The following is a 115343-nucleotide window of genomic DNA, read 5'->3' as shown; positions in this document are numbered from 1 at the left end:
TGGATCGACATCGGCCATTGCCACCAAAATATTACGAATATCACCTGGTGGCACGATATTAATGTAATCTCTTAGCAGTCCGCTCGAGCCACCATCATCAGCAACAGTCACCACGGCCGATAAATCAACCGCTTCTCTGACTAGAGGCTTAATGATAACTGGCAAACCGGAACCGCCACCAATAATCACGATTTTAGGGTTCATATTTTTTAACCTTTCCAAAAACTAACTTCATTTTAACACAAAAAGTCGCCCCACAATTTTGTAGGACGACTACCTGTTACTTAGAAACTGTTTTTTGACGGGCAAGGTCATGAATTGCCTTTAGAGCACGCTTACGCGTCTTAATATTAGGACTTTTCAACTTGCGAGCCGCTGAGGCAATGTCTAATTTTTCTGTCATTGTATGAGATCTCCAATTTGTTTTTTTGCAAATAGGGACGGAGTAATCAATATTTTTCAATTAATTACTCTAGCAATCTTACTTACATTTAATAACTATACCACGTTTTAATGGAAATGCAACTATTTACCGCGATCTAAGTCACGTTCAATAATTGTTTTGAGATAACGTCCAGTATAGGACTGCTCTGTTTTCATGACTTTTTCGGGTGTGCCCGTGACTAATACCTCACCACCGCCTGCACCACCTTCAGGTCCCATATCAATCAACCAATCTGCAGATTTAATCACGTCCAAATTATGTTCAATCACAACCACTGTATTACCAGCATCAACCAACCGTTCAAGAACTTGCAGTAGACGCGCAATATCATCTGTATGAAGTCCCGTGGTTGGTTCATCCAAAATATACATTGTTTTACCATTAGTACGACGATGCAATTCCGACGCCAACTTCATTCTCTGGGCCTCGCCACCAGAAAGTGTTGTGGCTGATTGACCCAATTTGACATACCCTAATCCAACGTCATTAATGGTTTGCAATTTTCGGGCAATTTTAGGAATTGGTGCAAAAAAATCAAGTGCTTCAGTTGCTGTCATATTCAGTACTTGTGAAATATTTTTGCCTTTGTAGCTCACTTCAAGTGTCTCAGAATTATAACGTGTGCCACCACATACCTCACAAGCCACATAGACATCTGGCAAAAAGTTCATTTCAATTTTGATAACACCATCACCACGACAATTTTCGCAACGCCCTCCTTTGGTATTAAATGAAAACCGCCCCTTATTGTAGCCACGCATTTTTGCTTCATTTGTCTGTGCAAACAAATCACGAATATCATCAAATACGCCAGTATAAGTAGCAGGATTTGAACGAGGCGTCCGCCCGATTGGTGATTGATCAATGTCAACAACTTGTTCAATATTTTCAACACCATCAATGGCACGAAAACGGCCAGGTTTTTCAGAATTATTGTTTAGTTTTTGCTTGAGGGCTCGTTTTAAAATCGTGTTAACTAACGTTGACTTTCCTGATCCAGACACCCCAGTAACAGCAATAAACTTCCCCAAAGGAAACTTCACGGTGACATTTTTAAGGTTGTTTTCTTTAGCGCCTTTAATGGTAATGTACTCACCATTTCCTGATCGACGCTTAATCGGCACGGGAATATACTTTTTACCGGATAGATATTGCCCCGTTAAGGAGTTGGGATTGGCCTCTACAATCGCCGGTGTGCCACTGGCAACAATTTTTCCACCAAGTTCACCAGCACCAGGGCCAACATCAATTAGGTAGTCAGCAGCACGCATTGTGTCCTCATCATGTTCCACAACTACTAACGTATTACCTAAATCACGCATGCGTTGTAATGATGCCAAAAGCATGTCATTATCCCTTTGGTGCAGCCCAATAGATGGTTCATCTAAAACATATAACACACCAGATAAATTAGAACCAATTTGCGTAGCCAAGCGAATACGCTGTGACTCGCCACCGGATAGTGTCCGAGCAGAACGAGAAAGCGTTAAATACTTTAAGCCAACACTTTCCAAAAATCCCAAACGATCTTTAATTTCTTTAATAATTGGTGCCGCAATTTCTGTATCTTGTTGACCCAAGCTGATACCATTAAAAAAATTAAGTTCTTGGTCAACAGGCATTTCAGAAACTTCACCAATATGCTTGCCCGAAATTTTCACTGATAAAGCTGCCGGGTTCAAACGATAGCCACCACATGCTTTACAAGTTAACTCTGTCATATAGTTGGCCATCTGATCCCGTGTAAAGTCAGAATTAGTTTCGTTAAAACGACGAGAAATGTTGTTAATCACACCTTCGAATGGTATGTCAACATCACGAACACCACCAAAATCATTTTCATAATGGAAATGAAAATCTTTATTGCCAGAGCCATTTAAGATGAGTGTTTGTTGTTTAGCAGTTAGTTTCTCAAACGGTTTGTCCATATCAATTTTGAATTGTTCGGCAAACTGCTTTAGCATTTCAGGATAATAGTTAGATGAAATAGGATTCCACGGTACGATGGCCCCTTCGTTAAGCGATTTGTGCCGATCCGGAATAACCAAATCAATATCAACCTCACGGGTAACGCCTAATCCTTGGCAAAATTCACAAGCACCTAGCGGTGCATTAAAACTAAATAGTCGTGGCTCTAGCCGACCAACACGAAAATCTTTCAATTCGCCAAGGTAATGATCAGAATACCTTAAAACAATTGATTCTGCTTTTTCATCTCGTGATACGACCTCAATTGTCACGCGCCCAGCCGCGAGACGCACTGCTGACTCAATTGAATCATATAAACGTGATCGAGAATTATCACGTAAAACAATGCGGTCAACCATAACATCAATATCGTGTGCTTCATTTTTATCTAATGTCTTATTGTCTGAGTCTAACTCAATCAAATCACCATCAACACGGGCGCGAATGTAGCCTTGTTTCCGCATCACATCAAATGCTGAAGCATGGGAGCCGCGCTGTTGCTGAATAATTGGTGCAAAAACCTGCAATCGGCTCCCCTCAGGCAACCGCTCGAGTACGTCATTGACCATTTGATCAATTGTATACATAATTTTTGTGCCATCATCCGGATCATCTGGGCGACCAACTCGCGCATATAACAATCTAAAATAATCATTAATTTCTGTAACAGTGCCAACCGTTGATCTTGGATTATTGGAGGTTGTTTTTTGATCGATTGAAATCGCAGGTGATAGCCCATCAATCGAGTCAACGTCTGGTTTATCCATTTGACCTAAAAACTGGCGAGCATAAGAGCTTAGACTTTCCACATAACGACGCTGCCCTTCGGCATATAAAGTATCAAATGCCAACGATGATTTGCCAGATCCCGACAAACCCGTGACAACAGTCAAACGATCTTTTGGTATATCAACATCAATGTTTTTTAGATTGTGTGCACGTGCACCACGAATTTCTATTTGTGTTTTTGCCATTCTTTTTCTCTTTAAATTAATTTAAATGGTGTTGGTTAATGACCAGCACGTGTTTTTAATGTCATGACACTATCACGTAATTGAGCGGCTTCTTCAAAGTCCAGCGCTTTAGCAGCTGCTTTCATTTGTGCCGTCAAATTATCAATAATAGCCTGTTGCTCATCTGCTGGCAAATCATCAAATGCCACTTGCGTCAAATCAACTGCTTTGTCATCCGAAACAGCAGCATGCGTAATCGAAATCAGATCCCTAATTTCCTTTTTAATGGTCTTTGGCGTAATACCATGCGCTTCATTATATGCCATCTGTATCTCACGACGTCGACTAGTTTCTGCCATTGCCTCTGCCATCGACGCGGTGGTTTTATCGGCATACATGATGACATGACCATTTTCGTTACGTGCTGCACGACCAATGGTTTGAATCAATGAGCGTGGATTACGCAAAAAGCCTTCCTTATCCGCATCTAAAATAGCCACTAAGGACACTTCAGGCACGTCAATACCTTCACGTAACAAGTTAATGCCAATCAAAACATCATACTTCCCTAAACGTAAATCACGAATAATTTCCGTTCTCTCTAATGTCTTGATGTCAGCATGTAAGTAGGCAACTTTAATGCCCAAATCTTTCAAGTAATCAGTTAAATCTTCTGCCATTCGCTTAGTAAGCGTCGTAATGAAGACGCGTTCATCACATTTCGATCGCAAATTAATTTCACCCACTAAGTCATCAATTTGACCCATAACTGGGCGTACTTCAACCTCGGGATCGAGCAGACCGGTTGGGCGAATAATCTGCTGTGCAATATGCTCTGGTGTTACACGGTTCATTTCATAATCACCCGGTGTGGCTGACATGTAAATGATTTGATTCACATGTTGCTCAAATTCCGGTAGTGTCAATGGTCGATTATCTAAAGCACTTGGCAATCGAAAACCATAGTTAACCAATGTCTCCTTACGTGCCTTGTCACCATTAAACATGCCTCTCACCTGTGGCATTGTCACATGGCTTTCATCCACTACGATGAGAAAATCATCTGGGAAAAAATCTAGGAGTGTAAATGGTGGCTCTCCAGCTTGTCGACCATCCATCCAACGTGAATAGTTTTCTATACCACCAACAAATCCCATTTCTTCAAGCATTGCTAAATCATATTCCGTGCGCTGTTTAATCCGCTGTGCCTCGATTAATTTGCCTTCTTTTTCAAATTTTGTAACTTGTTCGTTCATTTCTTGGCGAATGCCTTCAAGGGCGACACGCATTTGATCGTCATCTGTCATAAAGTGCTTAGCAGGAAAAATAGCAACATGTTCACGTTCTGACACTGTTTCACCCGTTAAGGAATTAATTTCTCGAATACGATCAACTTCATCCCCAAAAAATTCTACGCGTAACGCCATCTCATCTTGTGAGGCTGGGAAAATCTCGACAACATCACCACGGACTCGGAAAGTACCACGATGAAAATCAATATCATTACGAGTAAATTGAACGTCAATCAGGTCACGCATCAGCTGGTCGCGACCATACTCATAGCCCACCCGTAAACTAATCACATGATCTTTATATTTATGTGGATCACCCAATCCAAAAATTGAACTGACAGAAGCCACTACAATGGTATCACGTCGTTCTAACAGTGCGCTTGTTGCTGAGTTACGCAATTTATCAATCTCATCATTGACAGCGGAATCTTTCTCAATAAAAGTATCAGAACTTGGTACATAAGCTTCCGGCTGATAATAATCATAGTAGGATACGAAATATTCAACAGCATTATTTGGAAAAAATTCTTTTAATTCGCTATAAAGTTGTCCTGCCAATGTTTTATTATGGCTGAGCACTAATGTTGGTCTTTGCGCATCCTTAATAACATTGGAAATAGTAAAAGTCTTACCGGTTCCCGTAGCGCCAAGTAGAATTTGTTCCTTTACATTATTATTTAAGCCACTGACTAGCTGCTCGATGGCTTGCGGCTGATCACCGGTTGGTTTATATTTGGAGACCACTTCAAATTCATGATCTGTTTGGTGTTCAATCATATTATTTTCTCTTTTCGTCACCTTGTCACTATTTTTTGAGACAATCTTGTTTCATTATATCAAAAAACGAACAAATGTTCTAGTTGAACCTTGTTCGCCATTCTTACTTATCTGAACTCTCATTTTTTAACTCAGGGGCATCTGTGACATAATCGCTTAATGTTGATTTTCCCTTATTTTGGGCCAAAATACTTGATGGATTACTCTTTTGCGCCTGTTTCAACGCTGCTAAACCAGCAGACTTCTTGTAATCATAATCTTTTTTGTTTACCGCATGGAAGTCTGACCGTGATGTATCAAATCGCAACAAATCACCAGTAATAACGTCATCTGAATAGCCAAGCACTTTCGTGGCATAATCGGACATCGTTTTAGCAACCTTTTTGAGTTGCTTATCCGAACTCTCTGTCACCTGCTGGCCTGTTTGTGTGTTGAAATATTGATTATTAAACTTGGTATAAGTTGGCGTGATCCAATCACCATCTCGGAAAACAACCTTGCCTTTATAATCACTCGATAACATATCTTGTCCAAACATAGTCATGCCATCATCTGGCACACCCAATAAGTCCAGCAAAGTTGGCATCATATCAATTTCACCACCATAGGTATGATCAATGCCACCTTTCAAACCTGTTGCATGAATCATAAATGGTACCTTTTGGAAATTAGCTAAATCGTAATTTGTCACCTTATCTTTGCCAAGTAATTGTGCAATTGCTGGCTGATGGTTCTCGGAAATACCATAGTGATCACCATAAAGCACAAACACTGAATTATTGTAGAGACCAACTTTCTTAAGGTATGCCATTAACTCACCAAAGGACTGATCCAAATAATGCGCGGTTTGAACATAACCATCAACCGTGTTATCTCCTGTTTTGGTAGCTGGAAAATCAATATTTTGCTTATCTAGATCGTATGGATAATGATTAGTAACTGTGATTAACTTTGCATAAAATGGTTGTGGTAATTGTTCAATATATTGCGCACTGTCCCTTAAGAATATCTTATCCTTCATACCGTAACCAACATTATAATTTGCTTTGTTGGCGTTAGGGTAATAAGATTTTGAAAAGAAATAATCATAGCCAAATGACTTGTAGGTATTGTCTCGGTTCCAAAAACTAGCAACATCCCCATGGAAAGCAGCCGTCGTATAACCACGTTGCCCCAAAATAGCTGGCAGTGACTCAAACGTATTATTAGTACCATATTTAACCATTGCGGAACCAGTTGCCAAACCAAACAATGAATTCTCTTGCATCATTTCGGCATCAGAAGTTTTACCTTGTCCCACTTGATTATAAAAGTTATCAAAACTCAACGTATTTTGGTCATGATAAAACTTATTCAAATTAGGCGTTACTTCTTGATCGTCAACTTTATAATCAATCAAAAATTGTTGGAATGACTCCAAATGAATCATAAAGACATTTTTGCCTTTTTGCGTGCCATAATATTGAATATTGTCTGGTAATTTTTGCGTTGCAACGAACTTTTTAACTTTTGCCAAATCGGTTGGCTTAGCACGCTTTCGACTTTCTGTCTGATTATAAGTTTGAACGGCATTGAACACAGCGTATTCATTCAACCCAAGATATTTAACAATGTAATTATTATCAAACGAACGCGTCAATAATCCTGAACGATTCGTTGACGCAATACCATAGTCAACAAACATTAAGATCACACCGAAAAGTGTTGTCAAAATGGCAAATTTTTTCTGAACACCCTTTCGATCAATTGTTAACTGCTTAAAGATGACCAGCGCAATCAAAATAATGATATCTATAAAAACTAAATAATCCGTCCAATGAATAATTGCAGCGATAGATTTACCAAGATTGTTCCCGGTTGAACTGCCCGACCCTAAAATTCCCATCGATAGAAAGTCAGAAAATTCTCGATAATACAACATGTTTGCAAACAGCCAAGCAGATTGAATTAAATTGAAAATAATCGCCAACCAGTAACTTAATGCGCCACGAAAATAGAGAGCGATACTAATAAAGATAATAGCCGTTGGAATTGGATTTAAAAACAACAAAAATTGCTGCGTTGCGCCTTCCGCACCCAAGTTAAAGTTCATATGATACTCGGCAAACATTTTCAGCCAAACCAACATCACATTCAGAATAAAAAACCAAACGATGGGCGCCGATGTATCCATCGTACGTTTTATTTGTCGCCACCATGTTTTAGGACTAGAAATTAATTTTAATAAACGTTTCATTGTCGTCAACGCACTCCTTGCTAAATTAAGAAAATTGCTTGGTGCTCTCCTAATAAATTAGTTTAAAATCATGTAGCACATCATAAACTTCAATCGCTACGAGGTCAATATCATCAAATTGGAATTGTCGCACCTCTCGATGTTCTCGAACTGTCCATATTTGTGTTAACTGGTCATAAGTGACCTGTAACGCTTCAATGCCAAATGCGTCAAAACGACGAATTTGAACAGCATTATCGGTTGAATCAATCATCGCTCGCAGTCGACTTAAGATTTGCTTCAAATCACTTGTATGACGTCCGTCATTGTCCATGTTCTTACCTCACATTTTTTCGTGCTGGTATTATATATGCAATGATACCAGCAAATATGCCAAAATAATACGTAATTAATCGCCAAATTAAAATGACTAGAATCAATGTTGCTGAATTTTTAACGAATGGTGAAAACAATAACTGAAAACTCAATTCCGCGCCACCAACGCCACCTGGAATAGGAAACAACGAAATCACCATAACAATCATGATGTTCATAGTGACTATCAACCAAGGATTTACCGACGCATAACCAAAGGCACGGATAACAAAATAAGGAATTAAATAAAAAACAATCAACTGCATCATTGTCAGTATTGATGAACCAACTAATGATTGCCAACTACTAATAACTCGTCGTGACTCTTCATGAAAGTTATCAATTTTTTGTTTTGTCGTTGCAATAACACTCTCAAACCGTTGCTTTGACATAATGCGCTTAAATAGTGGAGCTACAAAATCAACTAGACGTAAAGTCAAAGATGGCCAAAACATCACCAAGGCAATGCCCACAATAACAACCGCGTGAATAGCAATCGCAAATGGAATGAATGTCGCAAAGGTTGGCGCAACTTGTGAATAGATAAATGTATCTGCCGCAACATAACCCACTATAAAGAATAGCACGACAACAACTTGATAGACTAAAAATTTCATCAAAATGACAGACATTGCCCGACCAGATTCAACACCAGCTCTTGCTAAACCATACAATTGTGCTGGTTGTCCACCAGTTGCAAAAGGCGTCACGCCTGTACCCAATAAGTTCAATAAAGGCACTCGTAATAAAGCAAAAAAGGAAGTGTTTTTTCGGTCCGTTTTGTTCAATAACACTCTTGTTGCCGCGGCTTCAAAGGCAATTGAAACGATCATCATCAAGAGACCACCCACTAACCAACGCCAATCAAGATGTTTCAATGCTTCTTCAAGTTGCTTTCCTTTGCCACGTAATTCCCGCGTTAAAAAATAGATGACACCCGCGGTTAAAACGGTCACAATAATGATTGATAATCTATCGCGTTTTAACATTGTTAAGACTCACTTCCCCAATAAACTCGTGTAAACAGCTTTTAACTGTTGACCAATTTCCGGTAAATTACGAGCTTTTGCTAATTGATACCCCTCATCTCGCAAATCTGTTAATTCACCATTTAAAATTTGTTGCATTTTATTTTCAAACTCATCAAAATTGCGGGCTTTGTAACTATTTTTGCCATCTTGTAGCCAATTGTGATAAACCGGAATGTCGCGCACCAATACATTTTGCTTTGAAGCTAATGCTTCGAGCACAACAATACCTTCAGTTTCTTCATAGGATGGATATAAAAATAAATCAGCACCTTGAAAGGCACCACGAATCACATCACCAGTAATATAACCCGGAAAAATTAAATTTCGTGGATGATCGCCTTTAATGAGGCGACTAATTTTGCCCGGGACTAATCTCAAATCAGTATAACCAAACCAAATGAATACATATTCAGGGTGTCGCTTTGCTAATTCAACAAAATCCAAAATACCCTTTCGCTCAAAAAATAGTCCAACACTCATGACGACTTTCTGTTCATCCGATAGATCAAAGTAATCTCTGAATTGACGGATTTTTTCGTCATCGTGTGCATATTTTTCAAGAGCTATGCCATTTGATATTGGCATAATGGGTTGACTCAGACGATAGCCGCGCAAAAGTTGCTTAGAATAAGGTGTTGGCGTGATGATCGCATCAGCTTTGGAATACAACGAGACAAGATAACGCTTAAACAGAGGCGCAATCATATTAGAGCCAATAAATGAATTACGAAAATCTTCATAGGTAGAGTGACCATGATAAACCACTTTTTTCCCTGACTTATGCGCTTTATTAACCATGTGATGGCTCTCAACACCATAAGTGTTAATGTGCAAAATATCATAATCTGTTGACTTAGGGTCAGTTGTGACAACCACGTCAGTATGTGACAGCGCCTCTTGTTGCAACTTTAAGGCACGACCAATACCAGACTTTGCAATTAACTTTTGATTTTCAAAGTAAAGTAAAACTTTCAATTAATTTCTCCTAAATGGATTGCGTAAGATACGCTTCATATATCCCACCTCTTCATCATTGGGATACTCATCATCGACATCATCAGCATGGTAGTCGGCCAAAATATCTTGATAAAACGCTAAAACACGTTCCGCAAATTTTGTCGCATCAACATCTTTCATTTTGGCTTGACGTACTTGCTCATCTACCGACGAATTCGGGCGTTCAAGATATTTTTGAACCGCTGCTAACAATTCATCATAATCACTGACTAAGGTTCCAATCGCTTCATTATCAACTAAATTATCCAGATATGGGGAATGAATCGCCACAAAAGGACGATTGGCTGCCATGGCTTCAATAAATGTCAAACCTTGCGTTTCTGTGTCCGATGAACTGACGAATACATCTGCCATTTGGTAATAATCACCAATATCTTCGTGATTAACCATTCCTGTAAAAATAACTTTGTCATCTAATTCAAGCTCCGCAACTTGCTCAAACAAAGATTTTCTAGCCGGTCCATCACCGGCAATGACCAAACGCGCATCCGGCATCACTTGCAGCAACTCCGAAAACATCGAAATCGTCATAGCAACATTTTTTTCAAAAGCCAATCGACCCAAAGACAGAATAATTGGCTGTGTGTCATAAAAATGATAGTTTTGACGTAAATTAATCTGCGTGGCACGGTGTTTTGGTAAGGATACTCCTGTTGGTATGATACGCATTGGCGCTGTAATACCATAACGAATGAGTGTATCTTGCACTAATTTAGAAGGCGCAATGACACCAGCCATACCAATCATATAAGCCTTCATAATGCGACCCACACCATTTGGTCCAATCAGCATACCTTTAGCAAAATAATGCGTGTAATCTTCATACATCGTATGATACGTATGAACAGCCGGAATTTTGAGTTGTCGCGCCACAAATTTACCTAATAAACCGAGTGAAAATTCAGTTTGTGTGTGTACAATATCAAGCTGGACTGACTTAGCTATTTCAACCGCTTGAATTAGGCCACGAAAAGCCAAGCGTCGGTCTTTAAAGCCAAGATAGGGCACACTTGAAAAACGATAAATGTGTGGTTCAAATTTATTTTTGGGCACTTTTGGATCCGTCGAAGTAAATATGTATACCTGATGTCCTTGAGCTTCTAATGCCTCTTTTAAAGTTTTGATTGAGGTCGCAACCCCACTGACTTGTGGGAAATACGTGTCCGTAAACAAACCAATGTTCATTGTCTCCTCCAAAAATTAAACGCACGTTAAACGTGCATACGAAACGCAATAGTAATAGTATAACATTTTAAGCGTTTTCCTTCCAATAACGACCCGCTTTTTAGCAGTGATTATTATCATTTTTTCTTCTAATGAAAAGCCACTAATTTTTCGAAATTAGTGGCTAAAATTATTTATTCAAATACCATTTGATTATGATACAATTCGGCGTAAAAACCACCTTCAGCAACTAGTGCTTCGTGGGAACCTTCTTCAATAACTTGACCATCCTTCAAAACCACAATCTTATCTGCACCCAAAATTGTTTTCAAGCGATGTGCAATCACAAAACTGGTCCGTCCAGCAATGACATTATCCATTGCTGCTTGAATTCTTGCTTCTGTAACTGTATCAACGTTTGAGGTCGCTTCATCCAAAATTAAAAATGATGGATTTGTCAAAATTGTTCTTGCGATTGATAATAACTGTTTTTGACCCGTTGAAAATATCGAGTTTTCGTCGTCTACTTTGGTTTGATAAGCATCAGGCAAGGTCATAATAAAATCGTGAATGTTGGCTTGCTTAGCTGCATCAATCATCGCTTCATCACTAGCTTCAGGATCCCCAAATTTAATATTATCAGCAATTGTGCCACTAAATAACACAGAATCTTGTAACACAATGCCAACATGCTCCCGCAACGATTTGAGATCTAGGTCACGGACATCAACACCATCAAATGTAACAGCACCTCCTGTCACATCATAAAAGCGATTTAATAAATTCATCACTGTTGTCTTACCAGAACCAGTTGGTCCAACTAGTGCGACCATTTCACCTTTTTGAACATCAATTGAGACACCGTGCAAGATTTCTTTATTTTCTTGATAGGCAAAATGAATATCTTTTAATGTCACGTTTGATGATACACCAGTCAGTTTTTGACCATTGACTGGTGAGATTTCTTCTACTTGTTCATCAACATCACTCAAACGGCGGGCACCAGTAACAGCCAATTGAAGCATGTTGTAAATCGACGTAATTTGTGTAATCGGTTGATAATATTGCTGTGAATAATTAACGAAGACTACAATCAAGCCTAAGCCCACCGACTTATCCATACCATCATGCACAACCAACCACGAGCCAAAGAATATCACGATTGCCAAGTTAAGCAAAGATAGTCCTTGCATCAAAGGAAACAACATACCTGAGTATACTTGACCCCTAAAAGTTGCTTGTTTGACAGTTTCATTATGTGGGGCAAATCCAGCAATCGACTCCTTTTGCAGGCCTTGCGTAATAATGATTTTTTCACCGTTAATTTGCTCGTTGATGTAACCATTCATTTTACCAGTGGCATCTTGTTGTTGATCAATATAATGACGTGCACGACTAATGACAAACCACGCAACAATAATTGCAACAGGCGTTGAAGCCATCGTCACTAATGCAAGTTTCACATTTTGATTAAACATCATCAAGATAACACCGACAAACAAGGCAAATTGTGACAATAACTGGAAAATAGCTTGGTTCATCGCGTTGAAAATATTATCCAAGTCAGACGTAAACAATGACAAAATTTCACCGTCTCGATGCGTATCAAAATACTTAATTGTCATCCGTTGTAATTTGGCAAACAAACCAATTCGCATACGCCCAGAAGCTTCCGCACTAATACGACTGGAAATAAAACTTGAAATGAACATAGTAATTGCAGTCACAACGAAGAACAACATCATCAAGCCAAGCGCTTTGTAAAACGGCGTCATACTGGCAGTTTGCTGGGTCTGTGGATTCATATATTGACCAACATAATTAGCCAATTCAGTGATTGCTTGACCCATATAAACTGGCGCTTTCACTTCAAAGTAAATAGAAATAACTGTTACAACCGTCACAAAAGATAAACTAAGCCAATAGCGTTTAAGATATTTTGCGAAATAGACAATCGCGCGTTTAATATCAGTCATGCGTTCGCTCCTTTCGCTTTCTGTGTCTCGTAGATTTCAGTATAAATAGAAGATGTTTGCAATAATTCTTGATGTGACCCAATACCAACAAGTTGCCCTTCATCAAGCACCAAAATCCGATCTGCGTGTAATACGGAGCTAATTTTTTCAGCAATCACAAAAGTTGTGGTACCTTTCAAATCACGGTCAAGCGCTTCTTGCACTAGTTTTTCAGATCGCGCATCCAAGGCGGATGTTGAATCATCTAGAATCAAAATTTTAGGATTTCCGACCACGCCACGCGCAATTGAGAGTCGTTGTTTTTGACCACCGGAGAAATTGGCTGAACGTTCTTCAACCTCGTGTTCAAAGTTATCATCGTAACGGTTAACGAACTCCGCAGCTTGTGCAATTTCAGCAGCTTTTTGTAATTCTGTTTCGCTTGCGCCTTGATTACCTTGTCTTAAATTACCAGCGATTGTACCACTAAATAAGATAGCGCGTTGCAGTACATACGAAACAGCACGACGCAGTGATTTTTCATTCACGTGCTTCAAATTCACACCACCAACGGTCACTTCACCTGCTGATGGATCATACAAACGCGCAATCAATTGTGCTAAAGTCGTTTTCCCAGAACCAGTTGCACCAACGATACCAATCATTTCACCAGACTTAACATCAAACGAAATATTTTCTAAGGCAGGTTTTTGATCACCGGGATAAGTAAAGGCAACATTTTTGAATGAGACATCCCCGCTCAAGTCAAGGTCTTCCGCATTAGTATCGTATGTCAAATCAGGTTCAGTATCGAGCACTTCTTTGATACGCGCTAACGAGACAAATCCACGCGAAGCAAATGTTGACATCATGCCACCAATCATAATGGCAAAGAAAATCTGCATGAGATATGAAATAAATGATGTAATTGCAGCTAAATCACTTGGATGTTGGATAATGCCGCGACCAACAAATAACACGGCAGCACCAATTGCCACATAAGAAATTAACATAAACATGGGAATCATCGTTGAAAATAAATACCCAATCGTCGTGTTAACATGTGTTAATTCATCAGAATTTTCAGTAAAACGCGTTGTTTCATTTTGCTCTTGATTAAACGATTTTACTACTCGAACGCCCTGCAGGTTTTCTTTAGCCAATGTATTCGTTTTGTCAATCAACTTTTGAATACGTGTAAAAAATTTACCCATCTGCTTGAACACAATTTGTGATGATAGCGCAATCAAGATGACCATCAACACCACAATCCACCACAAACGTGGTAACGTCATCAACGCAAGGATGAAAGCCCCAACAAACAAAATAGGAATACGCGTCAATGATTGCAAAAACATCATGACAAGTTGTTGCACTTGGTTGACATCATTAGTCATCCGAACAACCAAGTTTCCTGCTGAGAATTTTTCGATATTACCAAATGAAAACGATTGAATTTTTTTGTATTCGTTTGCTCGAACGTCCGCTGCAATTGATTGTGAGACTTTTGCGGCGAAAATCGTATTGATAACACCAGCAACTAATCCAATCACTGCTAGTACCAATAATTGAATACCATATTGCATCACTTGACTTTGATTATCTGCAATAATTGCCTTCATGATATTCTGCAATAGTCGCGGTTGCCATAGCGACGCACCTGCCATGACAATCACCGCCAATATTGAAAACGTAATATCACGCCAATATGGTTTAGCATGGTCTTTTAAAATTTGCATGTCATTCCCTCTTTCAACACACTGTAATTGACAGCGCACAATTTTTAAAGCTTTTGAACAGTGAGTTTAGTATAAAATAAATTACTTTGTCTGTCAATATAATATTTCCCACTATCAGCAAAAAAACTGCTTCCCTCAGGAAACAGTTCTTAGAAATTGATTCAAATATAGTTTAGTTCTGAGTCAAATTATCACTGCTCATAACAGTTTGACCATTCTCAACGATTTCAAAAGTTTTGTTGGCCGCATCGGCTGTTAATACAGCTTTGTTTTGACCATTTTCATCTTGACGTGTCACCACAATTGTTGTATCAGTTGGCGTGTCAACTGTGATTGAGCCAGCCAAATCAAATGCAGGGCTTTCATTACGCCATGACAATAGCTTCAATAAGTTAGCAACAACTGGTCGCTTAACTTCTGACTTAACTTCTTCACGCGTATAGTAATGACGGTTAATATTACGACCTTCTTTAGTTGACTCCAAAAGCGCGATATCGTTTTCACCTGCCAACAAACCAACGTAATAAATTTGTGGAATTCCAGGCGCAAAGACTTGGAAGACACGACTCAACAAGTATGCTGCATCATCATTTCCCAATGCTGAATAATAAGTTGAGTTAATTTGGTAAATATCAAGGTTGTTGTATGAAGCAGATGAATATGTCTTTTTGACATTCGCGCCAACCTTGTAAAGTTGTTCAGAAGCGTAGTCAATTTCATCATCAGTTAGAATATCACGGGCATCAACGACACCAATACCATCATGCGTGTCCAATGTTGTGAATTGCTTCATTGGTGACATCTTCAACCACTTTGCCAATTGATTTGTCTTACCTGAATACAATGTGTAAAGCGTTGTCATTGGTAATGCAAAGTCATAGGTGAAGTAACCATGATCATTGATCTTTTTAGGGATTGAGTAATGTTCATGAATTTCTGGTAAAATTTCAGCCTTTAATGGTGTCAAAATTTCACGTACTTCATTCAAAGTGTCCCAGATTTCTGGCTCAACGAAGAAGTCATTTGTGTCAACTTTTTTAACTGCATACGCAAAGGCATCCAAACGAATCAAGTTAGCACCATGTTTTACCATGTCTTCAAGGGTTGTCTTAATAAATTCCTTGGCAATGGCTGAATTAACATCAATGTCAATTTGTTCTTCACCAAAAGTATTCCACAAGTTTTCTGTTGTGCCATCATCAAAAGTGATTTCTTGCGTTGGTGCCTTATCTTTACGCTTGTAAATTAAGTCAACATCGGCTTGTGTTGGACGGTTTTCGCCGGCCTTTGCCCAGAACTTTTCCCAACGAATAAAGAAATCTTTATACTTTGAATCGTCATGATTCTTCTTAAAATCTTGATACATCACTGATTCACGAGAAATATGGTTAATCATGAAGTCAAACATCAAATAGTATTCTTCACCCAATGCTTCGACATCTGCCCAATCACCAAATGCGGCATCAACACGAGTATAATCGGCTGGCGCAAAACCGCGATCACCTGTTGAAGGGAAGAAAGGCAACAAATGAACCCCACCAATCGCATCTCCAATATCTTCTTTCAAGACTTGATGAACATCTTTTAAGTTTTTGCCCAACGAATCAGCATAAGTGATCAACATTGCTTTGTTTTGAATTTCCATTATTATTTCTCCTGTTTTCTGCTAGTAATAACTGTAACGATTGCGATAATGAGCAGTACTAATCCCAAATAAGGAATTGTAGCATACGCTGATGCGGCAGCACTGCCACCACCGTGACCAATCAAGCTGGCAAAAGTCGCCACAAACATTGGTTCAACGAAGACCCCAACATTAAATCCAATCAAAATGATTGAAGTAATCAACGATTGACGCGCAACTGGTCCCAATTTTGGTAATTGATTAAAAATGAATGGTGAAATTAATTGTAGTGGGAAACCAATCAGTAGTACCCCTGCAATCAACATGATGAAATTGCCATGTGAAAAGGCCACTAAGAAGTTAGAGACTGCCATCAATACCAAACCAATTTGCAGTGTGAAGCGACCAAAAGTCGCCACAAACCAGCCATAAGTTACGCCACCAACTGTTGCAGCAATTAGCATCGCTGATAAGATTGGGGATGTATTATACCCTTCACCTTTTAATTCAGTTGCCATAAAAGGGAAGCTCAATTGGATGGCCATGTAATCAATCACTAAAAATGCAGCAAATAGTGTAAAGACAAGCACTAAGGGACTAATTCGCGTTATTTTTTCAACTGTTGTCTTTTCAGATTTTGACGATTGTAACGGCGTCATCTCTGAGGTATCAGGCACGCGTTTGATGAATAAGAATAAGATTGGAAAGGCAATCAAATAGACCAAAAATGTTGCGCGCCATCCAAACGCCAGTAACAAGCCGGCTAGCAAAGTCAAAACGGCTTGCCCCACTTGTTCAGCAGCTGCGCGATATCCTAGCATCGCCGCACGTGTTTTACCATTGTACATCACTGCAATCATAGAAACTGCCAATGAATTAAAAATACCTAACCCAGCACCCAGTATTGTCCGTGATGCTAATATGATCACGTACGAGTCAGTGAACATTGGCACAATACCAGCTAACCCTACTAATGTCACACCTAAAATGATAGTGTTCTTGTCACCTAGCTTTGCAGCTATAAAGCTGCTCAATAGGACAAAAACTGTCACCGTAATGGATGGTGTTGTTGCCAAAACCTGCGCCTCTGTCGATGAAATGTGCAATGCCTCAGTCATTTGTGGCAATGCCCCGTTAATAGCATACGCACTTGTCAAGACAAATGAAATGCCCAAAAACGCAATCTTAGTGAGCAGGCTATCTTGTTTAACCATGTTATCTCCTTCAATTATGATAATCACTTACCATAATATTGTAACCGGTTCCACTCTAAAATGTCAATCGTTTATCAAATTTTTGTGAAGAAAATAACAATGATGTTTTCAGAAACAATCGTGAAAACATCATGGCTAAAAGGTTTATTTTATTTGCTAGTAGAAGTAAAGAATTTTTAAATACATCTATTTTTAGATGAAATTAGTTTCCAAATCATTAAAATGAGTCACTCTCAAACCACTGTCATCCAAATCAAACACGGCAACAGCACCATTACGAGGACGCTGGGCGTCATTAAGATGAGCATAGTGTTGCGCCAAATTACCGATCAGTTGTCCATGAGTCACAATTAGAATATTATCGTTGGGTTGATGCTTGGCTTTCAAGTGGTCCAATGCCCCCGACATACGTTGCCAAAAATCAGCGGCAGTTTCGCCAATATGTTGCGGATCTACTTCATGAATTTTGTTCATGATAGCCGTCATATCATGTATTGACTCAGCAATCGCATCAGGCGTTTTTTCGCTAACATCGAATGCATCAGCGACAGCACCCCACATAATATCGTTGCTACCACCTTCAAAGCTCCCGAAAAAATATTCACGCCATTCAGGCATAAACTTCAACTGTGGCGTGGGATTATTGTTTTCAGCCAAGACAAACTCAGCCGTGTGGATAGCACGCGACGTATCTGAAGAATAAGCAGCATTGAATTTGACATTTTTTAGTCGTTGACCAGCCATTTTCCCATCTTTTTCACCTTTTTTAGTAAGTGGTGTATCAGCCCACCCTTGTACTTTGTTGAGTTGATTAAAGATGGTTTGCCCGTGACGTACAACATATAATTTCATTATATTTGCCTTTCTAAATGGTAAATTTTACTGTGTTGGCTTATTAACTTTCGCAGCGAAATCAGGTAGTAGACTTTTCGCTAGATCATATAACAATGCTTTGTGGATGAAAGTTTCGTGGAAAATGTCTGGTAAAATTTCAGTGGCTAAATACTTAACACTCGCCATCGATTGATACTCAGAAAGTGCTTCTAAACTGCTTTGGAAAATTGAAACATAGACTGGTTCTGGATTAAACTTTTCAAGTTCGCCATACGCTTCATACATCAGGTCAATTTTATCTGCAATGGACAAAATTTGTCCTTCAATGCTGTCGTCTTTACCTTCACCAAGCCTTCGTGTGTAAGCCGCTTGAAATTGTGTTGGGATTTCTGTTTTGATAAAATTTTCGGTCATTGAATCTTCTACGTCAGCTAACATCGACCGTAAGGTTGAGGTCGCATATTTCACGGGTGTTTTGATATCACCGATAAATCGTTCTGTGTAATCATGATTCAAGGCTTTTTCATAAACCGATTGCCAATTAATTTTGGCACCATTTTGTTCCTCAACATCCGCTAAAAACTGCGCGATTTGCGTCACTTTCCAAGAGTGCGCCGCTACGTTGTGGGGTTGATATTTGAAAAATCCCGGCGCGCGATTAATGAGCTCTAGTTGTGTCATGCCCATAAAATATTCATGCATTGGCATTGTTTAATTGCCCTCCTCATCCAAATTGTCTTTAGTATAACGCAAATCTATTTCTGGTGCATGAGCCACTCCCTTATTATCAACCTTCAGTAGTCCAATCATCACAGCAATAATGCTGCTTTTTCTCGAATAGGCAATGTACATTGCCTGCCACTTAGGAGAAAATTTATTTTTGTAGTGATGTAAGCCTTCAAAGGAATAAACTTTGGATCCGAATTGATAGACTAAGTTAGCTAATCGCTCGCGTCCAAAGCTTTGCCGATGAAGTCCAACATTGGCTAAGGGTGACATGCCTAAATTAAAAGTTTCATAGTTTTGCGACTTTGCATACTTGAAGACATTAACAAAGAGAACATCCATCACCCCATTAGGTGCTGAGGCGGTGAAGCGCATTAAGTCAACTGCCATCTGCTTTTCTGTGTGTGAAACCACCAATGAAGCAAACGCCTCAATGCGATCATCTTTTTCCAAAATGGCCACCTCGCCACGTTGCAAATAATTAGGGTCAAAAAAACCTAATGAGTAACCTTTTTCATCGCGACCAGCTAACCATTCATCACTAATTGCCTGCATTTGCGCAATGACGTCTGGACTGAATGGTGGTGTCAAAACTTTGAATTCAAAGCCAGCGCGACCAGCTTGATTCATTTCTGAACGAATATTCTGCATTTTTTTACCAGCCGTTGAAAAATCAGCAAGATTAACATGCGCCTCTTCACCTAGTTTGAAAAAGTCATAACCAAACTCATGAGCTAGCATCGCTACACGCTCACTGACCTCATAAAATACAGGTACGTAGCCGAGTCGATCAGCCGCCTCAACAAAATCTTGCATGGCTTCAGCAAAATAACGTGATTCCCCAAATGGATCACCCATCACCATAGCCTTATTATTGACTAATCTAAACTGTAAACCAACAACATCATGTTCCTCAACTTGATAAAAATAAAGTCGTTTATCGCCCAAAAAAATCAAGCTGGTATAATGGTTGTCACCAATTGATAAGATATCTTGTACACGCTTTTCATCAAATTCAGTGCCTAATGGCCGTTGTTTGGCATGCAAAAATTGTGCTAACAGCCAAACAGAAATCGCGACAATCGCTATCGTAATGGCTCCTAGCCACCACCAATGAATAGATGGTAAATGACCAACATGTGTGAAGTGACGATGAATACTTGGCACATGTATGAAGCCTAACATTAAGTAACCAGCAATCAGGGCGCCCCATATCACACCATCAATGGTTTGTTCTTCCCAAGCGTGTATAAACTGTGAGCGGTATAATGTTTTTTTGCTAAAAATAACTGCCATTAATACTAAGCCAATCAAAATCAGTGGCAATAGATGGCGATAGAAAAATAGCACATATACGACTGTCAGACTTAAAACAATAATAGTTGATTGATAAGCACGCGCTACACGATTAGCCACACCACGTGCGTTCATCAAAATTAAGAATCCTAATAGAATACTAGGCAATTGATTAGCCAATGCATAAGTAATCGGCCACAATCTAAGTTGGTTAAATAATGGTATTCGCTCAACGATTTGAGGCATCGTACCAGATAACACCAGTAAAATACCAGATAAATAAAGCGCGATCGTCACCAAACGATGTACCACGGCTTGCGCAACATAATGTGGCACGCCACGAAAATTATGATTAATTTGTTTTGATAGCCGGAAAAATAGCAAACCCAGCGCACTCAATAATGGTACTAAATTAAAGGTCACACGATACAAAATGAGCCAAATGACACCGTCAACACGAGATATACCAAACAAACTAATCAGCAATAAAACCGCCACTTCAAACGCGCCCCAAGTACCCGGCGCCATTGAAATCAGGGCAATTGTGCTAGCAATAACGAAGACAATTAAAATATTTAACCAGCTTAATTTAACATTAATGATAATGCCGATGATTAAAAACAAAATCATTTGCGCACTAACAGTAACCACAGCATTTAACATTAATTTGCCAGCAACTGGCCAAGTCAGTCTATCCCAAGCTTTCAAACGTGAACTCAATGATACTGCCAAAGCGGTAATCCCAACAATGATTAATATGGCCAACCAACCGATTTCATCGGAAAAATAGTGACTATGCCAAACTAACAAATCAAATAAAACTAATACTGCCGATAACAGTAAACCAGTTTGTCCCAAAAAATACATTTGTAAGAAGGGTTTCACGCCATTCTTACGCGCTTGGTCACTATAAAAAATGCGCCGTAACAACACGCTCAAGACACCAAAAAAACCAACGTTAAGGTTAATCACATTAATGAGCCATGAACGTTGTAATAACTCGCTATTACTCAGCTGATACCCCTGCCAGCGACTTAATATTTGGTCATTATATAAAGTTGGCAGCACCGCCAACAAACCCAGCAAAATCAAGATAGCAGCTTGCCACCATGCCACGTCGTTAATACTTGACCAAATTGCCTGCCAGGTAATTTCACGTGTCATAATGATTAGTTGTGTCACCAAAATCAAGGTAATGGTTGGAATAACCAATCGTAATAATAAGTGTTTAAATTTTTGCATCATTTCCCCCTATTAAAAACGGTGCCACCAATTGCGCAAACTTACGCGGGTTGGTGTAAGTAACAAAATGCCCATGTCCCTTTAAAATCATGACTTGCGCATGTGGCATTATTTCAGCAATATGCTCGATATGGCGACGCTTGACCAAATCAAACTCACCGATGACTAGCAATGTAGGAATGGTTAAATCTGACAATTGCTGACACGTAATATTGAGCGGTTCGCTCATCACATGTAATTGCTCATGACGCCGCTTAGCATAAGCACTGAAAGGTGCCATTGCCGCAGTCGCGACTTGTGCAACATTATCTCCCCACCAAAGAATTTTGTAGACGCCTTCTGAAGTCAAATTAGGCGCATTAAGTACCAAACGCGACACATGTTGCGGGTATTTTATGGCATATTTCATAGCGATGTTGGCGCCATCACTGTAACCCAAAATGACCACTTGATCAACGTGTAACGTCATACGAATTTGTTCAATGTCACTAATTAAATCAGTAATCTTAATATCCGTTTGTCTATTATTAGAGCGACCATGCCCTCTTGAGTCAATCGCAATGACATGTAAGTGTGCGGCATAGGTTGGCAATTGTCGCTTAAAATGACGCGCAGAACTACCGTTACCATGCAACAACAAAACAGTTGTTAGTGTGTCATTCCCATATTCATCATAAACAATTTTTGTACCATCCGACATGGTTAATGCATGTGTTTTCATATTTTCTCCAAAATAAAAGGAAGCTTTCGCTCCCTTTTATTATACCGTTAAGAAAATTTACTTGCTATCTGATGGCTTGTCAGTATCATCAGTAATCTTTTCTGTTTCTTCAACTGTTTCGGCTGGCTTCAAGTCATCAACTGTTGGCTTGTCTGCCACAGGCGCAACAGGGTTCTTGATTGTACGAATTGCTGACAATTCAAATGTCAAAATAACGCCTTCAGCGTCTAAATCAACAGTTTTTGCAGCGTTGTCGACGCTGTCCACAACGGCATGTAAGCCACCGATTGTGACAACTTCACTACCCTTTTGCAAGCTGCTTTGCATAGTTTGTTGTTGTTCACGTTGCTTTTTTTGTTGACGTGACATAAACCAAAACATTGCCACGATAATCACCAATGGCAAAATCAAATTCCAAGACATGTTATATCCTACTTTCTTCATTCTGTGAGCATATTTTGACTAAAGCCCACAATTTCACTAGTATCTCTATTGTACCAAATTTAAAAAAGACGTGCATTTGGTTTGTTGTAACCGTATTCTTCCATGACTGTCTCACGGAAAGCCAATAACTCATCGTTTTCAATCGCTGTGCGCATATCTTCCATGAATTGTAGCAGGAAGCGCAAATTGTGCTCTGAAGCTAATTGCGCCCCCAGTAACTCATTAGCGTTAAACAAGTGATGCAAGTATGAGCGTGTCAGATTTTGGAATGGGTTGTAATCTGGCAAATCATATTGTGCTAAGTTACCAAATTGATCACGACGAATTGGATTGGGTGAGTAATAGCTCAAATCTGGATCCAATGGCGTGAAATCATTTTTGTACTTTGAATTTTTGATGACGACACGACCAAATCGTGTCATTAAGGTACCTTTACGACCAATTCGAGTGGGCAACACCGAGTCAAACATATCAACCCCACGAATAACGCCGTCAATCAACGAATCAGGTGCTGCCACGCCCATAAGATAGCGCGGCTTGTCTTCTGGCAACAGTGGCATAGTAAAATCAAGCACGCGGTTCATTTCTTTTTTAGATTCACCAACTGATAAACCACCAACTGCATAACCAGGCAAGTCCATGCCAACTAAGCCATTAGCAGACTCCGTACGCAATGCTTTAAAACCAGCGCCTTGGACAATACCAAACAGCGCTTGAGTGTCAGGATTTTTGTGGGCAACTTGCGCGCGTTCGGCCCAGCGTAATGACCGTTGCATTGATTCCTTAATATATTCATAAGTCTCAAAGTACGGAATGGCTTCGTCCAGTTGCATCATGACATCTGAACCCAAATTGTTCTGAATTCTCATCGCCACTTCAGGTGAGAGAAACATCTTGTCACCATTGACGTGGTTTTGGAAAGTGACGCCTTCTTCTTTGAGCTTACGAGCGTCAGCCAGTGAGAAGACTTGGAAGCCACCTGAATCAGTCAATATGGCTTGGTCCCAACCCATATATTTGTGTAAACCACCAGCTTGCGCGATTAACTCATCCCCAGGACGAACCCATAAGTGATAGGTATTGCTCAAAATAAATTGAGCCCCAATATCCTTTAATTCACGCGTGCCAACGCCTTTAACGGCTCCTTGTGTACCAACCGGCATGAACATTGGCGTCTCAAATGTGCCGTGCGGCGTGTGAATGCGGCCACGTCTTGCGCCAGTGTACTTCTCGGTATGCAGATGTTCATACCACACTGCCGGATGTTCTGATTTTGCCATGTTATTTCTCCATATTTAGCAAGCAACTTGCTAGAAATCAATTTTTTCAGTTAATTAGTTACTTTCCTATTGTACGTGAAAAATCCGAACATTGTCAAACATACAAGACAACAAAAAAGCAAGGCGCCGCCATGCTTTTTTTAAACAGTATTACAATAAAACTCTTTGTCACATCATTGCTTTCTATTGTGAGTGACAATTTGTTCACCACCAATAATGACAACATCTGCAATATTTATAAACAGACCATGTTCGACAACACCAACTTGGCTTTCTAAATATTCTGCTAATTCTTGAGGATTATCAATATAATGCAAATTCAAATCAATGATGTTGTGCCCTGTATCTGTCACAACTGGATTCCCGGCATTGTCAAGACGTAGAACCGGATGGTAACCCTTTTCTTCAAAGTTTTGAATCAACTTACCACTACCATATGAAATAATTTCAATAGGCAATGGAAATGATCCTAATACACTATGAACTTTGGTTTCATCTACAATCCAAATGTTAGTTTTAGAATTATTTGCGACAATTTTTTCCATTAATAATGCAGCACCACCACCTTTGATACCGTTCATGTAGGCATCTACTTCATCAGCACCATCAATGGTGACATCGATATGATCAACCATGTCAATATCAACGACTCTTATGCCCAAAGCACGACATTTTCTTGACGTATCTTTAGATGTTGTGACACCTGTGATATCTAGTTCTTTTTCAGAAATATAATCTAACAAAAAGCTAACAGTAGAGCCTGTGCCCAATCCAACAATCATACCGTCTTTAATGTAATCAAGGGCGGCTCTTGCTGCTTTTTGCTTAAAAAGATCTTGCTTTGTCATTATAATACCCTCGTATTATCATTATTTTTTTTAAACTGTTCCTCAATATCTTTACTGTTAGGAATAGATGCAATTGCACCTGCACGACTAACTGCAATCGAGCTAGCTAAACTACTTCGCAACAAAGTTTCTTCTAAGTTAGCATAATCAGCATGTAAGTTAGCAGCGATTGTACCAATAAATGTGTCTCCTGCTGCAGTAGTATCCAATGTCTGTACCTTAAAAATTGGTAAGAGCTGACTTTTGTTCAAAACCTTATAGTAAACGCCTTTATCACCCAACGTAATAATAACATTTTCTAATCCTTGCCCTTGCAATTTGTGATAAATAGTCTTTTCGATGACTGCCACTTCAGTTGTCGGATTTTCATTGGCTAGTGCAGCTGCTTCAGTTTCGTTTGGAACAATGAGATCAGTATAATTGATGAGTTCTTGATCTAATTGTTTTCTAACTGGAGCAGGATTCAAAACAGTCATTGCGCCTGCATTCTTGGCAATTTTAAAAGCTTCAATAACAGTTTCACTTGGGACTTCTAATTGTGCAACGACAATGTCTGCTTTCTCAATCACCTGTTTTGCATTTTGAATATCAGCAACATCTAGACGAGCGTTAGCTCCGCCATTTACTAAAATAGTATTATGCCCGTTTTCTTCTAATAAAATAACCGCCGAACCTGTACTTTGTTGTTTTGAAACAATATAATCCGTGTTGATATTTTCTTGACGTAACAATTTTTTAAAAGCGTCGCCGTTTTCATCATTACCCACAGCGCCAACAAACGTCACTTCTGATCCTTGTCTGGCTGCAGCAACTGCTTGATTTGCACCTTTTCCACCAAAACTTGTTACTTGTTCCCTGACAGACATAGTTTCTCCTTGCAGTGGCAAGCGGCCTATTTTTGTAATGAGATCTATGTTTAAACTTCCAATCACGACAACCTTGTTCATTATTTCAAACCTTTCAAATAGTTATTTATATTTATCCGCTACAATTAATTCTAGAGGTGATTTGATTTGACTTGATACTTTTTCGCCTTTGAAATATTTATATGCAGCTTGAACTGCTAATTTACCCATTTCTTTTGGTTTTTGAGCCACAGTAGCTGCCATCTGTCCTTTTTTGACTGCATTAATGCCATCAACAGAACCATCAAATCCAACAATAACGATATCAGGATTTGATTTTAGTGCTTGGACAGCACCTAAAGCCATTTCATCATTTTGAGAAAACAATCCTTTGATGTCAGGGTGAGCTTGAGCAATATTCTCAGCAGTATTTAAGCCTTCCGTACGATCAAAATTTGCAGTCTGTTTTGTCACAATATCTAAATGCCCTTTAGCAGTATTATCAAATCCAGCACCGCGTTCACGCGTAGCAGAAGCTCCTGGAGTCCCTTGCAACTCAGCAATTTTTGCTTTTTCTCCCAGTGTTTTAATCATAAAGTCAGCAGCCATTTTGCCACCCTCTTTTGAATCAGAAGCAACTAAGCTCAACACTTTTCCACCATCTGATGAACGATCAATTGTGATAACTGGAATACCAGCTTCATTAGCCGACTTCACTTCCGGTGTAATAGCTGAGGAATCAACTGGGTTAATGATTAATACATCAACTTTTTTTTGAATTAAATCTTCAACATCATTGCTCTGTTTATTAGTGCTATTTTGTCCATCGTAAACCTGAACTTTTGATCCAGATTTTTTAGCTGTTTCTGTAACGCCCTGTTTGATAGAAATAAAGAAAGGATTATTGAGAGTAGAGAGAGAAACACCAATTTTTAATTCACTCGGTTTCTTGTGCTGCAAAACCGTATTCGTTTGAAAGGGATTGCTGATAGAGAACACGGCTCGACCGGAAACAACGAACACAATAGCGTAAATCAGTGCTAAAGCACCAACAGCAATACCTAATATTTTCTTTGTCATAATAATTTAAACCCCTCACTTAAGCTTTCTTTCGACGGTCTAACAAAACAGCAATAATAATCACAATTCCTTTGACAATTTGCTGATAGAAGCTAGAAATACCAATCAAATTCATACCGTTATTTAGTGTTCCAATAATCAATGCACCAATTAATGTTCCGAAAATACGACCACGACCACCGGCAAGTGAAGTGCCACCCAATACGACCGCAGCAATAGCGTCCATTTCAAAACCTGTTCCTGCATCCGGCTGTGCCGAACTTAAACGTGAAATTAAAATCATACCAGCAGCTGAACTCATAATGCCGGAAATAACGTAAATCCATGTTTTTGTTATATTGACTTTAATACCTGATACAAATGCAGCTTTTTCATTACCACCTAATGCATAGGTCTTACGTCCAAATGTCATTTTGTGTAACAGAATGTACAGAATAAAGAATGAAATCAACATGATAATGACAGGCACCGGAATGCCGAAAAAGTAACCGCGCCCAATAAATTGGAAAATAAAACTATTGTTCATGGCTTTGCTTGTAATCGGATTACCGTTAGTGAACACATAGGTTGCACCTCGAAAAATTGTCATTGTCGCCAACGAAGCGATGAATGGTGCAGCTCCGCCTTTTGTAATAATCAGCCCATTCAGACCACCTAACAGACCACCAAATACAATACCGATTAACATAGCAATCAATGTTGGCACACCACTTGTAATCATCATTGCTGAAAGTGCTGATGTCAGTGCCAAAATAGCACCAACCGACAAATCAATACCACCTGTTAATATGACAAAGGTCATACCAAAGGCAATCAAACCATTTATTGATACTTGTCGCAAAAGATTGAGCAAGTTGTTGGGATCAAGAAAACTTGGATTCATCACCGTCGTAATTAAAGCTAGTACTATCAGTGCAAGAACTGGTCCTAATCCTGACAATTGCTGCAATATTTTTCTGTCTTTCACTTCTTTCACCACTTTCTGTTCATTTCTAGTACTAGTCATTCGCTTTTCCTCCAGTTGCAAGTGTCATAATGTCTGATTCTGTTACATGTGAACTATTATCAACAATAGCCATCATATTCCCTTCATACATCACAGCAATGCGATCGCTCATTGCCAGAACCTCTGGCAGGTCACTAGAAACCATAATAATAGCGACCCCACGATTAGTTAATTCATTGATAAGATCATATATTTCTCGTTTAGCTCCAACATCAACACCTCTAGTTGGTTCATCCAGGATCAATATCTTACTGCCAGCACCAATCCATTTTGCCAAAACTACTTTTTGTTGATTACCACCTGATAAACTACCAGCATCAATGTTTGTACCATCTGTTTTTATAGTTAAACGTTTTACTAGCAAATTCACAAAGTCATCTTTCACTTTTTCATCTATGAAATGTTTTTTGACTAAATCTTTTAAGCTAGCCATTATAATATTTTCAGAAACTGAGAAATCTAAAATCAAACCTTCATCTTTACGATTTTCAGTTACAAATCCAATGCCTTGGTTAATGGCATCTGAAGGTGACATAATTTTGACTTTGTTACCATTGATGGCAACATCACCACCATTTCGATGATCAACTCCAAAAATGGCACGCATAATTTCAGTTCGACCCGATCCCATTAATCCTGAAAATCCTAATATTTCACCCTCTTTAACCGTGAAATTAATATCATGAAACTTATCATTACTTTCCAAGTGAGTAACTTCTAAAACCGTTTTGCCTGTCTCAGCGTGTCGTTCAGGATAAAAATCACCAATATCTCTACCCACCATATTAGTTACTATTTTTTCAACGTTTGTTTCAGAAATAAATGATTCATCAACCGTGTGGCCATCACGCATAATTGTAATTTTGTCAGCAATTTCCATATTTTCTTCAATACGGTGACTAATATAAATAAAACTGACACCTTGCGCCTTTAGATGATTAACCGTTTTAAACAACGATGTGATTTCAGAATTAGTTAAAGCCGCTGTTGGTTCATCCATAATAATCACTTTGGCTTCAGACATCATTGCCTTAGAGATTTCAATCATTTGCTGTGCACCAATGCTTAGATCACCAATCATTGCGTTTAAATTATAATTAATATTTAACGTTTGGAATATTTTTAACGCTTCTGCACGCATTGTTTTTTCATCAATCATGCCCCACTTATTTTTTACTTCTTTGTTCAGAAACATATTTTCTAAAACGGTCATCTCACCGAAATTATTCATTTCTTGATGAATAAAACTAATACCATGTTCTTCTGCGTCTTTGGGTCCATTGAAATGTACTTCTTTGTCGTCAACCAAAATTTGTCCTGAGTCAGCATTCAGTAACCCAGTCAAAATATTCATTAGTGTTGACTTACCGGCACCATTTTCACCCATTAATGCATGCACTTCAGCATTATCCAAATGAAAGTTTACGTCCCGTAAAACATGATTATTACCAAATGATTTAGAAATACCGAGCATATCAATTTTCATGTTTTTCACTTTTCCTTTTCATTAAAATACGACACCACTTTCAAGAATGATATTAGCATACGGTGTCATTTCACCAGTTCTAACAAATGCTTTGCTACGTTTTAAGTTTTGCTTTAATTGTTCATGGGAAATAAATTCTATGATGACCCGATCAGAAAATCTATTCTTCACTTCTGTTAAGATTTCAGGATTGGCTGCTTTAATTTCTTCCGCTAAATAAATTTTTTGAACCTCCAATTCTATTAGAACTGTATCCAGTACGTCTATAAAGTGTGGCAACCCATTTTTGACACTCAAATCAATTTTTGAAGTTTCCTTAGGTACTGGAGTACCAGCATCCCCGACTGCTAACCAATCTTGATGTCCCATATCAGCAATGACAGCTGATAGATCCGAATTCAATACGCCGATTTTTTTCATTTCTTCTCCTTCTTTAGTAAAACGTTTTACTTTTAGTTCAAAAAAATAAGCTGAACAAATAATGTAAGCGCTTTCTTTATTTATAATTTACCGCTTAGTTATCTCAATGTCAAGGGAAAAGCACAATTAAATGATTAGAAATATAAATTTTGTCAAAATTGTTTATGCAGTTCCGCCATAGATGCTAGTGGATTCACGTTTTATCAACGTTAAATTGAATTTCTGAATTTGCGCGGGCAAGTTTGGATAATTAATTCTATTCATTAAAAGTTTGATCGCTGAAATCCCAATGTCCGTAACCGGTTGACTGACCGTAGTTAAAGCTGGCGTTACAAATTGTGCATAATCGTCGTCATCATAACCTGCCAGAGAAATGTCTCTGGGAATATTCAAACCACTATCAATAAGGCCCCTTATTAGACCCAATGACATCGCATCATTCAATACAAAAACAGCACTAACTTTACTGGCAATAACTTTTTTTGTCACAGCATAACCACTATGCTTTGACAAATCTGCCGTATTGATGATGATGGGCTGAATATTTTTTGGGGCTAACACTTCTACAAACCCTTGCTGGCGCTGCAACATATTATGTGTCATTTTTTGAGGCGAAACGATAGCCAATTTCGTATGTCCTAAACCTATGAAATGATTAGCAACTAGTCCCCCACCTCGAAACTCATCTACAATGATACGGTCATGCGCTTGCTGATTACTATTTTGATCTAACACCAGGTAAGGAATATGCTGTTTAGCTAACAGTTGATAAATTTTCATGCTTTCTGGAATTGATCTGCCAATAATCAGCCCACCGACACCTCTTGCAACTAATGAACGAATGGCACTTTCAATTTTATTATCTGCTGCAGCAAAAAATACCAAACGTACGCCGTACGCTTCATGTTTCTCCATACTTTCAATTAAGTTGGCAAAAAATGGAAGGCGAAAAGATGGCACGATTACACCAATCAAAATGGAATGAAAACCTTTTAAAGTTTTGGCCGCAATACTAGCAATATAGCCAAGCTCATCACGTGCTTTGAAAACTCTGTCTCTGGTTTGGTCGGAAAAGCGTCCACCTTTACCATTCAAAATTTGAGATACAGTTGTCGTTGAAACACCTGACGACTTGGCTACATCTTTAATTGATACCCTTTTCATTTAGTTCTATTCCTTTCATTATTTAGCTTTTTCAAATTAATATAACGCAAAATAATAAAACTCGCCACTTTTCTGTTTGTATATCATAAACGTTAATCATAAAACTGATATAGCGCACTGCAACAAAAAAAGGCAACAAACCGTTGCCCATCAAATATTTATCCTTTATGTTGCCAACCAACAATTGACACATAGAGATCATTATAGTCTGCGTCAGTCGAGTCTTCAGCGACATAGACATATTCTCGCATGATTAGACCACCATCTGCTTTTTTTATGTCCAAATGCTCAGATAGCACATCAAGATTAGTAGCTGTCTCACAGCGAATGATAATTCTTGCTTTTCCACTTAATGAAGTAAATGTTCCACTAATTACTGGTAAAGGATCAGTCCCTGTTCGGCTACCGTGAAACAATTGTGCACCATTTTCATCCTCAATTGTCACGTCCATCGGCGCACTAGTTTGCGTCGTCATGTTGACTAAGAAGAAAACGCCTTTTGGAAATGAAAGTGCTTCATTTTTAACTTCTTTTAACATTGTTTGTTCCCCTTTTCTATTCTTGATTCTATTAGCGTCAATCCGCCAATAGCTGCTATCTATCTGTAAATAATATCATCGCTTATTTACAACCTCATTTTAATCAAAAATTGTGCCCATTCTGAGGCGAAAGCAAGATCTTATCATGAACAAATTAATGACTGTGCTCCTTGGTGACATCTAATATCATATAGTCATGTTCAAAAAAAAAACGACAAAATTGTCATTTTTTCTACCGAGTCTGAACAAAGTATTATGTGGCAAGCGTATCCCCATTATGTCGTTTCATTACTGGCACCAGTTAAGACTTTACTGGCGCTCCTTACCCCAGTAAAAATACAATCGCCATTTTAGAACGCCGTGTATGCCTAGCTTTTTTAGCTGTGACAACGTCAAGCCGCCACACTAAAATTACTTAAACGCTTGCCAACAAACAACACTTTGAAACTAAACTCATTCTACACTATTTGTCAACGTCCATGTCAGTTCAGATAACAAGCTTTGGTCCAAAGCATTACTAAGATCACCAGTACCTGACAAATCTAACGCAAAACTTTTTGAATCATGGTTAAAAGCTTTAGTACTTACACCACGTGCCGGAGCCGCTGCGCTGTCTACAAAGGTTACTGGACTTGATAACGGCATTGAATTATACATGATTGGCAAAGCTTCTGCTGTAGCCATCGTGTTCGAATAACTGTTATTCCAGTCACCCGTTTGTTGAACTTGAATACTATAAGTACCACTTGGATTAGCCGATGTTTGTTCCAACGTTACCTTACCCGTGGTTCCGTTGGAAGCGTCAGGCGTAAAATCAGAAATGTTTGATAAGTCCTGATTTTGGAACGTCACATTATCTGCTGATGCGAGCACTAACGAACCATCTTGATCTGAAAACGATACCGTTCCATTTGAGTTAGCTATGTTATCAGCACTCACTGTGCCAACTAATGGCGAGCCAGCTAATAATAATGCTAAGCCAGCGGTGATTGTCTTTGTGTAGACTGTCATAATATATACCTCTTCCTTTTATGTATGTTGTGGTCACGTGGTAATATTTATCACTTCTCCACAAGACTATTATCTCTAAAAGTTGTGAAGTTTCGTCGAATAACTGATAACTTAACAGTGAACGAAACAGCAAGATTATGACTTTTTTTTGAACCTATTACTACCTTTTACATATCGTCTCAAGCGCCTTAACCATAACGATTATCGTCTTTTTTTTATTTTTTTGATTTTGAATTAAATTTTTGAGAATGAGATGAGGTCGTCCCCTGTTAGAATTTCTGATGAACAAATGAATAACAGAAGGAGAGAAAGCATGTTCAAAAAATTTACCACGCTGTTTAGTTTAGTGGTCATGATGAGCACTTTCGCTGCAACCCCAATAGCTGCAGCCACACAGAGTGCGACAACTGAAACACCAGTTGCCCGATCAAGCACCACAAACAATAACAGAACTGATGTTGCCAAACAACAAGAAACAACAAAGGCAACAACGCTTCCAGTCAACGCTGAGAAGTCATCAAGCTTACCAACCACACAAAATCAAAAAGCTAACAACCAATTAGCCAATACACAAGCACAATCTCGTGCGCCTGCCTTGAAAGAAACAGACTGGGGTGACCAGTTCGTAACACACGCCGAATTACAAGATGAGAACGGCAACCCCAAAACAAATTTTGGGATTTATGACAATATGCAAGCTCATTGGGACTATAACATTCCCGCAGGAACTGCTATTAAGTCCGGAGATACAATGTCGGTCAATGTGCCTTCAGTATTGACATTGCAATCTGATGTCACATTTGACATTAAGGACGCTGCCGGCAATGTCATTGGGCATGCTGTGGCTGATCACACAACGGGTAAAGTAACGATTACATTCACTGATTATGCAGCGGAATCAGCCAAAAATGGTATAAGTGGTTCTTTCAACATTTGGGTTCACTGGAATCATAGCCAAGTAGAAGAAGATACAGATGTACCGATTGATTGGGGAACAAATGGTCAAACCATTCATGTTGACCCTGATGGTAATCCAACACCAGATCCAAATGAAGTCTTGTATAAATGGGGAACAGTTGATTCTAATGATCCAACACTTATTCATTGGACAGTGAGACTGAATTTAACACAAGAAAAGATTAAAAATGGTGTTTATACAGACTTCATTGGCGACAATCAACAAGTTGTCAACGGTACAGTGGCTGCAATTCACGGTTCTTACAACGCTACTTTTACAGATTTCACAAAAAGTAGTGATGTGCCGGCTGACGCAATCTCTTACGATTCAGACACGCAATTCCATATCAATATTGGTGATTTTAGTGATACCGTTCTAATTAATTATGACTCTCGTGCGACCGATGGCGGTCAATCTTCCAAGTATGAAAATGCTGGTCAGCTTACTGGTGACAATATAGAAACGCATACCGTAGATATCTATACACCAGATAATGGTGGTGGCGGTGGTGGCGAAACCACTGAAACTGTATCAGGAACGAAAACTTGGCAAGATGATAACAACGCTGAAGGATTACGTCCTGACGCAATCATCGTTGATCTTTACCAAAATGGTGTAAAAATTGATAGTAAATCCGTTTCTGAAGAGACAAACTGGCAATATTCATTCACTAATTTGCCAAAATATGATGCTAATGGTGATGCCTATACTTATACTGTCAAAGAAGAAGCAGTTGATCACTATGTTTCAACACAGAACGGTAATAATTTTACCAACACGCTATCTGATATCACCACAGTTTCTGGAACGAAAACTTGGGACGACAGCAACAATCAAGCTGGTCTGCGTCCTGAAAGTATCAAAGTTAACTTGCTAATAGGTGATAAGATTATCCAAACAAAAACGGTTAGCGCGGCAGACAACTGGGCATACAAGTTCACTAATTTGCCAAAGTACGACGAAACCGGCAAAAAAATTGTTTATCACATCACTGAAGACAAGGTATCAGGCTATAAAACGGAAGTATCAGGTTATAATCTAATCAATCATTTGACGCCAACACCTGAACCAATCGATCCAGTGACACCTGTTAACCCAACACCGATAGACCCAAGTTCACCAGTCACTCCAAATTCGTCCGCAACTAGCACTTTAGAAACTGCTACTGAAAAGCAGAACTTGCCAAATACTAGCGCAGAAGCTAAAACGACAGTACCTCTAGTATGCTTAGCATTGGTAATGACTACTATTACTCTGATATGGTATCAAAAGTATCGCAACTAACAACAAAGCTCATCAAAATAGTTGATGGGTTTTTTGTTGCATGATACACCAATCGGAATATAATGAATGTAATACCAACTCTAGGGTTGATATACTTACAAACGGAAAGATACTATGTCCTCAATCTTAAATGAATTTATTAACAAAAACGATGCTTTAAAGCTCAAATTATTATCCACACTACTGGAAAATAAACAAACCACTTTTGAGCTTCGCGACTTAACAAATCAGTTCAAGGTATCTGATTATTTGATCCGAGAATCACTTGATTCACTGAATAATGATATTAGTGTTTTATTTGGTTTTAACTGGATTGAATTAAAGCGCGGGATTATTTATCAAACTATGACATTGACGCGCTACCATTTGTATCAACTATCACGCTATTTTTTTGAATTATCCCCAATCAAATTATTATTAGAGCAACGCTTAATTTCTGGTAAAATGCCCAACTATAACTATATGGAATCCGAATATGGTTGGAACACCTCTTACTTTTTTATTCAAAAAAATACCCTATCGACTCTAATTGACCTTGACTCACCAGAAGCAGTCATTTCAGCGGCGTTTGTCATCTTCAATCATTACGACACAACGCCTGCTTTTGATCACTACATCAAAACAGCTAGTCAAGAGGTAAATCAATTTTTAATCTCTCAAGGCTATATCAATGCGCATGGTGCAGACAAAAAGCGCCTACTCATTAGTATTTTTTTGAATGAACTGACCCATAATCAAAAAATTTGCTCACCAATCATTCAACAAGAAGATCAACATATTCACGTTGATGACAAAATCCCAAACGCCATTAGTCAGCACTTAGCTATTCCTGAAGACAACTTTGTGCTTTGTCACTTACTAAGTGCTCTCAACATTTTTGATTTGTTAGAAGTTTCTGCCCCAATCGCTTTTACTGACTATGCTCAACCCATTTTGGAACGATTGTCAACGATTATAATGCCCAAATTACAGGAGCACATTCTGTCATGTACACCACAAGATGCTGAAAAAATTAGCCAAGCTGCCGCACGTTATTGCTTAAAGTTTACAACTAACAATCAATGGGCGCTTATATCACAAGAAAACATATCAACTCAATATTTTCAAGATATTTATCCTTCAATTTACTATTCAGTTGAGACAATGTTTCCTGCCATTAATTCACCTGAAGAGATTATACCTGCGACCTATTTAAACGCGTTTATTTTAAATATCATCAGCATTATTTTTTATTACATCGACATCACTAAAATTGACAACATTACGATTATCGTCAATTTTGCGGGTTCACCTTTTACGAATCATATGATTGAAGCGATGCTTAAAGATCATATCAGTCATGCCAGTATCAAATTTATAACAGAGTGGTCCTATGAAGAGGGCGACATTTATTTGTCTGACACACCATCTGATAGAATTGCTACACCACAGGTTATTTGGAAAAAACCCCCAACTATCAGTGACTGGCAGGCACTTGCAGAACTTATTATAAGGTTAAAGAAAAAATGACGAACAAGCAAAATAAAATCAATCGCCTTTATTATCTCTTAGCTTTCAGCTCGACCTTATTAACCGTCAACCAGCTCATTCCCGCGACAATTGCCCATGCAAATGTGCTAATCACACAAAATCACTGGACACAGCAACAGCTGACCTCACATTTTACAACCAATGGCTCTGCTGTCATTAAGGGCAACATTTTCACATTAACTGAAGATCAGTCAGCCCTGTCAGGGGCCGCATATCAAAATACGCCCATCGATTTATCACAAGATTTTTCAATGGCGCTTCAAGTTAATTTAGGTTCAAAAAATCAACAACGCGGTGGTGGCGACGGCTTAGCCTTTGCATTAGTACCATTTGATCATATCGATCAAGTCAATCATACAAACGGCGGCGCTTTTGGGTTGGGACGCATTGCCAATGTCTTTGGTTTCAAGCTAGACACTTTCTATAACGCTTCCGATGATGCTGGTTCCTTTACTAAAGACCCTGAAGAATTTGGCAAAACGCAAGGAAACGGTATCCCTTTTGGTGCTTTCTTTGGTTCAGATGAGACTGGCGTTATCCAGACATTTTCAAAAGATGCCAAAGAAATAGCGCAGCATGATACGAATGACTTTGAGCCACTTGAAATTAAGTACCAAGCTAGTACGCATACCATTCTGATTAACTATCAATCTAAAACTTGGTCATATAGAATCACTGACCAAAAGATCTTAGCGCAACCTATCTCTTTGGTCTTTTCGGCTTCAACTGGTGCGAATCATAACCTGCAACAAATTATTATTGATCATAACGATTACCACCCTTTTACTAGCTCATTAACTGTCAATTATCTTGACCAGTCGGGCAATCTGATTGCGCCTTCACAAAAAATTTCTGGCGCACTCAATGACACATACCAAACAAAGCCACTATCATTGCCCGGCTTTAAACTCGTGTCACAACCAAATAATACCAGCGGTATTTTTACTTATCATGATAACCAAAGCATTGATTATTATTATGAGCCCCTAACACAGTACGTTACGATTAACTTCGAATACCAAGGAAAAATCCTACGCAAGGCTATTTTTTCCGGACAAACCGGTGAACAAATTGATTTTTCACCAATAATGACCCTGACACAGTTGAAGGACTACACAATCTCTCAAACGGACTGGCCAGGAAGCTTTGTTTTGCCAAAGGACAATAACACCGCTTGGCATTTCACGATTCACCTCGCCAAAAAGCCTAGTCAAACAGTGATCAATCAGAACATTGCCCCACGCTCTGATAGTGCTGCAAACCCAATCCAAGCACTAGCACAGCTAGACCAAAAGACAAATCCAATCAGTCCACAAGCAACACCTCAGTCGTCATCAACTAGCCAACCAACTATTGAAAATACCACGCCTAAATCTGAAAGAACACCCAGCAGGAAACAATCACCCGCTGTCACAACCCCCAAAAAGAAACATGTGGTCTCCAAAAATCAACCATACGCATTATTTCAGGACACAGTAGGTGATTTTAACGAAATTGCTCAGCCTAATTTTCAACCAAGCCCAGCCAGTGAATCATCTTCATTTAGCCAAGTCGTCACACTATTAGCACACTACACGCTACTAGCCGAACGATAAGGTCATGATTTTATATCAAAAAACCTAAAAAAGCCACACATCTACTCTTTATCTTTCAGAGATGTGGGACTTATTTTTAGGTTTTTTGGTTTAATTCTTGTTAGTTTGATTACGACGACGTTTCCAAATATAGGCACCCAGAGCTAGTATGATAGCGACAATCAAAACAATCCACCACCAATTGAAGCCTTCGTCATGGACAATTGTAATATCCTTGGCATTCAAATCATTTGCTTCTTTAGTTGTAATAGTAAAGTTTTTCTTGAAATGCCAAGTGCTTTTTTCAGATTTAACAGTCATATCCATTGTATAACGACCCGCTTTAAAGGCATGTCCTTTTAAATTGATTGGGTAGTTAAAAATCGAACTTGGTGCAACCTTCATATCGCTCTTCTTAGCTTCGTATAGCACTTTACTGCTGTTGACACGCGTCACTTTTGATGTCACAGATACTTTCTTAAGATATGTTTCGGAAGTATTATGCAATTCGGAAATGATTGCATTGCGTGCATCAATTTGACCAGCAGTTACCTTAGCCAAATTCAATTTTTCAGTTACAGTTGAATCCTGTTTTGTTTGCAGCAACACACCAATTGCGTATGCATAACGATTTCGAATGGTGACACCGGTTTTTTTGTTACTACTGCTTTGAGTTGCTTCGGCTTGTGTCACCGTAATACCACCAGCCACAACACCATCCCAATTTTTATCAGGAATGGTCAATTTTACTTCTAATTTTTTTGAGCTATTGGCAGGGATTTCTATTGACTTAGGTAAAGTCGCAATTTTTGCCATATCAATTGGCGCCGACTGATCAAGTTTGTTCTTTGATGGGGCATATTCTACGACACCATTGACATTTGTGGTAGCAGCACTCACGGCTGTATTCACAGTTTGTGGCTTATTTGTGGTATTAACTACATTCACAACGAGTGTTTGTTGATCCTTTGGTTTAACTAACAAATCAAAATACGAAATGTCGTTTGAACGTTGATTTTCTGGCAGAACGGCGCTAACGCGCAAACCAACACTGTTATCTTCCGCATTAACAGTACTTAATAATGGTGCCATCGTTATTGCAGTCACTGCTAACATTAGTCCTATTTTTTTAAAATTCATCGCCTATTCCTTCTACATTAAAAGTTTATGCTTTTATTATAGCGAGTCATTGTGGCGTATCTTTGCGCGTTTTGTGAATTAATTAAGACCAAAATATAGACAAAAAAAATCAAGCAGCTCCACACCGCTTGAATTTCTTTTGCCTAACTTATTGTAGTACTTTAGCAGCTTCGGTTTTCACTTCGTCAGAAGACATTTTTTCAAATGCTTTCAAGTGCTTCAATGTTGACAAAGTATCTTTGTTACTGGCTTCCATGAAATGATTCCACAGCGCATCACGTAGTGGGGTTTTGTCCTCGCTCCAACTAAATACTTCATTCATTGGAATATCTAAAGTTTCAAATTTTTCATCTGCCATGATTTATGGCCCCCTTTACTTAACTCTGTTATAGTTCTTTTTTTGCAAGAATGCAACCATCTTAACTTGTTCTAGCTTGCTAACTATGTCACAATGGAGTATAAGAGAGGTCCTATACCATAGGATTACATGAACATGGAGGAGTTTAATATGATTCAGTTAACTGACATCAGCAAAAAATTCGGTACACATCTTGCCGTTGCTGATATGAATATGACTTTAACGCCTGGAAAAGTCATGGGTCTCATCGGCCAAAATGGCGCTGGAAAGACGACCACATTTCGTATGATCTTGAACTTTATTCAACCTAGTTCAGGCAGAATTTTGTGGGATAACCACCCAATCACCCAACTAGACAAACAACGTATTGGTTTTTTGCCAGAAGAACGTGGTTTATACCAAAAGCGTACCGTAGAGGAACAAGTTTTGTACTTTGCTGAACTACATGGTATGTCGCGTGCTGACGCCAAATCATCGTTAATTCAATGGATGAAGCGTTTAGATGTTGTTGGCAAACCAACAGATAAGGTTCAGACTTTATCGAAAGGTAACGCACAAAAAGTTCAGATGATTGCATCTTTGATTTTTGAGCCAGACTTCATTATTTTGGATGAACCTTTTTCAGGTCTGGATCCAGTCAACACCAGTCTCATGATGTCGGAAATCATCCGTATGCGTGATAACGGTGCTATGATCATTTTTTCAAGTCACGACATGAGTAATGTCACAAAAATTTCTGATGACCTAACAATGCTTAAAAACGGTAAAACGGTCTTGCAAGGACCCGTCCAAAATATCCGTGAACAATTTGGACGGACGCGCGTGTATGTTGAATCGCCAACAACAGCAACTGAATTGGCTGCAATTGAAGGCGTCGCCACTGTCACGAAACAAGGTACCGGCTTTGATTTGATTTTATCTGATGAAGCTGCTGGACGTCGCGTCTTTGACTTAGTAACGAGAAATGGCTATATTCCAGCATTCAGCCAACAACCACCGACATTAGATGACATTTTCCGTCAGGAGGTCGCTATTCATGATTAAACAACTTAATATTGTCATTAAAGATACGCTAAGAGCTAACTTCAAATCACGTGGTTACTGGATTTTGGTACTATCTCCCTTAATTTTTGTCGCCGTCATTGGTGGTGTCGCCTTTGGTGTAACACAATTGCAGGGCAACACAACGCCCACAGTGGCCGTTATCGGTCAAACCAGCGAACGAGCTACTTTTGTTCAATCAGCAAAGAATTTGGACATGAAGATATCCAAAATCACTAACGAAAAGCAAGCAGACAAAGCCTTAAAATCAGAAAATTTGGATGGTGTCTTAACTTTAAAGTCAGATTCAGCGACACTGACAACCCAACCAAAAAGTGAACAAGTACCAAAAGACGATATTGCCACTATTTTAAATCAACTCTCACAAGCCAAAAAGGCTACGCAGTACGGCTTAACTGCTGCACAGACCGCTGATTTCATGAAGCCGGTTAACTTCAAAACCGTTGTAAAACAAGCAAATCAGTCTGAAAGTGGTGCCAATACTGAGGGTGCGAATTACGCCATCGCAGTTGCAATTGGTGTGATTACGATGTTTGTGGTGATGTGGTATACCTCAATGATTGCCAACGCGATCGCCAACGAAAAATCGTCACGCATCATGGAAATTTTGTTGGCAGCCACTTCTGCTCGCATTCAGTATTTTGGTAAATTAATTGGTGTCTTTCTATTAGCCTTGACGCACATGCTGATTTATCTTATCGCCGGATTTGCTACAGTTATTTTTTTGAAAGACAATGTTTTTGTCAAAATGATTACGTCTAATCTGAATGGTGTGACAACTGGCTTTATGCTCTATGCGTTGGCCTTTATACTCATTACTGTTGCCTTATATTTGGTATTGACAGCGATGATTGCTTCGTTAATTAATGACAACGCACAAGTTCAACAAGCCGTTCAACCTATTTCATTTTTAGCTATGATTGGCTATATGTTTAGTTATTTCATGACGTTTATGCCTAATGACATCGCTATTCGCGCATTAAGCTACGTCCCATTTGTCTCACAATCCATGATGCCAGTACGGCTAGTCACACATGTTGAAGGTTGGCCCACTGCCTTGATTTCACTTGGTATTTCATTTATTTCCTTAATTCTATTAGCTTGGTTTGGCCAAGGTATTTATGCCAAAAATGTCTTATCATATTCAGACGAACCCATCATGAAACAAATTACCGGAAAGCTTTTGAAAAAATGATTACTAATTAACAGGTATTTTAACATGACTAACACCCCCTACTTTGTAACTGATCCACAATGGTTTCACTATGAAACGCACACAACGCCCAACGGTATGCCGTTTGAACGATTCGAATTAACATCGGCTGCCACACCGGCTGCCATTGACAGCTTTAAACAAACGATGCTGAGCGTTGCTCAAGATAGTGCTATCGAACCAGACAATCTCAATCAATTTCAGCAAGCATTAGCTGCTGCTGAGAAACAATTTTTATTTGAAGAAACTAACGACTTATCGTTAATTGCAAATCAGGCAGAACAAATTTTAATTGCAAGCGCCATTCGAACTTATCAACTATTAGAAGATGACTTTAGCGCACCAACAACATTTATTTTTCAACCAAGAATTGGATTTTTGTATCGACGCTTTTTAAAACAACATAATCAGCGTATTAACGATGAAACGCTCACCCAATTTATCATCGCACAAGACCAATTACTTAAATAATCAGTACAAAAAGAACCAGCTCACAAAATTGTGGCTGGTTCTTTTTAGACTTTAAATAAGTTGGGGCGCATGCGTTTGAATAACTCGATGACAATAGTTGGTAATACTGACAATACCAAAATTACTGCCCAGTGAGCAATTGAAAGCGCTGTTAAGCCGAATAATGTCTGTGTCAGTGGTACTAACGAAATAGCTAAAGTAATCAATGTCGCGATTATCGCCATATTAACTAGCGACTTATTGGCACCATAGCTGATTGCAAACAGCGTTTTTTCTGATCGAATATTAAAGACGTGCCAAATCGAAGTTAACGATAAGATGATAAATGCCATTGTTTGTCCAACTTGTTCATTAGGCTGTAATCCTCCTAATGTTAATTTTTGGCCAATCCAAATGGCAATTAGCGTCACTACCGCAAACAATATTGCATTCAACCCAATTTGTCGATCAAGCCCTTGTCCAAATAACTTGGCATTTTTGGGCATTGGCGGTTGGTTCATAACATTTGTCAACATTGGTTCTCGACTCAGTGCAAAACCCGGTAATCCGTCGGCCACTAGGTTGATGAACAGCAAATGAACCGGTAACAAAGGTGAACCCCAGCCTAACAACATGGCAATTAAAATCACTAATAGCTCAGAAATATTAGCGCTTAATAAGAAATTAATTGTTTTACGGACTTTAACATAAACACCACGTCCTTCAGAAATGGCGTTAATGATCGTCGCAAAATTATCATCTGTCAAAATAATATCTGATGCTTCACGGGCCACATCTGTTCCTGTTTCACCCATAGAAATACCTACATCTGCGGCTTTCAAGGCTGGTGCATCGTTAACACCATCACCAGTCATGGCAATTGTTGCATCCTGACGTTGCCATGATTTGATAATTCTGATTTTATCAGTTGGCGTCACACGTGCGTAAACACTGTAACTTTGTACGTTTTCATCTAATTCTTGATCGGACAACTTAGCTAATTCTGAACCAGTAATTGTTTGATCACCCTCACGCAAAATGCCAATTTCACGAGCAATTGCGCTGGCTGTTTCGACGTGATCTCCAGTAATCATAATGGTACGTACACCGGCTTGTCGTGCTTTTTCGACGGCTGGCGCTGATTCAGGTCGTGGTGGATCAATGATACCAACTAAACCAACCAAAGTTAAATCCTGCTCATAGAAATCTTGCGTTGGTTCTTCTGGCATGACATCAAAGTTTTTGTGTGTAATTGTTAGAACACGCAAAGCCTGCTCGCCGAACATTTTGTTCACTTGTTCAGCCCGTTGACGATCGCCATGTTTGACCATTGGCAATAAGACATCAAAAGCGCCTTTTGTGATTGCTATGTAGCCACCTTCTGGACGTTTGTGAACAGTGGTCATACGCTTTTTTGTCGAGTTAAATGGTACCTGATCGACAAGTGGATATTGTGATAAAAGCTGTTCACGTGAAGTTTCTGATTCAATGGCACGTACCAAGGCCACTTCAGTTGGCAAGCCGTCGTAGACCTTTTGATCATTCACTGATTTAACCGCCACATTGGTTGATATGGCGGCCAATGATAGCACCTCCTGAGCTGAAGTATCTAAACCATCAGCGATATCCAACAAATCGTCGTGCTGATCATGCCAAACTTTGCGAACAGTCATTTTGTTTTGCGTTAACGTACCTGTTTTATCAGACGCAATAATATTGGTTGTTCCTAATGTCTCAACGGCTGGCAAACGACGAATGATGGCGTGCTTTTGCGCAATCCTTTGCACACCAAGCGCCAATGTCATCGTCACAATAACAGCCAAAGTTTCTGGCACTACCGCAACTGCCAATGAAATGGCTGTCAAAAAGATATGCTTAAGATCCATGCCTTGCGCAATGCCTAGTCCCAAAACAATCACGGCAGCACCAATCGCTAACCAAGAAATGTTTTTCCCTAATTGCACTAAGCGACGTTGCAAAGGCGTCAACGGCGTTTTCGACTCATTACGCAACAGACTGGCAATTTTACCCATTTCTGTTTGCATACCAACAGCTGTAACCACTGCACGACCGTGTCCATTAACGATTGTGGTCCCACGATACACCATTGTAATCCGTTCACCTAAATCAATGTTATTGTCTGACTCAAATGTCGCATTCGCGTCTTTTTCAACAGGTAAGCTTTCGCCAGTCAGAGCCGACTCTTCAGCTTGCAGTTCAACCGATTCAATCAAACGCGCATCAGCAGCAATGACACTACCATTTTGGACAACTAAAACATCACCTAAAACGACGTCATCAGCGTCAATTTGCACAATATGACCATCGCGCAAAACTTTCACTTGGGTGCGGTTTAAATTTTGTAGTGCTGCTAACGAATCCTCTGCCTTACCTTCTTGAACAATAGCCAATGCTGAATTGATGACGACGATACCAACAATTAACAAACTTTCAAAGTAATTACCACTTGATTCTAAATAAGTCGCAACAAATGAAATCACCGCTGCAATCAATAAAATAATGGTAGCAACGTCATTTAAACTGAGTAATATTTTTTTAAATAATGAAACTTTTTTCTCAGCGTCAAATACGTTAGCACCATTTTCTTGCCGACTTTGTGTCACCTGTTGTGACGATAAGCCATTTTGCACATCAACTTGATGTGATGTTATTGTTTCTTTAATCCCCTTTCGGAACGCTTCCATTTAGTGTCCTCCTGTTGGTTTACTATTAATGGGAAGATTGTAAAACTACATCATGTAGCCATGACACGTTTTCCCCAGCGTTGTCATGTTGGCAGTTGCATACTATCTCGTGCAAGCACTTCCGTACAAAATGACTTTGATTGGATAAATCAATCGCTATCATGATGTGCTGTGCAAATAAAAATGAACCATCGTCATCTTAATTAGTCATTGCATTTGTTAATGTCACTCACTGTCAAAATTTAATTCTTGTGGATATCATGAGATAATGATAAAAAAGAATAAAAATGATTACTTTTATAATTAGTATGATACTTATATTGTAACATATATACCTAAACGTTGTAATATATCACGGAATTTTATAAAAAAATTCAACATCATTAAAAAAGATAGCGGCACATTGCCACTACCATCTGGATTAAAATATTACTTTAGTCAACACTTCTTTCGCGAGATTGCCACGTTCCCTTATCCATGCCAGCGTAAACCGACAATAACGCGGGTACGAACTGCGTAATAATCGTCAAAGGATTTACAATCCAATAAAACAATAAGTACAATGGCGCAAACATGAAGTAATCCATTTTACTACCATTATCATCAACTAATAGCGCAATAAATATTTGAACTGTTCCCACAACAATTTGTAAGGTCATGACAATCAACGATATCCCTATGGTCCCACCCAAGGCATAAAAGTCACCGCTCAAAAATTCTGTTAACAAACGATAGGCTAGATAAATTGACATAATCAACCATGAAAACGACCAAGCAATCGTTAAAAATTGATCAAATAACATCATAATAATTTTAGGACGCTTAAGTGATGTCAATAGATTAGTGAATAGCACCTCAATGCCACCTTTTGCCCAACGTTTTCGTTGACGATATAAATCTCTCAATGTTGTTGGCACATTCATATAAAATTTAACATCTGGGGCGAAACCAGCATCATAGCCATTCAAAGAGTGATCAAATGCTATACTAATGTCTTCCGTCGCGCGATCTTCTCTGAAACCACCAACCTCTTTTAAAGCAGCCATTGCATACAATGTCGTTGCGCCGGAATAAGCGTACATTGTGCCCGTCATAGCGACCTGAGCACGTTTGATGATACCAACTATGGAACTAAATTCGACAACTTGAGACTTTGCTAAAGCATTTTCACGATTGGCAACATCCATATTAGCTGTCACGCCGCCATAATTATGCCCGTAAAAATAGTCTAATAATCGTTGCACACCATTAGCTTGCAGAATCGTATCAGCATCAATTGAGAGCAAATAAGCAGTCTTATTTGGATCAGCTAATTCATCAATTAATTTGATTGCATAATTAAGACTATCAGCCTTCCCCTTATTTTCGTTTTTCGTGTATACTCTAACGCCCGCCATTGTGGCAATTTTGACGGTTTCATCATTACTGTTGTCGTCAATCACCATAATGTGATCGTTATCCAACCCTTGATTTTTGACTGACTGAATCGTTGTCAACAAGGTTTTTTCCTCATTATAGGCCGGAATCACAGCAAAAACTTCATCTAAATCATGATTTTGTTTTGGAAATTCATGATTTCTCTTACTCAAAATTAAATAAAAGAGTAAGCCACACGACCATTTGAGTGCCCCTAAAACAGGATAAATCGCTAATAAGATTAAAATGATCTCAATTGTTAGTAACATTTTTTGTGGCGCTCACTTTCTTCACCACTAAATTATGACTGAAAGTCATTAAAGCGGTATATAACAGCGTTACTGCAGTCGCTACCAAAATAACTTGACGGATTAATGCTACCGTATTCAAATTTGGATGAAACGGGAAACCAATACTATTGATAAATCCTTCTGATAACATCACATAAGAATGGTGCGCAAATATGACGAATAGTAGCCATACCATAGCACTCATGATAATTGCGCCAATCGTTAATCGTGTTCTTACTTTTTGTTTATTACTTTTTTCCATCTTAAATTCTCCATATTATTGTCAAATGCGATATCATTATCTTCACAAACACATCATGTGACCAAATTTATAAGTGCTTGTTTAACTAATACAATAATGATAACAATTGAATTTGAGCGATTGACGACCTGAAGACCAAGAAATTGTGAAGAGATAAGAATTAATGATGAACTATATGACTATTTTTAAGCGTAATAAATTTATTAGTTAGTTTCTCGGCAATAATGACATCAAAAAAAGTTTGACCTATTGCTTTGATACAACAAGTCAAACTTTTTAATTGTTGATGGTAATTATTGGTACCAACTATCAACTAACTTTTTGTGTTTTTTAATCCAATCAGCCGCCGCCTGTTTTGGTGATTTACCATTTTGAATTTCTAACATGACTGACTCCATATCGTCTTTTGTCCAATGGAATTTGTCTAATACTTGATAGGCTTTTGGATCTGATGATTTGAGTTTTTTACTAACAACCGTGTTAATTGTTTCTGCAGAACCAAAGGTGTTTTTAGGATCTGCTAAATACTTTAAGTGATACTTACCAAACATCCAATGTGGTGACCAACCCGTCACTACAATATCTTGTTTATTTTTATAGGCTTTAGCCAAAGCAGACACCATGGCACCAGATGATGATGATGACAAATTCCAACCCGAAAGGTTCGGATAAGCCTTCAACGTCTTCTCGGCAGTCGCCATTTCTCCTGCCCCAGGTTCAATACCAGTGATTGTTTTATTAGCTTGAGTGGTTAAATCACTAATTGAGTTTACTGACATATAATCAGGCACCACTAAGCCGGTTTTAACGCCTTTTAAGTTTGGTCCCAAAAGCGTCACATCATTTTTATATTTTTGATAAAGGGCTTTGTGAGTGTTTGGCAGCCAAGCGGATACCGAAACATCAACTTGGTTGTTTGCCAATGACTGCCATAAAACAGCGTTATCTAATGGTGTCAAAGTAACATCATAACCATGCTGGCGAAGTGATTCTGCCAAAACATTAGATGAAGCAACTTCAGAATCCCATTCGACGTAACCAATGTTAATTTTTTGACCAGTCGTTTGACTAGTTGTCATGGCATTAGCAACACCACCACCAACAATAGCCAGCAAAGCAACGACAATTGTCCAACGACGCCATGGCTTAAGTGGCGCTTTTTGTCCTGGCTTTGTATTGAACTTTTGTGCAAATCGGTCAATAATAATGGCTAAAATAACTAGTCCTAATCCATTCACAAAACCAGAACCAACATCAGCGTGTTGCACCGCCGACAAAACACCACGCCCAAGTCCAGGCGCACCAATCATAGAAGCTGTTACAACCATTGATAAGGCTAACATAATTGTTTGATTAGCTCCAGCCAGAATTGTATTTTTTGCATTTGGTAACTCTAACTTAATCAGCTTTTGCCAAGTGGTTGAACCAAATGAATCTGCAGCTTCAACTAAATCAACTGGTACTTGACGAATACCTAAATTGGTCATACGAACCATTGGTGGTAGTGCGAAAATAATTGAGGCAAACACGCCTGGTACAACACCAATACCGAAGAAAGCAACGGCTGGAATTAAGTAAACAAAGCCAGGCATTGTTTGCATAAAGTCCAAAATAGGTTGTACAACAGCTGCCGTTTTTGGCGATTTGGCCATTAAAATACCTAAAGGAACACCAATAATTAACGACACAACTGATGCCATCAATACTAATGTCACTGTATTCATCAAATCGGACCAAAGCCCTTGGTTGGCAATTAACATTAAGCCCAAAGCAGCAAAAATGGGGAAACCATATTTTTTAGTGGTCATTGCAAATGCTAACGCTGTGATACCAATAATCATCAATGGCATCGGCACCGCCATCAACGCATTTGTGATGGTGTCCATAATGGCTTGCCCAGCTTGCTGAATTGCATTGAAAAAACCAGACAAGTTGGTCGTCAACCATGAAACGAAACCACTAAGCCAATCTTCAAGCGGCAGTTTTGGAATATTTATCAGATTATGCGTTGTCATCACCGTCTCCTTCCGTATCTGCTAACGCTTTAAGCACAGCACCTCGAATGATAACCCCTCTCAAACGGTTATCATCATCAATAACAGCTACTGGTGTTTGTGCATCATAAATAATCGGCATGATATCAGATATCAATGTATCTGGCTTGACGGTCGGCATTTCAACAACAACATCAGCCAGTGGCAATTTGTCACGTCGAGCTGAAACCGCCGCTTCAGATGACAAATAACCAATAAATTGGCGATGACGGTTAACCGCCACAACACCAGAGACTTCTTCAGCAGACATTTTGCGTAGGGCAACTGTGGGTCCATCAACTGAGATATTAGAAGTTAATGCCGGAATCATAATGCTATCAGCCGTCAAAACCTTTGTGCGATCAACATCACCAACGAACGTTTTGACATAATCATTTGCAGGATTAGTCAAAATTTCTTCTCCAGTGCCGACCTGTTGCAACTGACCATCTTTCATGATGGCAATATGGTCACCAATACGCAACGCCTCATTCAAATCGTGCGTGATAAAAATAATTGTTTTTTGAACATTAGCCTGCAAATCTAATAATTCGTCCTGCATTTGACCACGTACTAGCGGATCTAACGCCGAGAAAGCCTCATCCATCAACAAAATGTCAGGATCATTGGTCAGTGCACGAGCTAATCCAACACGTTGTTGCATACCACCAGATAGCTGATTAGGATACTGATCCTTAAATGATAATAGTTGCGCATTATCCAAAGCCTGTTCTGCGCGCTGACGACGCTGCGCTTTTGGCACACCTTGAATTTCTAGCCCAAACTCTGTGTTTTCAAGTAAGGTACGGTGTGGAAATAAACCAAAGTTTTGGAAAACCATGCTCATCTTTTTGCGACGAATTGATAACATTTGTTTTTTAGTCAAATTCGTAATTTCTTGACCGTCAATAAACAATTGCCCATCTGTCGGTTCAATTAACCGGTTTAACAAGCGAATCAACGTTGACTTTCCTGATCCAGAAAGCCCCATGATGACAAATATTTCGCCCTCTTCAATTGACATGTTAATGTCGTAGACACCAACTGTACTCCCTGTCTTTTCGACAATTTCATTTTTGCTTTTGTTTTGCTTAACCATTTTGAGTGCCGCTTTAGGGCGCTTACCAAAAATCTTGGTTAAATGCTTAATTTCTACTTTAGACATTTTTTAGCATGCACATCACACAGTGATTGGGATAAAACAATACTGCGCGTGTCACATTCCTCCTTGATTCTTTTCGAATTTAACTATAAAATAAAGTGACAACCCATTGTAATTATCAGGTTGTTACTTCAAGTGACAACTTATATTTTTACACAAATTGCCACTTGTGTCAAATTTTTAATTATTAGGATAATATAAAATGCCCAAAATCAGAGAACCGCGTTACCGCAAAATTGCTTTTTTAATTGCAGAAAAAATTGTTAATAATGAATACCGTGTTGGTACCAAACTCCATGCGCGCTCGACGCTATCAACTACATTTGGCGTGTCTGCGGAAACAGCTCGTAAAGCAATTAATGTCTTGTCAGATTTGGATATTGTGCGTGCCGTTCATGGTAGTGGCGTCGAAATTTTATCACGGGAAAAAGCCAAGTCATTTTTGAATCAGGCAGCAGAAACAACTAATATTCAAAATATTCATGTTCAAATCAACGATCTCATTGACGAGCAAAAATCGGCACTTGATAATTTATCAGGTGCATTATCAATTTTGTTTGAACAAACGCAACGTGTGCAACAACACAATCCTCTCACACCATATGAATTAGTGTTAGATCAAGCAAGTCCAAAGTTAAATCAATCAATTGGTGGGCTAAACCTTTGGCAAAATACCGGCGCCACTGTCATCGGCATTTTGCACAATGAAGATCTGATTGTTTCGCCTGGCCCTTATGCTGTCATTGAGTCCGGCGACACTTTATATTTCGTTGGCAATGATACTAGTTATCAAGCCGTCCAACATTTCTTCTATCAATAAAACATTTCACATGAAAAGCGGTCGCTAACATTAGATAGCGACCGCTTTTGTCTTTATAAAATCAACTGGTTGACATTACCAGATATATTTTTTACCAGATGGCATTACTTCTTTCTTACTTGGTAAATGTTTCAATACCCAAAGATTTCTGATGGCAAAGAAGATGGCAACGATACCTACCACATAGAACCATGGGTTATTAGAAATTGAGAAGTAGGGACTGACGAGCGCCCACATGTTGGTTGGTAAAAATGAATTAATAGTACCAACTAATATGACAAGGGCCAATCCCCACGATGCCCCAACCTGCGTACCTCGCTTTTCCCAGTATAACCCTGGCATAATAGCCATTAAGATATTAGTGAAAATATACCATTTAAACATTGCTGGATCATTCATAAATACTCTGAATAAGTTGACAGTGACAATCATTACAATTACCCAGCCTGTAACTCGTTGCCACGCTTCTTTGATAGAGATGTCACCCCATATTTCTTCCCTCTCAACATAGACACACATAATCAGATTATAAACTTCAAACAGCGACCATATGACTTCTGCTATTGCTGCTGCAGTAAATATCCAAAAACCACCAACGGCATGCGAAGCAGTAGCAAACACAATTATTCCCATTGAGTCAATTGCGAAATAATAGGAATGCATCAATATATTATACGGCGAACTCCCCTCGACCTTTAATAGTAGAAAACTATAAATGTATTCAATAAAACCTATGGCAAAGGTCAACCCACCAATCATCAGCACTAAATAATAGTGCGGATTACTTGGACTAAAGGCTTTCACAAATTGAGATAGTTGATAACCTGTGCCATTATAACTTGCAAAAATAGCATTAAAAAAATCCCACATGACAAAACACTTCCTTTATTTTTATTATATGTGTAGTATCATATACTTTAATTAAAGGACTTTAGCAACAAATAATCAGAAAGTGTGTATTAAAAATGGATAAACGCGTTTTACAAACAAAAACAGCATTACGGCAGAGCCTGTTCGATTTATTAGAAAATCAGACGTTAGATAAGATTAGCGTTGTCGATTTATGTCAAAATGCAGCCATAAGTCGTAGAACTTTTTATATTCATTACAGCAAAATTTCAGACATTTTTGATGAATACCAATATGAAATATACGAAACTGTGGTCAATAACTTGAATCATTCCCACAACACACCCCAGTCTTTAGTCGAGACTGTTGATCGTATTTTAAAAAGCAACTTTGTTGGATTCCGTCAACTTTGTTTGAATAATGCGCACTACAAATTAGTGCAGCGATTGGAAGAATTATTATTAGTGTCACTAAATGATTCACTTAATATACAAAATGAACAGCAGAAATATCTCGTTAATGTCTATATTTCTTCTGGGTTAATCAAATCCTATATCACTTGGTTCAAAAGTAATGGGCGGATAACTGAAGCAACATTAAATGAAACAAACAAAAAGATATTTAGCACACTGATTGCACTCAATTGATAAGTGATGACATTTGTCAACAAATGCATCACTATTTTAGTAGCAAAATTAAACTACAACAGCTGTTGCAAGAGCCAAACGCATCATATCCTGAAATGCAGTCTCGCGCATTTTAGCATCAGCGTATTTTTGAGTCACTAAATTGTCACTCACTGTCAAAATACTGAGTGTTTGAACATGATATTTAGCGCCAATCAAGAATAAACCAGCTGACTCCATTTCGACAGCCATAACACCATACTGCGCCAATTTATGATTATCAATTTCATCATTATAAAAACGATCAGCAGCAAAAATATTACCAACGCGCACAGGAATATCAAGTTGTTTAGCAGATTGATGTGCCTGACACAACAACTCAAAACTAGCTAAAGGTGCAAAAGAGATTGCCTGTCCAAAGGTTGCTTGTAAGACATTGGAATCTGTTGACGCCCCTTCTGCTAACAAGACATCCCCAATTTCTAGCTCAGGTAACAATCCGCCAGCTGTACCGACACGAATTATTTTTTTGACCCCAAAATCTTGAATTAGCTCTGTGGCATAAATTGACAATGACGGAATACCCATGCCAGAACCTTGCACGCTAACCCGCACGCCTTGATAAGTACCTGTATATCCAAACATGTTACGAACCGTGTTGTATTGGGTGACATTTGCCAAAAAATTTTCAGCGATAAACTTTGCCCGTAAGGGATCGCCCGGCAACAAGACGACTTCTGCAATGTCACCTTGTTTTGCATCAATATGTGTACTCATTGTAATTCTCCTAAAAAACTTGTCCCATTATCTAGTTGCCCACCGAAATTTTCCAAAACCGTTGCCCCAAGATCAGCAAATGTTCGGCGTCTGCCTAACGTCTGTCCGCATTGAGTCAGTCTTGGTGAATAGCTCAATAAGGGTACGACCTCACGTGTATGATCAGTACCCTGAAAAGTTGGATCGTTGCCATGATCAGCTGTAACCATAATAAGATCGTCCTGATTCATCTTGCCTAACACATCACCAAGTTCTTGATCAAATGCCATCAAAGCATGTCCAAAACCAATCGGATCTCTGCGATGCCCGTACATAGCATCAAAATCGACTAAATTAGTAAACACAAAACCATTAGGTGTCGTGTCCATCACATGCTGCAAATGAACCATGCCATTGTCATTGCTTTCATTATGATAAGCCGTATCAATTCCCTCACCGGAAAAAATATCCTGAACTTTACCAATGCCAACCACAGGTACACTCATTTTTTGTAACTTTGTTAATACCGTTTCCCCAGTGGGTTTAAGAGAAAAATCACGACGATTGGCAGTCCGTTTAAAATCACCTGCATCATGACCCACAAACGGTCTAGCGATTACACGCCCGATTTGATATGGCGGCTGATTTACTAAAGTACGTACATATTCACAAATTCGGTACAGCTCAGCTACCGGCACAACGTTTTCATGCGCTGCAATTTGTAACACCGAGTCTCCAGATGTGTAAACAATCAGTCCCCCAGTCACCATCTGTTCTTCGCCATAATCCTTGAGCGCTTCTGTCCCCGAATAAGGGCGATTCAACAAAATTTTTCGATTTGCAAATTCAGAGATTTTGTTGATCAGCTCATCGGGAAACCCATTCGGAAATGTCGCTAAAGCTTGCATAACAGGCAAACCCATCATTTCCCAGTGACCATCCATACTATCTTTGCCAGCGGATACTTCTTGCATAGTACCAAAATCACCAATGGGTTGACTTTCGACGCTAACACCCTCAAGACCACCATGATGCAAATTTGCCAATCCCATTGCTTGTAAATTGGGCAAATGAAGCCGACCATGATACACATGCGCAACATGCCCAATCGTATCAGAACCAACATCATTAAAGCTAGCTGCATCAGGCGCTGCACCAGCACCAACTGAGTCTAAAACAATGACCATAATTCGTTTGAAAGACTTCATGCGTGCACCTCCTTTGTCATGTGATGACTGACGCTGGGATAAGATTTTTGCGTACCACGTGTCATAACCGACAATGCAGCATAAGCATTGGCTTGAATAATCGCAGTTTCAAGTGACTCGCCTCGAGCAAAATAATGTGCAAATGCCCCGACAAACGCATCACCTGCACCAGTGGTATCAATGGCATTGACATCTTGACCATCAACTAATGTTGCTTCTTGACCTGCAGTTATCCAAAGTGCGCCACGGTCGCCCATTGTCACAATGACATTTGCCACGCCAAATGACAACAATCGTCGCGCAGCAGCTTTGGTTTCCTGAACTGTTGACACTGGCATTTTGGTAATGGCAGTTAATTCAGATTCATTAGGTATTAGGTAATCCACAGCTGGTAAAACATCCAACGGTAATTTATGAGCCGGTGCAGGGTTATATATAATCGGAATATTATATTTTTTAGCCAAATGAATGGCCTTAATATTAGTTGGCATGGGCACCTCTTGTTGCAACACAATAACCTTTGCCCGTTTTATCAAGTCGATTTTATCCAACAATACTTCTGGTGTGAGTTCAGTGTTTGCACCCTGCACAACCAAGATACGGTTGTCACCATTACTTTCAACAAAAATTGGCGCCACGCCGTTGCTCTGATGCCCTGTTAATACACCACTGATGTCAATATGATTCGCCACGAAATTGGCGCGTGTTTCTACACCAAAATTATCGTTGCCAACACACGTTAGCATTGCGACCTGAGCGCCTAATCGACTGGCAGCTACTGCTTGGTTAGCACCTTTTCCGCCAAATCCCATTTCAAAGCTTGGTGCTTCAACTGTCTCGCCTTTATGAGGTAAACGATCAACATAACTGATTAAATCCATTACGTTTGATCCAATGACTAATACATCAATATCTTTTATCATATTATTCTCCAATTCCAGTCGTAACCGTAAATGACTGTGTTTTACCAGGCGCAAGGTGAATTAAAGTGCCTGCCTGACTAGCAGCGTTATGCCCATCTGGGTGACTCGTACCTGGAATGGCAAATGCCGCTACTTGTTGATCAGGATTGTGTAACAACCATCTCGTAACAAACGGTAATTCTTTTGTGTTAAATGACGTAACACATGTCGGTCCATTTGGTAGTGACATTTTAAAAACAGCTCGGTCAACTAACGGACGCAAATCTGTTGACATGTAGACAATTTCTGGATCAAAACGACTACCATCATCTAGCACCTCAATGACATCACCACTTGCTTGCAGTTCTCTGTTAAATGCCCGCCAGTTGGCTGTCGGCTTGACATGGGCTGGAATTGATCGTCTTAATTTCAGTGCATTCTCTGGTACGTTAGCTGACATCGTGGCGCCATTAACATAGCAATAATTGAGATGATTCAAATATTGCAACGGCATAGTTTGATAGTTGCTGAGATTAGTCACTTTTAATCCAATATCTATCAATGCTGAAGCTGCGTGCATGATAGCAGTATTATGGGTTCGATAATGATATCCAAATCCTTTTACATACTCATACTCGCCGCCAATTATGATATTATCTTGGTCAAATTCTAAATAAATATGGTCAAGCTTGGTCATCGGATATTCACCATGTAATGGGTGCTGATCTGTCTCACTAGGCGTACCGCTGGCTAAAACGCCGGATGTAAATTGAAACATACCATACGTATCAGTCACCTGCGTTCCTAAATAAGGTTTATCAAATGCCGATGCCATTTTCAGAGATAATTGATCAAAAACGGCATCCCAAATCATGAAACCTTGAAAAGGTAGTATCACAATGTAGCCACGATTATTACTTATTTTCAAACCAGCAACGCCTGTATCATATTGCATGGTCGTCACCGTAAAATGCTCATCTTGATAAATGTTATAAGGTTCTTGGTCAAATAATTTCTCCGGCAAATTGATTCTTTGTGTCATGCTGTTGTGCCTCTCTTTCTTGCCGCACCATTGTCTTGGCAAACCAAGCGACAACGGCAAAAGCGATTAAATCAATACTGAAACTTGTAGACATATCCGTCATATCAGCGACAGCACCTTGTATCAGTGGCAAAATCGCGCCACCAACAATACTCATAACCAAAATAGCACCGGCTGTCTCACGATGAGCTGGCACCTGAACCGTCTTAATCGTTTCCGAATAAATGGTTGCCCAACCCGGTCCAAACAACCCACTCACTAACACTAAGGCATATAATGCTGAAACATCATGTGCCAATGTGACGTAGAGCAATGCCACAATACCCATCACACCGTACGACAGAAGAACATGACCTGCACCAAATTTTGGGATTAACAAGTTGGCAATAAATTTACCGACAAAGAAAGCAACATAGGCATAAATCATAAAATTACTAGCATATCGTTCATTAAAATGACTATTCAACGTCAAAGCAAGCCGAATCGTAAAGCTCCAAACTGCTGTTTGCATACCAACATAGAAAAATTCAACCAGAATGCCTTTTGTAAAAGGTTTGTTTTGCCATAAATACTTGAGTGTGTCAAAGAGTTTGGCATTTGGGTGTCCGGCAGTTAACGGCTGGTGTTTTTTCTTTGGATATTGCGTCAAGATCAAGATAATAAAAGCGACCCCCAACACCACAAGTAAGAATTGATAAGGCAACAATGTGTGTGCCAAGGCTTTGTGGCCAAATGAGAGCTTTTCGCTGGCGTTCATTCCTGCCATCTGTTGCGCCAAGCTTTTCCCATTGCCAAAAATAAGATATTTTCCCAATATAATACCTAAAATCGATCCCACAGGATAAAATGTTTGCGAGATATTGAGTCTCAGAGTGGCATGTTGCTTAGGACCTAACAAGCTAGAATAAGTATTGGCACTAGTTTCCAAAAAACTTAATCCTGTTGCCAAAACAAATATTGCAATCAAAAATACGCTATATGTGCCCATTTGACTGGCTGGAAAGAATAATAGCGACCCAACCATATACAGTCCGAGCCCAATTAAAATTGAAACTTTATAACTCGTCCTTTGAATCACGCGACTGGCTGGAATAGCCAATACAAAATAGCCCAAGTAAAATGCACTTTGTACAAATGCGCTGGCAACATTTGACAGCGTAAACACTGCTTTAAATTGCGTAATTAAAATATCGTTCAAACTGGCTGCAGCCCCCCATAATGGAAACATGAGTGATAGTAAAATAAACTGAAAAGGGGGTGTTTTATTCAGGTAGCCATCTGCCTGAACAACTGCTTTTGTTTTAAATATTGTCATTATTTTTTCCTCCAATGTCACTATTCACCTAGCATAGTTGACCTTTTTTGAGCGTACAATGACAATAATCGTCTTCACAAACATTTGTTCGCAATACAACGCACTGCTGTTCCTCAAAAGCTAGTCATGACATTGTATTTTTTTCACAAAGTGCTTGCACACTAATGTTCATTTCCTAATATTTATAAGAATAGTAGTGATGAAATCTAGTTTATTAAGCATTTCATTATCATTATATTATTTGGCTAATAAACAATTGGGACACCCACATATTGACATTTAAAAAACAGAATCGCTATTAAATCGGCTTTGTACATTTATTCACATTGTAATTAAAAAAAATTTTTTTATTTTTGAATAATTTCCTACTATTTTTTAGAATTGTTCGTTTTTAAAAATATTCTCAACTTATTATAAATTACAAAAAAAACAGGTTTAGTTAGGATTAACTAAATCTGTTTTTTCAACTAATTCGCTAGGTTAGTTGTTATTTTTTCTTTTCAATAATGCTAGCAACCCTAACAAAGTTGTCAAAATCAAACCACTTATTACAACATGGTCATTATTTTGTGACGCACTCGTTTTTGGTAACTGCTTGTCTGTGTTTTCACTATGATCGATATTGACTGGTTGACCATCGTTATTAGAGCTAGCAACGGGTAGCACAACCTCTTGTGTCGTTGTTGGGTTACCCTTGATGTCGCTAATTGGAGATTTTTTATTTGTTTCTACCTTGACAACAATGACAACATCACCACCTGCATCCGGTACAATTACCGAACCGTATGGGGTGTTAATCGTGGTTCCTGGTGTGACTGGTCCGTATGGTATCTCTGGTCCCACTGGGTTGCCATTTTCGTCTTCTGGCACGATGTTACCAACTACTACATATTCAGGTTGGTCAACAGCTGCCTTGACTTGGATAATGATATCACCACCGTTAGCTGGTACTTCAACATCGCCATATGGGGTGTCAATCGTGGTTCCTGGCGCGACTGGTCCGTATGGTATCTCTGGTCCCACTGGGTTGCCATTCTCATCTTGAGGCACGATGTTGCCAACTACCACGTATTCAGGTTGGTCAACAGCTGTCTTTTCATAAACAGCAATACCGGGAACTTCGGTAGCAACTGTGATAATAATATCACCGCCATTAACTGGCACTTCAACTGGACCATAGGGTGTATTGATGACAATTCCAGGTGTTTCTGGTCCATGGGGTGTTATAATTGCGGGATTTGGTTCGAGTGGACCATATGGAATTTTTGGTCCAACTGAGTTACCATTTTCATCTTCTGGCACAATATTACCCACTAACACATATTCAGGTTGATCAACGGCTACCTTAACTTGAATAATGATATCACCACCATTGGCTGGTACTTCAACATCACCATATGGTGTGTCAACTGTTGTCCCTGGCTTAACTGGTCCGTAGGGTATCTCTGGCTCCACTGGGTTGCCCTTTTCATCTTCTGGCACGATGTTACCAACTACCACATATTCAGGTTGGTCAACGGCAGTTGACATGATAATGTTTTCACTTACCGATGTTGAAGCTGATGCGCTATCACTTAATGATGTTGATATTGATGTACTATCACTTAATGATGTTGATATTGATGTACTGTCACTTACTGACGTTGATGTGCTATCACTCAATGACGTTGACGTACTATCACTTACTGACGTTGATGTTGATGTACTGTCGCTTACTGATGTTGACGTTGATGTACTGTCGCTTACTGATGTTGATGTCGATGTGCTATCGCTCAACGATGTTGATGTTGATGTACTGTCACTTACTGACGTGGAATCACTGTTTGAGATTGAGTCGCTCTTTGACGTGGAATCACTGTTCGAGATTAACTCACTCTTTGACGTGGAGTCGATGTTTGAGATTGATTCACTCAATGATGTTGAATTGCTCAAACTTGCTGATTCACTTGATGTCGAGTTACTCAATGATGTTGACGTTGATGTGCTATCACTCAACGATGTTGACGTTGATGTACTGTCGCTTACTGATATTGATGTCGATGCACTATCACTTACTGATGTTGATGCCGAAGTACTGTCACTTACTGATGTTGACGTTGATGCACTATCACTCAATGACGTTGACGTTGATGCACTATCACTCAATGACGTTGAAGCTGATGTACTATCACTCAATGATGTTGAAGTCGACGCGCTGTCACTTAATGATGTTGACGTTGATGCACTATCACTCAATGACGTTGAAGCTGATGTACTATCACTCAATGATGTTGAAGTCGACGCGCTGTCACTTAATGATGTTGACATTGATGCACTATCACTCAACGATGTTGAAGCTGATGTGCTACCACTCAATGATGTTGAAGTCGACGCACTATCACTTATTGATGTTGACGTTGATGTGCTATCACTTATTGATGTTGACGTCGATGCACTGTCGCTTACTGATGTTGATGTTGATGCACTATCACTCAATGACGTTGATGCTGATGTACTATCACTTAATGATGTTGATGTGCTGTCGCTTACTGATGTTGATGTGCTATCGCTCAACGATGTTGACGTTGATGCGCTATCACTTACTGATGTTGAAGCTGATGTACTACCACTCAACGATGTTGATGTCGATGTACTGTCACTTACTGATGTTGAAGCTGATGTACTATCACTTAATGATGTTGATGTCGATGCACTGTCGCTTACTGATGTTGATGTGCTGTCACTTAATGACGTTGATGCCGATGTGCTGTCACTCACTGATGTTGAAGCTGATGTACTACCACTCAACGATGTTGACGTTGATGCGCTATCACTTAATGACGTTGACGTCGATGCACTATCGCTTACCGATGTTGACGTTGATGCACTATCACTTACTGACGTTGATATGCTGTCGCTTGCTGATGTTGACGTTGATGCACTATTACTTACTGATGTTGAAGCTGATGTACTACCACTCAACGATGTTGACGTTGATGTACTATCACTTACTGATGTTGAAGCTGATGTGCTATCACTCAACGATGTTGATGTTGATGTACTGTCACTTACTGATGTTGACGTTGATGTGCTACCACTCAACGATGTTGATGTTGATGTACTGTCACTTACTGATGTTGAAGCTGATGTACTATCACTTGCTGACTCACTTGATGTCGATTCACTCAATGATGTTGAGTTGCTCAAACTTGCCGACTCGCTTGATGTCGATTCACTCAATGACGTTGAATTGCTCAAACTTGCTGACTCACTTGATGTCGATTCACTCGTACTTGCTGATTCAGATTCCATTGGAACAGTTGCATCAAAGACTGGCGCAACAACACTATAAGTTGGTATTACTTCTGAAGAACCAAAAGAAATATACAAGTCTGAATTTTTATAAATACTGTCGCCAGCAGCCAATGTTGTATAAAATGAAAGCGCATTGCCTTGTGCATCTTGAGCAATCACACCATTCTTATCTAAGACTGGAAAATAACCCGTGGCATATATGCTGTCCACTTTTTGTGTGCCATTGAATGATACAAAGTCACCCAACACGTAAGTATCACCAGTAGTGCTATTGGTTACTGTCAAGTTATTATGGACATAGTCCAAAAAGGATTGTACCTGCTCAGCTGTTAGAGTTGTACTGCCATCGATACTCTTAAACTGAGCATACGCTTCTGCCAAATTAATTGTTCCAGTAAAAAAACTACGATTACTAGAATTATTTGACTGCATTGAGCCTGTACTAATTTCTGTTGAATATAAATTCACACCCTGAACTGATAGATTCTGCCATTGATCAAAACTATAAAATTGATCGATATCGACACCAACGTGCGCGCCAACATATTCATCAGCGATTGCTTGTGCATCTGTTTTGTCAGCAATATTTGAAGCAATCGTCTCATTTGCACCCGTCGCAACATATCCAGCGGACAAAGCATCATCAACGCTTTGCAACGTGTCAGTTTTTTTAAGTGTACCTATTGTTGATGTCGCTGCTGCTTCACTTGAATTATCATTGCTACCTGTACTCAAACTACTTGCACTGGTTGAGTTAACAGCACTCAAACTATTTGCATCATTTCCATCAGATTCGCTAATCGAAGTCACATTATCTGTACTACTTGTTAAATTATTCACAAGATAGGTACTAAAATCCCCATTTGTGCCTTCTGTCACTAATGATATGCTGCTATCACCAGTATTCGTTTGAACAGTGCTAGATTGGGTCGCATTATCGTCCGCACTAACGGTTGTTAAATCCGTCATCATAGCTGCGCCTGCCATAAATGCTAACGCCGCCATCAGCCACTGTTTCTTAGCTTTATACATTTTAAACTTGATTGTTCGTACCGGTGTAAAATTATTTGCTGACTTACTCATATTATATCCCACCATTTATTTCACTTACATTTTGTAACATGAAATATTATAACTTTACTTCACAAAAAAGTCAACATTTCTTCACATTTAGATTTTTAATCACTATTTTTGGTGTTTTATCCATATTTTCAGGTTTTTTTGTGAACAAAAAAACTAAAGTAGCTAGCCGAAAGCTAACTACTTTAGTCTTAAATGAGAATCACTATTTATTTGTCTAAGCGGGCACGGAATGCTTTTGTCGCTTCCTCATAGCCAGGCTTACCTAATAGTGCAAACATAGCTGTCTTATAGGCTTCGACACCCGGTTGATTGAATGGGTTAATGCCAAAAGTATAACCAGACGCCCCAACAGCCATTTCAAAGAAGTAAATCATGTAACCGAGTGAATAAGCATCTTGTGCTGGCAAGTGGACAGCCAAGTTAGGCACACCACCATCAACGTGAGCTAAAGTAACCCCTTGAGATGCTTTGGTGTTCACTTCATCGATCGTGATACCTTCCAAATATTGCAAACCATCATTGTTGCCTTCTTCATGTGGTAGGTCCAAATTAGATACAGGATTGTCTAACTTAACCACTGTCTCAAACAAATCACGGCGTCCTTCTTGAATGTATTGTCCAAGTGAGTGCAAGTCAGTTGAGAAGTTAGCTGAAGATGGGTAGATACCCTTTTGATTTTTACCTTCAGACTCACCCATCAATTGCTTCCACCACTCTGACAAATATTGCATTGAAGGTTCCCAGTTAATCAACAATTCTGTTGTATAGCCCTTATCATACAAAATACGACGAACGGCTGCATATTTATATGCCTCGTTCTTTTTTAAATCAGAATCAGTATATTCGTTTTGCGCATCACGAGCGCCGTCCATCAATTTTTGGATATCAGCGCCTGAAGCAGCAATTGGCAACAAGCCAACAGCTGTCAAAACAGAGAAGCGACCACCGACACCATCAGGAATTGTGAATGTTTCATAACCTGAAGCCGCTGCTTCATCGTGCAAAGCACCACGATTGGCATCTGTTGTGGCATAGATACGCTTCTTAGCAGCATCAGAACCATACTTTTTCTCTAACAATTGTTTAAACACACGGAAAGCGATTGATGGTTCCGTTGTTGTGCCAGACTTTGAGATAACGTTGACAGAAAAGTCTTGGTCACCAATGACACGAACTAAATCATTTAAGTAAGCTGCAGAAGTTGAGTTACCAGCAAAATAAATTTTAACACCTTGACGTTGGTCATCCGACAATTCATTATTAAACATTGGATTCAAGAAATCAACCGCCATCTTCGCGCCCAAATATGAACCACCAATACCAATGACAACCAAAATCTTTGAATCAGATTGAATTTGTTGCGCCGCCTTTTGAATACGTGCAAATTCTTCCTTGTCGTAATCAGTAGGTAGAGTCAACCAATCAGAATATTCTGCACCAGCGCCCGTACGATTGCGCAATTGTTGGTCAGCCATCGTAATTAATGGTTGCATTTCGTCCAATTCGTGTGGTGCAACAAAATTCTCAATGTTCTTTGTGTCAAATGTAATGTGTGCCATTTTTCGCTCCTATTATTAACATTATGAAATCGTTTTCACTATTATTTTATCACAACTTTGACGCTGCTGCCTCATCAACAATAATTGTAACATTTTCGTGATTTTGTAGAACAGAAGCAGGCACGGTTTCAGATACTGGGCCATTAACGGTCGCAGCAATTGCCTCTGCCTTACTGTCACCATAAGCTACTAACAGGATTTGTTTAGCTGACATAACTGACGCAATCCCCATTGAAATAGCTTGTGTTGGCACGTCAGATTCTTTTTCAAAGAAGCGTGCATTTGCATCGATTGTAGATTGCGTTAAATCAACAATATGCGTTGTTGAGTCAAAAGATGTTCCCGGCTCGTTAAAACCAATATGTCCATTGCGACCAATCCCTAGTAATTGTAAGTCGATAGGATTTTCCGCAATAATTTGATCGTATGCTTTAGCTGCTGCTTCATGATCGCCACTTTTGCCGTCAGGAACATAAGAATGTTTGAAAGGTTTTTGATTAAAGAGATGTTGATTCATAAAATAACGATAACTTTGGTCATTATCACCATCTAATCCCAAATATTCATCCAAGTTGACTGATGTCATATTTGAAAAATCTAAATCACTTGCTGTTAAACGATCATATAATGCAATTGGTGAAGAACCTGTTGCCAAGCCTAACACTTTTGCCCCGCCTTTAATCACATTCTGATAAATTTCAAATGCCTTTTGAGCACCTTCGTCAGCGTTTTTAACTTTGATAATATTCATGATGTGGTCTCCATTCTTAATTGGTCTATACCGCTTTGGTCTATACCAATATAATAGCATTATTTTAACGGAATAACAAGGTCACACTTTGAATAGTCACAAAAAAATCGATCTTTCGATCGATTGCTTTGTCTACCCCTAAAACAGATTGCGCCAAAGTCTCACAAACCAGTTGGCTTGCGTGCCTTTAACACCAGATTTTACAATTAATTGTTTGTCAGTTTTTGAAGTATAAGGTAAATATTGGGCGTCTAACGCAGGACTGATATACCCAATCGTTTGATTTTTATTTAGCTTGGCAAGCTTAGTATTCACACTCAAATTCGATAATTTAAGTTGCGTTTTTTTACTTGTCCAAAAAGTTTTGGTTTCCGCCAATTTAACTGGAACTTCAGTCTTCTTTAATGCTTTAAATTTTATATTTTGTATTGTTTGATTACTTGTAAATGTGTGCCCTTGCTTTTTGGCTAATACTTCATTGACCACATCCAAAGTAGCTTGATAACGCGTTTTTTCATCCATATAATCCCCGGCACCATTGACAACAGTGATAAACTCATGCCCATTCTGATCCTTAATAATACCTGTAAATGCTGCGCCAGATTCAGGTGTTGAGCCGGTTTTTAGCCCTTCAATTACCAGTTTGTTTGGATTAGACAGTTTTGGCATTGTTTGTGTCATCAATTGCCAATAGTCAGTTTTGTCTGTTACCACATAGGACGGCGTTAAATGATACGAAACAGTCAGTTTTTCAGATAATTTCCGCAATGTTGGGTCCAATGCCAAATCTGCTTTGGCAATCATTGCAAGTTGTTTCGCCGTCGCATGATTGGCAGCAGTCTTTGGAGCACTCTTAATTTGATTTTCAAAGGCATCACCGTTGACTTGACCAGCAGAATTGTACCACTGAGAACCGGTTAAATGTAGTGACTTTGCCCACATTTGTAAGGCTTGCTGAGTTGTTTTACCTTTAGGCGTCATAAACTCACCTAGTGCAAATGCAGCATCATTAGCAGAATTAGCAAACATAACGTCATATAATTCTTTGACAGATAATTTATCGCCAGCCTTCACGGCGATATGAGAAAACAGATGGCTGTCCTGATCAGATAAATCTGATTTACTTGTAATCGGTACTTTAGTTGTCCATTTAATTTTGCCAGACTTAATGCCTTGTAAGACACCATAAGCTGTCAACATTTTGGTCTGCGAAGCAATCGATACCTGTTTATCAGCATTTTTGACACCAAGTACTTGACCAGTTTTTGCGTCAATTACAACTGCTGAAGTGGCATTGACACTCAAATTGATTGGTTTATCAGTCACATGTTTGACATTCGTTGGCTTTGAAACATCTTTTTTAGTCGTTGATAGCCCAACAATTGCACCAATCAGTAAAATAACTACTCCGGCAATTATTAGCTTAGTTTGGTTTCTCTTCATAACTTACTCCCTTTTGTTTGAGCGGGAGACTAATGACAAAAGTTGTTAAATCATCATCTGATTCAGCAGACACAAGACCATGATGCTGTGTCACAATACCTTTAACAATCGCGAGGCCAAGCCCCGTTCCCCCTGTTTTACTATTACGAGAACTTTCTACGCGATAAAAGCGATCAAAAATATCATCTAGCGCATCCCCCGGAATTTTAGCGCCGTCGTTAATCACACGAATCTCAACATTCTCATCTCGTACTTGAGCTGTTAACTTAATAAACGTGGCGCCATCACCGTACTTAAAAGCATTCGTAATTAAATTCATCAACACACGCGCTAACTTATCAGAATCAGCTTCAATCACAATCATCTCTGGATTGGTTAATTGCGTCAACTTAATATTTTTTTCCTGTGCTTCAAGTTCGTAGCTCGCTAATAATTGACCAAACAAATCACTTAAACTTAATGATGTGAGATTCAAAGACGCATCTTGAGCCTGTGTCTTGGAAAATTCAAATAGATCCTCAACCAACACTTTCATTTGATTGGATTTATCATAAGCCGTATGAATATACTTTTTGCGGTTATCGTCGCTGAGATTTTCACCCATTTCTACCAATCCGAGGTAACCAATAATCGCTGTTAATGGCGTACGCAAATCATGTGAAATATTGGTAATCATTTCATCTTTAGAGCGTTCACTAGCGCGTTCTTCTTCTCGAATACGTCGCGTGTTAGTCGCAATCGTGTTAGAAACATCAATCAGCGCTTGCGTTTTGGGCGCATACGTAGCGTGCCAATCAATAGCCATATCCGCATTGTCGGCAGATATTTGTCGTAATTCCCTAATTAATCGCAACAAACTTTCATCTCGTCGCCACTTAACATACTGAACGATAATAATTGCAAAATTACCTAGTACAAATACAAAAAATTCCAGTACCTGCCAAGTATTACTGGAAAATCTATTAACTCGCTGCGCTAAAGCATCAAACCCTGTCATAGTTGTCCAACTATATAGGCAAAGCAACAGCAAAGTAACGATGATATAATAATTTTTTGTGCGATTATGTTTAAAAAATATCGCTATTTTTTTCATTGGTTCACTTCAATTTTATAACCAACACCCCAAACTGTTTGGATGACTTGGTCACCATTAGTTGCTTCTTCAATTTTGTCACGCAAATGAGAAACGTGCACCATAACTGTTTTTGCTGATACAACCGATTCTTGTTGCCAAACACGCTCAAAAATATCATCAGCTGAGAAAACACGATTAGGATGAGAAGCTAATAAGTACAAAATACCAAATTCTAATGCTGTTAAATTGACCAAATCACCGTCTGAAGTTTTGACTTCATGGCTATCTTTGTTGATAACAAGTGACCCAATGTCTAACACGTCGGGTGTTTGGTCTTGTACAGCATTTTCTGCACGACGCAAGAGTGACCTAACGCGCGCCATTACTTCCAGTGGATTGAATGGTTTAGTAACATAATCGTCAGCACCTGTGATCAATCCCTGAATTTTATCCATGTCACCTGACTTAGCTGACAACATCAAAATTGGAATACGACTATCCTTACGTACCGCTTTGACAACTTCTAGACCATTCATATTTGGCATCATCACGTCTAAAATCATCAAGGCGATGTCTGGGTTTGTGTTCAGCTTTGACATTGCTTCTTTGCCATCACCGGCCATAATTGGGTCATAGCCTTCATTTTTTAAATAAATTTCTAATAACTCTGCAATTTCGAGATCATCATCAACGACTAGAATTTTCATGGTTCAATTTCCTTTCAATTACTTTTGCGCAGCTTCTAAGCGCGCTTGTTGTGATAATTGACTAATGGCGAAGAAACCACCCTTTAAGCCAGCGCGTTGACGATTCCAACGGAAGGCAAGATAAGCAACGGCCGCCAAGACAATATAGACAATCGCAGGCAATGTTGGGTTAATAACAGCTGGCAACATACCCAAAACGACGAATCCTAAAATCCAAGCTACCATCGCAGCAATAAGGTAACCCCAGCGACGGCTACGAGAATTAGTTTGTTCAGGTGCTTTTGGGTTAGGTGTTAACTTCAAAACCACTGCTGTATAAATCGACCCACCCAGTCCGGCAATCAGCAACAAAGAAATAATTCCTGCGCCTTGATTACGATTGTTCTTTGAGAAAAACAGTGTCAAACCAAAGACTAAAGCAAATAACATAAATATGGCTAATGATGTATCAATCGCTAAGGTACTAAATTTGAAATCAAAAAGTTTTTTAGCTGTCTTTTTAGGATCAAGATACTGTTGAACAGCTTGTGTTGGTGTACCAAACAATTGCGTCGCAGTTTGTCCTTGCCCTTGTGTTGCCAAAAGTTTAGCTTCTACCTCTGATACAATGGCGTCTATTTTTTCACCATCTAATTTTGTATTTTGAGCCAATAGTTTTTTGAATTGGAACATAAAATCCTGATTTTTTTTCGTTAATTCACGATTTTCTGACATGCGTTGTTGCCTCCCTAGGTTATGTACGGTGCGAGTGCACCTTTATATTGATTAAACGTTAAATCGGAACTCGATAATATCGCCGTCTTGCACGACATATTCCTTACCTTCTGAGCGCAGTTTTCCGGCTTCTTTCACTGCTTTAACTGAGCCTAAAGCATCTAAGTCGTCAAAACTAATCGTTTCAGCGCGAATAAAGCCACGTTCAAAATCAGAATGAATGACACCAGCAGCTTGTGGCGCCTTGGCACCTGCTCTAAAAGTCCAAGCACGTGTTTCTTTACCACCAGCTGTGAAGAAAGTCCGCAAATCAAGCAAATGATAGGCTGCTCGAATCAACTTATTCAATCCAGGCTCATCAACCCCAGCCATCTCCAAAAATTCAGCACGTTCATCATCTGGTAGTTCGGCAATTTCTTCTTCTGCACTTGCTGACAAACCAATGACATCAGCACCTTCGCTATTAGCAAACGTTTTGATTTCATTAAAGTACTTTGAAGATTCAGGATCAGCCATATCCTCTTCAGCCAAATTAGCAACATACAAAACAGGTTTTGTAGTCAATAAGAACAAGCCTTTGACAATTTTTTGTTCATCATCGTTAAACGCAACTGTTCGAGCGGATTGTCCTGCTTCTAGTGCTGGCTTTAATTTTTCAAGGACTGCAAATTCAGCTTTAGCAGCCTTATCGCTGCCCTTAGCTGCGCGAGCTACCTTGGCATAACGCTTGTCAACCGTTTCAAGGTCGGCCAAAATCAGCTCAGTGTTAATTGTTTCAATGTCATCCAACGGATTAACAACACCATTAACATGAATAATTTCATCACCGTCAAAAGCGCGAACCACGTGCACAATGGCATTCACTTGACGAATGTTTTCTAGGAATTTATTCCCTAATCCCTCACCTTGTGAGGCGCCTTTAACAATACCAGCAATATCTGTGAATTCAAAAGTTGTTGGGATAACTTTATCAGCAGGTTCAATGGCTTGAATGCTTGCCAAACGCTCGTCTGGTACTTCTACCATACCAACGTTGGGCTCAATCGTCGCAAAAGGATAGTTGGCCATTTCTGCACCAGCTTTCGTAATTGCGTTAAATAATGTTGATTTGCCGACGTTTGGAAGGCCGACGATTCCAGCAGTAAGTGCCATGTTAATCTTCTTTCTGACTTGCTTCTTCAAGTATTTTTTTCAATCGTTTGTTAAAATCAAAACGTGACATCATAATCCCACGTCCACATTTTGTACAAGATAATTTAATATCTGCGCCAACACGCGTAATTTCCCAAGCATTGGCACCACAAGCATGTGGTTTTTTCATTTCAACAATGTCATGTAAATTGTATGTTAATGGTGTTGCCATTAATCTACCTCGATATTTAATAATGCTAAAATGCGACTCAAATCATCATTTGAAACATAGTTAATTTCAATTTTGCCATTCCCTTTGGTGGCTGTGTTGACTTTAACTTTTGTGCCAAATTTCTCTTCTAGTTGTGTGGCAACTGCCGCAATGAAGGGTGAAATTTGTGGCTTTTCAGAGGCAGCAGGCTCGTCACCAGCTTCATTGATTTGTTTAACTAATGCTTCGACTTGACGGACATTTAATCCACGCGCCATAATTGTGGCAACAACCTTGTCAATTTGTGATTTTTTCTTTAAACCCAACAAAGCTCTTGCCTGTCCCATTGATAATTCACCATCTTGTAACAATGTTTGGACATTTTCTGGTAACTTTAACAATCGCAATGCATTGGCCACAGTTGCTCTATCTTTACCAACTTTTTCAGCAAGTTGAGCTTGGCTAAGTGACAATCTTGTCATTAAAGCATCAAATGCTTGCGCTTCTTCAATGACATTCAAATCATCACGCTGTAAGTTTTCAATTAGTGCCACGGCTGCCATCGTGTCATCATCAACCTGACGCACAATAGCTGGTATAGTGGTTAATTTAGCTAATCGTGAAGCGCGTACACGTCGTTCACCAGCAATAATTTGATAGCTTTTACCGTCTTCACGAACGATAATCGGTGTTAAAACACCGCTATCTTGAACCGACGTTGCCAATTCCTGTAACTTCGTCTCGTCAAAATGACGGCGTGGTTGAAATGGATTAGGCTTTATAGCACTCAAGTTAAGCTGCACAACATTCTCGGTTGCAGTCGGCTCTTTTGTTGCAGATTTTGTATGTTCAACTGCTGATTTTGACACATTATTGGCGCCAAATAGTGAACTCATGCCTTTTCCAAGGCCACCTTTTTTATTTGCCATATTGCTTCAAGACCTCCTGTGCCAGATCATTGTAAACTTGAGCACCAACACTTCTTGGATCAAAATCAATGATTGCTTGTCCATAAGATGGCGCCTCGCTCAAACGAACTGTTCTTGGGATGATTGTCTCATAGACTTTGTCATCAAAGTAATTACGCACCTCTTGCGCAACCTGCTTAGCCAAATTCGTGCGTCCGTCATACATTGTCAATAAAATCCCGGCAACATCTAACTCTGGATTGAATTGCTGGCGAACCAGCTCAATTGTATTCAACAATTGGCCCAACCCTTCTAAGGCGTAAAATTCAGTTTGTACAGGAATGAGAATAGCATCTGCTGCCGTAAACGCATTGACAGTTAACAATCCTAAAGCTGGTGGATTATCAATCAAGATAAAGTCATAATCATTACGTACTTTTTCAAGTGCTGTTTTCAAGCGGTATTCACGTTTTTCTTGATTTGATAATTCGATTTCAGCGCCTGATAATTGAATGGTAGCGGGCACTAAATCATAATTATCCGTTGGAATAATAACATCATGCAACGGTGTTTGCTCAACGATAACGTCATAACTATCAACTGTTAAAGCTGATTTATCAACGCCAGATCCACTAGTCGCATTACCTTGCGCATCAATATCAACCAATAAGACACGCTGCCCAGCTTGTGCTAATGCTGCGCCTAAATTGATACTTGTAGTGGTCTTACCAACACCACCTTTTTGATTGGCTAATGCAATTATTTGTGCCATTTTAGGCGCCTCCTATTTTAGTTTAAGCAATTGGTTTTTTACTTGGCGTACCCGCTTGGCGCGGATACTTCTTAGGTGTTTTAGTCACTTTATCAACAATTTGTATAAATCGTGAATCACCATTAGGCAATTCAAACGCGTATTCATCACGTAATTTACCGCCTAGCGTTTGCAACGCCTTTTGCCCATCAGCCAACTCTTGTTGGGCTGCTGCACCTTTCATGACTAGAAATTCACCACCAATGTGGACAAATGGCAACGTATACTCGGCCAATACGCTTGTCCGTGCAACAGCACGCGCTGTTGCATAATCAAATTGCTCCCTGAACGTTGGGTTTTGTCCGATATCCTCAGCACGCCCATGAACAATAGTAACGTCGCTTAACTTAAGCTCGTCGACAACGGTTTGTAAAAACTTAACCCGTTTTTGCAAAGCGTCCACCAAGGTGATTTTAAGATTTGGAAAGGCAATTTTGAGTGGTATCGCTGGAAAGCCAGCGCCAGTACCAATATCAATTAAGCTATGCTCACCATCCTGCAAGTTTTTTTCATAAAATGCAACTGTCAGTGAATCATAAAAATGTTTGAGATAGACCTCTGATTTTTCAGTGATTGCCGTCAGATTAACACTGGCATTAGTTGTCACTAATAATTCATAATATTGTTCAAATTGCGCTAATTGCGCATCAGTTAATGTCATGCCGGCTTGTTTGAGTGCATTCATGAAGTCTTCGTTTGTCAATTGTGTTCTCCAATTTTAATTAGTTCAGCACACAAAAAGCGCCATTTTCAACTACTACTAGAATACCTAAAAATGGGCTATTTTTCAAGTTTTCCCGCGTTGATATTTGCATCATCGATTTGCGCAACCATCAACAAAAACCAAGCATTAAACGCTGGTCCATCAATATCAAGTGCCACATGAGTATTTGTCGTATCATGGGTACTTTGTAAAATGTCACCGACAGTCGCACCAATTGCCGGTCCGCTTGTCACCACGTCAATCCAAATGTCCCTCATTTGATATTTTTCGGGGTGCAATAAGTAATATAACGTATTAACGTCATGCATTGGCTTACCAGTTCCCGTGTGATCAGCGTAGTGGTCAAATAACGCTGACAGCATTCGTCCCGTTTCATTGATCTGTGCTAATGTTGCTAAAGAATCAGTTGTCAAAACGGCCTTTTCTGTTACATCAAGACCTAACATTGTAATAGACAAACCACTTTCAAACACAATTTTGGCAGCATCCGGATCAGTAAAAACATTAAATTCAGCAACTGATGTCAAATTACCGCCGGACAAACTGCCACCCATAATAACTAATCGTTCAATCTTCTGCAAGTCGTCTGGAAATCGCTGTATTAGCATCGCGATATTGGTAAATGCCCCAACCGCAACCAACGTAATCGGTTCATGTGATGCCTGTATGGTCTGATGCATGGCCACAACTGCTTCGTCGGCAATTGTTTGAGTGGATAATGCGCCAAAATCATAGCCAGGCATGCCGCTTTCACCATGAATTGCTGCTGCATCTTTAAATGGCTTGACGAGTGGCTTTTCTGCACCGCGAGCTACTTTAACATCTTGTCGATTGAAATAATGCGTTAATTTCAGCGCATTCAACGTTGTTTTATCGACGGAAACGTTCCCCGCAACCGTCGTCACCAATCGCACATCAAAAGCAGAATTTGTCAGTAATATACTGAGCGCCGCAGCATCGTCAATGCCCGGGTCAGTATCAAAAATAATCGGAATTGTCATGTTTTCCCCTTTAGTTATTATTGTTATTATTATACCAAAGCTTTCAACTTGACATTTTTGAAAGTCCGTTTTATTATGGTCTTAATCTAGGAAAGGGGGTCATAACTTTTGAGTAATTCTAATGGAAAACGCTCAATCGTTTTGGCCGCTTAATAGGAAAAGCGGTCGATTCGATTGCAGCAACCACGAAGCAAGTTTGATTTAGATTCTGCTTCGTGGTTTTTTATTGCCTTCGACGTGACATTCACCAAATAAAAAAGCACCCCGATTGAAGTGCTTTTACAGATAATTATTTACGTGCTGCGAGTTTGAAATCCAAAGGAACGCCGACAGCATGGTGATAGAATCCCGTAACATCAGGATTAACCAATTCTGGTTGTGCTTGATAATATAGCGGATTCAAAATGGCTTGCTGATTGATAATCTTTTCCAATCCCTTTTCGTCAGCCGCGCGTTTAGTATCATTTGTGGCATCAACACCCTTTGCTTTGTTCCATAATGCATCGTAATCAGCGTTTGAGTTGTGGTTGTAGTTATTAGCATTGCCAGTCGAAGCCAAATCTAAGAATGTCGTTGGTTCGGCATAATCAGCACCCCACTGTGTCAACATGATTTGGAAATTAGCATTCGAGCCATCTTGCAAACGTTGCTTGAATGGCACAAACTTTTCGGTCACTTTTAAGCCGGGCAAATTCTTACTCCATTGACCTTGCAAATAATTGACCACATCTTTCGCGTTGGCAACACGATCTGTATCGGCTTCAATTTCGAGGGTAATTGATTTTTCACCCAACTCTTTTAGTCCTTCTTGGAATAGTTGTTGCGCTTTTTCTTTATTGTACTTGTAGTCTTGTTTAGCATAAGTCGCAAAATCAGTCCCATTTACCGAGCTCAATCCTTTAGGTGTAAATGATGTGGCTGGTGTTGACGTACCTGACAATACTTGTGAATTTAACTCTGAACGGTTCGTCACTAAATTCAATGCTTGACGAATCTTCGTATTATTCAACGCCTTGACATTTCCGGACTGGTTATAAGCCAAAAATACAGTCGTTGCTTGCGGCGTGATGCGATATCCCTTATTATTCTTATTTGCCTCTGATAATTGTGGCGTATTAACCAATGCAGAGTCCAGCTTACCTGTCTTATACATTTGCACAGCGACTTCAGCTTTTTGAATCACTTGCAAATCAATTTCAGGTGTCTTAACAGCTTTTGCATCCCAGTAATACTTATTCTTAACTAACTTAAACTTATTGTTTGTTCCGTTCCAACCCTTAAATACGTAAGGTCCATTGTAAAGCGTCTTGCTAGCGGTTGTCCCGTACTTTTTACCATATTTTTCAACAAAGCTTTGCTTTTGTGGGAAGAAAGTTGGGAACGTCAACAAACTTTTAAATTGCGGCATCGGCTTTTCCAGTGACACCGTTAAGGTATTACCATTGGCTTTAATACCCAAAGTACTTTTATCAGCCTTACCCGCTTGGATCGCGTCAGCATTTTTAATTCCGCTATACAAATAAGCGTATTCTGATGCCGTTTTTTGGTCATTGGCACGTTGCCAAGCATAAACGACGTCTTTTGCCGTTAACTTACTGCCATCAGACCATTTGAGCCCATTGCGCAAGGTAATCGTCCAAGTTTTGCCATCAGTCGACGATTTAATTGATTTGGCAAGAGCCAACTGCGGCTTCCCATTCTTGTCAGCGCGAAGTAAACCTTCACCAGCATTACCAACGACATCCATTGAATATTCATCAGTAATTGTTGCCGAATCCAACCCATTCAAAGGTGTCGGCAACGAAAAGTGTAGTGTTTTATCACTGCTAGTGCCAGAACCCCCCCCACAAGCCAGCTGCACGAGTGCCACCGGCAACAGCCACAACGACTACACCACCAATTGTTAGTTTTTGCCACGTTTTCATTAAAATATCCTCACTATATTCTACCGTATTTACTCATTTTACCACATCAAAGACTAATCGGCTGTATAAATGCAATAATTAGGCACTTTTTTTCACGGTTAGTCTAATGAATAAACATTGATGAAAGATATGTACCAATTTTCAGGAATATTATATATATTTTATGTAATAACATAGACAGAATGAAAATATTGTCTTATACTAAGGGCTAATAAGATAAACAAATCAATATATATAGCTATTTTAGCGAGGAAAAATTATGATTGGTATAGAATATATTTTAGAAACAGATTGGAAGCAATCCGCATATATTATTGCGACTGGCGATACGCAATTGGTCAATGTATCAGATCGTGTCCACCATTTATGGCGTGATTCATCTCATGCACGTGCACTACCACGTGACAATCGGATTAAAGAACAAGCACGTATTTTGTCTGATTTTCAAGAAAACGGTTGGGCATAATCTTAAGTCAAATCAATTAAAGGATTATTACTGTGTCAACAAGTAACAGTAATAATCCTTTTTTGAATGTTCACAATTTGTTCACTAAAAATTCGTCTGGTCTTCCACCCCCCCTAGTAGAATGAGGGTCTAGGCTACTAATGGAGAAAAATCATGCGTTTGAACAAACAATTCTACTTACCAATATTAATTGCATTGCTAACCGTTACAGGTCCAATACAGGCCGTGACAGCTGCCGAAGTGATGACAGCTGATGACGTCAAAACGGATAAAAAGCTACGTCTACCAAATGACGGTCGCTCTGACTTGCAAGAATTGATTCAGCGCGTCGCTACTGGTGATACGGGTGACGATCAGCCAGCAGAGACTGAACCTGATGAAACGGAGACGCCTGAAGTAGCTGAAGTGGAACCTGAACAGCCAGCAGAAGCAGACCCACAAGTCGAACAGCCAGCGGTGGCGAAAGCGGATAGCAAACCAGCTTCGTCTGGCAAGGCACCACGAGCAATAACGACAAACACGAACGGCACTAGTACTTGGACATTTGATTCGGATACTGGTTTGTTGGTTTTTGGGGAGGGTACCTTAAGTCAGAGAATTAACACTAATTTAGCAAATGCCAATATTGCCTCGACCGCGGTTAAAAGCATTCAATTTGAAGGCAACGTGATAGCACCAGTATCAATGACTAATTTATTCGCTAATCTAGTGCAACTCAGTGAGTTGATTGATTTGCAAAATTTTGATACGAGCAACGTCACTTCAATGGCATATTGGTTTTACAATACTAAAGCGCTTACCAATCCTGATTTAAGTTCGTTGAATACTAGTAATGTGACGGATATGTCTAATATGTTTTATGAGAGTGGTGTCACTAATTTGGACTTGAGTAGTTGGAATGTTGATAAAGTTACTACGTTTGGGTATATGTTTGCTCAAGCTGTTGAATTAGCGAGTTTGAATGTATCTAATTGGGGTAGCAACCGTACGGCAGACTCAGCTAATATGGCGTACATGTTTTACGGTACGAGTGCCTTAACCAATTTAGATTTAACTAACTTTAAGACGACCAATGTCACATCTATGAGTTTTATGTTCTACAACACACCTTTAGCCAGCCTTGATCTCAGTGACTGGGACGTCACAAAAGTGGCAGGTTTCGATAGCATGTTTTATCAAGCAACAAAGCTAGCAAGTTTGAATCTTACCAATTGGGGCGTTGGGCGCACAGTACCCTCAGTTAGTATGATGTCCATGTTTAGAGGTACTTCTGCCTTAACCAATTTAAATTTAACGAACTTTAAGACGACTAATGTCACGGGTATGAGTTATATGTTTTGTCAAGCGAGTGCCTTGACCAGTCTTGATCTCAGTGACTGGGACGTCACAAAGGTAACAAATTTCAGTTATATGTTTTATAATGATACAGCGTTAACCACTTTGAATTTGTCGAATTGGGGTAACAATCGTACAGCAACAACTGTTAGCATGTCTTATATGTTTGCTGTATCAATTGGTGCGATAAGTGAGCTAGCTACTTTAAATTTGACAAATTTTAAGACTAATAATGTTACGAATATGTCTTACATGTTTCAATGTACTAGATTAAATAAATTAGATTTACACACTTGGGATGTCGCAAAAGTTAGTACTTTTGCTAATATGTTTTACCAGGCAAAGTTAACGGCTTTGAACTTGTCAAACTGGCGGAACAATGATTCATCAACCTCTACCAGCATGGCCAGCATGTTTTCTCAAACGCTTGCATTGACTGAGTTAAACCTTTCAGATTTTTCAACAGCAAATGTTACTGATATGTCGTCAATGTTTAGTGCAACTCAGCTAGAATTTTTAGATCTTCACATGTGGAACGTTACCAAAGTGACATCATTTTCTTTTATGTTTAATAACGCTAAAAATTTAAAGGAATTAAACTTAACAGATTGGGGAAGTAGTCGTACGGCAACCACTGTCAACATGAGGTATATGTTTTATGGCACGGAAACATTAACTACTTTAAACCTGACTAATTTTAAAACAACAAATGCTAGCAATATGGAGTATATGTTTTATGGTACGGGTCTCGAAAGTTTGAACTTAAGTAGTTGGGATGTAACTAAAGTCACAAATTTTATTTACATGTTTTGTGTAACTTCGAGCTTAAAGACCTTGGATTTATCTAATTGGGGCGTTGATCGCACAGCGTCGGCTGTTACCATGCGTTGTATGTTTTCAAATTCTACTGCTCTAACTACTTTAATTCTGACTAATTTTAAGACTACCAATGTCACGGATTTATCTGATATGTTTCGACTTACTGCATTAACTGACTTAGATCTTAGTAACTGGGATGTAACTAAAGTTACAGATTTTAGTAGCATGTTTAATAACTCAAAAATAAGAACCTTGAACCTTTCGGGTTGGAATACGCTTAGTGATGTTCGCAATTTCGACGTCACGTTTACTGGGACTGCTGATCTCTGGAAAATCACGTTGAGTGAGAATATTAAGTTTACCAAGATTTCTACTTTTGTGACAGCACCATCTATTGGTACAACGATTACAGATAACGGACAAAACTACAAAACCACAAGCGCGTCTTGGCAAATTGTTGGTACCGGAACGGACCATCACCCAACCGGAGACATGGTTACCACAACGGAAATGTACGCTGATCGATTAGAACCCGTTACCTATGTTTGGGCGCAAGCGCCCACTTTTGATGGCGTTGCTAACCTTACTTTTGGTCCACTTGGGGCTGGGAATTTCCGTAATGGCAACAAACCGTTGGCAACTAATATGGCAACCGGCACAGTTAATCTCATCAACTTGGAAAGCGGGATACCGTACAAAGTGTCTGTGGTACAAACAAGTGATTGGACTACATCTGGTCAATCAGCAACGATTTCAAAGAATGATTTGAGTATTCAATATGGTGACAATAGTTTAACCGATAGCGTTGACTTCTGGTCGGGTAATTCGACAACCAGTCAAAAGAGTATTTTGTTTAATCACAATACCACTAACGCATTTAGCATTTGGCTAAATCCTAACGCGGTGATTGACACTATATTATTAGGCAAACAGTTACAATCAGAATTAACTTGGACATTGAGCGAGACGCCGTAATCAAAAAAAGACATCGAATCAATTAATTCGATGTCTTTTTTTGTTAGGTTTTAATTTTAGAAACTTGTAAAAGTCGATAAGCAGACTGAACAAAATGTTTTTAAATTCAGCAAACATTGCTGGTGTAGCCAATAAAAAAGAGTGATACCAAGCGTTTCACTTAATTTCACTCATTATTACCTTAATTATGCCGCCGGTGGGAGTCGAACCCACACGGTGTTGCCACCACTGGATTTTGAGTCCAGCGCGTCTGCCAATTCCGCCACAGCGGCATATGCTGCGTGGTTGTCTGATTTCAAACAACTACACTAGAATACCAAGATATCGCTACCCTGTCAACCCTTTTTATTTTTTTCTCTTTCTTCAGCCAAAAATTCTTCGTGTGTTTCTTTTTTCAGAACGTGCGAAACGTGATTCAAGGCATTGTCTAAAAGCGTCAAAACATGAGAATCGCTCAAGCAATATAGAATTTCACGCCCTTGACGTTTGGTTTGCACTAATTGTGCTTCACGCAAGAGTTTCAACTGATGAGAAACAGCCGATTGTTCCATATCCAAAATCGCGATAATTTCCGAAACACTGTAAGCGCGTTCACGCAAAAGCTCCAAAATTGTTAATCGCTGACGATTGCCCAATAATTTAAAAATGGTTTCTAGTTCAATAATGACATCTTTTTTCATACCCCTATTATAACAGGGTAAATAAATGTTGTAATGTACCAGCTGCAAACATGACATAAATACCGAGTGCAACATAGATAATCAGCTGTACTTTATCACCAAAGCGTTCTAATAGTCGGTAAATAATCGGCATTTGTGTCACTCTATAAGCAAGCAATAAAGCCAACGATAAAATCACAATAAAGATTACAAAAATTATTGGTAACAACGTTAAATTAATCATTGTAAAATATGGCACATACAGCACAATGTTATCAGCACCACATGTTGCTATCGTAATTCCCACCATTTTGAGAATTAGTTGTTTTTTACCGGATTGGCGTAAATTATCCGCAACTTCAGCCACCTCATCTGAGTCGGAATAATAATTTTTGATACCAATAATAATTGGCAAAATACCCAACAAGCCTAATAGCCATTCTTCAGGCACTTGTTTGAGTCCTAGAGCAATAACTACCGAAATCATCACTAACACTGCGTTACCAAGGTAAGCGCCGAAAACGACTGATCGTACTTGTGCTGGTTGACGATATTGTCCAAAAATAAATAGCAAAATAATAAAATAATCAGTTGTCGTCCCAATATATGATAGTGCCGCCGTCATCAATGTTTGTAACATGCCTTCAATTTCCTTTATATGAATTTATATTCATATAAATTATAACATGAAATATTTTTCATGTATAGACCAAAAAATAACTGCCGCTTGATATCAACCATTTTCAACAGCGTTTACACTGTTTGAAATAATCGTTTTAATCAATTAGCAGTTATGTGTTTAACTATCGTGACGTGCGACCATTGATGAAATCTTTGCATGGCGAGCAACGTAAGCGGCTTGTGAACCTAGCGATCCCCAGAAACCTTCACGCGAATGTGCACCAACAATAATCAAGTCAGCGCCAACACGTGGTGCAATATCCTGCACAAGTACCTCGCCTGCCTTAGCGCCATCCGCAAAAATCGTTTCAACGTTAACGGCCCCTTTTGAGACAGCATACGCACGATATTTTTCCAAATTAGCTTCAAACTCGGCACGTTTTTCTTTAATAAAATCAAGGTGTAGTGCGTCGATTGTTGACAAATCACCCATTTCTAAAACTGTGGCAATTGTCAACTTTGATCCGTCTTCACTAGCCTGATGAATCGCATTAGCTAAAGCAAAGTAGCCTTGCTGTGATTCATCAACACCAACTAAGATGTTTTTAAATTGCATTGGTTCGATGTTTAAGTTTAATTCACTCATGATATCTCTCCTCTTAGGCACCAAATAGTTGACCAATAATTTGAACAACCAATTGAATATTCAAAACTGTTAAGACAGCGAATGTAATCCATCCCAAAACTGTCATCCACATTGGGTTAGCAAATTCTTTACCCATAATCTTTTTCGATGATGTGAATAAAATTAATGGTGCCATAGCAAATGGCAAAGCAACTGACAAGAAGACCTGTGAATAAACTAGCAATTGATCCAGTTTATCTTCAGCACCACCGTAAATCAATGTGAAAGCAACAACTGGAATCAAAGCTAATCCACGTGTTACGACACGACGCAACCACATTGGGATACGCATGTGTAAGAAGCCTTCCATAATGATTTCACCGGTTAATGTACCAGTAATCGTTGAGTTTTGACCTGATGCTAGCAAAGCAACCGCAAATAGTGTTGATAGTATTGGTGAAGCAACTGCACCAGCAATTGTCTTATCACCCAAAGCACTATACATTGAACCAAAAGTACCAACTTTATCAGCGTGACCAAAGAACAAAGCCGCTCCCAAAATCAAAAGTAATGAATTGATAACAAAAGCCAAAGACAATTGGATATTTGAATCCCATGTCATAAAGCGAACCGCTTCTTTAATTGCAGATTTGTCATTACGATCAACCTTACGTGTTTGTGAAATTGATGAGTGCAAGTAAAGGTTGTGTGGCATAACTGTAGCACCAATAATACCCAAAGTCAGTGTCAACTTAGAGTCGCCACCACCAATAGGTGAAGCACTACTTAAATCTTGTAGTTGTGGCAAATAACCACCAAACAAAGCTGTCAATTCAGGCTTTGATAGCACAACGAGATAAGCAAAGATAACCAAGATTGTGATGATAAGCGTCATCACAATCGCTTCAATCTTTCGGAAACCAAATTTCATTAGTAACAGCAGCAAAACAACATCAAAGGCTGTCGTCAGAACAGAGGCAATCATTGACCAACCAAACAACAAGTGTAAGGCAATCGCGCCACCAATAACTTCAGCGATATCTGTGGCCATTAATGCCAACTCTGTCATAATCCAAAGTGCAATACCACCTGGTTTGTTAGTGCGATCACGCGTTGCTTGTGCCAAATCTTCTTGTTTGACAATACCTAATTTACCGGCCATATATTGTAACATCATGGCAATCAATGATGAAATCAATACGACTGATAACAAAACATAACGGTACTGTGCACCACCACCAACAGAAGTTACCCAGTTACCCGGATCCATATAACCAACGGCAACAAGAGCACCAGGGCCTGAAAAGGCTAATAATTTTCGCCAGAATGAACCATCTTTCGGTGCTTCAATCGAGCTGTTAACATCACTCAAACTCAAAGTGTCATCAGCATTTTCAACTAGATGATGCTTTGGGTTAACGCTTGTAGAATCTTGCATTCTATCTCTCCTTTAGATTTCTCCTCAGAACAAAATAAACGAATTTCGACTTGACATATCGTGAATATTCACTTGTCGGCAAACTTACTGCGTGCCAAACAGATACAACAAGTGCTAAATAAATTTCATAAAGGGTTTCATTCAACACCGCAGTTGAAAGCTTATGAAAATTACCTAACTCGACTATTGTCGCTCCAGTACATATTACATATTACACGCTATTCACAAAACGTCAACAACAAAAAAAAGCGCATTTTAAAAATTCGCCTTTTTGGTGATTAAAATGAAAGAAAATTCTCTCTAAATCAACTTTTGTAATCCCTTTCATTAAATTATTACATTTTCGTAACATCACAATTTTAAATTTGGTTGCACGTTTGGTCAAAGCTAGATGTTTCAATTTGAATGGTGACATGACTAATATGAAAGGTTGTTCGCAGGGCACTGGTGATATCTTCTAAAATAACTTGCCCCTCAGTGGCAGTGCCATTTAACGAGAGATGAACCGTTAAGGCAGTTTCGGTAGTTGACAATGGCCATATATGCAAATCGTGAAACTGCGCCACACCGTTATGGTTAGCAATATACTGGGCAATAGCTACCTCATCAATGCCATCGGGTACACCATTTAGAGCCAAGTTAAATGTTGATTTAATCATTGGCCATGATGTGATTGCAATCACCACACCAATAATCATCGAAACAATGGCATCTATTGCAACCCAACCGGTCCATTGAATGAGCAAGCCAGCCACAACAACACCCAAAGACACACCTGCATCAGCTAACAAATGAACGTACGCTGTTTTTTCATTGAGGTCATGTGACTGATGTCCGTGCTCATCAGGTACACCAGAAACTCTAAACAAGAATGCGGTCGAAAAATTAATCACAATACCAACAGCTGCCACAATCATAATTGTAGCCCCACTAGCATGACTGACATTCGAAGTAATCAAATCCCTAATACCTTCATAAAATATAGTTACGACGGCAAATATTAAAAGTAAAGAATTAAAAATACTGGCTAGTATTGACATATTATGCCATCCGTAAGTATGTTGTTTAGTAGCTTTCAAACCAAAAACAACCACCGCTAACCAAGCAATTATGAGTGCTAAAACATCGCTCAAATTGTGAAAAGCATCAGCAAAAAGTGCCGTCGAATGGGCAATTTTTGCAAAAATTAATTCTGCCAAAACAAAAACAATATTTAAGGTAATCCCAATCACATAAGGTCTTTGTTTCATTTTTAAAGTTTGATTTGTACGTGCCATCTCGTCTCCCCTGAAATATACTAACCTCATTCTACCACTTAATATGAAAAAATGTTCATATATTTCAAGTTTGTTGAAGATTAAGATAACGCCGCGAAAAAGTCACCCGCGTCACCCACAATTTGATCAATAGGATATGGCGTTGCAATATATTCTAAATTGACAGACATAACCGTTGCTTGCGGACTAGCATATTGAAGCAGTCCGGCAAATGGATAGACCTGAAAACTCGTCCCCACAATCACAATCAAATCAGCTTCCCGAACCCAAAGTGCTGAACGTTCCACCTCAAACGGCATTTCCTCATAAAAAGTAATTCTTGGTCGTAAAATGGCGTCATCAGCTCTTTTCATGCTCTGCAAATAGTCATGATAATCGGCTTTTTTGCCGTCACGTGGTGCATAAATATCATAGAGAGAACCATGAAAACGAATCAAATTTTCTGGCTTTGAACCTGCTTTAACATGTAAGTCATCAACATTTTGCGTGATAATTTTGGCTCGATTAGCTTGTGTCAAGGCAGCCATTTTGTCATGAATAACATTCGGTTTAGCTTCAGGAAAATACATATTATCAATCATAAATTGATATTGTTTTTCTGGTTCATTTTGAAAAGCCGTGGCACTCAACAAGTACTCTGGTCGTAAGGCAACACCATCATATATTCCGCCTTTAGAACGGTAATCAGGAATGCCCGAGAGCGTTGACACACCCGCTCCCGTCATAAACACAATATGATTAGCGTCGTCAAAGCGCTTTTGAATTTCTGGTGTGACTAACATAATTTAAACTCTTTCGATGTAAGGTAATGCTAATTTTTTAAACAATTCTGAGACTTTCATAGCATATAATGCTTTGAAAAAAGCTGGTCGATCCGCTTCGTTTTCAGGTGGTGTAATGACAAAACTATTTTGCTCATCCCCCTTATTTAGACCGACATAAGCTGTCTTTTTGGTCTGAAAATCTGTCATTTCCGAATGGAAAATCGTAAATACCTGATTAACTGGTAATGCGAGCTGGCGTTGAGACAAAACACTTGTTAAGGTAACATACTCTTTTGCATTTACAGTAGGCTTTCCCCAACTGGCTAAAACTTCGTCAACACCAACAAATAATGTTACCATTTGGTGTCGAATTTGGCGTGATTGCTTCAAATCTGCCTTTAATATTGGCTCGGAAAGTTTCTGCGCAGCCGTATATGCGAGCGGATACTTATTTGCTAGAACAGCTGTAAAATCATTGGCCTCAACTAAATTATCGGCAAATACCAAGGCATCTAATACCATGAGCAAACGCCATAAACTCTCCTCATCCAGATCACCATTTTCTGGCGTTAGTTCAGACTGAACACCTGCCAAATATGCATCAGCCGTTTGTTGTGTCAACATTTGCTTTTTGGCTAATTCTCGGTAAGTAATCGCGTGAACAACTACGCGATGCATACGCGTTGCAATTTGAATTAATTGTTCATCTAATTTGTCATCCTTAAATGTCAATGCAAAAAATACTTGTGGTGTTATGCCATTGAAGGTTAGTAACATCTTCAACAGTTCATTAGCTAACAAAAAATCGCTCTCTGTTTCTTCCGCAATTTCAATCAACAAACGTTGTCCCAAGATTTCTTGATTAACACGGTCAATATGCAAAGCACCAGTGTTTTCAGCGCCCACTCGACTCATAACTGTGCCGGGATAAAGCTGGTTGACAGCATCTAGTAAAGATTTAACTTTTGGATTCATTTCTTATCTCCATTAATATTTTAGTTGCTAATTCAGTAGCAACATGCTTTTCAGCCATTAATCTTGGCACCAAGCGTTTAACTTCATCAACTTCAGCACCGACTTGCATGGCTAATGCACGGTATTGCATACGCATATGTCCTTGCTGAATGCCGCCGCTCACAATCGCCTTGAGAGCAGCTAAATTTTGTGCTAAACCAACTGAGACAATGACCATACGTAGCTCATCCGCATTGACATGTCCCAGTATAGCTAAGCCGTTTTGAGCAGCTGGCAGGACAGAAATCGCACCGCCAACTGTTCCCACGCTAATTGGCATAGTCAGTTCGCCATGCAATTGGTTATTTTTGATGGACCAAGTTGTCAGTGCCTGATATTGTCCGTTACGACTGGCATAAGCATGCCCACTCGCCTCAACGGCACGCCAATCATTGCCAGTCGCTAAAACTACAGCGCTAGCGCCATTGAAAAGCCCCTTATTTTCTGTCGTCGCGCGATAAGGATCACTTTGCGCAAAATGATTGAGCGCAACAATTTGACGTGCTACGTGTTCGCCCCCCACTCGTTCAAATGCAATGTCTGCCGTAGCAGTCACTAACTGTTGGGTCGCATAATTAGACAAAATAACACCCAGTGGATGAAACGATTCAAAAAGTGGTAACTCAGCTTCCAAAATAGTATCGACAATATTAGCGCCCATGGCGTCTTGTGTATCAATAATAAAGTCAACGCTTGTTTCATTTTCAGATACCTGACGCACAACGACGTCTAAAAGGCCACCACCACGTTGATAGATTGATGGTCGTGCTTGTCGCGCAATATCCAATATTTCTAAACGATGGGCTTGTACAAAATCAGCTAAAGATTTTTCAGTCACAAACATCATTTGCCCAATCATCGCTGTGCGACCAATCTGAACATCAATGCCCGCAGACAACATTTTTGCACCATTATTTGCAGCAGCAATCACGCTGGGTTCTTCAGTTGCCATCGGCACTTGATAATGTTGTCGATTAATCAGCAAATCACGGACAACACCAATCGGTACTCGAAAATCACTAATATAGTTTTCTACTAGTTGTGCATTAACTGTACTTTGTTGTTCTGACAAAGCGGCACGGACATCATCATCAATCGTTAACAGCGCCAGCCGTTCATCAGGTGTTAATTCATAAAACTTTTTAGTCATGTCTTTGTGATAAAGTTTCCGCGATTAAGCCTTCGCGAACCCCACTTTCTGAGAAAATAACTTTGGGCGCTTCAATCAAACGCATCAAATTAACGAGCGGTAAAAGGCCACTAATAATGATATCAGCACGTGTCGTCTCCAGACCGGCCACTTGCTCACGGTCTGCTCGTGTCATGTAACGAATTTCATCAAAGATCGACATCACCAATTCGTAGGACATCTCATAGCCATGAATTTGATTAATTTCGGCTTCGCCAGACCGCGTGCGTGCCATGCGTGCTAGTGAACGATTGGCGCCACCTAACAAAATAACAGGCTGGCCTTTTTGTGAAGATAACCAAGGTAAATTTTGATAAGATTGCACAATGTACTCACTAGCCACTTCAATGTTGCTCTGAATCACATCATTGGCTAACATGAATTGCTCGGATAAATTCACCGCACCAAATGGCAAACTGACCGCCGCCATGTTTTTGGCGTGATTAATAGCAATGAGTTCAACTGATGCCCCACCGGTATCTAAAATTACACCCGCTTCAACTTTTAGCGTTGCTTGAACACCTAGATAGTCATAATAAGCCTCTTGGTCACCTGTCAAAACTTGAAATGTGATTCCCGTAGCTGATTTCACACGTGCCAAGAATTCTGATTGATTCTTGGCTGTTCTCACGGCTGCTGTGGTAATCGCTCGTACTTCCGGTTCAAATCTTGCATAACGCGTCTGGAAATAACGCAATGCACCAATGGTTCTCGCCATTGGTTCTTCTTGCAAAATCAGCTCCGCACCCATATTTTGCGCAATGCGCGTGTCCTGCTTTTCCCGAACAATCTCGGTATACGTGCCATCTTTATGTAATTCTTCGACCACCATTCGAGCAGAGTTGCTGCCTAGGTCAACGATCGCTAAATAGCTCATAGTCTTATCCTAATTTTGATTTTAATAATTTAATTGTAACACATCTAGTCATAGCAACCGATAACAAGGATAACTTCTTAAAATAGTAATAATATATTAAAAAAATCACTATTATTTATAAATTGGTTAGTCCATGTTAAACTGGTTATTATGAAAATACTTTTGATGGCGCTAGGCGCACTGAGTTTTGCCATTGGCACAGTTGCAATTTGGATCCCAGGCATCCCGACGACCGGATTTTACGTTTTGACTGCTATTTTATGGTCTAAATCTTCAAAACGACTCGACACATGGCTACAAAATAATAAATATTACAAGCAATACGTTCATCAAGGCGTCTTTGAACGCCAGCTCCCTTTAAAAGCTCGTATCATCATCTATTTGGTGACGGCTAGCATGATGGCTATTCCATTCTTCACAACTGATTTAGTATGGCTAAAAATCGTCCTCCCACTCACTTCATTGACACAAATTGTTTCTATGGAAAGCTATTATCGTGGTTATCTTTGGCGTGATGGCATTCCTTTTATGAAAAATAATAACAAATAACATGGATAAATTATGCAACACAAAAGGCACCGACAGTTACTTGCGCACTGTTGGTGCCTTTTAGCTTTCTCATTGTGGATCAAGCGTTTCATTAATCATATTCAAGTTATACTCAGCAATGTAGGCATATAAGGCTGGTACAGATCCACCAAACTGGGTCCCTGTATTTTTAGCTTTCAAATCTAATGACTTGCGCAAAAGCGTTGTAGCACGTTGCTTTTCTGTTTCAGTAACCATTTGATAACTGACACCATTATACATATCGCCAACACCTTGTATATGTTCTGAAGTTTGGTTTTTAGTAGCAGACATATATTTCAACGCTACCGTGGTAAGATTATTGAACTTCATATCTGTCTGAACATTTTTGGAAATCGAACTCATAAATTTAGCGTTGAGTAATGTTTTTGCACTGGCCGACTTTTTAAGCAACGCCTTTAAAACTAACCGTTGACGCAACTGACGACCATAATCCCCTTGTGGATCATCATAGCGCATCCGAGAAAATGACAAGGCTGCATAGCCATTCATTGTTGTGTAAGTTTTAAAATTCTTGCCATCGGCCGCATATTCAAACTTTTCTTTACCTTTATAGAATTTATACACGTCTGGCTTATCGTTGTCTGGTTGATAAGTGAATGTCAATGGTGACACTACTTTGACACCACCAACCTGATTAATCAACTTCTCCAAACCACCCATATTGACTAACGCATAGAAATCAATCGGAACATTCAAATAATTTTGTAACGTTAGTATCGTCGAACTCACACCGCCAATTGGAAATGCCGCATTTAACTTTTGTGGAAAAGTGTTCTCATGGCCCACAATCGCTACCATAATGTCACGTGGAATAGACATCATTGTGGTGGTTTTCTTTTTTGGATTGACTGTGATAAGCATCATCGAATCAGTCAATCCTGTACGATCACGATCCAAGGCACCAGTATCAGTTCCTAAAACTAAAATTGAAAATGGTTCACCTTTTTTCAAAACTTGTTGGACGTCACGTGCTTTTGTAACCTTTGCACTACGGTACATTTTGTCAACAGATGTTTTCACATTACTCAACACCATTGACATCATGACACCGCCGACAATTACCAGCAATAGTAATATTGCAGCAAGCCATCGCCATTTTTTGCGTCGCTTTCGTGGCCGTGGTGGTCGCGGTGGCTGTCCATTTGGTACTGGTGCTGATTGTCGACGTGCCGCGCGGCTCATATTGTTTTCCATAACTTGTACCCCTAGTGCGTTCTAAAAATTCATTATACCATTATTTACACATTATCGTTTTGATTTACCAATTGTCTTAAAATATGTTGAAGATTTACAGTAGTGGCTATATCAAAAAAAGCTAATGAATAATCATTCACTAGCTAATTCGTTATGAGATGTTATTATGCTAAAGGTTCATTAATCGGCAGCTAATGCGTCAATTGTATTCAACTTGGCAGCCTTGCGCGATGGCACAAAGCTAGCAATTAAGGCAATAACTAGTGAGATAACCACTGCGAAGATAACATTGCCAACAGAAACCTGAACAATATTAAACTTAATCAAACCATAAAGGGCTGCGTTCATTGCAAACTGGGCTAAGTAAGCCACCACAATACCAAATATTGCTGAGATAATACCCATCAATAGGGCTTCATTCGTAAAGAGGCCACGAATATCTTTTGAACGCGCTCCCAAGGCACGTAATACACCAATTTCTTTTGTACGTTCTGAAACAGACATGTACGTTGTCACGATAATCATAATTGCTGAGACAAATAATGAAATACCCGCAATTGCAGCTAATACATACGACGCTAAGCTGGTAATCGTGTTAATTGTTTTCAACAGGGATCCAAGTGAAATGGCAGCGACAGCTTGTTTGCCATTCTCTTTCAAGTTATTGACTGCATCAACAGTTGCTTGAATTTCTTGCGTATCTTTGATTGATAGTGTTAAGAAGTTGGCAGTTGTCACAGCATTTGCTTTGGTTAAATCCTTTTTGATACCGGACGTTGTTGCAGCAAAGATTGTGCCACTTTGACCACCATCAGTAATACCAACAATTTTCATCGTTGATGTCACTGGTACTGGTTGGTTTTGAGCGTTATAAGCAACATACGTATAAGTGATATTTTTATTGAGTAATGACTTCCAATTTGTGTTGGCCTTCTTGGCAAAAGCCTTGTCGATCACAATTTCATTACTTGCCTTTGGCTTACGACCAGCCTTAATAACTTTGTCGGCATAGGCCGGTGTCCATGTTTGAATCTGTGTGCCAGCCTGTGATTGCGTATTACCATATTTGAAGACAGCACCATTGAATTGATAGCCTTTATAAACTTTGTCCACATGCTTAACCTGATCAATCTTCTTGATAAGTTGATCTGATATGGTAGTAGATGTGTAATCAGTAGCAGCCGCCTGCATTGTTGCTTGCGCGCGTTCAGTAGCAGTAGCGTCTTTACTATCCGTCGTATTTTTTAACACAGTTGGGTAATTAGGGTTAGCTAGCGAGTTCACTTGATCATTAATATAACCCTTAATACCGTTTCCTAGTCCTAAGAATAGAATAACTGAAAAAACACCAATTGCTGATCCGAAGATAATCAGAAAGTTTTGTAGCTTCTTGAATTTCAAATGGTCAAACGCCATGTCCCAAACTGATCCTTGTGATAGAGGTCTAGATGTTAGGCGATCAGTTGTAGCCGGTGTTTCAAACCGTGGCTTAAGATTCTTTTCTTCATCTATTTTACCATCAGCCATGTGTAAAATACGTGTGCCGTAGTCTGCAACTGCTTGAGAATGTGTGACAACAATGACTAATTTGCCTTCTTGCGCAATCTGTTCAAGTAATTCCAATACTTCTTTGGTATTCACAGAATCCAACGCACCAGTTGGCTCATCAGCAATCATCACGTCAGGATCAGCAGCCAACGCGCGAGCAATTGCAACACGTTGCTTCTGTCCACCTGACAGTTGAGAAGGATATTTATGAATGTGTTCTGCCAAGCCAACTTTTTTTAACAACTCCGTAGCACGTTGCTTACGTTGTGAAGCTGACAACGTCGTCATATTCAATGATGTTTCAACGTTTTCCAAATTAGTTTGATAATTAATCAAATTGAAACTTTGAAAAATATAACCAATTGTTTGGCGGCGGTAAACATCAAGTTTCTTTTCTTGTTTGTGGTCTAACTTCTCACCATTAACTTCAACCGTTCCTTCGAAATTTCGGTCTAAGCCACCAATGATGTTCATTAAGGTTGATTTTCCACCACCAGATTCTCCTAGAATTGAGACAAATTCACCTTTTTCAAATGACAAATCAATGCCCTTTAAAACAGGAAATTCATCTTTTCCGAGAAAATATGATTTGTGGATATCAGTTAGTTTTAAAAATGCCATGGCTGATTTCTCTTTTCTATAATGTGTGTTTAGTTTATCATAAGTATTCCACGATGTAAATTATTCTTCGTTACACAGTAGTCCAGAGACTGGTAATCAAAGCAAAGTTTAATCGGTCACAATTTGCTCATGTACGTACTCTGCATACAGTTCGTGAGACGCCAAAAGTTCTTGATGGGTACCGGAACCAGTAACTTCACCATGTTCGATAAAGTAAATATTGTCCGCATCAACAATTGTAGATAAACGGTGCGCAATGACTAAAGTTGTGCGATTTTCCATCAATTTTTCTAAAGCGCGTTGTACCATCGCTTCTGATTCAGAGTCTAAGGAGGCAGTTGCTTCATCTAACATTAAAATTTTTGGATCACGCAAGAATGCGCGTGCAATCGCCAAACGTTGTCGCTGCCCACCTGAAACTTTGACCCCACGCTCGCCAACTTGTGTGTCCAGTTTTTGGGGCATTTCAGACACAAATTGTTCTGCATACGCCAAATGCAATACATGCCACAGTTGCTCAGCAGTGTAGGTTTCTTCTAGACCGTAAGTCAAATTTTCACGAATTGTTCCCGCCATAATGGCGGAATCTTGGGATACAAATCCAATTTGTCGCCGCCATGAACTCAAACTAACATTGTCAATATTATAGTCACCCACCTTTATTTCACCTGACGTGGGTTGGTAAAAACGTTCAAGTAATTGAAAAATAGTGGATTTTCCGCCACCAGACGGGCCCGCAAAAGCGACTATCGTATTTGGTTTAGCCTCAAAAGTGACATTCTTTAGAATAGGTTTACCACTTTCATATTCAAAGTCAACTTGATTAGCGACAATTGTTTGCCCTTCAACATTAATACTGTCACCCTTAGTTAAATCTTCAACTGGTGTGTCCAGTAACGTAATTAAGCGTTGTGTTGCGCCTTGTGTTTTAGCAAACGTTGATCCAAATGTCCCCACCGACACGAGTGCAGGCATAATTTGGAACAAATACATAATAAAACTAAACAACGTTCCCATGTTGGACTCGCCCTTAGCCACGCGCAGAGAGCCAACTACCAGTATTAAAACAAACAATCCCATCATCACCATGGTCATGATGGGTTGCATAACACCATCAACAATTGCTTCGCGACGACCATATTTAAACAAATTTTGAATCTGTTGAGCGCCCCGATGCAATGCGAATTTTTCCGCACCAGATGACTTAACTAACCGCATTTCTGATAATGTTTCTTGTGAAGCGCCTGTGAATTCAGCCATTGCATCTTGTGTTGCATGACCTACTTTTGATCCAAAAATAAAGACTGGTGTTACCAAAAGAGCAGTAACGGGTACGGCAATAAAAATCCAAATGGCCATGTGCCAGTCAGTGGTAAACATTAATATCACAGCACCAACCATGGCAATTAAGTTAGTTAAAAAACTTGGTAGAGCGTTAGCAACTAGTGTTTTCACTTGCGCAGTATCGCTGGTCAGACGAGAAGTTGTTTCACCAGATTTAACTTGATCATAGTAAGAAATTTTAAAAACAACAAGTTTATCCCAGACGATTTGTCGCAAATTTCGTACCAACTGTTCACCAGCAACGCCAGTTAAAAAGCTCCCTAATGCTGAAATAATCGCCCCACCAACAAAAAGAACTAAAATTAACGTCACCAATGAACTACTTAAATGAATATGACTGAAATTTTTTCCTGTAAAAGAGTTAATTAAATTTCCTGCATACTTCGGGGTCAGTAAATTAAAGACAACACCAATGATTGAAAAAAACAAACCAGACGCCATCCATTTAAACTGTGGGCGCGAAAGTTTGATTAAATGCCACAACCCAGAAACTTTTGCTTTGGGTTGTCCTTGAATATTTTGGTATGTCTTTACATGCCCGTTGCGATCAAATTCTGCCATTATACTGTATTTCTCCTAATACATAAATTTTAGCAATGATAACAATAGTTAATGGTTATGAAAACCAATTATTATCGTGTCGATTAAAGCCGTGTTTTGCCATATGTTCACGTTGCTGTTGCATGGCTTTAGTAAAGCGCTCATTTTGTTTGAGGTGCGCTTGTTGCATATGATTAAACATCATGCGTTCGTGTCCTTTGAAATTATCACTAATACTTTTAATAAAAGTCTCCGAAGCAACATGTTCATTTAAACGCTTCAAATATTCACCAAATGCCTGCCGCTCATCCTCACTAAAGATACCAAAAATATCAGCCTGAAAATCTTGACGAGTATTGTCTAAATGTTCAAGGTGTTGTCTGCCATCATCCGTAATTTTGACACGAACAACTCTAGCATCTTCTGAATCTTGGACACGTTCAACATATTTTGCAGTCTCAAGCTTTTTAATTAGCTGTGTCACAGATGCCGGCCGAATATCTAATATATCAGCAATGGTCCCTGCTGTCAGGTGATTCGTTGTTTCTGCTAAAATTCTTAATAATCGACGGCTATTATCTGGTTTTTGGTTTTGTCCGCCATACAGTGTGCGCGCTGCTACCCAAATCGCTGGTTGATGTACCAACCGCGTTAACTCATCAAAAATTTCTGTGTTATCCATTACTTACTCCTTAAATATTTATTTAGTTTAAATTTAAATTAACAAAATATATATTAGTCTTTTTAGTTTGTTTTGTCAACTATAAACTAAATAAATAATTTGAGCTTTGACAAACAAAAAAAAACAGCTCTCGCTGTTTTAAGGTTTATTTTGAACATACTTCCAGTAGGCATCGATAATTGCTGCTGCAATTTTACCATTAGTACCATCCAAATAATTATTCATACCGGGAATGGCCATCGCCATTGCCACAGGTTGACCTGGGACATAGGCAACAATCGATTCTGTAAATGTCTGATGGCCATTAGTTGTTGTTTCAGCAGTACCCGTTTTCGCATAAACATGTGGTGTTAATTTATGCAGTTGCGTACCGCCTGTATTATAGGCATCTGAACCATTAGCAACACGATTCATACCTTCATGGATAACTTGCCACTCATCAGAACTCAACTGAACTTGTCCCTGAACATTAGGAGAAGCTTTCCATACCGTCTTCATTTTAGTGCTATTAGGAATACTCTGCAAAACAGAATCAACCAAATGTGGCTGTATGAGGTAACCACCATTGGCAATTGTTGAAACATAACGCGCTAGTTGCAGTGTTGTGTATGTATCATATTGTCCAAACGACTCATATAAATACTTACCAATGTTTTCACCTGTGGTTGGTCCTCTATAACCAGCTGTTTCACCGCTAATGTCAATACCTGATTTAATGCCTAATCCATACTGCGCTAACCCATTTCGCAGTGTCTGAAAAGCATCGGAATTAAGGGCTAGAGGTGAACCAGCACTATATGTTTGTCCACCTATTTTCATACCTAATTGTACGAAATAGGTGTTAGATGATCGTTCCAAAGCGGTCTGTGCATCAACGGCTATTGGTGTTCCAGCCTTGTTCCAATATGACGTAATTGTTGGTGTACCTTGGATTTTGATAGCTTGATCGTACATCGTCGTGTTGGACGTTGATAAAACACCACGTTGGAAAGCTGTTGTCAAGACCGCTGGCTTCACAACCGATCCCATAACAATCGCGTGGTTAATGTTACCAGTTGGATCGGCCGTTTTCTTATTAGTACCATACTCTTGATCAACACCGGCCATAGCGTATATACCACCAGTATATGGATTCATAACAGTGGCATAAGCACCTTGAACATCACCTCCGGGTAAATTATCCTCAAGAATTTTTTGAACCGCTTTTTGGAATTCTGAATTAATAGTCAGCTTTAAGCTGTCTCCCGCCTGTCCATCATACTTGATGCTTGACGATTTCACAGTGCCATCTGTACCAGTCGTCACAACCGTTTGTGAGGCTGAACCCTTCAGCATTGATTCATAGGTCATTTCAAGACTAGAGTTTCCAACTGGCTCATTTTGAGAATAACCTTGGGCTAGCAGCGTATGCAAGCGATCATCAGGCAAACCCGTTGACTCATTAGTAACATTACCAATTAATGCCTTAAAATCATCACCTTGAGGATATTGTCGTGACCAACTAGTCCCAATTTTAATACCAGGGAATTGGCTGAGTCGTTCACCAATTTCAGCTAATTCTGTTTCTGACACATCATCTTCTTTAATAAAGGTCGTTGACAGCGCATACGCACCACTCATGCGCTGAAAAATCATCGCATCATTTTCATTAACAGAATCAATGAGATGATTTTTTTCAACATAATTAACAGATAAATCAGTTAACTGTGTTGCTGTATAAGTTTCACCCTTTTTCTTAGATTTGTTAATCTTTTTCTGGACAGCTGCTGCCTGTTTGGCATCTGCTAAATAAAAGTCAGCTTTGGATCGATCACTTAACCGAGATGTATCAACAGTCAGATATTTACCTAATTTTTCAGCCGTTTCACGCATAGTTGCAGAACTGATATTGGTTCCACGAGTGAAAGTAATAGCTGTTTGCGCTTTATTTCCGGCAATGACACGACCAGTTGAATCATAAAAGAGCCCACGTGGTACGTTGCCTTTTTCAACTGTTTCATCACTTCGATTAACTTCTGCTTTATAATCAGATCCCTGCTGAATCGTTAAAAAAGCTAACTGCACGGTAAGTGCAATCATCAGTAACAAGGAAATCCCTAACAATATATTTAATCGTGTTGGCAAATTAGCCCGCGCGTCGTTTTTATTATCACGATCCTCTAAATATGGGTTGCGTTTCATGTTTTTACCGCCAAGTTTGAATAATTACTCTATCTAGCTTACCACATTTACACATTCACTCGCTAAAATTTCCCGAGCTAATTAGCCGCGTCCAATCAAAGTCTTCAATAAACGATAGATTTTATACTTAATAGGATTGACAGGCATGGTGAAGTTGCCAACTAATTGACGGGCATACCCATTAAATGAAGTTTTGAAGCCCAATACACCATCACTACCATCAAATTTACCAGCAATGCCATAGAAATTGTAACGCTTAATCCCATGCTCAACTGCACGGTTAATCATAAGATCTTGTATTTGATATGGACCATAGTAGTCCATATATTCCTCATAAGTACCTGAATAAAGATAATTCATTTCTTGAGGTTGTTCAATGAACAAAGCACCAGCGACAACCACAACATTTTTACCCGCCATTTTCTTTTGGTCAGTTGCTTTGTCAATTCTCTTAATATGCTGTTGTTTTTGATCATCAAATTCAGCATATTGACGCTTGAATTTGTCATTATTCGGATACTTTTCTATTTTCTGATTGATTTTTGCTAATTTTTGATCTAGTTCAGAAATTTTATGTGTCTCTTCACTAATGTAATCATCAAAATTTAACTCAGCAAATAAAAAGGTTGCATCATCTTGATACTCATCATACACTGTTTGGTAAAAATTCAAATTTTTATCTTTATAATGTAATCTATTTGCTGTTTTTTGTGTCAATTCTTTAAAATCAGGTAGATCTTCACGTGATAATTGTCGTATTTTAATGCCAAATTGCGCATTTTTTTTCAGATAATACTGTGCATTTTTTGTAAACGATGCACGCACACTTTTCACGTCAGTTAATTCAGAAATGTCTTTTAAATATTCCCATTCAGGTGAGCCAGCCGTTGTAAATCCATCCACAAAGGGCACATGTGTGAAACCTAAACTTGTCATTTCCGAAATAAAACTATTGTTTTCATCACCAAGTGTTTCCCCATGATCATTTGCAAGCTTGAGTGTCACATTAGGACGAACTTCAACATAAAGCCCACCATTTTGGCGTGAAAATTTAGCAAATTCTGTCATAAAGAAATGAAATAGACTTTGGTTTTCAAAATCGAGTAATGGCCCACGGTCTATTGAGAAGATATAACCCAGTTTGACAGTTTCACGCATCACCAGTGCAGCCGCAACAACCTGTTCGTTTTCTTTAACACCTAGCAACCATATTGTGTACCCTCTTTTTTTCAAAAGATGGGCTTGTTCGATAGATTGCAAAAACGAGCCTGCTTCACTCTGCTTCTCAAAATTTGCGTAATCTGATTCAGATAATTCTGTAAATTGATATGACATTATTTTACCTCTGCCTTCTACTATACATGAGAACACAAAAAAAGTGGATAACGATTATCCACTTTTAAGCATTCATTAATGTGCATCAATAACAATCCAACCGTTATAATAACCAACACCAGCTTCAGTGAAGTTAGGGTTGACGATAAATTCAGTATGACCACCATTCACCATGCCAGTTTCGTAGTACCAAGCATTAATAACTGTTGCACCAGCGGCAAAACCATTAGCAACAACTTCAGGTGTGTTTGAAGCTTCATGAGTACCAAACCAGTTTGAAGAAGTGGCGATTGCTTGTGCACGTGCATTAGCTTGTGCAGTTAAAGCAGCTGAGACACGAATTGGCTTCAAACCAAGCAAGGCGCGCTTAGCGTTCCATGCATTGATTGTTGCATCAGATGTCGTAACTGTTGACGTGTTACTTGTTGTATTTGAACTAGTGTTTGTAGTAGAAGCACTGTTTGATGAAGATTGATTAGTTGTTGATGATGTTGATGTGCTAGTTGAAGTTGATGTTGTTGATAACTTCAATGTTTGACCAACATAAATCAAGTTAACATTTGAAATACCATTAGCAGAAGCCAATGTAGCAACTGTTGTACCATTAGCTGCAGCAATAGAGTTCAAAGTGTCACCAGACTTAACTGTGTATGTACCACTAGTTGTTGATGTTGAAGACGTTGTTGTACTTGATGATGTCGTTGTTGATGATGTTGACGTACCATTAGTTTGTAATGTTTGACCAACAAAGATCAAGTTAACATTTGAAATGTTGTTAGCGCTTGCCAAGGCAGCAACTGTTGTACCATTGGCTGCCGCAATCTTATTAAGTGTATCACCAGCTTTAACAGTGATTGTGTTAGCAGAAACTTGTGCAGCACCTGCAACAGCAAATGCACCAGCAGCTGCTACAACTGACTTTGTAATAGTAGATTTTTTCATATTCTTGAACTCCTGAAAGAGATTTTCATAATTAGTATTTGTTATTTGTTTGGTCTTCTCGACAAGTATTAGTGTATCAAATGGCTATGTCGTGTATATTGGAGATATTTTTCACTTTGTTGTCAATAATTCTGTTTAATCACATTTATTTCATAATGAGTACTTTGATGTCGATTTTGTGTCAAAACGGTTGCATTTATGTGTCACATAATTGAACCAGCAATGCTGGGATACCAACTTTTAGATAATGTTTGGATGCGAACTTGATGTGTTCGTCGATGCACTGCAATGAAATGATTACCCCCGACATATATACCTATTTCATAAGGCTTATTTTGAGTACCCCAGAAAAGTATGTCACCCGGTGTCGCTTGTAATACGCCCAATAAGTGGTCCATTTGATCAATGAGCTTTTCAGGGTCTGTAGACCAACGACTGCCATCATTTACTGGTACTTTAGCATGAATAAGTTGTTGTGAAACAAAACGACCGCTATCGCGGTCGTTATATGTTTGGCCAACTTTGTTTAAGGCAAGTTGTAAATAATTGTTTTGCATATTAATGTGCGTTGATAACAATCCATCCATTATAGTATCCAACACCCGCTTCAGTGAAACTAGGATTGATAATGAAAGCTGTGTGACCACCATTAACCATCCCTGTTTCATAGTACCATGCGTTAATAACTGAAGCGCCAGCACCAAAACCATTAGCAACCACTTCAGGCGTGCCTGAAGAAACATGTGTACCAAACCAGTTTGATGACGTTGCAATCGCTTGTGCACGGCCTTGTGCTTGGGCTGTCAATGCAGATGAAATACGAATTGGGTTCAATCCCATCTTGGCGCGCATAGCGTTCCATGCGTTGATTGTTGCGTCTGCAGTCGCTGAGCCTGTACTTGTTGATGTTGATGTACTTGTCTGAGTAGTTTGTGCAGTAGTTGTCTGTGTCGTAGTTGTTGCCGTTGAGCCACCGTTAGCTTTGTACGCATTGTATTCAGCCATTGTCATGTAGCCATCTTTATTAGTATCAGCAGCGGCAATATAAGTAATTGCTTCTGAAGATGCAGATGAACTTGTTGCAGCTGACGTCGTTGTCGTAGCTGCAGATGAAGTGGTTGAGCCACCGTTAGCAACATAAGTATTATACTCACTCAAGCTCATGAAGCCATCGTTGTTAGTATCAGCAGCGGCAATATACTTCAAATTGCTTGTATCAACTGCTGCCGATGAAGCAGTTGACGCTGCAGAAGATGCGGCAACTGTTGCAACTGTTGCTGCAGATGAAGCAGCCGATGTCGCTGTTTTAAGTGACAGCTCTTGACCAGTTAAGATCAAGTTTTGGTTTGAAACACCATTTAACGAAGTCAAAGTTGAAACACTCACGCCTGTCTTTTCGGCGATTTTTGATAGCGTGTCACCACTTTGAACAGTATATGAACTACCATCAGAAGACAAACCAGAAACTGATTGCGTTGATGTGCTAACTTCTAGTGAAGTACCTGTTAAGATGAGGTTTTCATTACTGATGTTGTTGTTCTTAGCTAGTTCAGCAACTGTTGTGTTGTTTGCAGCAGCAATAGCTGACAACGTGTCACCAGACTTGACTTCTACTGTATTAGCAGATGCGGCCGCATGACCACCGACAACAGCGGCTGCTCCAGCTGCTGTTGCTAACAAGGTCTTCTTGATATTATTGCTCATATGTATTAACTCCTGGATAGATTCAATTCAAACATTAAATTTTTGATGTGTTATTAAGTATTTCTTAAGAACAATATCCAGTATACCTACTCGGTGTAACGCAAACATTGTATCGTTTTCTCAATCAGATAACAATGTTACAGTATTATGACAGCGCCCGTTTTAGGCTGATTTTATAAGGTTTTAAAGGGAAATTTTTTTTGATTTTTCAACAATTTTTGTCAAAAAAGACGACTAAATCATTTTTATAATGATTTAAATCGTCTTTTTTAAAATTTAAACTTCTTAAATTTCTTAATATTTTCTTTAAAATTCGAGTAATAAGCTGCCATATGTAAATCCTGCGCCAAAACCTGTTAGCAGGACACGCTTACCAGTTAAATCAACTGTTTGATTTAATTCATCAAACCCAATCGCAATGCCAGCTGAGGAGGTATTACCATTCCGGATGACGTTGGTTGAAAATTTAGCCATTGGTTCATTCAAAGCTTCTGCAATGTATTCAATTAGGCGTAGATTAGCTTGATGTGGAATGTAATAATCGATATCTTGAGGCAGTAGTTGTTTGTCACCTAGAAAATCTTTAATGTGTTGCGGAATTAGTGTTGTCACTTCATTAAATACTTCACGGCCTTCTTGTGCAAAAGCATCCGTTTTTGGATAGTTTTCCACAGAAAGTGAGGTCAGTGGTGCGATTCTACCGGAATGTACAACATTTTCATTACCAATAGTGTGCATTTCTTCCTTTGATAAGACACCATTTCCTTGGGTCGCAGTCATTACAACTGCCCCTGCACCATCACCAAAAAATACTGTACTCGTCCGATCCTTGAAATCCATCATCTTTGAGTTGACTTCAGCAGAAATAACTAAGGCATTTTTGTAGACGCCTGAGCGCAAAAATTTATCAGCCGTGCTCACACCAAAAACGAATCCAGAACAAGCAGTTGAAATATCATAAGCCCACGCATTCGTTGCTTTCAAATTGCGTTGTACCAAAGCCGCAGTTGATGGTGCCAGCCCATCAGGCGTGAACGTTGTCACAATAATCAGGTCGATTTCTTCGACTGTTAGATTAGTTTGCGCTAAAGCAAGCCGTGCAGCTTGAGTCGCTAAATCACTTGTATTTTCACCTTGCAATGACATGTGACGTGTTTTAATACCCGTATGTGCTTGAATCCACTCATCATTGGTATCCATGATTTTGGCTAAATCATCATTTGTCACAATATCACTTGGCACATAATGTGCACTGGCGAGTATTTTACTTCCAGACATGTCTTTTCACCTTCAATTCATCTCATATTATTGTAGCGGATTTTGAGAATTACGCAAATTGTTCGTTTTAATGCCAGAGCATCGTTAATATTCTCAACATCATTAATTAGCCAATTATCTGGATGGTAAGCGTTGATTCTATATAAGTTTGTTACCATATATACCACCTCATAATGGACGATTTTCAAAGTTTCGCCAAACCCCGTCATGATTTAGCTTGTAAATAATTTGGGCAATTGTTTCAGGTGACGTCACCCCTTGGTCTTCGATGAACCAGTAGCGTATCACGCCAAGCATAGCTGACACTTGATAATGGACCACAATTTTCAAATGTTTTTGTGTCACATCAAGCCCAGCACTGGCCAAATTGTCAATAATGGTGCTATATAGCCACTTCAATAATTGGTGTTCAAATGTCATATCACCATTTGATCCCAATAAGTTTGCCAAAAAACGTCGTTGTGTATATAAATAAGTCGTTAGTTTACAGACATTTTCAGAAGATATCACAATATTAGCCGTATCATCAAAGACTTTGATGTCTAATTCTACCTGTTTCAAATCTTGAAAAATTTGTCGTTCTTTTTGTTCAACTAAGTCCATTTTATCTTTAAAATGGCGGTAAAAAGTGCCACGATTAACACCTGCATATTCAGTAATATCACGAACTGTAATATCTTCTAGTTCTTTATTAACCATTAAATCAAGCAAGCTATTTAATAGCATTGTTTTGGTTTGCGTCGTTTTATGTTGATAAGCCATTTTAAAACACTTTCTCATGTTATGTTGCATTTGCGACATATCGCCTATTTTTGACGATTGATAATCACCTAATTCAAGATTACGCTAAGTATATCAAAAAAGAACACAACGTTCAATTTTAGGAGGTTTTACATGTTTAAAAAGTATAAATTCTGGCTATTAGCAGCTATTGGTGGCATCGCTTTATCGTTCATCATGGTTTTGTCACAAATACCAACAGTCCATACAACGGTCAAAAATTTACCACTAGCCATTGTTAATGGAGATCCAACCAATCCTATCAGCAAAAAAATAGTTGATCAACTCAAAAAGGTGACTAGTGTTGGTGATAAAAATCCCACTACCCTTAAATGGACAACCGTCAAGTCAACCGCAGCACTCAAACAAGATATGTCCAAACAAAAATTCTACGGCGCTATCATTATTAAACGTCATTTTGGAGAAAACATGGCGACACTAGCAACAGCAACACCCACTAAACCAAGTGTCACAACAGTCATCAATCAAGCCAAAAATCCAACTGTTAGTACTGCGGTTACGAACTTGTTCAGTCACATGACAACAACTATCAGTGGCACGATTTCAAAAAACATCATCACACAGTTTGCCTCGCACCAACAACCGATTCCGATTGTGGTTGCCAAAACAATTGCCCAACCACTAAATGTCACTAACCAAATTGTTCATCCAACTGAAAATAAAGTTAATGCAACAGCGATTTATTTTCAACCCCTTTGGCTCAGCAGTGTTATTATCAGCCTAATGCTTTTCTACGCTGCTAAAGATGGTCAACTTCGTGGTAAAAATAAATACCGTCTTGCTACCATGCAACTCATGACTGCTGCTAGTTTAGCGATTTTTATTGGTATTATGACGCCGTTGTATACAACATGGCTACTCAACTATCACTTCCAAAATTTTTGGACCATTGCGCTGTTTGCGACGATTGCTGAATTTTCATTTATTATGATAATTCTAGGAATATTGAGTTGGACGGGCTTTATTGGTTTACCACTTTTCGTTTTATTGATGTTCTTTGCCCTACCAATTCTACAATTAGCCCCAGAAATGCTATCTCACTTTTACCGCGACATCATTTATCCTTGGCTGCCAATGCGATTCTTAATTGATGGTATGCGCGGCATTATTTACTATCATGATGGTATTTGGCACACACCTACATTTAATTTGTTATGGGTGATGATGATTGGTATGTTCTTATTAATTGCTAAAGTGTTCTTATCGCAGACTCGAAATACCATCGCAAAATAAAAAAATCCATGATTATCTCGTATAATCATGGATTTTTTTTATTATTTCGCTGAGCGCAAAGACGTCAAACGTTCTTGCGTGGCGGCAAGCTTAGCTTGCCAATCAGCCAATTTTTGTCTTTCAGCAGCAACAACCGCTTCTGGGGCAGCATTAACGAATTTTTCGTTAGATAATTTGCCTTGAGCACGTTTCACTTCACCAGAGAATTTCTTAGTTTCTCCTTCAAGACGTGCTATCTCATCATCAATATCAATCAATTCAGCAAGTGGCACATATATTTCTGCGCCGGTAATCACTTGTGACATTGCCAAATCCGGTGCTTGTACATCAGCGGCAATCGTCAATGACTTAGGATGTGCAAAACGGTTAATATAATCCGCATTATCATTAAATATGCGGATCAAATTGTCATCGTTTGTCTTAATCAACAAGTCGATTGCTGTTGACATTGGTGCGTTGGCTTCTGAACGAATATTACGCACCGCAACAATCAAATCTTGCAACGACTTAAACGCTGTTTCTGCTGCGTCGTTAGTCAATTTGTCATGTACAACAGGATATCGTGTGATAGCAAAATCAGCATTCTTTCCCGCCTGATCTGGCATTTCTTGCCAAATCGCTTCTGTTACGAATGGCATAATTGGCTGCAACAAACGTAACGTCTGATCCAAAACATAAGCTAATGTTTGTTGAACAGGCGCTTTGTCACCATCGCCATTCAATGTTTCTTTGGTCATTTCGATGTACCAGTCGGCAAAATCATTCCAAATGAAGTTATATAGTGAACGACCAGCTTCGCCAAATTCAAATTTATCAAAATTACGTGTCACATCAGCAACTGTTGTGTTCAAGCGTGCCAAAATCCATTGATCGGCTAGTGTTAATTTATCCAAATCAGGCAATTGTGATGGCGTATCTTCTGCCAGATTCATGATAACGTACCGCGAAGCATTCCAAATCTTATTGATAAAGTTCCAAGCTGCATCCATCTTATCGTAAGTGAAACGCACATCTTGTCCCGGAGTTGAACCTGTTGCTAAGAACCAACGCAATGCGTCAGCACCGTACTTTTCAATAACGTCCATTGGGTCCACACCATTGCCCAATGACTTTGACATTTTGCGACCTTCACCATCACGAATAAGACCGTGAATTAAGACATTTTTAAATGGTCGCTGACCAGTGAATTCCTTACCCTGGAACATCATTCGTGCAACCCAGAAGAAGATAATATCATAACCAGTTACTAAGGTATTGGTTGGGTAATAGCGGGCAAAATCACCATCCATTTTTTCCGGCCAACCCATTGTTGAAAATGGCCAAAGTGCACTTGAAAACCAAGTATCAAGCACATCAGGATCACGTTCCCAACCATCCCCTTCAGGCGCCTCTGTCCCAACATAAATTTCTTCGTCAGCCGTGCCTTTGTTCTTATACCACGCAGGAATTTGATGTCCCCACCACAATTGACGTGAAATAACCCAATCACGAATATTTTCCATCCAATGCGTGAATGTGTCTTCAAAACGTGCTGGCACAAATTCAACTTTCTCGTCTTCATTTTGCTGCATGTCCAAAATTTGCTTTGCCAATGGTGCCATTTTGACAAACCACTGCGTAGACAAGCGTGATTCTACTGGCACGCCGGTCCGCTCTGAATGACCAACTGAGTGAACAATTGGGTCAACTTTGAGCATGTAATCACCCGCTTCAAGGTCTGCCACGATTGCTTTGCGCGCTTCAAATCGTTCCATGCCGTTATATTTGCCAGCATGCTCATTCAAATGACCATCTTCAGTCATTGTGTTAATGCGTTCCAAATCATGGCGATTACCGACTTGGAAGTCATTAGGATCATGAGCTGGTGTGATTTTTACCATACCAGTCCCAAAATCTTTTTCAACATATTCATCAGCGATAATTGGAATTTCACGACCAACGAGTGGTACCATGACTGTTTTCCCAATTAAATCTTTGTAACGTTCATCACTCGGATGTACGGCAACAGCAACATCACCAAACATTGTTTCTGGACGAGTCGTTGCAATTTCAATGTAATTCTTACCATTAAAAGTCGTACCATCGGTGAATGGATACTTAACATGATAGAAAGCACCCTCATCATCTTGATAAATTACTTCAATATCAGACAACGCAGTACGCGCTTGTGGATCCCAGTTAATGATGTATTCACCACGATAGATCAATCCCTTGTTGTACAAATCAATAAAGACTTTGTTAACTGCTTTGTTCAAACCTTCATCTAATGTGAAACGTTCACGATCAAAGTCCAATGAAAGCCCCATTTTACCCCATTGCTGTTTGATAGTGGCGGCGTATTCATTTTTCCAATCCCAAACTTGTGTTACGAACTTCTCACGACCCAAATCATAGCGTGAAATACCTTCACCGCGCAAACGCTGCTCAACCTTCGCTTGTGTTGCAATGCCGGCATGATCCATGCCAGGCAACCATAAAGTATCAAATCCTTGCATGCGCTTTTGACGAATAATCATATCTTGCAACGTCGTATCCCAAGCATGCCCTAAATGCAATTTACCTGTGACATTGGGTGGTGGAATGACGATTGAATAAGGTTCTGGCTCATTCCCCTGAATTTCTTGATTCGATTCTGGTGCAAAAAGCTTTTTGCTTTGCCAGTTATCATACCGACCAGCTTCAACAGCAGTGGGATTATATTTTGTTGACATATCAATATCGCGCATTGTTATTTCTCCTTTATATATTCAGTAAATTAGCTACTTTGTCAACTCATTTTAAAGCGTTACCACAAAAAAACGTCAACATCCTAATATAGGACGCTGACGCGTGGTACCACCTAAATTGTCGTTACGAAACGACCACTTAATTTATTTTAATGTGATGAGTTAATCCTTAGCAACCTTGGGCATTAACGTGGTTGATTTACACCATACATCAACTCTCTAAACACGCGCTTGCTTATTCCTCTAAGATATTTTTAATATTACCTTAAAATAATGCTATCGTCAAGTCACATTAATAGTGGCGCTACAAATTATTTGCGAGATCGTCTCTCAAAGAAAATGACGGTTGCAATACCTACAACAATCACCAACAGCCATGGCCACAAAATAATTTTTTTCGTTTTTGTTGGTGATGCTTTTTTAGTAGTTTTCTTACTAACAGACACATGAGGCACTACTTTGACTGGTAGTTTTTTTGATGATGAAGACGCTTGCGAGGAGGTACTCGAAGCAGATTGTGACGATGATGTTGATGAGCTGCCCGTTGATTCAGATGTCGCATTAGTTGAACTCGCTGATGACGACGACGCAGGCTCTTTATTCTCGCCAATTTTAGGAAGACTGTTCGTATCAAAAACCACACCATAACCATAATAATGGTTGTAGCGAATTGCTTGAATGTTGACGGTCATGTGACCACCCAAGCGCGTATCCAAATTGGTCGCTGTGAACTGGTACTGATAATAATCGGTATTGCCTTGCGTTGTCCTTGAAATTGCCGGCGTTTGACCATTAAAATCAGTCACAGATACAGGGAAAAGGCCCAAATCATGTGTCGTTTTGATCGTCATAATGACCACATAATGATCCCCATCAATCGCTACCGTTGCAGGCTTTTGAAAGTATTGATCAGCCACCGATGTTTCTGTTGTGCCATCCTTGACGACCCTGAAAGGCACTGAATAAGTGTCTGCAGATACTGTTTGGGTAACAATCATGAATCCTAATAGCAAACTAACGCAAGTTAACATAAACCATTGAAATCGTCGCATTAACGCAAAACCTTCTTAAACCAAATACCCAGAGCCAAGACACCTGAAACTAACGCTGCCAAAAGTGGTGCAGTTGTCGTCACGTTAGTAGCTGTGTTAGGCAATTTTGATGTACTTGATAATTGTGCTGTCAAGGGCACGTCGTGACCTAGCGTTTGTGCTGGAACATCACCTTTACTTTCATCAGTCTTCGTAACCGACTCATTGTTTTCAGCTTGTAGCACAAGATCAACCGGCTGCGTTTCACTAAATGGCACCCCCCCAATTGTTGTGGCAACACTAATCACAGTGTGTAGTGTCTTACCCAAATCCGATGCTGGTAAGACTACAACAAAACTTTGTCCACTCTTAGTGGCAGCAACACCATCGATAACCCAACTTTTTACCATATCAATTGTTGCCATATCCTTGAATTGCAACGTGACCGTTGCTTGACCATCTTTAGTGACAACTGTGGCAGTTGGTGATACCATTGATGTCATCATTGAATCATTAGTTGTGCCAGTTTTATAGAGTTTAACTGCATACTGCTTGGTGACAGATTGATCACGCTTTTTAGAATCCACTTCTTGTTCTGCTTTTGCTTTGGCAGCTGCTTCTGCTAAAGCCTTAGCAGAAGCTGCCTGTTTAGCTTTTTCCGCCGCTGCTGCCTTGACCGCGTCAGCTTTTGCTTTGGCATCCGCCTCAGCCTTAGCTTTTTCTTCGGCAGCAACTTCTTCTGGGTCACGTGCCACAAACTTCAAATCAGTCACATTAATGTCAACCGGTTGGGTTTCAGTAAATGGCACTGGGCCAATCATTGTTTCCACGTGTATGGTTGAATCGAGTGTTTTATTTAAATCTGAAACAGGTAAGACCACATTAAAATTGTTGTCCTTTTTAACCGCAGAAACACCATCAATGATCCAACTTTTTACCATATCACTAGTACTTAAGTCCTTAAATTGCAACGTAATGATGGCTTGTCCATTTTTAATCACAACATTTGCGGTTGGCAACACCATTGACGACATCATCGAATCATTGGTTGTGCCCGTTTTGTACAATTTAGCAGTTGCCGTATAACTGCCATTCTGCAAGTTGGAAGCTGCTGTAGTCGCAACAGTCGCTGAACCAGTTGTGCTTGCAGCGTTCACAACATCACTGTGCAATAACATTGCCCCTGAAACCGCTAAAGTGCCCGCCAGCACCAATACTTTATTTTTCTCCATGATATCCTCCGATAAAAATATGATACTTATCACATGATAAGTATTTTAGTGCGTAAAAAAAGCGCAGCATTTGCCACGCAAGTTTAAATTACAGACATTATTATATTCTAATTTTTAATAAACATCAAACAATTAGCTTAATAGTAACTGGTTACAAAAACATAGTTTCAATTATTGTCTTATTTTTAAGATATCACCAATTTTGTTATTTTTTTCACTATATCAAATTATACCCTTAATTAAATAGATTATATTTTACCAATAGTTCATATTTTTCCATGCTACTAGTTTTAATAGCCACCTAAAATGCTATACTAATTGTAATATTATCCATCAACTTCAAAGGAAGTCAATTTGATGCCTGTCATTTTAAAAAGAATTATTACTGATAAAACATTTTTAATCACCTTAATCCTTGCAATCTTCTCAATGGTGTTTGGTGTTGTCAAACTATCAGACATTGATGCTAATACCATTACCTCACTAGCAGCATTAATCCTACTCATTACAATTTATCAAGCGCTCAATATACTCAAATTCGTAGCAAATTACATTGTTGCAAAATGTAGCACGATCCGTTCTGTCATTTTAGTGCTTTTACTTTGCTCTTTTTTTGGGTCAATGTTTTTTACAAACGACGTTGCAATTTTGACCCTTGTGCCAATTGTTTTTAATATTGCTCAAAAAATCAATTTACCAAAAATATTAACAATCAGTTTATTAACCATATATGCCAATCTTGGCAGCGCATTAACACCTTTTGGGAACCCACAAAACATTTATTTGGTGTCTCATTACCATCTCGGAATTGGTCAATTTATGATGATGTCGTTACCTTTTGGTTTGGTGGCGTTATTATCCATGTTTGTTGTTTTATTAGTCATAAAAAATCAACCCATTGATGATGTTACTTTACCATCTGTTGAAATTAACCAACATAAAACTTGGCTATTGTTAGGCGCCACGTTAATCGTTCTTTTAGGGATTTTGTCAGTCATACCTGTTTATATGGCACTAATCGTTAGTGTTTTAGCGGCTGTCTGTTTGCAAAAGTCAGTTTTCAAACATGCTGATTACGGGATTATTTTAACTTTCGTTAATTTTTTCATTATTGTCGGCGCAATCAGTCGTATCAAATATGTGCAGACTTTATTATATCAACATACCACATCAAGCTTAGAAACGTTTTTCTCCGGTATGATAACTAGCCAATTCATCAGTAATGTGCCCGCTGCTATTCTAATCTCAAAATTCACCCAACATAGTTATGGCTTATATTTAGGTGTCACTGTCGGTGGATTAGGTACGCTCATTGCCTCACTGGCTAACCTTCTAGCTCTGCGCCAATATGCTGCTTTGTCACATCATCACAGTACGTTTGGATTCTTCAAAACTTTCTCGTTTTTAAACATTGGATTGCTATTGTTTTTCATGATTGTGGGCTATATTTTGTTATCAGTTTAAGCAGTAAAAATCGTTGCTTCAATTAGTCGTAATGCACTGTCATTATGGTTTAATGTAGCCGTAGCCCTCATTTTGCTTGATTGCCAATTCCACCACACCAGAAGGAACAATCACGATATTATCTTGTAATTCGGTAGATGAAATATTTCTTTGATCAAGTGAATTTTTGCATACCGAAATAACAACAGAAGAACTAATCAACTTGTTCAACTGCAAGTCAGATTGTTTAACAACTTGCTGAACTGCGCCACCATTAACCAAAAGTTCAATCGTACCCACAATGTCATTATTTTCGTACCATTCAACTAAATGCTTCAAATTTGAAAGGACCGTTTGCCACTTTTCTGATTCATCAATATGTACAATAACATTCATAGTCTTTTCCCTCACTTGTATAGGCTTAAATATGTCCTTATTATAGTACAAAAACTAACCACCAAAGCAGTGATCTTATGGTTTCTTAATATTTTTAAACAATGGTTTCATGATGAGAGGGGCCACAATTGTCGTAATCATGACTGTCACAATCATTTCACTTGAGAGATTTTGACTGACAATACCAGAGCTAATGCCAATCTGTATAATGACTAATGCCATTTCTCCTCGTGATACCATTCCTGCACCAATGGCAGTGGCCACAGAAGACGATAACCCTGATAGTTTTGCACCCAAAAAAGAGCCAATCAATTTGGTCAAAATAGCTAAAATGCTAAAAATAATTATCGCTACAATCTTGTCAGATGTGCTGGGCAAAGTTAGCGTAAGGCCAATTGACCCGAAGAAAATAGGATAGAAAAACCATTTTCCTGCCATTGAAGTGCCTTTTCCCAAATAGTCAGCTAGTGTATATTTTTTAATAAATAGCCCTGCGGTAAAAGCCACTAGTGGCACCAAGCCGCCCAATCCCAGTTGACCACCCAAGACAACAGAGAATACTGTCATTGCAATTAAAGCAATCACATCATCAAGAATCGCTGCTGACAAAATAATAGCGCCTAGGGACGTGGCTAATTTTCTTTGCTCAGCTAAAACAGCTAATGTGATTGAAATTGATGTTGCTGCAAAAACAACACCAGCAAACAAAGCAACCCGTAAATCATACCCTAACAAAACAAATGCCAGCGGCATCACTAGCACAGGTACCACAACACCAAATACGGCAATAGCAGAAGATGCTTTAATATGTTGCTTCATGACTTTCAAATCTGATGATAGGCCAGAATGAAACATTAGCATTGCAATGCCTATTTCTGCCAAGAGGTGGATGAGTGCCGTTGACTGCACCCAATTTAACAGACTGGTTCCCAAAATAACACCAGCCAATAGCTGCCCAACAACTTCCGAAAATCCTAATTTAACAGCTAATTTTCCTAATAAAATAGTAATAATAATCAGTACAATAATCAATAAAAATGACACGTGTTTCTCCTTTTTGCAATCAAAAAAACTTCAAAAATGGTTAGTTCCCCGACTAACCAATCTTGAAGTTTTCACCCAACCGATTGCGATTTATTTTCTCCATCATAACACGATCAATCCATATTTAGCAACCAACCTTGACTAGTACATTGTGATCTTTTTCCTGTTTAGCAGCCATGATATCACCACTAAGATAACGACAATTGCTAACGCCAAAGTTGCTATTTCAAATAGGAAAGTATACGATTGCTTTTCTATAATAATACCACCAATTAATGGGCCAATTGCACGACCCGCCGACGACCATGAGTTAACTAACCCTTGGTATCGTCCTTTAGTGCCTAATGGTGCCAAGTTATTAACTAAGGCCGGAATCGTTGGAATAGCAGTTGCTTCACCGATAGTTAACAAAATCATCGCGACAACAAAATAACCGTAATCATGAGCAAAAACAAGCGTCACAAATGATATTGTCACAAAAATCAACCCAAATATAATTTGTACAATATAGTTTTCGTAGTAGCGTGACAACCAAATAATAATCACCTGCATGACCATAATCAAGAAAGCATTTAGTGTCCACAATAACGAATATTGACTAAGCGGAATGCCTAAATCTGTCATGTATACTGAAAGATTGGAATCCCATTGCTGATACATTGTCCAGATGATCATCAGTGAAATAAAAAGCGTAAATAAAACAATCAAATTTGGCTTTGGCACGACAGCTTTGCCTTTATTTTTTTCGTCAGAATTTAATGTTTTCGTAGCGTTTGCACCAGACGAAGAATATTTTGTCCAAGCAATCAATAAAAAGATCAAATAGAGGAAAATAGCAATCATAAAGAGATAAGTTATACCAGCATCATAAACAAAACCGACCAAAGATGTTCCTATCACAACGCCCATGTTCTGAACAAAATAAAGTATTGTAAAGACACGCCGACTATCTTTGCTATCAACATTAGTTCCCATTGCATAAACCAATGTCGAGTTCCAGCCAGCACTTAATCCGTTCAAAAACAACAAAATACCAAAGGCCGGCCACCCATGAAAAAAAGCTAACAAAATAAAGCTCAATAGCGCGCCAAGAATACCATAACGTATAAGTTGTGCCGGATTAAAACGGTCAAACAATGCACCACCAACATAACTCCCAATCACACTGGCCAATGAATTGAAAAACAAAACAATCCCAATCATCGTTAATGATATCCCCAAATCGTTATGCAAATACACACTGGTTAATGGCCAAATAAAGCTCATACCGACACTACTCAAAAAAGCACCTGCTGCCAACCAAATTAACCCAATTTTTTTCATATCACCCTCCTACTTTTGACAACGATAAATAATAAAAAATGCCAATAAAAAACGGCTTAGACGCCGATTTTTGCGAAATACTTTGTGACTATCGTTTAATTTATGCATGATTGGCTCATTGTTGCTCTGCCAATCACCTTATCTCTCATTATTTCATATTGTTTGTCATAGCTGTGACCACTTTACTAATTTTTAAATACTCATTACGTTTGGTATGATATAAGAAGATATCAGATTAGAGAAATTGGCGGTGGAACAACTAAAATATTTGTTTTTGAAAGGATTTATTGTGACAGAAAAAATAATTGCCAAATATTTTGAGATGTGGGTTAAACGCGATTTTACACAACTACAACGCATTTTTTCGAGTAACATCACTTATCACGAATGCACTGGTGCTATGTATATTGGCATGATTGAATTAAAAGCATGGATCAAGGCATCATTACAAAAACAAACTGTTTTAATGTGGCAAATAAAAAACATTCAGCAAATAGATAACCAAACATTTTTCGTCGAGTGGTTTTTCAAAGCTCGAGAAACCCAGAACTACTGCTTTGATGGCGTATCAAAAATTCAATTTGATAATCATAAAATCATTGCCATTGATGAATACGCAGCAAAACACAATATCTATCGACCATATCAAAAAAATTAAGCCAATATTAAAAAAATAACCAGCACTCAATGTCAATTATTAATTATGCCAAAAATTACGTGCAATGAACCACGTTAAAAGCATTCGGGAGAGAAATTATGGATGAAAATGGTATCAATGTACCAGCAGAAGTTAAAGGTTGGAATTGGGGCGCCTTTATGTACAACATTTTTTGGGGTATTGGTAATAAAACATACTTACCACTGCTCTGCCTGATTCCAGTTTTCAACTTTGTGTGGATTTTTGTCTGCGGTTTTAAAGGCAATGAATGGGCATGGCAAAAAGGCGATTATAAGGATGTCGAGACATTCAAAGCTGTACAGGTAACTTGGAACCGTGCTGGAATCGTTCAATTTATCATTGCCATCGCAATCATGGTATTGTACTTTATGTTCTTCGCAGCTATTATTTCTTCGGTAGTAAATAGCAATAATTACTGAAAATCATGCACTCGTCGAGTGCGTACATACTTAACAAGACAAATAACACCCCTTTCAACATACGGCAATATCATCTGACCAGACTTAAAATAGCTTTGCAATCTTATTTTTATCTAACACTGATTGGCTGCAATCGATAAAGTACGGCATTTGCCAATCCTGTGTCTTTTTAGCAGTTTGATTTAAGTTAGATTCCCAACTAGGGTAAACTCTAAAAGCCATTTTACCAACGACATCATCGTGGCTTAAAATACTTTTTCTAACTAATATACTTTTGGAAAACACAAACTGACCGCTTTGCTCACCATCTGTAATATTGACAAGCAATCGCTCTGGACTATTTTCGACCGTAAATGGTTGATTTTTATTTTGACAATTTTTTTCCCAACATACAACAAAGTAACCTTGCTTAGTAGGTGTTTTTTTTGCAAGCCGAGCACGAACAAGATGGTCACCAAGTTGTAGTGTCATCCCTTCGTACTCACTATTTTGCACTTCCAGTGTTACACCTGATACTGACATACCTAAAACATTCGTTTCGACGCGATTTATTATTTTAAGAGACTTCATAATACATTCTCTTCCCGTTGTGCATTAACTACTAATAAATTGATTTTTCTTTCCGTTACGTGTACTTTCATAACCCTCTCCTAATTCGTTATTTATTACCACCTGATTGTCTTTTATAAATAATAAAATAATTCAATAATGATGTAGTGATAACGATACTCGCTAAAATATTAAACCATAAAGCATTTATAATTCAAGACAATAGCATACTACTCAATAAACTAATGTTCATCACATATTCTGCTGTTTTTAGTGTCATGATTGCCCCCTCTGTTCAAAAACTATTCTTATTGTGATAATACATGATTAATGGTCGTTAATCAAAGAAAGAACCTTTAGAGAGTTAAACCTTTAAATTTTTAATTTTAACTAGCTTATTCAACCGTCTGACTTGCCTAAGATAGCTCAACCATAGCACGACGTAAACAACAAAATAAATAACAACGCATTCAATGACTGGAAACATAACAAAATGAAGTAGAAAACTGTTTGGTCCAAGCTCATTAAAATAAATACTCCACACTAGATTAACTGGCTGTCCTAATGGGTACAGTGACAGTATTGCTAAAATTGAAAAGACCGCAACATTCATGAAGTAACTACCGAAAACGTGATAGATTTTACGGTTTTCAAAATTCTGGAATAGTTCGTATGCAGAGAAAACAGCACTGCCAAATGCACAGTATATAAGGATACCTATCGTTGCATTGTAGATTGGGTTTTCAAGCTGCACCGAAAACGGTTGTAACAAGTTAAAGCTGCCTCGACCAAATAATAAATAAATCAGGGTACTTAGTGTCGTGCCAATACCGACACTAACCATTGTTACGATAAAATATTTTTTAATTTTGTTCATATCCCAAAATACTCCTTTATGTTTTGTAAATACCCTCTACTCGAATAAGTAACCTCGCCTGATCTTAAATAGATTTTCAACTTGCCACCAAATGTCAGTTCAAATGAAACTATCTTATCAGCATTAACTATTTCTGAATGAGAAATTCTCAAAAAATTATTTGGTAATTTCACAGTTAATTCTTTAAGTGTTTCAGATAACCAAAAAGCCTGTTTATCTTCCCGTATTGCACAAACTTTTTTATCAACTGAAAAGATTTTTAATATTTGTGTATTCATTAATTGATATTTTTGATTATCTTTTAGACCTATTAACTTAAAAGATATGTTCTGTATCTGATCAATAATTTTTGAGTACTCGGGTGTCATTTTCTTAACAGTCAGCATAATATTGTCTTCATCGATACTTTTATCAATCTTAATCTGTATGTCCATAGATGTCCTATACCATTTTCTTCCTTTTGCATGTTCTAATTATATGCTGACTCACGTTGCTATGTAAGCTTATTTTGATAACTAGGTGTATTTTTGTGATGAAATGCGCGCATTTCGAGACAATTTACAAAAAA

Annotated in this window: 100 protein-coding genes, 1 tRNA gene and 2 pseudogenes (1 of these 103 only partly in view); 17 read left to right on the top strand and 86 right to left on the bottom strand. The window is 39.0% G+C overall.

Annotated elements, in window-relative coordinates; genetic code table 11:
• From FF105_RS01610 to FF105_RS01475, 28 genes are all read right to left on the bottom strand, one after another.
• On the bottom strand, positions 1-204 hold the 5' portion of the coding sequence (locus FF105_RS01610) for a gluconeogenesis factor YvcK family protein (protein ID WP_010279919.1). Its footprint begins 765 nt before the window's first position; only the first 204 of its 969 coding nucleotides appear in the window; it begins with the start codon at positions 202-204; the stop codon falls past the left edge of the window.
• Positions 205-280: 76 nt separating this feature from the next.
• Positions 281-403, bottom strand: coding sequence for a putative metal homeostasis protein (locus FF105_RS01605; protein ID WP_004911390.1), 123 nt, complete (start codon positions 401-403; stop codon positions 281-283).
• Between the two features lie 122 nt (positions 404-525).
• On the bottom strand, positions 526-3387 hold the full coding sequence (uvrA, locus tag FF105_RS01600) for an excinuclease ABC subunit UvrA (RefSeq protein WP_010279921.1): 2862 nt from the start codon (positions 3385-3387) through the stop codon (positions 526-528).
• A 35-nt stretch (positions 3388-3422) separates the two neighbouring features.
• On the bottom strand, positions 3423-5435 hold the full coding sequence (uvrB, locus tag FF105_RS01595; protein WP_290046174.1) for an excinuclease ABC subunit UvrB: 2013 nt from the start codon (positions 5433-5435) through the stop codon (positions 3423-3425).
• A 103-nt stretch (positions 5436-5538) separates the two neighbouring features.
• Positions 5539-7671, bottom strand: a complete 2133-nt coding sequence (locus FF105_RS01590) for an LTA synthase family protein (RefSeq protein ID WP_290046173.1) — start codon at positions 7669-7671, stop codon at positions 5539-5541.
• Positions 7672-7720: 49 nt separating this feature from the next.
• Positions 7721-7984 (bottom strand): YkuJ family protein, encoded by a 264-nt coding sequence (locus tag FF105_RS01585; RefSeq protein WP_010279928.1) that lies wholly within the window; start codon positions 7982-7984, stop codon positions 7721-7723.
• A gap of 4 nt (positions 7985-7988) precedes the next feature.
• Positions 7989-9014, bottom strand: coding sequence for a lysylphosphatidylglycerol synthase transmembrane domain-containing protein (locus FF105_RS01580; RefSeq protein ID WP_010279933.1), 1026 nt, complete (start codon positions 9012-9014; stop codon positions 7989-7991).
• 9 nt (positions 9015-9023) lie between these two features.
• Positions 9024-10031, bottom strand: a complete 1008-nt coding sequence (locus FF105_RS01575) for a glycosyltransferase family 4 protein (RefSeq protein ID WP_010279937.1) — start codon at positions 10029-10031, stop codon at positions 9024-9026.
• The gene (locus FF105_RS01570) at positions 10032-11258 is read right to left on the bottom strand and encodes a glycosyltransferase family 4 protein (RefSeq protein WP_010279940.1); all 1227 of its coding nucleotides are present in this window, start codon (positions 11256-11258) and stop codon (positions 10032-10034) included.
• Between the two features lie 173 nt (positions 11259-11431).
• On the bottom strand, positions 11432-13213 hold the full coding sequence (locus FF105_RS01565; RefSeq protein WP_010279942.1) for an ABC transporter ATP-binding protein: 1782 nt from the start codon (positions 13211-13213) through the stop codon (positions 11432-11434).
• On the bottom strand, positions 13210-14931 hold the full coding sequence (locus tag FF105_RS01560; protein ID WP_010279944.1) for an ABC transporter ATP-binding protein: 1722 nt from the start codon (positions 14929-14931) through the stop codon (positions 13210-13212). Before FF105_RS01560 ends, FF105_RS01565 begins: the two co-directional genes overlap by 4 nt.
• Before the next feature lie 172 nt (positions 14932-15103).
• A complete protein-coding gene (gene gtfA / locus FF105_RS01555; RefSeq protein ID WP_010279952.1) occupies positions 15104-16576 on the bottom strand; it encodes a sucrose phosphorylase in 1473 nt (490 codons plus the stop codon).
• 2 nt (positions 16577-16578) lie between these two features.
• A complete protein-coding gene (locus FF105_RS01550; protein ID WP_010279955.1) occupies positions 16579-17769 on the bottom strand; it encodes an MFS transporter in 1191 nt (396 codons plus the stop codon).
• 192 nt (positions 17770-17961) lie between these two features.
• Positions 17962-18621 (bottom strand): histidine phosphatase family protein, encoded by a 660-nt coding sequence (locus tag FF105_RS01545; protein WP_010279960.1) that lies wholly within the window; start codon positions 18619-18621, stop codon positions 17962-17964.
• Positions 18622-18648: 27 nt separating this feature from the next.
• On the bottom strand, positions 18649-19311 hold the full coding sequence (locus FF105_RS01540) for a YfbR-like 5'-deoxynucleotidase (protein ID WP_010279964.1): 663 nt from the start codon (positions 19309-19311) through the stop codon (positions 18649-18651).
• Between the two features lie 3 nt (positions 19312-19314).
• The gene (gene mprF, locus FF105_RS01535; RefSeq protein ID WP_290046165.1) at positions 19315-21867 is read right to left on the bottom strand and encodes a bifunctional lysylphosphatidylglycerol flippase/synthetase MprF; all 2553 of its coding nucleotides are present in this window, start codon (positions 21865-21867) and stop codon (positions 19315-19317) included.
• Entirely contained in the window at positions 21854-22588 is a 735-nt protein-coding gene (locus FF105_RS01530; protein WP_010279970.1) for an alpha/beta fold hydrolase, read from the bottom strand. Before FF105_RS01530 ends, mprF begins: the two co-directional genes overlap by 14 nt.
• Positions 22589-22645: 57 nt before the next feature.
• On the bottom strand, positions 22646-23011 hold the full coding sequence (gene yajC / locus FF105_RS01525; protein WP_010279973.1) for a preprotein translocase subunit YajC: 366 nt from the start codon (positions 23009-23011) through the stop codon (positions 22646-22648).
• An 80-nt stretch (positions 23012-23091) separates the two neighbouring features.
• On the bottom strand, positions 23092-24312 hold the full coding sequence (tgt, locus tag FF105_RS01520) for a tRNA guanosine(34) transglycosylase Tgt (RefSeq protein WP_010279975.1): 1221 nt from the start codon (positions 24310-24312) through the stop codon (positions 23092-23094).
• Between the two features lie 173 nt (positions 24313-24485).
• On the bottom strand, positions 24486-25160 hold the full coding sequence (rpiA, locus tag FF105_RS01515; RefSeq protein ID WP_010279976.1) for a ribose-5-phosphate isomerase RpiA: 675 nt from the start codon (positions 25158-25160) through the stop codon (positions 24486-24488).
• Complete coding sequence (rbsK, locus tag FF105_RS01510; protein ID WP_147651035.1) at positions 25160-26107, bottom strand: ribokinase; 948 nt, start codon at positions 26105-26107, stop codon at positions 25160-25162. The genes rpiA and rbsK (FF105_RS01510) overlap by 1 nt, the downstream gene beginning before the upstream one ends.
• A gap of 21 nt (positions 26108-26128) precedes the next feature.
• Positions 26129-27085 carry a D-ribose ABC transporter substrate-binding protein gene (locus FF105_RS01505; protein ID WP_010279981.1) on the bottom strand — a complete coding sequence of 319 codons (957 nt, stop codon included), beginning with the start codon at positions 27083-27085 and terminating at the stop codon, positions 26129-26131.
• Positions 27086-27104: 19 nt separating this feature from the next.
• Positions 27105-28091, bottom strand: coding sequence for an ABC transporter permease (locus FF105_RS01500; protein WP_010279984.1), 987 nt, complete (start codon positions 28089-28091; stop codon positions 27105-27107).
• Positions 28084-29577: a sugar ABC transporter ATP-binding protein gene (locus FF105_RS01495; protein ID WP_010279988.1), complete on the bottom strand. Its 1494-nt coding sequence runs from the start codon at positions 29575-29577 to the stop codon at positions 28084-28086. The genes FF105_RS01500 and FF105_RS01495 overlap by 8 nt, the downstream gene beginning before the upstream one ends.
• Before the next feature lie 21 nt (positions 29578-29598).
• The gene (gene rbsD, locus FF105_RS01490; protein WP_010279991.1) at positions 29599-29997 is read right to left on the bottom strand and encodes a D-ribose pyranase; all 399 of its coding nucleotides are present in this window, start codon (positions 29995-29997) and stop codon (positions 29599-29601) included.
• A 162-nt stretch (positions 29998-30159) separates the two neighbouring features.
• Positions 30160-31161, bottom strand: coding sequence for a ribose utilization transcriptional repressor RbsR (rbsR, locus tag FF105_RS01485; protein ID WP_010279993.1), 1002 nt, complete (start codon positions 31159-31161; stop codon positions 30160-30162).
• A 158-nt stretch (positions 31162-31319) separates the two neighbouring features.
• Entirely contained in the window at positions 31320-31700 is a 381-nt protein-coding gene (locus FF105_RS01480; protein WP_010279997.1) for a hypothetical protein, read from the bottom strand.
• Between the two features lie 453 nt (positions 31701-32153).
• Positions 32154-32711 (bottom strand): chitinase, encoded by a 558-nt coding sequence (locus FF105_RS01475; protein WP_290046156.1) that lies wholly within the window; start codon positions 32709-32711, stop codon positions 32154-32156.
• A gap of 313 nt (positions 32712-33024) precedes the next feature.
• Here FF105_RS01475 and FF105_RS01470 point away from each other — a divergent pair, with 313 nt between their 5' ends.
• The 3 genes from FF105_RS01470 to FF105_RS01460 all read left to right on the top strand — a co-directional run bounded on the left by FF105_RS01470 (position 33025) and on the right by FF105_RS01460 (position 38078).
• Entirely contained in the window at positions 33025-34953 is a 1929-nt protein-coding gene (locus FF105_RS01470) for a Cna B-type domain-containing protein (protein WP_010280002.1), read from the top strand.
• Positions 34954-35067: 114 nt separating this feature from the next.
• Complete coding sequence (locus FF105_RS01465) at positions 35068-36462, top strand: hypothetical protein (protein ID WP_010280004.1); 1395 nt, start codon at positions 35068-35070, stop codon at positions 36460-36462.
• On the top strand, positions 36459-38078 hold the full coding sequence (locus FF105_RS01460) for a lectin-like domain-containing protein (RefSeq protein WP_010280006.1): 1620 nt from the start codon (positions 36459-36461) through the stop codon (positions 38076-38078). The genes FF105_RS01465 and FF105_RS01460 overlap by 4 nt, the downstream gene beginning before the upstream one ends.
• A 90-nt stretch (positions 38079-38168) precedes the next feature.
• Here the strand turns inward: FF105_RS01460 and FF105_RS01455 are convergent, their stop codons facing one another.
• Positions 38169-39197, bottom strand: coding sequence for a DUF916 and DUF3324 domain-containing protein (locus FF105_RS01455; protein ID WP_010280007.1), 1029 nt, complete (start codon positions 39195-39197; stop codon positions 38169-38171).
• A 148-nt stretch (positions 39198-39345) separates the two neighbouring features.
• On the bottom strand, positions 39346-39555 hold the full coding sequence (locus FF105_RS01450) for a P8 family protein (RefSeq protein WP_010280009.1): 210 nt from the start codon (positions 39553-39555) through the stop codon (positions 39346-39348).
• Positions 39556-39705: 150 nt separating this feature from the next.
• Between FF105_RS01450 and FF105_RS01445 the strand changes: the two genes are divergently transcribed.
• Genes FF105_RS01445 through FF105_RS01435 form a run of 3 tightly spaced genes read left to right on the top strand, consistent with a single transcriptional unit; the run spans position 39706 to position 42301 of the window.
• A complete protein-coding gene (locus FF105_RS01445; RefSeq protein ID WP_010280011.1) occupies positions 39706-40599 on the top strand; it encodes an ABC transporter ATP-binding protein in 894 nt (297 codons plus the stop codon).
• Positions 40592-41812, top strand: coding sequence for an ABC transporter permease (locus FF105_RS01440; protein ID WP_290046154.1), 1221 nt, complete (start codon positions 40592-40594; stop codon positions 41810-41812). The genes FF105_RS01445 and FF105_RS01440 overlap by 8 nt, the downstream gene beginning before the upstream one ends.
• 24 nt (positions 41813-41836) lie before the next feature.
• On the top strand, positions 41837-42301 hold the full coding sequence (locus tag FF105_RS01435; protein WP_010280014.1) for a hypothetical protein: 465 nt from the start codon (positions 41837-41839) through the stop codon (positions 42299-42301).
• Positions 42302-42345: 44 nt separating this feature from the next.
• On the opposite strand, the gene FF105_RS01430 is transcribed toward FF105_RS01435, so the two are convergent.
• The 5 genes from FF105_RS01430 to FF105_RS01410 all read right to left on the bottom strand — a co-directional run bounded on the left by FF105_RS01430 (position 42346) and on the right by FF105_RS01410 (position 50151).
• Complete coding sequence (locus FF105_RS01430) at positions 42346-44985, bottom strand: cation-translocating P-type ATPase (RefSeq protein ID WP_147651036.1); 2640 nt, start codon at positions 44983-44985, stop codon at positions 42346-42348.
• Positions 44986-45419: 434 nt separating this feature from the next.
• Positions 45420-46670 carry a glycosyltransferase gene (locus FF105_RS01425; RefSeq protein WP_010280022.1) on the bottom strand — a complete coding sequence of 417 codons (1251 nt, stop codon included), beginning with the start codon at positions 46668-46670 and terminating at the stop codon, positions 45420-45422.
• Positions 46654-46953 (bottom strand): hypothetical protein, encoded by a 300-nt coding sequence (locus FF105_RS01420; RefSeq protein WP_010280025.1) that lies wholly within the window; start codon positions 46951-46953, stop codon positions 46654-46656. The genes FF105_RS01425 and FF105_RS01420 overlap by 17 nt, the downstream gene beginning before the upstream one ends.
• A gap of 293 nt (positions 46954-47246) precedes the next feature.
• Positions 47247-48968, bottom strand: coding sequence for an ABC transporter permease/substrate binding protein (locus FF105_RS01415; protein WP_010280029.1), 1722 nt, complete (start codon positions 48966-48968; stop codon positions 47247-47249).
• Positions 48955-50151: a quaternary amine ABC transporter ATP-binding protein gene (locus FF105_RS01410; RefSeq protein WP_010280032.1), complete on the bottom strand. Its 1197-nt coding sequence runs from the start codon at positions 50149-50151 to the stop codon at positions 48955-48957. The genes FF105_RS01415 and FF105_RS01410 overlap by 14 nt, the downstream gene beginning before the upstream one ends.
• A 199-nt stretch (positions 50152-50350) precedes the next feature.
• Here FF105_RS01410 and FF105_RS01405 point away from each other — a divergent pair, with 199 nt between their 5' ends.
• Entirely contained in the window at positions 50351-50968 is a 618-nt protein-coding gene (locus FF105_RS01405; RefSeq protein WP_010280036.1) for a TrkA C-terminal domain-containing protein, read from the top strand.
• Between the two features lie 75 nt (positions 50969-51043).
• Here the strand turns inward: FF105_RS01405 and FF105_RS01400 are convergent, their stop codons facing one another.
• Positions 51044-51838, bottom strand: a complete 795-nt coding sequence (locus FF105_RS01400; RefSeq protein WP_010280038.1) for a hypothetical protein — start codon at positions 51836-51838, stop codon at positions 51044-51046.
• Positions 51839-51933: 95 nt separating this feature from the next.
• Here FF105_RS01400 and FF105_RS01395 point away from each other — a divergent pair, with 95 nt between their 5' ends.
• Positions 51934-52464: a TetR/AcrR family transcriptional regulator gene (locus FF105_RS01395; RefSeq protein ID WP_010280040.1), complete on the top strand. Its 531-nt coding sequence runs from the start codon at positions 51934-51936 to the stop codon at positions 52462-52464.
• Positions 52465-52512: 48 nt separating this feature from the next.
• On the opposite strand, the gene deoD is transcribed toward FF105_RS01395, so the two are convergent.
• The 6 genes from deoD to FF105_RS01365 form a co-directional block, all read right to left on the bottom strand.
• Complete coding sequence (gene deoD / locus FF105_RS01390; protein ID WP_010280042.1) at positions 52513-53220, bottom strand: purine-nucleoside phosphorylase; 708 nt, start codon at positions 53218-53220, stop codon at positions 52513-52515.
• Complete coding sequence (locus FF105_RS01385) at positions 53217-54407, bottom strand: phosphopentomutase (protein ID WP_010280045.1); 1191 nt, start codon at positions 54405-54407, stop codon at positions 53217-53219. The genes deoD and FF105_RS01385 overlap by 4 nt, the downstream gene beginning before the upstream one ends.
• Positions 54404-55330, bottom strand: coding sequence for a ribokinase (rbsK, locus tag FF105_RS01380; RefSeq protein WP_010280047.1), 927 nt, complete (start codon positions 55328-55330; stop codon positions 54404-54406). Before rbsK (FF105_RS01380) ends, FF105_RS01385 begins: the two co-directional genes overlap by 4 nt.
• Before the next feature lies 1 nt (position 55331).
• The gene (locus tag FF105_RS01375; protein ID WP_010280050.1) at positions 55332-56351 is read right to left on the bottom strand and encodes a DUF4432 family protein; all 1020 of its coding nucleotides are present in this window, start codon (positions 56349-56351) and stop codon (positions 55332-55334) included.
• Positions 56314-57666 carry an L-fucose:H+ symporter permease gene (gene fucP, locus FF105_RS01370; protein WP_010280053.1) on the bottom strand — a complete coding sequence of 451 codons (1353 nt, stop codon included), beginning with the start codon at positions 57664-57666 and terminating at the stop codon, positions 56314-56316. Before fucP ends, FF105_RS01375 begins: the two co-directional genes overlap by 38 nt.
• 480 nt (positions 57667-58146) lie before the next feature.
• Complete coding sequence (locus FF105_RS01365) at positions 58147-59196, bottom strand: LPXTG cell wall anchor domain-containing protein (protein WP_187241152.1); 1050 nt, start codon at positions 59194-59196, stop codon at positions 58147-58149.
• On the opposite strand from FF105_RS01365, the gene FF105_RS01360 reads away from it, so the two are divergent.
• Both FF105_RS01360 and FF105_RS01355 read left to right on the top strand, forming a co-directional pair.
• Positions 59195-60997 (top strand): hypothetical protein, encoded by a 1803-nt coding sequence (locus tag FF105_RS01360; RefSeq protein ID WP_290046141.1) that lies wholly within the window; start codon positions 59195-59197, stop codon positions 60995-60997. The two genes, FF105_RS01365 and FF105_RS01360, sit on opposite strands and share 2 nt — an antisense overlap.
• Positions 60998-61534: 537 nt before the next feature.
• A complete protein-coding gene (locus FF105_RS01355; protein ID WP_228934758.1) occupies positions 61535-61807 on the top strand; it encodes a hypothetical protein in 273 nt (90 codons plus the stop codon).
• A gap of 101 nt (positions 61808-61908) precedes the next feature.
• On the opposite strand, the pseudogene FF105_RS11645 reads toward FF105_RS01355, so the two are convergent.
• From FF105_RS11645 to FF105_RS01290, 14 genes and pseudogenes are all read right to left on the bottom strand, one after another.
• Positions 61909-62043: pseudogene (locus tag FF105_RS11645) on the bottom strand (KxYKxGKxW signal peptide domain-containing protein); the annotation flags it as partial.
• Between the two features lie 206 nt (positions 62044-62249).
• Positions 62250-63602 carry a glucose-6-phosphate isomerase gene (locus tag FF105_RS01350; protein WP_010287377.1) on the bottom strand — a complete coding sequence of 451 codons (1353 nt, stop codon included), beginning with the start codon at positions 63600-63602 and terminating at the stop codon, positions 62250-62252.
• A 49-nt stretch (positions 63603-63651) separates the two neighbouring features.
• Positions 63652-64353, bottom strand: coding sequence for a glucosamine-6-phosphate deaminase (locus tag FF105_RS01345; protein ID WP_010287375.1), 702 nt, complete (start codon positions 64351-64353; stop codon positions 63652-63654).
• Positions 64354-64491: 138 nt separating this feature from the next.
• Positions 64492-65796, bottom strand: coding sequence for a D-alanyl-D-alanine carboxypeptidase family protein (locus tag FF105_RS01340; protein ID WP_010287374.1), 1305 nt, complete (start codon positions 65794-65796; stop codon positions 64492-64494).
• Complete coding sequence (locus FF105_RS01335; protein ID WP_031941171.1) at positions 65777-66889, bottom strand: sensor histidine kinase; 1113 nt, start codon at positions 66887-66889, stop codon at positions 65777-65779. The genes FF105_RS01340 and FF105_RS01335 overlap by 20 nt, the downstream gene beginning before the upstream one ends.
• The gene (locus tag FF105_RS01330) at positions 66886-67578 is read right to left on the bottom strand and encodes a response regulator transcription factor (protein WP_010287370.1); all 693 of its coding nucleotides are present in this window, start codon (positions 67576-67578) and stop codon (positions 66886-66888) included. The genes FF105_RS01335 and FF105_RS01330 overlap by 4 nt, the downstream gene beginning before the upstream one ends.
• A gap of 18 nt (positions 67579-67596) precedes the next feature.
• Positions 67597-68292, bottom strand: coding sequence for a DUF1129 domain-containing protein (locus tag FF105_RS01325; RefSeq protein ID WP_147651042.1), 696 nt, complete (start codon positions 68290-68292; stop codon positions 67597-67599).
• 51 nt (positions 68293-68343) lie between these two features.
• Positions 68344-69444 carry a redox-regulated ATPase YchF gene (ychF, locus tag FF105_RS01320; protein ID WP_010287368.1) on the bottom strand — a complete coding sequence of 367 codons (1101 nt, stop codon included), beginning with the start codon at positions 69442-69444 and terminating at the stop codon, positions 68344-68346.
• Position 69445: 1 nt separating this feature from the next.
• Positions 69446-69655, bottom strand: coding sequence for a DUF951 domain-containing protein (locus FF105_RS01315; protein ID WP_010287367.1), 210 nt, complete (start codon positions 69653-69655; stop codon positions 69446-69448).
• Complete coding sequence (locus tag FF105_RS01310) at positions 69655-70563, bottom strand: ParB/RepB/Spo0J family partition protein (RefSeq protein WP_010287365.1); 909 nt, start codon at positions 70561-70563, stop codon at positions 69655-69657. Before FF105_RS01310 ends, FF105_RS01315 begins: the two co-directional genes overlap by 1 nt.
• Positions 70553-71314, bottom strand: coding sequence for a ParA family protein (locus FF105_RS01305; protein ID WP_290046135.1), 762 nt, complete (start codon positions 71312-71314; stop codon positions 70553-70555). Before FF105_RS01305 ends, FF105_RS01310 begins: the two co-directional genes overlap by 11 nt.
• A 22-nt stretch (positions 71315-71336) precedes the next feature.
• Positions 71337-72056 (bottom strand): 16S rRNA (guanine(527)-N(7))-methyltransferase RsmG, encoded by a 720-nt coding sequence (gene rsmG, locus FF105_RS01300; RefSeq protein WP_010287360.1) that lies wholly within the window; start codon positions 72054-72056, stop codon positions 71337-71339.
• Positions 72057-72133: 77 nt separating this feature from the next.
• Positions 72134-73078 (bottom strand): ribonucleoside hydrolase RihC, encoded by a 945-nt coding sequence (gene rihC, locus FF105_RS01295; protein WP_010287358.1) that lies wholly within the window; start codon positions 73076-73078, stop codon positions 72134-72136.
• 289 nt (positions 73079-73367) lie between these two features.
• Positions 73368-75003: pseudogene (locus FF105_RS01290) on the bottom strand (peptide ABC transporter substrate-binding protein).
• 259 nt (positions 75004-75262) lie between these two features.
• Between FF105_RS01290 and FF105_RS01285 the strand changes: the two are divergent.
• Positions 75263-75469: a hypothetical protein gene (locus tag FF105_RS01285; RefSeq protein WP_010287354.1), complete on the top strand. Its 207-nt coding sequence runs from the start codon at positions 75263-75265 to the stop codon at positions 75467-75469.
• 684 nt (positions 75470-76153) lie between these two features.
• Positions 76154-78598, top strand: coding sequence for a BspA family leucine-rich repeat surface protein (locus FF105_RS01280; protein ID WP_415605277.1), 2445 nt, complete (start codon positions 76154-76156; stop codon positions 78596-78598).
• Positions 78599-78786: 188 nt separating this feature from the next.
• Here FF105_RS01280 and FF105_RS01275 read toward each other — a convergent pair.
• The 10 genes from FF105_RS01275 to FF105_RS01230 all read right to left on the bottom strand — a co-directional run bounded on the left by FF105_RS01275 (position 78787) and on the right by FF105_RS01230 (position 87062).
• Positions 78787-78870 (bottom strand) — tRNA-Leu (locus FF105_RS01275).
• A gap of 63 nt (positions 78871-78933) precedes the next feature.
• A complete protein-coding gene (locus FF105_RS01270; protein WP_139968369.1) occupies positions 78934-79278 on the bottom strand; it encodes an ArsR/SmtB family transcription factor in 345 nt (114 codons plus the stop codon).
• Positions 79279-79285: 7 nt separating this feature from the next.
• Positions 79286-79897, bottom strand: coding sequence for a cadmium resistance transporter (locus tag FF105_RS01265; protein WP_010287347.1), 612 nt, complete (start codon positions 79895-79897; stop codon positions 79286-79288).
• A gap of 159 nt (positions 79898-80056) precedes the next feature.
• Entirely contained in the window at positions 80057-80524 is a 468-nt protein-coding gene (locus FF105_RS01260) for a universal stress protein (RefSeq protein ID WP_010287346.1), read from the bottom strand.
• Between the two features lie 13 nt (positions 80525-80537).
• Positions 80538-81941, bottom strand: coding sequence for an Nramp family divalent metal transporter (locus tag FF105_RS01255; protein ID WP_010287344.1), 1404 nt, complete (start codon positions 81939-81941; stop codon positions 80538-80540).
• Positions 81942-82300: 359 nt separating this feature from the next.
• Positions 82301-83218, bottom strand: a complete 918-nt coding sequence (locus FF105_RS01250) for a cation diffusion facilitator family transporter (protein ID WP_010287342.1) — start codon at positions 83216-83218, stop codon at positions 82301-82303.
• 80 nt (positions 83219-83298) lie between these two features.
• The gene (locus tag FF105_RS01245) at positions 83299-84000 is read right to left on the bottom strand and encodes an NAD-dependent protein deacylase (protein ID WP_010287340.1); all 702 of its coding nucleotides are present in this window, start codon (positions 83998-84000) and stop codon (positions 83299-83301) included.
• A 3-nt stretch (positions 84001-84003) separates the two neighbouring features.
• Complete coding sequence (locus FF105_RS01240) at positions 84004-84957, bottom strand: hypothetical protein (RefSeq protein ID WP_010287338.1); 954 nt, start codon at positions 84955-84957, stop codon at positions 84004-84006.
• Positions 84941-86146 (bottom strand): hydroxymethylglutaryl-CoA reductase, degradative, encoded by a 1206-nt coding sequence (locus FF105_RS01235; protein WP_010287329.1) that lies wholly within the window; start codon positions 86144-86146, stop codon positions 84941-84943. Before FF105_RS01235 ends, FF105_RS01240 begins: the two co-directional genes overlap by 17 nt.
• Positions 86139-87062, bottom strand: a complete 924-nt coding sequence (locus FF105_RS01230) for a Ppx/GppA phosphatase family protein (RefSeq protein WP_010287327.1) — start codon at positions 87060-87062, stop codon at positions 86139-86141. Before FF105_RS01230 ends, FF105_RS01235 begins: the two co-directional genes overlap by 8 nt.
• 150 nt (positions 87063-87212) lie before the next feature.
• Here FF105_RS01230 and FF105_RS01225 point away from each other — a divergent pair, with 150 nt between their 5' ends.
• Positions 87213-87611, top strand: a complete 399-nt coding sequence (locus FF105_RS01225; RefSeq protein ID WP_010287325.1) for a YbaN family protein — start codon at positions 87213-87215, stop codon at positions 87609-87611.
• Between the two features lie 69 nt (positions 87612-87680).
• On the opposite strand, the gene FF105_RS01220 is transcribed toward FF105_RS01225, so the two are convergent.
• From FF105_RS01220 to FF105_RS01170, 11 genes are all read right to left on the bottom strand, one after another.
• Complete coding sequence (locus FF105_RS01220; RefSeq protein ID WP_010287323.1) at positions 87681-88847, bottom strand: LCP family protein; 1167 nt, start codon at positions 88845-88847, stop codon at positions 87681-87683.
• Between the two features lie 180 nt (positions 88848-89027).
• Positions 89028-91016: an ABC transporter ATP-binding protein/permease gene (locus FF105_RS01215; RefSeq protein WP_010287321.1), complete on the bottom strand. Its 1989-nt coding sequence runs from the start codon at positions 91014-91016 to the stop codon at positions 89028-89030.
• Positions 91017-91124: 108 nt separating this feature from the next.
• Entirely contained in the window at positions 91125-92921 is a 1797-nt protein-coding gene (locus FF105_RS01210; RefSeq protein ID WP_010287319.1) for an ABC transporter ATP-binding protein, read from the bottom strand.
• Positions 92922-92976: 55 nt separating this feature from the next.
• On the bottom strand, positions 92977-93582 hold the full coding sequence (locus FF105_RS01205) for a MarR family winged helix-turn-helix transcriptional regulator (protein WP_010287317.1): 606 nt from the start codon (positions 93580-93582) through the stop codon (positions 92977-92979).
• 138 nt (positions 93583-93720) lie between these two features.
• Complete coding sequence (locus FF105_RS01200) at positions 93721-95763, bottom strand: penicillin-binding transpeptidase domain-containing protein (RefSeq protein ID WP_010287314.1); 2043 nt, start codon at positions 95761-95763, stop codon at positions 93721-93723.
• 81 nt (positions 95764-95844) lie between these two features.
• Entirely contained in the window at positions 95845-97098 is a 1254-nt protein-coding gene (locus tag FF105_RS01195) for an aminoacyltransferase (RefSeq protein WP_010287312.1), read from the bottom strand.
• Positions 97099-97173: 75 nt separating this feature from the next.
• Positions 97174-98040, bottom strand: coding sequence for a LysM peptidoglycan-binding domain-containing protein (locus FF105_RS01190; protein ID WP_010287310.1), 867 nt, complete (start codon positions 98038-98040; stop codon positions 97174-97176).
• A gap of 203 nt (positions 98041-98243) precedes the next feature.
• On the bottom strand, positions 98244-98597 hold the full coding sequence (locus FF105_RS01185; protein ID WP_228934764.1) for an NlpC/P60 family protein: 354 nt from the start codon (positions 98595-98597) through the stop codon (positions 98244-98246).
• A gap of 1 nt (position 98598) precedes the next feature.
• Entirely contained in the window at positions 98599-99744 is a 1146-nt protein-coding gene (locus FF105_RS01180) for a CAP domain-containing protein (RefSeq protein ID WP_010287306.1), read from the bottom strand.
• Between the two features lie 306 nt (positions 99745-100050).
• Positions 100051-101022: a beta-ketoacyl-ACP synthase III gene (locus FF105_RS01175; protein ID WP_010287304.1), complete on the bottom strand. Its 972-nt coding sequence runs from the start codon at positions 101020-101022 to the stop codon at positions 100051-100053.
• Positions 101023-101190: 168 nt separating this feature from the next.
• The gene (locus FF105_RS01170; protein ID WP_010287303.1) at positions 101191-101784 is read right to left on the bottom strand and encodes a TetR/AcrR family transcriptional regulator; all 594 of its coding nucleotides are present in this window, start codon (positions 101782-101784) and stop codon (positions 101191-101193) included.
• 132 nt (positions 101785-101916) lie between these two features.
• Between FF105_RS01170 and FF105_RS01165 the strand changes: the two genes are divergently transcribed.
• On the top strand, positions 101917-103056 hold the full coding sequence (locus FF105_RS01165; RefSeq protein ID WP_010287302.1) for a YhgE/Pip domain-containing protein: 1140 nt from the start codon (positions 101917-101919) through the stop codon (positions 103054-103056).
• A gap of 41 nt (positions 103057-103097) precedes the next feature.
• Here the strand turns inward: FF105_RS01165 and FF105_RS01160 are convergent, their stop codons facing one another.
• From FF105_RS01160 to FF105_RS01150, 3 genes are all read right to left on the bottom strand, one after another.
• Positions 103098-105782 (bottom strand): valine--tRNA ligase, encoded by a 2685-nt coding sequence (locus FF105_RS01160; RefSeq protein WP_290046121.1) that lies wholly within the window; start codon positions 105780-105782, stop codon positions 103098-103100.
• A gap of 311 nt (positions 105783-106093) precedes the next feature.
• The gene (locus tag FF105_RS01155; protein WP_010279598.1) at positions 106094-106834 is read right to left on the bottom strand and encodes an NEAT domain-containing protein; all 741 of its coding nucleotides are present in this window, start codon (positions 106832-106834) and stop codon (positions 106094-106096) included.
• The gene (locus FF105_RS01150) at positions 106834-108045 is read right to left on the bottom strand and encodes an NEAT domain-containing protein (RefSeq protein ID WP_010279596.1); all 1212 of its coding nucleotides are present in this window, start codon (positions 108043-108045) and stop codon (positions 106834-106836) included. The genes FF105_RS01155 and FF105_RS01150 overlap by 1 nt, the downstream gene beginning before the upstream one ends.
• 357 nt (positions 108046-108402) lie before the next feature.
• Between FF105_RS01150 and FF105_RS01145 the strand changes: the two genes are divergently transcribed.
• Complete coding sequence (locus FF105_RS01145; RefSeq protein ID WP_010279592.1) at positions 108403-109509, top strand: SLC13 family permease; 1107 nt, start codon at positions 108403-108405, stop codon at positions 109507-109509.
• Between the two features lie 42 nt (positions 109510-109551).
• Here FF105_RS01145 and FF105_RS01140 read toward each other — a convergent pair whose 3' ends face one another.
• The 3 genes from FF105_RS01140 to FF105_RS01130 all read right to left on the bottom strand — a co-directional run bounded on the left by FF105_RS01140 (position 109552) and on the right by FF105_RS01130 (position 112251).
• Complete coding sequence (locus tag FF105_RS01140) at positions 109552-109884, bottom strand: DsrE family protein (protein ID WP_010279589.1); 333 nt, start codon at positions 109882-109884, stop codon at positions 109552-109554.
• Between the two features lie 75 nt (positions 109885-109959).
• Positions 109960-110928 carry a cation:proton antiporter gene (locus FF105_RS01135; RefSeq protein ID WP_010279585.1) on the bottom strand — a complete coding sequence of 323 codons (969 nt, stop codon included), beginning with the start codon at positions 110926-110928 and terminating at the stop codon, positions 109960-109962.
• A 141-nt stretch (positions 110929-111069) separates the two neighbouring features.
• The gene (locus FF105_RS01130) at positions 111070-112251 is read right to left on the bottom strand and encodes an MDR family MFS transporter (protein WP_010279582.1); all 1182 of its coding nucleotides are present in this window, start codon (positions 112249-112251) and stop codon (positions 111070-111072) included.
• Between the two features lie 289 nt (positions 112252-112540).
• Between FF105_RS01130 and FF105_RS01125 the strand changes: the two genes are divergently transcribed.
• Entirely contained in the window at positions 112541-112909 is a 369-nt protein-coding gene (locus FF105_RS01125; RefSeq protein WP_031941033.1) for a nuclear transport factor 2 family protein, read from the top strand.
• 98 nt (positions 112910-113007) lie between these two features.
• Positions 113008-113349, top strand: coding sequence for a hypothetical protein (locus FF105_RS01120; RefSeq protein WP_010279576.1), 342 nt, complete (start codon positions 113008-113010; stop codon positions 113347-113349).
• Between the two features lie 84 nt (positions 113350-113433).
• On the opposite strand, the gene FF105_RS01115 is transcribed toward FF105_RS01120, so the two are convergent.
• The 3 genes from FF105_RS01115 to FF105_RS01105 form a co-directional block, all read right to left on the bottom strand.
• Positions 113434-113919 (bottom strand): MepB family protein, encoded by a 486-nt coding sequence (locus tag FF105_RS01115; RefSeq protein ID WP_147651048.1) that lies wholly within the window; start codon positions 113917-113919, stop codon positions 113434-113436.
• Between the two features lie 343 nt (positions 113920-114262).
• Positions 114263-114775 carry a hypothetical protein gene (locus FF105_RS01110; RefSeq protein WP_010279566.1) on the bottom strand — a complete coding sequence of 171 codons (513 nt, stop codon included), beginning with the start codon at positions 114773-114775 and terminating at the stop codon, positions 114263-114265.
• Entirely contained in the window at positions 114772-115209 is a 438-nt protein-coding gene (locus FF105_RS01105) for a LytTR family DNA-binding domain-containing protein (RefSeq protein ID WP_010279562.1), read from the bottom strand. Before FF105_RS01105 ends, FF105_RS01110 begins: the two co-directional genes overlap by 4 nt.
• Positions 115210-115343 lie beyond the last annotated feature (134 nt).

The sequence above is a fragment of the Leuconostoc sp. UCMA20149 genome, from assembly GCF_030400235.1.
Lineage (GTDB): Bacteria > Bacillota > Bacilli > Lactobacillales > Lactobacillaceae > Leuconostoc > Leuconostoc pseudomesenteroides.
The sequence above is the reverse complement of the archived record's forward strand: the minus strand, read 5'-3'. Positions and strand labels throughout refer to the sequence as shown.

Excerpts from the sequence above, each read along its gene's own strand:
- FF105_RS01430 (WP_147651036.1), bottom strand. The coding sequence starts at position 44,985 with ATGGAAGCGTTCCGAAAGGGGATTAAAGAAACAATAACATCACATCAA.
- FF105_RS01160 (WP_290046121.1), bottom strand. The coding sequence starts at position 105,782 with ATGCGCGATATTGATATGTCAACAAAATATAATCCCACTGCTGTTGAA.
- rbsK (WP_147651035.1), bottom strand. The coding sequence starts at position 26,107 with ATGAACAAGGTTGTCGTGATTGGAAGTTTAAACATAGATCTCATTACA.
- mprF (WP_290046165.1), bottom strand. The coding sequence starts at position 21,867 with ATGCAAAAATTTAAACACTTATTATTACGATTGGTTATTCCAACCATT.
- FF105_RS01265 (WP_010287347.1), bottom strand. The coding sequence starts at position 79,897 with ATGTTACAAACATTGATGACGGCGGCACTATCATATATTGGGACGACA.
- FF105_RS01480 (WP_010279997.1), bottom strand. The coding sequence starts at position 31,700 with ATGTTAAAAGAAGTTAAAAATGAAGCACTTTCATTTCCAAAAGGCGTT.
- FF105_RS01120 (WP_010279576.1), top strand. The coding sequence starts at position 113,008 with ATGGATGAAAATGGTATCAATGTACCAGCAGAAGTTAAAGGTTGGAAT.
- FF105_RS01175 (WP_010287304.1), bottom strand. The coding sequence starts at position 101,022 with ATGTCTGGAAGTAAAATACTCGCCAGTGCACATTATGTGCCAAGTGAT.
- FF105_RS01230 (WP_010287327.1), bottom strand. The coding sequence starts at position 87,062 with ATGAGCTATTTAGCGATCGTTGACCTAGGCAGCAACTCTGCTCGAATG.
- FF105_RS01605 (WP_004911390.1), bottom strand. The coding sequence starts at position 403 with ATGACAGAAAAATTAGACATTGCCTCAGCGGCTCGCAAGTTGAAAAGT.
- FF105_RS01210 (WP_010287319.1), bottom strand. The coding sequence starts at position 92,921 with ATGGCAGAATTTGATCGCAACGGGCATGTAAAGACATACCAAAATATT.
- FF105_RS01200 (WP_010287314.1), bottom strand. The coding sequence starts at position 95,763 with ATGAAACGCAACCCATATTTAGAGGATCGTGATAATAAAAACGACGCG.
- FF105_RS01270 (WP_139968369.1), bottom strand. The coding sequence starts at position 79,278 with ATGAAAAAAGATGTCATTATTGAACTAGAAACCATTTTTAAATTATTG.
- FF105_RS01500 (WP_010279984.1), bottom strand. The coding sequence starts at position 28,091 with ATGACTAGTACTAGAAATGAACAGAAAGTGGTGAAAGAAGTGAAAGAC.
- deoD (WP_010280042.1), bottom strand. The coding sequence starts at position 53,220 with ATGAGTACACATATTGATGCAAAACAAGGTGACATTGCAGAAGTCGTC.
- FF105_RS01180 (WP_010287306.1), bottom strand. The coding sequence starts at position 99,744 with ATGAGCAATAATATCAAGAAGACCTTGTTAGCAACAGCAGCTGGAGCA.
- FF105_RS01305 (WP_290046135.1), bottom strand. The coding sequence starts at position 71,314 with ATGGCACAAATAATTGCATTAGCCAATCAAAAAGGTGGTGTTGGTAAG.
- FF105_RS01310 (WP_010287365.1), bottom strand. The coding sequence starts at position 70,563 with ATGGCAAATAAAAAAGGTGGCCTTGGAAAAGGCATGAGTTCACTATTT.
- FF105_RS01130 (WP_010279582.1), bottom strand. The coding sequence starts at position 112,251 with ATGAAAAAAATTGGGTTAATTTGGTTGGCAGCAGGTGCTTTTTTGAGT.
- FF105_RS01360 (WP_290046141.1), top strand. The coding sequence starts at position 59,195 with ATGATAATGTTTTCACTTACCGATGTTGAAGCTGATGCGCTATCACTT.
- fucP (WP_010280053.1), bottom strand. The coding sequence starts at position 57,666 with ATGACAATATTTAAAACAAAAGCAGTTGTTCAGGCAGATGGCTACCTG.
- rbsD (WP_010279991.1), bottom strand. The coding sequence starts at position 29,997 with ATGAAAAAAATCGGCGTATTGAATTCGGATCTATCAGCTGTCATTGCT.
- FF105_RS01215 (WP_010287321.1), bottom strand. The coding sequence starts at position 91,016 with ATGGCATTTTTAAAACTAACTGATATCCACAAATCATATTTTCTCGGA.
- FF105_RS01460 (WP_010280006.1), top strand. The coding sequence starts at position 36,459 with ATGACGAACAAGCAAAATAAAATCAATCGCCTTTATTATCTCTTAGCT.
- FF105_RS01545 (WP_010279960.1), bottom strand. The coding sequence starts at position 18,621 with ATGAAATTATATGTTGTACGTCACGGGCAAACCATCTTTAATCAACTC.
- FF105_RS01550 (WP_010279955.1), bottom strand. The coding sequence starts at position 17,769 with ATGGTTAAACAAGATAGCCTGCTCACTAAGATTGCGTTTTTGGGCATT.
- rihC (WP_010287358.1), bottom strand. The coding sequence starts at position 73,078 with ATGACAATTCCGATTATTTTTGATACTGACCCGGGCATTGACGATGCT.
- FF105_RS01145 (WP_010279592.1), top strand. The coding sequence starts at position 108,403 with ATGCCTGTCATTTTAAAAAGAATTATTACTGATAAAACATTTTTAATC.
- FF105_RS01115 (WP_147651048.1), bottom strand. The coding sequence starts at position 113,919 with ATGAAGTCTCTTAAAATAATAAATCGCGTCGAAACGAATGTTTTAGGT.
- FF105_RS01375 (WP_010280050.1), bottom strand. The coding sequence starts at position 56,351 with ATGACACAAAGAATCAATTTGCCGGAGAAATTATTTGACCAAGAACCT.
- FF105_RS01455 (WP_010280007.1), bottom strand. The coding sequence starts at position 39,197 with ATGAATTTTAAAAAAATAGGACTAATGTTAGCAGTGACTGCAATAACG.
- FF105_RS01465 (WP_010280004.1), top strand. The coding sequence starts at position 35,068 with ATGTCCTCAATCTTAAATGAATTTATTAACAAAAACGATGCTTTAAAG.
- FF105_RS01140 (WP_010279589.1), bottom strand. The coding sequence starts at position 109,884 with ATGAATGTTATTGTACATATTGATGAATCAGAAAAGTGGCAAACGGTC.
- FF105_RS01470 (WP_010280002.1), top strand. The coding sequence starts at position 33,025 with ATGTTCAAAAAATTTACCACGCTGTTTAGTTTAGTGGTCATGATGAGC.
- FF105_RS01325 (WP_147651042.1), bottom strand. The coding sequence starts at position 68,292 with ATGTCAGAAAATCGTGAATTAACGAAAAAAAATCAGGATTTTATGTTC.
- FF105_RS01445 (WP_010280011.1), top strand. The coding sequence starts at position 39,706 with ATGATTCAGTTAACTGACATCAGCAAAAAATTCGGTACACATCTTGCC.
- FF105_RS01150 (WP_010279596.1), bottom strand. The coding sequence starts at position 108,045 with ATGGAGAAAAATAAAGTATTGGTGCTGGCGGGCACTTTAGCGGTTTCA.
- FF105_RS01105 (WP_010279562.1), bottom strand. The coding sequence starts at position 115,209 with ATGGACATACAGATTAAGATTGATAAAAGTATCGATGAAGACAATATT.
- FF105_RS01240 (WP_010287338.1), bottom strand. The coding sequence starts at position 84,957 with ATGAATCCAAAAGTTAAATCTTTACTAGATGCTGTCAACCAGCTTTAT.
- FF105_RS01155 (WP_010279598.1), bottom strand. The coding sequence starts at position 106,834 with ATGCGACGATTTCAATGGTTTATGTTAACTTGCGTTAGTTTGCTATTA.
- FF105_RS01335 (WP_031941171.1), bottom strand. The coding sequence starts at position 66,889 with ATGAAAAAAATAGCGATATTTTTTAAACATAATCGCACAAAAAATTAT.
- FF105_RS01440 (WP_290046154.1), top strand. The coding sequence starts at position 40,592 with ATGATTAAACAACTTAATATTGTCATTAAAGATACGCTAAGAGCTAAC.
- rbsK (WP_010280047.1), bottom strand. The coding sequence starts at position 55,330 with ATGATAAAAGATATTGATGTATTAGTCATTGGATCAAACGTAATGGAT.
- FF105_RS01255 (WP_010287344.1), bottom strand. The coding sequence starts at position 81,941 with ATGCAAGATTCTACAAGCGTTAACCCAAAGCATCATCTAGTTGAAAAT.
- FF105_RS01285 (WP_010287354.1), top strand. The coding sequence starts at position 75,263 with ATGATTGGTATAGAATATATTTTAGAAACAGATTGGAAGCAATCCGCA.
- FF105_RS01345 (WP_010287375.1), bottom strand. The coding sequence starts at position 64,353 with ATGAATATTATCAAAGTTAAAAACGCTGACGAAGGTGCTCAAAAGGCA.
- FF105_RS01235 (WP_010287329.1), bottom strand. The coding sequence starts at position 86,146 with ATGACTAAAAAGTTTTATGAATTAACACCTGATGAACGGCTGGCGCTG.
- FF105_RS01475 (WP_290046156.1), bottom strand. The coding sequence starts at position 32,711 with ATGACAGTCTACACAAAGACAATCACCGCTGGCTTAGCATTATTATTA.
- uvrA (WP_010279921.1), bottom strand. The coding sequence starts at position 3,387 with ATGGCAAAAACACAAATAGAAATTCGTGGTGCACGTGCACACAATCTA.
- FF105_RS01220 (WP_010287323.1), bottom strand. The coding sequence starts at position 88,847 with ATGGAAAACAATATGAGCCGCGCGGCACGTCGACAATCAGCACCAGTA.
- FF105_RS01185 (WP_228934764.1), bottom strand. The coding sequence starts at position 98,597 with ATGCAAAACAATTATTTACAACTTGCCTTAAACAAAGTTGGCCAAACA.
- yajC (WP_010279973.1), bottom strand. The coding sequence starts at position 23,011 with ATGTCTTGGAATTTGATTTTGCCATTGGTGATTATCGTGGCAATGTTT.
- FF105_RS01170 (WP_010287303.1), bottom strand. The coding sequence starts at position 101,784 with ATGGCTTATCAACATAAAACGACGCAAACCAAAACAATGCTATTAAAT.
- FF105_RS01415 (WP_010280029.1), bottom strand. The coding sequence starts at position 48,968 with ATGACAACGCATAATCTGATAAATATTCCAAAACTGCCGCTTGAAGAT.
- FF105_RS01365 (WP_187241152.1), bottom strand. The coding sequence starts at position 59,196 with ATGTCAACTGCCGTTGACCAACCTGAATATGTGGTAGTTGGTAACATC.
- FF105_RS01340 (WP_010287374.1), bottom strand. The coding sequence starts at position 65,796 with ATGAAGAGAAACCAAACTAAGCTAATAATTGCCGGAGTAGTTATTTTA.
- FF105_RS01570 (WP_010279940.1), bottom strand. The coding sequence starts at position 11,258 with ATGAACATTGGTTTGTTTACGGACACGTATTTCCCACAAGTCAGTGGG.
- ychF (WP_010287368.1), bottom strand. The coding sequence starts at position 69,444 with ATGGCACTTACTGCTGGAATCGTCGGCCTTCCAAACGTCGGCAAATCA.
- gtfA (WP_010279952.1), bottom strand. The coding sequence starts at position 16,576 with ATGGAAATTCAAAACAAAGCAATGTTGATCACTTATGCTGATTCGTTG.
- FF105_RS01400 (WP_010280038.1), bottom strand. The coding sequence starts at position 51,838 with ATGTGGGATTTTTTTAATGCTATTTTTGCAAGTTATAATGGCACAGGT.
- FF105_RS01165 (WP_010287302.1), top strand. The coding sequence starts at position 101,917 with ATGTTTAAAAAGTATAAATTCTGGCTATTAGCAGCTATTGGTGGCATC.
- FF105_RS01330 (WP_010287370.1), bottom strand. The coding sequence starts at position 67,578 with ATGAAAATTCTAGTCGTTGATGATGATCTCGAAATTGCAGAGTTATTA.
- FF105_RS01110 (WP_010279566.1), bottom strand. The coding sequence starts at position 114,775 with ATGAACAAAATTAAAAAATATTTTATCGTAACAATGGTTAGTGTCGGT.
- FF105_RS01410 (WP_010280032.1), bottom strand. The coding sequence starts at position 50,151 with ATGTCTAAAGTAGAAATTAAGCATTTAACCAAGATTTTTGGTAAGCGC.
- FF105_RS01395 (WP_010280040.1), top strand. The coding sequence starts at position 51,934 with ATGGATAAACGCGTTTTACAAACAAAAACAGCATTACGGCAGAGCCTG.
- FF105_RS01530 (WP_010279970.1), bottom strand. The coding sequence starts at position 22,588 with ATGAAAACACATGCATTAACCATGTCGGATGGTACAAAAATTGTTTAT.
- FF105_RS01315 (WP_010287367.1), bottom strand. The coding sequence starts at position 69,655 with ATGGCAACACCATTAACATACAATTTACATGACATTGTTGAAATGAAA.
- FF105_RS01585 (WP_010279928.1), bottom strand. The coding sequence starts at position 7,984 with ATGGACAATGACGGACGTCATACAAGTGATTTGAAGCAAATCTTAAGT.
- FF105_RS01495 (WP_010279988.1), bottom strand. The coding sequence starts at position 29,577 with ATGAAAATTGATATGCTCGGTATTTCTAAATCATTTGGTAATAATCAT.
- FF105_RS01405 (WP_010280036.1), top strand. The coding sequence starts at position 50,351 with ATGCCCAAAATCAGAGAACCGCGTTACCGCAAAATTGCTTTTTTAATT.
- FF105_RS01205 (WP_010287317.1), bottom strand. The coding sequence starts at position 93,582 with ATGGATAACACAGAAATTTTTGATGAGTTAACGCGGTTGGTACATCAA.
- FF105_RS01425 (WP_010280022.1), bottom strand. The coding sequence starts at position 46,670 with ATGTTACTAACAATTGAGATCATTTTAATCTTATTAGCGATTTATCCT.
- FF105_RS01565 (WP_010279942.1), bottom strand. The coding sequence starts at position 13,213 with ATGACTGATATTAAACGCGCGATTGTCTATTTCGCAAAATATCTTAAA.
- FF105_RS01580 (WP_010279933.1), bottom strand. The coding sequence starts at position 9,014 with ATGTTAAAACGCGATAGATTATCAATCATTATTGTGACCGTTTTAACC.
- FF105_RS01385 (WP_010280045.1), bottom strand. The coding sequence starts at position 54,407 with ATGAAGTCTTTCAAACGAATTATGGTCATTGTTTTAGACTCAGTTGGT.
- uvrB (WP_290046174.1), bottom strand. The coding sequence starts at position 5,435 with ATGATTGAACACCAAACAGATCATGAATTTGAAGTGGTCTCCAAATAT.
- FF105_RS01280 (WP_415605277.1), top strand. The coding sequence starts at position 76,154 with ATGACTAATTTATTCGCTAATCTAGTGCAACTCAGTGAGTTGATTGAT.
- FF105_RS01560 (WP_010279944.1), bottom strand. The coding sequence starts at position 14,931 with ATGCAAATTTTAAAAGACCATGCTAAACCATATTGGCGTGATATTACG.
- FF105_RS01350 (WP_010287377.1), bottom strand. The coding sequence starts at position 63,602 with ATGGCACACATTACATTTGACACAAAGAACATTGAGAATTTTGTTGCA.
- FF105_RS01540 (WP_010279964.1), bottom strand. The coding sequence starts at position 19,311 with ATGCCAATGCATGAATATTTTATGGGCATGACACAACTAGAGCTCATT.
- rpiA (WP_010279976.1), bottom strand. The coding sequence starts at position 25,160 with ATGACAAAGCAAGATCTTTTTAAGCAAAAAGCAGCAAGAGCCGCCCTT.
- FF105_RS01450 (WP_010280009.1), bottom strand. The coding sequence starts at position 39,555 with ATGGCAGATGAAAAATTTGAAACTTTAGATATTCCAATGAATGAAGTA.
- tgt (WP_010279975.1), bottom strand. The coding sequence starts at position 24,312 with ATGGCAAAATCAGAACATCCGGCAGTGTGGTATGAACATCTGCATACC.
- FF105_RS01260 (WP_010287346.1), bottom strand. The coding sequence starts at position 80,524 with ATGAGTGAATTAAACTTAAACATCGAACCAATGCAATTTAAAAACATC.
- FF105_RS01435 (WP_010280014.1), top strand. The coding sequence starts at position 41,837 with ATGACTAACACCCCCTACTTTGTAACTGATCCACAATGGTTTCACTAT.
- FF105_RS01250 (WP_010287342.1), bottom strand. The coding sequence starts at position 83,218 with ATGGCACGTACAAATCAAACTTTAAAAATGAAACAAAGACCTTATGTG.
- rbsR (WP_010279993.1), bottom strand. The coding sequence starts at position 31,161 with ATGAAAAGGGTATCAATTAAAGATGTAGCCAAGTCGTCAGGTGTTTCA.
- FF105_RS01225 (WP_010287325.1), top strand. The coding sequence starts at position 87,213 with ATGAAAATACTTTTGATGGCGCTAGGCGCACTGAGTTTTGCCATTGGC.
- FF105_RS01195 (WP_010287312.1), bottom strand. The coding sequence starts at position 97,098 with ATGTCATATCAATTTACAGAATTATCTGAATCAGATTACGCAAATTTT.
- FF105_RS01190 (WP_010287310.1), bottom strand. The coding sequence starts at position 98,040 with ATGAAAAAATCTACTATTACAAAGTCAGTTGTAGCAGCTGCTGGTGCA.
- FF105_RS01420 (WP_010280025.1), bottom strand. The coding sequence starts at position 46,953 with ATGGAAAAAAGTAATAAACAAAAAGTAAGAACACGATTAACGATTGGC.
- FF105_RS01505 (WP_010279981.1), bottom strand. The coding sequence starts at position 27,085 with ATGACAAAGAAAATATTAGGTATTGCTGTTGGTGCTTTAGCACTGATT.
- FF105_RS01245 (WP_010287340.1), bottom strand. The coding sequence starts at position 84,000 with ATGTTAGTCACACCAGAAATTCAAAAGCGCTTTGACGACGCTAATCAT.
- FF105_RS01590 (WP_290046173.1), bottom strand. The coding sequence starts at position 7,671 with ATGAAACGTTTATTAAAATTAATTTCTAGTCCTAAAACATGGTGGCGA.